We start from the raw sequence: 114093 nt of genomic DNA on the forward strand, positions 1-114093 counted from the left end.
AAGAAGTTCATTCTCGACCCGTTGCTCTAGAGTCGATGAGATCATCCGATCTCATCGTGCTCCAATTTTCGGACCTTTTCCGTGAACCATTTCGACTACCGCGACGGCGTGCTCTACGCCGAGGATGTGGCCATCCCCGATATCGCCGCCAGCGTCGGCACGCCCTTCTATTGCTATTCGACCGCGACGCTGACCAGGCATTTCCGCGTCTTCAGGCAAGCCTTTGCCGGCCTCGACGCGCTGGTCTGCTACGCCATGAAGGCCAATTCCAACCAGGCAGTGCTGAAGACGCTGGCGAGACAAGGCGCCGGCGCCGACGTGGTGTCGGAAGGCGAATTGCGCCGGGCGCTGGCAGCCGGCATCCCGGCGAGCAAGATCCTGTTTTCGGGCGTCGGCAAGACCGCGCGCGAGATGGACTTCGCGCTCACGGCCGGCATTCTCTGCTTCAACGTCGAATCCGAGCCGGAGCTGGAATTGCTGTCGGCGCGCGCGACCGCGCTCGGCAAGGTGGCGTCTGTTTCGCTGCGCATCAATCCGGATGTCGATGCCAAGACCCACAAGAAGATCTCGACCGGCAAGGCTGAGAACAAGTTCGGCATCCCGTGGCAGCGGGCGCGCCAGGTCTATGCCCGCGCGGCGGAGCTCCCCGGCATCCGGGTGACCGGCATTGACACCCATATCGGCAGCCAGATCACCGAGCTGCAGCCCTTCGACGACGCTTTCGCGCTGCTGGTGGAACTCGTCGGCGTGCTGCGCAGCGACGGGCACGCCATCGAGCATGTCGATCTCGGCGGCGGCCTCGGCATCCCGTATCGCGTCGACAACAGCCCGCCGCCCTTGCCAGACGCCTATGCCGAGATCGTCAGGAAGCACGTCACCCGGCTCGGCCTGAAGGTGATGTTCGAGCCTGGCCGGCTGATCGTCGGCAATGCCGGCATCCTTGTCTCCGAGGTAATCTACGTAAAGGAAGGCGACGCCAAGAACTTCCTCGTCGTCGACGCCGCCATGAACGACCTGATCCGGCCGACGCTCTACGACGCCTTCCACGACATCAAGCCGGTGGTGCAGCCGCCGGCCGCCACGCCGCGCATGAAGGTCGATATCGTCGGGCCCGTCTGCGAGACCGGCGACTTCCTCGGCCTCGACCGCGATCTGCCAAGGCTGGAGGCCGGCGACCTCATCGCCGTCGCCACCGCCGGTGCCTATGGCGCGGTGCAGGCCGGCACCTACAACACCCGGCTCCTGGTGCCGGAAGTGCTGGTCGACGGCGACCGCTTCCATGTCGTGCGGCCGCGCCAGACCTACGAGGAGCTGATCGGGCTCGATTCGCTGCCGGACTGGCTGAAGTAGCGAAGCGCTAGATCCTCTGCTGGATCAGCGCCTTCGCTTCGGCGATCCTATCCTCGTCGCGGCGATAGAATATCCATTGCTTGGCGCGCTTGGCGCTGAGCAGGCCCGCCTGGGTCAGCACGCGCATATGCTCGCTGAGCGTGGCCTGGGTGATGCCGAGCTTTTCGGCGATCAGCAGCGCGCAGACGCCGTCCTCGACCAGATCGCCATCGGCTTGGCGCGGGAAATGCGCGCGCGGATCCTTCAGCCAATCGAGGATCTGCAGCCTACGCTCGTTAGCCATCGCCTTGAAGATTTCGACCTCTTGCATTTAGCCATTTTGCTAAGTTACTAATTGAAGTCAATCCCGAGGAGCAATTCATGCTGGAAACAAGCACGCTGGACAAAGGGACGATCACGCGCGAACGCATTGCCGCCGTGGAACCGCGTATCCGCCCATATGTCCGCCACACGCCGGTGATGCGCGTCGACATGGCTGACTTCGGCCAGCCGGCCTTTCCGGTCGATCTGAAGCTCGAATGCCTGCAGCATTCCGGCTCGTTCAAGGCGCGTGGCGCCTTCACCAACCTGCTCGAGCGGCAGGTGCCGGAAGCCGGCGTCGTCGCCGCTTCGGGCGGCAATCATGGCGCAGCCGTCGCTTATGCCGCCATGAAACTCGGCCACAAGGCCACCATCTTCGTACCCGAGGTCAGCCCGCCGGCGAAGCTGGAGCGCATCCGCGGCTACGGTGCCGAACTGGTCGTCGGGGGCGCGCGCTACGCCGAGGCGCTGGCCGCCAGCGAAGATTTTGCCGAAAAGACCGGCGCCTTGCAGATCCATGCCTTCAACCAGGAAGAAACGCTCATCGGGCAGGGCACGCTCGGCCTTGAGATCGAAGCCGACCTCCCCGAGCTCGACACGCTTCTCGTCGCCGTCGGCGGCGGCGGTTTGATCGGCGGCATCGCCGCCTGGTTCTCGGGTCGCATCCGCATCGTCGCCATCGAGCCCGAGGGGGCGCCGACGCTTTACCGCGCGTTCGAGGCCGGCAAGCCGGTCGATGCGCCGGCCGAGGGGATCGCCGCCGATTCGCTGGCGCCGAAGCGTGTCGGCGAAATGATGTTCCCGATCGCCGAGGCCTTCGTCGAGCGCTCGATCCTGGTCGGCGACGACGACATCGTGGCGGCGCAGAAGGCGCTCTGGGATCGCGCCCGAATCATCGCCGAGCCCGGCGGGGCCGCCGCCTTCGCCGCAGTGCTTTCCGGCCGCTACACACCGGCGCCTGGCGAGCGCGTGGCCGTTCTGGTCTGCGGCTCCAACACAAATCCCGCGAATTTCTGACCATAACCGGGGCGAACCTCTTCACGATTTCGGAACCCGCCTCGCCTTTGCCGTGTTTGCTGGTATTCTTCTGCTCATGAGGTTCGGGCTATCCCGCCCGGGCAGGAAGGGCCGATGACGGAACGACCCACTTCCAGCGGCGAACGCGGTTTGGCCGGGCGTCTTGCCTTGAGCCGGCTGGCGACGCGGGCCTCGATGATCTTCGAGCGTGGCTGGCCGTTGCTGCTGCCGCTGGCGGTGGTCGCCGGCCTGTTCCTCAGTGTCTCGTGGCTGGGCCTGTTTCAGCGCCTGCCGGATCTGGCGCGGATCGGCCTCCTGATCCTGTTCTCTATCTCGGCGCTGGCGGCGCTCTATCCGCTGCGCTTCTTCCGCATTCCTTCCTCCGCCGAGGTCGACCGGCGCATCGAGGCGGCGAACGAGCTGCTGCATAGCCCCGTGCAGGTGCAGACCGACCGGCCAAGCGGCGCGGAGAGCCTTTTCTCGCAGGCACTGTGGCGCGAGCACCAGAAGCGCATGGCCGAGCGGCTCTCCAGCCTCGGCGCCGACAGGCCGCGCACAAGCGTGCCGGATTACGACCGCTGGGGCCTGCGGGCCGTGGTGGGACTGCTGTTCGTCACCGCCTTTGCCTTCTCATTCGGACCGTTCGGCGGCAGGATCAGCGACGGCTTCGTCGCCAGCGCCGCGCGCGATACCGTGCCGCCGCGCATCGATGCCTGGGTGACGCCGCCCGCCTATACCGGCAAGCCGCCGCTGTTTTTGACCGCCGACGTCAATCAGGCCGCGCGCACCTTCAGCGTCCCGCAGGGCAGCGACGTCTCCCTGCGCGTCACCGGCGGAACCGGCGAGGAGACGCTGAACTATGCCGACGCAAACGGCAACGACCGCGCCATCGAACCGGCCGCGCCGAAGGGTGTCACGCCCGCCGCCGCCCAGACGGGATCCAAGGTGCGCCAATTCTCCGGCAAGCTGAACGCCGACGGCACGCTGACGCTCAAGTCCGGCGAGGACGACCTCGGCCGATGGGCCTTTGCCATCATTCCGGACAAGCCGCCGACGATCCGTTTCGTCGGCGAGCCGAAGCGCGCCGTCAACGGCGCCATCGAGCTCAACTACCAGATCGACGATGATTACGGCGCGGCCTCCGCCAAGGCCGTCTTCGAGCTGTCGGATCCGCCGCCGGCCAATGCCCATCCGCTCTATGGCCCGCCCGACATGCCGCTGACGCTGCCGCGCCGCGGCGGCAAGGCGAACGCGGCCAAGACGACCAAGGATCTGACCGAGCATGTCTGGGCCGGCAGCAACATCAAGCTGACGCTCACCGCCACCGACGATGCCGGCCATACCGCCACCAGCGAAACCAGGACGCTGGTGATGCCGGAGCGGCCCTTCTCCAACCCGCTGGCGCGCGCCGTGATCGAGCAGCGCCGGCTGTTGGCGCTCGACGCCAACGCCAAGCCGCGCGTGCTCGATCTGATGGACGCGATCACGCTGCGTCCGGAGGATACTTTCGACAACATGTCGCATTACCTCGCGATCATGAGCGCGAGGAGCCGGCTGAAGCTTTCCGGGACCGACGACCAGTTGCGCAGCGAGGTGGGTTATCTGTGGGAGATCGCGCTCGGTATCGAGGAAGGCAATCTCTCGGCCGCCGAGCGGCGGCTGCGCCAGGCGCAGCAGGCGCTGCAGGACGCCATCAAGAACGGCGCCAGCGACGAAGAGCTCAACAAGGCGATGAAGGAACTGCGCGAGGCGATGAACCAGTTCCTGCAGGAATTCGCCCAGCGCGCGCAGCAGAACCCGAACGCGCCACAGATGCAGCAGAACGGCCGGGAACTGCGCCAGAGCGACATCAACCGGATGATGGACGAGATCGAGAACCTCGCCAAATCCGGTGACCGCGACCGGGCCCAGCAGCTGCTGTCGGAGCTGCAGGACATGATGAACAACCTGCAGGCCGGCCGCCAGCAGCGGGGCGGCGAGCAGGACAGCGAGATGCGCCAGCAGATGGACAAGCTGGGCGAGATCATGCGGCGCCAGCAGGAGATGATGAACGACACCTTCCGCCTCGACCAGATGCAGCGCGGCGAGCGGCAGCGCGGTGCAAATCGCGACGAGCAGCTTGGCGAGGATGGCGAGCAGGGCCAGTCCCAGGACGGGCAGAAGCCCGGCCCCGGCGACGACCGCGACCCGCTCGGCCGGCAGAAGCCGATGACGCAGCAGGAATTCTCCGACGCGCTGAAGCAGTTGCAGGAGGGCCAGGGCCAGTTGCAGAGCGAGCTCGACAAGCTGAAGAAGGGCCTCGAAGGCATGGGCATGGAGCCCAATGAGGGCTTCGGCGAGGCCGGCAAATCCATGGGCGACGCCGAACAGTCGCTTGGCGAGGGCGACGGCGACGAGGCGGTCGGCCACCAGGGCCGCGCGCTGGAGGCGCTGCGCCGCGGCGCCAAGGAGATGATGAAGCAGATGCAGGCCATGCAGGGCGACCAGGGCGGCAGCGAGCAGGGTGGGCGTCAGCAGGACGCCGACCGCGACCCGCTCGGCCGGCCGCGCGCCACGAAGGGTTCCGACGACGGCAACTCGGTCAAGGTGCCGGACGAGATCGACGTGCAGCGCGCCCGCCAGATCCTCGAGGCGATCCGCAAGCGCCTGGGCAACGCGCTGAGCCCCGACATTGAGCGCAGTTATCTCGAACGGCTGCTCGAGCTGAAATAGGCACCTCGCCGGTCTATCGCTGCCCCGCCGGCCATGCTGTCGGCTTGCCGAAAGGTAGCCCGATTGCCGGGCGAACCCCATGCCGGTATCGTCCTACCGAGGGTACATTGGCATGAGGGGATGGGGCGATGATCGACTTCTGGTTCTCCATCGGCAGCACCTACACCTATCTTTCGGTGATGCGTCTCGCCGAGGTCGCGGCTGAGACCGGCATCGAGTTCCGCTGGCGACCCTTCAATGTGCGTGCCATCATGATCGAGATGGACAACATTCCCTTCGCCAAGAAGCCGGCGAAGGCCGCCTATATGTGGCGGGACATCGAGCGCCGCGCGGCGATGTACAGGATGGTGCCGAAACTGCCGGCGCCCTACCCGCTGGCCGAGCTCGAACGCGCCAATCGCGTCGCTCTCGTCGCGGCGCGCGAGGGCTGGTGCGAAGCCTATGCCCGGGAAAGCTACCGGCGCTGGTTCGAGATTGGCGAGCCGGCGGGCAGCGAGCCGAACATTTCGGCGAGTATCGAGAAGGCCGGGCAGAGGCCGGAAAAGGTCCTTCGGCAGGCCGACAGGGACGACGCCAAGGCCGATCTCGCGGCTGCGACGGAGCAGGCCAAGGCGCTCGGCATCTTCGGCTCGCCGAGTTTCGTCGTCGACGGTGAACTGTTCTGGGGCGACGACCGGCTCGACGACGCCATTCGCTGGCTGAAGCAGATGGAGAGCGGGCCGCCGGATTGAGCTGAACTTTCAGCAATTCAAAGATTGGCCGTTGCTTGCGCCTGCCTGGTCAGCATGAACGCCTCGCGGATCGCGTTCTCCATGCCGTCGATCGCTTCGCCCGTCGCCAGCGGATTGCGGTGCAGCACCACATTGGAGGAATCGATGTCGCCGAAGCCGTCGGCGGCCGTCAGCTCGCGGCAGTCGGGCGGAATGTTGCTGCGCGAGATCGGCGCGATCGCAAGCCCCGAGGTGACCGCCAGCGTCAGGCCGCCATTGGTGTCGCTGGTGTAGGCTACACGGTAGCCGAGGCCGCGCTGCTGCAGCGACTTGATCGCGAAGTCGCGGCACCAGCCGTCGCGGCTGTAGAGCGCGATCGGCACCGGCCGCTCCTCATGCATGTGGTGCAGCATCGATGTCACCCATACCGTCGGATCGTGCATCAGCACCTCGCCGCCGGAAAAGCCTTCCCACTCGAACACCACGGCGAGGTCGAGCTCACCCGCCGCCAGCGACCTCACCTGCGAGGCCGAATGGGCGTAGCGCACCGTGACCTCGACGCGCGGATGGCGTTTGGCGAATTCGCCGAGCGCCCGAGACAGGATCGAGCGACCGTATTCGGCGGGGATCCCGATGCGCACCGGCCCACCCAGCGGCGGCGCCACCAGCGACGCCGCGGTCTCGTCGAGCAGCGAAACGATGCGGCGAGCGTTGGCGATGAGCTCGCCGCCGCGTCGCGTCAGCGCTACCCCGCGCGAGCCGCGCTCGAACAGGCTGTCGCCGACCATGTCCTCCAGCTTCTTCATCTGCATGGAAACGGCCGACTGGGTGCGTCCGGCCTTTTCGGCGGCCTTGGTGAAATTGCCCGTCTCGGCCACCGCCACGAAGGTGCGCAGGAGATCGCTGTCGAGGGTGGGCTTCATGGAAGTCGCCATAAGAAATTTTGATTGCTGGTATCATTCCAATTCGTTTGCAACATGTCAAACGCCGCAGGATAGTCACCGCACCCATTGGATATGCGACCGCGAAATCGGCCGCGGACCAATTCGAAGAGTCCTCACTCGTGCCCGCTGCCCGAAACGGTAGCGGGTTCTTTTTCGCTGGAACGACGATGCAGAACCGGATGGTGCTTGGTATTCTGAGCCTCTGCCTGGGCGTCCTCGTCTTTTCACTGCAGGACCCGCTGGTGAAGGCGGTTTCGGGCGGCTATCCGGTGACCGAAGTGATGGCGATCCGCGCCGTCGTCGCGCTGCCGATCCTGATCGTTATCGTCCAGGCCGATGTCGGCCTGAAAGCCTTGCTGTCGAAGCGAATGGGCATGCTGACGCTGCGCGCCTTCATCCAATTCAGCTCCTACACCGTCTACTACCTGGCGATCGCCGCCTTATCGCTGGCCGACGCCATAGCGCTTTATTTCATGGCGCCGCTCTTCATCATGGCGCTTGCCGGACCCTATCTCGGTGAGCACGTCTCCTGGCGGACGCTGACGACCGTGCTGATCGGCCTGGTCGGCGTGATCGTGATGCTGCGTCCGGGCGCCGGATTGTTCGACTGGGCGGCACTGCTGTCGCTCGGCTCGGCATTCCTCTACGGCTTCTCGCAGTTGATGGCGCGCCGGATCGGCGATACCGAATCCTCCACCGTCATGGCCTTCTACCAGAACGGTGCCTATCTCACCGGCGCCGTGGCGGTCGCCACCATATTTCATCTTGCCGGCATCACCCATGCGGGTCATCCGAGCCTCGACTTCCTGGTGCGGCAATGGGCATGGCCGACCATGCCGGACTTCCTGAAGATGGCCGCCTGCGGCTTCGTCGCCTCCGCCGGCATGATCTTGCTGTCGCAGGCCTATCGTATGGCGCCCGCCAACCGCGTCGCCACCTTCGAATATACCGGCATCCTCTGGTCGCCGCTCTGGGGCTTCCTGTTCTTCGCCGAGGTTCCGCGGTCGACGACGGTGCTTGGCGCGGCACTGATAATCGGCGCCGGTCTGTTCGCGCTCAACGGCGAACGCCGGCGTAGCGCAGCGCCTGCAATCGCAGCGATCGGCGATGCTGTCTAAACGGTCAAGCGAAGCAGCTTAGTGCCCGACCGACGCGGGCGCGAATCTCGGCAAGCGTGAACGGCTTCTGCACGACGTCGAGGATGATGCCGTTCAGTTCCTCGGCGCGCTCGCGCTGGTCGGCATAGCCGGTCATCAGCATGATCTTCATCGACGGGAACTGTTTTGCCGCCGCTGTCGCCATCTCGATGCCGTCCATCTCCGGCATGCGGATGTCGGACACAACGAGATCGTAGCCGCCGCGCGCTTGGCTGATCAGGGCGAGCCCCTGCGCGCCGTCGGCGGCGATGGTGACACTGTGCCCATCACGCTCCAGCGCGCGGGCAGCGAGGGTGCGGACGGACTCATCGTCCTCGACGATCAGGAGCTTTGCCATGCCGAGATAGATGCCGCCGAAACGTTGACGTTTTCTGAAAATTTGAAACGTGCGTGCAGCCTTTTCAGCGCGACCTTTACGCGTCGCCCTTCACGACCCCGACAAACGGCAATTCCCGGAACGCATGCGCGACGTCCATGCCGTAGCCGACGACGAAATAGTCGGGGCAGTCGAAGCCGACATAGTCGGCGTTGAGCGTGGTCTGGCGCCGCATGCGCTTGTCGAGCAGCACGGCGATGGCGCAGCTTTTGGCGCCGCGCGACAGCATGAGGTCGCGGGTGAAGGAAAGCGTCTTGCCTGATTCGAGGATGTCGTCGATCAAAAGAACGTCGCGGCCGGCGACCTCATTGTCGATGTCGCGCAGCACCTTGACCTCGCCGCTGGTGGTGCCGGCGCCGTAGCTGGAGATGAAGAGGAACTCGACCTCGGGCGATAGGCCGACATCATGCATGGCGCGGATGAGATCGGCGGCGAAAACGAACGAGCCCTTCAGGATCGAGATCACCAGCAGATCATGGTAGTCGCGCCCGGCGATCTCCTTGGCGAGCTCGAGATTGCGGCGGGCGATCGCCGACGCCGAAAATAGGACCTCGATATCCTTGCCGCGAACAACTGGCATATGTCCTCTCAAAAATATTTGCCTGCAACTGCGGTCGTGACGGGGTGTGTTGAGATTCAGGTCAGGCCGCGCCGAAAATGGTGGTTTGCGAGAACCGGAGCAGAGCGTACTTTTGAGTACGTGAGCACCGGAAGCGCAGGAAACCACAATTTGCAGGCCGGCATCACCTGAATATCGACATGCCTTAGCCGGCGAAGGTGACCGACACGGCCTTCACGCCGTTTCTAGGCACATCGAGACGGCTGGAAAAGCCGAATCTTTCGCCGGGAGCCAGCGAGCGGTTGGATGTCCCCAGCCTGTAGCGGATGACGTTGCTGGCATTGTCGGTGACACGGATCTCGAGCGGCGGCAGCGACTCCGACCTTGCGCCGTCATTGGCGGCCTCGCCGTCGACGAACAAGACGGGCTTCAATCCCGAGGCATCGATTCGCGACGTCACGCCGGAAATGCTAAGCGCGCTTGCCGGTGCTGAAGCCGCCCAGAAGGGGCTTTGACGCACCAGGGCGTGTCCGCCCGACACCCAGAAAGCGACGAGTGCCGAGCACACTCCGGCAGTCCAGAAGATCGGACCGCCGCGCGAGGCCGGCCGCGCGGGCGCAGCCTCCGGTTTGCGCAGCATGCCCATGCCATCGATGGATGGCGTCGAGGGCGCCTGCGGCGGTGGCGGCGCCGCGATCGGTTCCGAACGGGGAGCGAATCGCGGCAGCACCACATAGTCGGCATCGACGATATCGGGCGGCGCATCGAACATGACGCGCTCGGGCGCGGCATTTGCTGCCGCACCCGTCATGATTTCGCCGGAAACAGGGCGCGCGGTTCGATCCTCAGCCATTACGGCCCCAGTGCAATCTTCGTTTGTTTTGGGTAAACGCAAATGGTTAACGCTTCCCCACCGGAACCGCTGTGAAACGTCGAAAACGAGCAGAAATTAACCGACGATTAACCATGCCGGCCGATGGTCTTGGCAGAGAACAGGCTGGCAGAACGCCGCCTAGGGTTTCAGGTCGCCGAACGTGATCCGCTTCGAAAATGTCGGCCTTCGCTATGGCATGGGTCCGGAGATCCTCCGCGACATTTCCCTGCACATTCCGGAGCGCTCCTTTCAGTTCCTGAGCGGCCCCTCGGGTGCCGGCAAGACGACCTTGCTGCGCCTGCTCTTCATGTCGCTGAAACCGACGCGCGGACTGATCACCATTTTCGGCAAGGACCGCTCGCGCATCTCGCGCGGCGAGCTGCCCCTGCTCAGGCGCCGGATCGGCGTGGTGTTCCAGGATTTTCGCCTGCTCGATCACATGACCACCTACGAGAACGTCGCGCTGCCCTTGCGCGTGCGCGGGCGCGAGGAAGCAAACTATCGCACCGACGTCACCGAGCTCCTGAAATGGGTCGGCCTCGGCGACCGCATGCACGTGCTGCCGCCGGTGCTGTCGGGCGGCGAGAAGCAGCGCGCCGCGATCGCCCGCGCCCTGATCGAACAGCCGGAGATCCTGCTTGCCGACGAGCCGACCGGCAATGTCGATCCGCCGCTGGCGCGCCGGCTGCTGAGGCTCTTCATCGAGCTCAATCGGCTTGGCACCGCCGTGGTGATCGCCACCCACGATCTCGGCCTGATGGAACAGGTCGATGCACGGCGTATGATTCTCGCCGGCGGAAGGCTGGACGTCTATGACTGATATTCCGGTCGATCACCTGCAGGATGAGGCCGCCGAGACGACGGCAACCGTTCGGCGCGTCCAGCGCAAGATGGCGCCGATCGTACCGGCGCAGAACATCGCCGGCCGGGCGCTGGTGCTGGTCATCGCCATCATGACCTTCCTGTCCTGCCTGACCTTCGGCGCCGTGACGCTGGTGCGCGACACCGCTTCGGTGTGGGAGAACCAGATTTCGCGCGAAGCGACGGTCCAGATCAAGCCGGTCGAGGGCCTCGACATGGAAGCGGCCCTCGCGCAGGCCTCGCAGATCGCCGGCGAGTTTCCCGGCGTGACGGGCACGAAGATCGTCGACCGCGATGCGACGGCGCGGCTTTTGGAGCCGTGGCTGGGCACCGGCCTCAACATCGACGAGTTGCCCGTGCCGCGCCTCATCGTCGTCACCATCGACGAGGCCAATCCGCCCGACTTCGCCGCCATGCGCGCCGCGATCACGCCCAAGCTGCCGAGCGCGGCGCTCGACGACCATCGCACCTGGGTCGACCGGCTGGTCGCCATGGCCCATACGACGGTGACGATCGGCTTTGCCGTTCTGGCGTTGATATTGTCGGCGACGGTGCTGACCGTGGTGTTCGCGACGCGCGGCGCCATGGCCGGCAACGGCCACATCATCGAAGTGCTGCATTTCGTCGGCGCCGAGGCCCGCTTCATCGCGCGCGAATTCCGATGGCATTTCCTGGTCACCGGCATGAAGGGTGCCGCTGCCGGCGGCGCCGCCGCTATTGCCGTCTTCATCGTCTTTTCCTGGTGGTCGTCGCGCAACATGGCGACGCCGCAGGCGGATCAGGCGACCGCGCTCTTCGGCAATTTCGCCATCGGTTCCACCGGCTATCTCGGCGTCGGCCTGATGGTGCTGGTGATCGGCGCGCTGACGGCGGCGACCTCGCATGCCACGGTCGTCGCCTATCTTAGCGATATAGATATCCGCCAGCCGGAGGCAGGCTGACCATGACCCGAAACCAAAGGTCGCCGAATGCAAGCGGTGACAACCGGGCTTCCGATGCGATCAGGATCCAAGTGCATGATCACGCAAGGGAAACTGCCGTAACGCAATGTGCGCCGTCCTATCTATCAAAGGCCGCATTTCAGAGTTAACCATAGGATGTTTTCAGGATTAACCTGGGGATGATGGACGCGCGGGACTCGATCGGAACGGCTGGACGGATGCCAGCGGCGCTTGCGGGCGGCGCGGCGCCTGAAAGGTCCGGTCGTCTCAGGTTTGCGCTTCGCATCTGCGGCTTCTTTGTGCTTGCCCTGTTGGCGCTTTTCGCCGGCGGCTTCGGCTGGTTTGCCGACAAGGTTAGCAACATGACGACGCCGGTCAATCCGGCCAGGGCCGATGCCATCATCGTGCTCACCGGTGGTCAGTCGCGGCTCGACGCCGCCATGGATCTGCTGGCATCAGGCAAAGGCGAGCGGCTCTTGATCAGCGGCGTTCACCCCTCGGCCAGCCGCCGCCAGCTGCAAGTGGCATTGGGCGGCGACAAGCAGCTGTTCTCCTGCTGTGTCGACATCGACCGCGCCGCGCTCGACACGATCGGCAATGCCGAGGAGAGCGCCAAATGGGTGGAAAGCCACGCCTATGGCAGCATCATCCTCGTCACCAACAACTACCACATGCCGCGCAGCCTGCTGGAGATGGGCCGGCTGCTGCATGGCGCGCGGCTCGAGCCCTATCCGGTGGTCAACACCAATCTCGGCAATGGCAGCTGGCTGACCAAGCCGGAAGCGCTGCGCGTGCTGCTCACCGAATACAGCAAATATGTGCTGGCGCTGGCGCGCGGCGTCGTTCCGCTTCGCCCGACCGTCGAGGGCGTCGCCCTCGCCGAAGCCTCCACGGTGAAGAACTAAACTAGACCCTCTCCTGGCACCTTGGTGCTGCCGCGCAACCGCGCGATCTCCTGTTCGAGGCTCTGGATGCGCCGGTCGCGCTCGGCAAGCGCCGCGGCCACGTCCGCCGCCTCGAAGCGCTGCGGGATGTGCTGCGGGCAATTGGCATCCCAGGCCGTGACGCTGAACAGGATCGCCTGCTCCGGCCGCGCCTTGTAGTTTGCCGGCATCAGCCTCGCCGTCAGTTCCGCATTGTCCTCGACGACCTGCGCCCTGCCCCAGATCTTGATGCGCTGCCGAAGCATGTAGTCGATCAGGAACAGGAAGGCTTGGGCATTGTCCGCAAGATTGCCCTGGGTGATGAACTGCCGGTTTCCCGAGAAATCGGCAAAGCCGATAGTGTGCTCGTCGAGCACCTTGAGAAAGCCGGCCGGGCCGCCGCGATGCTGGATATAGGGCTGGCCCCCGGCATTGGCCGTCGCCAGGAACACGCTGGTCTGCGCCTCGATGAAGGCGGCGAGATCGGACGTGATCGCCGCCCGCCAGCCGCCGCGCTCTTCGACACGCGCATAGGACTGGCGCGAACCTTTGCGGGACTGGATCGCCTTGACGGTCGGCGTGAAGGCGACATCGCTGGTAAAGGCGTTCATGGCGGCGCTCCTCGGACGAAGTGGCACAACATTTAATCTCTTCCGAAATCCGGAGGTAGAAGGCATATTTGCAATCTATCCTTCCGTTTTCTGGAAGAATGAATGGACCGCCTCGACGCCATGTCCCTGTTCGTTGCCACGGTGGAGGCCGGCAGCCTTTCCGCCGCCGCGCGGCGCGCCGGCATGCCGCTGGCGACGGTGAGCCGCAAGCTCTCCGAGCTGGAGAGGCACCTAAAGGCGCGTCTGCTCAACCGCTCGACGCGGCGCCTCACCTTGACCGACGCCGGCCAATCCTATCTGGCCGCCTGCCGCCGCATCCTGGAAGAGGTGAGCGAGGCCGAGCGCACTGCAGCCGGGGAATACTCGAGCCCGACCGGCGAGCTGGTCGTCACCGCGCCGGTCGTCTTCGGCCGCCTGCATGTGCTCCCCGTGATCACCGCCTTCCTTGCCGTCTATCCCGACGTCGACATCCGCCTGACGCTGTCGGACCGGATCACGCAACTGGTCGAGGAGCATATCGACCTCGCCGTCCGCATCGGCGAGCTGCCGGATTCGGCCATGGTCGCAATGCGCGTCGGCTCGATCCGCCGCGTCGTCTGCGCAGGCCCAGCCTACCTCGCCGGGCACGGCACGCCGCTCGAACCGCGCGACCTCGCCGGCCACAACTGCATCACCTTCGAGGGGCTTGCCTCTCCCGCGACGTGGAGTTTCGTGACAGGCAAGAGCGAGACCGCGGTTCCGGTCCGCTCGCGGCTGCAGGTCAACACCGCCGAGGCGGCAATCGACGCGGCGATCGCCGGTCTCGGCCTGACGAAGGTGCTGTCCTACCAGGCGGACGCCGCCGTGCGCGCGGGCGCGCTTCGTGTGGTGCTGGAGCCGTTCGAGCCGCCGCCCTGGCCGGTCAATCTCGTGCATGCCGGTCGGGGCCTGCTGCCGGTTAAGCTGCGCGCCTTCCTCGATTTCGCCGCGCCGCGCCTGAAGGAGCGGCTGGCGCGATCCTTATGACGGCGGCGCGTTCGCTCACCAGGCCGTTTCCTTTTTGCCTGCGCTTGGTGTAACCAACGCACACTTCCACACCCGGGCCTTTTCCCGCATGCTCTATATCCGCTCGCTGGCGTTCAACCTTGCCTTCTATCTCAGCCTGGTCGTCCAGATGATCTTCTGGACGCCCTTCTATTTCCTGTCGCCCCGCCACCGCGCCTGGTTCGTGCCGAAATTCTGGTCGCGCACCTCGATGTGGCTTTATGACAAGATCGCCGGCACCAGGAGCGAAATCACGGGCGTCGAGAACCTGCCTGAAGGGTCCTTCATCCTGGCGCCCAAGCATCAGTCCTTCTGGGACGCGATCGCCTTTTTTCCTTATCTCGACGACGCGTTGTATATCCTGAAGCGGGAACTGACCTGGATCCCCTTCTTTGGCTGGTACATCATGAAGATGCGCATGATCCCGGTCGACCGCGGCAGCCGCTCCAAGGCGCTGAAGGCGGTCGTCGCCGCGACCAGGCAGGAGATGGCGCGCAATCCCCGCCAGCTCATCATCTATCCCGAAGGCACGCGTCGCCCGCCGGGCGCCGAGCCCTCCTACAAATACGGCATCGTCGAGCTCTATACTCAGCTCGGCGTTCCCGTGGTGCCGGTCGCCCATGTCGCCGGCCTCTACTGGCCGCGCCGCAAGTTCATGCGTTTCCCCGGCACCATCAAGGCCCGCTTCCTGCCGCCGATCCCGCCCGGGCTCGACAAGGAGGAATTCATGCAGCGCCTGATCGGCGAGACGGAAGCCGCCTGCGACGAGCTGCTCGTCGAAGCCGCGCGCGCGCCGAACCCGCCGCCCATGCCGCCGACGGCGGTGAAGCGGCTGGCGGAGCTTGGCGCTGTTGCAATGACGAAGACTTGATCCTGCTTACGGCAGTGCCGCGAGCGCGGTGGTCAGCACCAGCGTCGCCGCGAAAATCAGGTTGATGATTCGCGACGCCATCGGATTGCGTAAGAGCCGCGCGAAAACGGTTCCTGCGAGAAGCCACAAGACGTGGATAACGACGATCATCGCTGCCAGCACCAGCAGCCTGGCGGGTAGGCCGAGCACATCGCGCTGCGCCGAAGCGCCGGCGAATACGGCACCGATCGCCACATAGGCTTTCGGGTTGGCGACAGCGAGCATGAAGCCGCCGAGAAAAGTGGGACGTGCCGCCTGTTTTCCGGCTTCGGCAAGAGGCGGCGCCGTCGCTATCCTGAAGGCCAGGTAGAGGATGTAGATGGCCGAAGCGACCGTCAGCAATGGCGCCAGCGCCGGCACCGAGGCGAGCATACCGAAGACGCCGTCGGCCACCACCAGGAGCACGGCGACCGTCCCAAGCACGACGCCTGAGGTGTAGCGCAGCGAATGGCGCAAACCGAAGGTCGCGCCGATAGCCGTCACGCTGATCGTCGCCGGACCGGGGCTGCCCATGACGACGGTCGCTGCGATAGTCAAGCCAGCAATTGCTGCCAGGGCTGCACCTCGGACAGAACCTCTCCGGCCATGGTGAACCCCAATTCCTGCCGTGATGCGGCAAGGATTATCGTGAGGCTCCCGCAAAGGTCTTGGACGATCGTGCGCGGCCTTGCGCGACCGATTCTGTCAGGCGCTGGCGCGGTCCAGCGCGGCCATATCGTCGGCGGAAAGCTTGATCGAAGCCGCGCGGATCAGGCTGTCCATCTGGGCGGGCGTCGTGGCACTGGCGATCGGCGCGGTGATGCCCGGCCGCGCCATGATCCAGGCGAGCGCCACTTCCGCCTGCTTGGCCGAATGGCGCACTGCCGCGGCATCGAGCGCGGACAGGATACGCATGCCCCGCTCGTTGAGATACTCAGCCACGTCTTCGCCGCGCTCGCTCTGGCCGAAATCGGCCTTGCTGCGGTATTTACCGCTCAGGAATCCCTTGGCGAGGCTGAAATAGGTGATGACGCCGAGATCCTCCCCCTTGCAGAGATCGAGCAGCGGGCCATCCAGCGAAGAACGGTCGTACAAATTGTATTCAGGCTGCAGAACCTCATAACGCGGCAGGCTCCGCAGGCTGGCAACGTCGAGGGCCGCGCGCAATTGTCCGGCATCGAGATTGGAGCAGCCTGGATAGCGGATCTTGCCCTTCTCGAGCAGGCGCTGATAGGCGCCGAGCGTTTCCTCGTACGGCGTGGCCGGGTCCGGCCAATGCGACAGATAAAGGTCGATGACGTCGGTCTGCAACCGCTTCAACGATTGATCGACCGCCTTTTCGATATAGGCCGCGGAGAGGTCTTTTTTTCCCTGGCCCATGTCGGAGCCGACCTTGGTGATGACGACGACGCTGTCCCGGTTGCCGCGGCTCTTCATCCAGTTGCCGATGATGGTTTCGGATTCGCCGCCCTTGTTGCCCGGCGCCCAGCGCGAATAGGCGTCCGCCGTGTCGACGGCGTTGAAGCCGGCCTCGGCAAACCGGTCGAGCAGGTCGAACGAGGTCTTCTCGTTGGCGGTCCAGCCGAAGACGTTGCCTCCCAGGACCAGCGGCGCGATGGAAAGGTCGGTGCGACCGAGACGGCGTTTCTGCAAGATTGCTCTCCGTGATGCTGGGATGGGCCTCGACGCCCAAAGGATGGCCCAAAGGATGGATTGCCGTTAAGCTAGTTCGTGCCTTGCTGAGGTCAAAGGCATGGTTTTGCTTTTTGATCGGGCCAGAGCAATTCCAGCAAAAGTGCGCAGGAGTCAGGCTCGGCGGGTTCGCCGTAGCTTTGCGTCCGGGATTGCGTAAAAACAAAGAGATAGAGCATTGGAGGCGATCTCGTTTTCGCCGGAAATGCCCTTCACGAAGGCGTTACCCGCCGCCCCACCTCTTCCAGCCAGTGGTCGCGGATGCCGAGCGCTTTCAGATGCTCCACCGTGCTCAAGACATAGTCCTCGTTCCTGCCCGACTGACCCACCGCGCCGCGCACGACTTTTGCCGCATGGTTGGCGTCGAGCCCGCCGGCATATTGCTCATGCGCGCGGTCGACGATGTAGGCGACCGCTTCGACCGTTCCGCCGCCTGTCCCCGCCGCGCCGTTCCCATCGAGCCGGACGTCGAGGCTGCGTTCGAGATAGACGCTGGTCACCAGCTCGCGTTCGCGCAGATAGGAAAGCACTTCGTTCCGCAAATCGCCGGGCACGCGAAAGGCGAGTCCAATGCAGGAGCCGCCGCGGTCGAGTCCCAGCACCAGGCCCGGCCTCTCGCGTGTGCCGCGATGCACGAAGGAATAGACGCAAAGCGACCGGCGATAGCCGTAAAGACGGGCGCGCCGCGTCTCGACATGTGCGAATCCCGGCCGCCAGATCAGCGACCCATAGCCAAAAACCCAAAAATCGCCCATATCGCCAAGCCTGATCGCATTCGAGTGACGACATCTCACCGATAAGGTGTTTCTTCCGTCCCCGCTTGTTGTGCGTGAGATTAACAGCCCGCTCGCCGCATGAGGGGTTAACGAGAGCCGCAGCATGACGTCAAGTGACGAGCGATCGCGCAAACCTCGCCGCCGGCTGTTCTGGCTTGCCGCGTTCATCCTGGTGCTGTTCGCGCTCTACAGCGGCGGATGGTTCTATCTCGCCGGCCGGGTCAAGACCGAGGCGGAGCGGGCGGTGGTCGAGCTTGGAGGCAAAGGCATCAAGGCCGACTGCGCCAACCTCACGGTCAGCGGTTATCCGCTGAGCTTCGCTGTCGCCTGCGACAGCCTGGCCTATCAGGACGATGCCCGGAATGTCGCGGCATCGACCGGCGATTTTAACGCCGTCGCTCGGTTCACCCAGCCCTTGTCGCCCGTGGCGGACCTGCGCGGTCCGTTGCGGACTGTCGCGCCAGGCATGCCGCCGCTGTGGCTCGACTGGGACCAACTGCACGCTGCGGTCAAACTGTCATGGCCGCTTCCGAGGCTGATTTCGCTGCAGGCAGAGGGCCTGTCCGGACAGACCGATCCGGCCGACGACACCGATCCCGTGCAGCTGTTCAGCGCCGGCCAGGCGGCTGGCCAGTTGCAGCCGAACGGCCAGGACATCGTCTATACCGGCAGCTTTGGCGATCTGAAGATCGACGCCGACGCGATCGGCGGGCGTGCGCTGCCGGAACTCGACGGCGCCGGCGAAGCGACAGTGAAGAACGGCGTCGCGCTGATTGCGGCGCCGCCGAAAAGCCTGCGCGGCCAGGCGATCGACATTGCCAGGCTCGACCTGTCGTCGGGAACGGCGCGCGTCACCGTGTCCGGACCGGTCTCGGTCGACGCGGACGGCCTGATCGATGCCAACCTGAAGATCAAGCTCAAGGATCCCAAGGCGGTGGCGGCCATCCTCGCCGGCGCCATCCCCGAGCACAAAAATGAAATCGAGCAGGGTTTTGCCGGCATTGCCATGCTCGGCAGCGAGCCGTCCATGCCCCTCAAGATCGTCAAAGGCAAGGCTTCGCTCGGCTTCATCCCGCTCGGCAAGATCAAGCCGGTAGAGTAGGCCGACGATGCCAAGACCCGTCAAACTGCTCAGTGTCGGCGCCTTCACGCTCGACACGATCCTGCGTGTCGAGACGCTCCCCACGCATCAGGGCAAGTTCATTGCCGCCGACGGTGTCCAGATCGCCTCGGGCATGGCGACGAGCGCCGCATGCGCCGCACATCGTCTCGGCGCCGACGTGTCGCTTTGGGCGAGCGCCGGAGACGACGCGGTCGGCGACAGGCTGATCGCCGAGATAGAAGCGGAAGGGGTCGACTGCAGCCTGATCCGGCGCGTTGCCGGCGCGCGCTCGGCGCTGGCCGCAATCCTGGTGGACGCCCATGGCGAGCGCGTCATCGTTCCCTTCTACGATCGCAAGGCGCAAGCTGACCCCGACTCCCTGCCGCTTGCCGATCTTTCCGCCTTCGACGCCGTGCTGGTGGATGTGCGCTGGCCGGGCGCAGCAGCGCTCGCCTTGACCGCCGCGCGGGACGCCGACCTTCCGGCGATCCTCGACGCCGACACTGCGCCGGTCGAGGTGCTGGAGAGGCTCTTACCGCTGGCCTCGCATATCGTCGCATCGGAGCCGGCGGCGCGGATCGTCTGTGGCCACGCGCTCGATCCGGAAAGCGCCTGCGCCGATCTCGCCTCGCGCACCGACGCCTTTGTCGCGGTGACGGGCGGCGCTGCCGGCACCTGGTGGCATGACCGGGGAACCGGCCGCGTTCGCCATGTCGAGGCGCCGAAGGTCAAGGCGGTCGATACGCTCGCCGCCGGCGACGTCTTCCACGGCGCCTTTGCCGTCGGCCTTGCCGAAGCCATGCCGCCCGAGCAGGCGCTGCGCTTTGCCAGCGCCGCCGCCGCGCTCAAATGCCTGCGCTTCGGCGGCCGGCTCGGCGCGCCGGACAGGGCCGAGACACAGGCCATGATGGCGGCCTACTGGCCGTCATTATAGGCTGAGAATGCTCAGGTCTTGGAAGCTGGATGTTCGACCGCCTGGCGGCCGAAATCCGGCACGTCGATGTCCTGGCCGGCCTCGATGATCGAGCGGCGGATGGCGCGCGTGCGGGTGAAGAGGTCGAACAGCTTTTCGCCGTCGCCCCAGCGGATCGCCCGCTGCAGCGAGGCCAGATCCTCCGAGAAGCGCGCCAGCATTTCCAGGATCGCATCCTTGTTGTGCAGGCACACATCCCGCCACATGGTCGGGTCGGACGCCGCCAGGCGGGTGAAGTCGCGAAAACCGGAAGCGGAATATTTGATGACTTCCGTCTTGGTCACCGATTCCAGATCATCGGCGGTGCCGACGATGTTGTAGGCGATGATATGAGGCAGATGCGAAACGATGGCCAAAGTCATGTCGTGATGCTGCGGGTCCATCGTGTCGATGTTCGAGCCGCAGCGCCGCCAGAATTCGGACAGCTTCTCCAGCGCCTCAAGATCGGTGCCCGGCAGCGGCGTGAAGATGCACCAGCGATTGTCGAAGAGGTCGGCGAAGCCGGCATCCGGCCCGGATTTTTCGGTGCCCGCCAGCGGATGACCGGGGATGAAGTGCACGCCGTCGGGCACATGCGGCTGCATCTGTGCGATGACGGAGGCCTTGGTCGAGCCGACATCGGTCAGGATGGCGCCTTTCTTCAGCGCCGGCGCGATCTCGGCGGCGACCTCGCCGGACGAACCGACCGGAACCGAGACGATGACGAGATCCGCATCGCGCACCGCTTCCCCGGCATCGGTCGTGTAGGAATCACCGAGATTAAGCTCCTCGGCGCGCTTGAGCGTCGATTGGCTGCGAGTCGCGATGGCAATATGGCGGGCAAGCCGCTCGCGGTGGATGACGCGGGCGAGCGACGAGCCGATCAGGCCGATGCCGACCAGCGCTATTCTTTCGAACATCGGTGATGTCATGGTGCTCTAGCTTTTCAGGAAACTCGTCAGCGCTTCGACGACGCCGCGATTGGCCTCTTCGGTGCCGATGCTCATGCGCAGCGCGTTGGGGAAGCCGTAGCCGGTGACGCGGCGCAGGATATAGCCGCGTGCGCCGAGATAGTCGTCCGCAGCCGCCGCCGAATGCCTCTTGTCGTCGGGAAAATGGATCAGCACGAAATTGCCGACGCTGGGCGTGACGCGCAGCCCGAGCAGGGTCACCTGCTCGCTGACCCAGGTCAGCCATTTCTCGTTATGCGCCACGCTGCGCTCGACATGGGCGCGATCGCGGATGGCCGCGATGCCGGCCTCGATCGCAGTCGCATTGACGTTGAAGGGGCCGCGCACCCGGTTGATCGCATCGACGATATGCGCAGGTCCGTACATCCAGCCGATGCGCGCGCCGCCGAGGCCGAGCTTGGAGAAGGTGCGTGTCATGACCACGTTTTCGGAACTGCCGGCCAGCTCGATGCCGGCTTCATAGTCGTTGCGCCGCACATATTCGGCATAGGCCGCGTCGAGCACCAGGAGCACGTTCTTCGGCAATCCGGCATGCAGCCGGCGCACTTCCTGGAAAGGCACGTAAGTGCCGGTCGGATTGTTGGGATTGGCAAGGAAGACGATCCGCGTCGCCGGGGTGACCGCGGCGAGGATCGCATCGATGTCGGCGCGCTCGTCGGTTTCCTTGACCGCCACCGGTTTGGCGCCGGCGGCCTGAATGTAGATTTTGTAGACCATGAAGGCGTGTTCGGTGAACACGGCTTCATCCCCCGGCGCGAGATAGGTCTGCGCGAGCAACCCAAGAATCTCGTCGGAGCCGTTGGAGCAGATGATGTTTGCCGCGTTGAGGCCATGCACGTCGGCGATCGCCTCGCGCAGCCGGCGGGCGGAGCCGTCGGGATAGACGTCGAGCTTCGCCGCCACTTCACGCGCCGCCTCGATCGCCTTCGGCGAAGGCCCGAGCGGATTCTCGTTCGACGACAGTTTGTAGACCTTCGTCACGCCGGCCGGCGCCGTGCTTTTTCCAGGCACGTAGGCCTCGATGTCCATGATGCCCGCGCGGGGCGTCGGACGTGGCTGATCCTGCTTCATGTCACAAATCCGTCGAGAAGGCGTCCGTCCGGAGGCCGCTGCGGAAATACAGGCCATGGCCCGGAATGTCGAGTGCCGGCGCTCGCGCCGAGATGCCGATCTCAAGTTGCTGCCCGTTGACGAAGCGCGGCGCTGGTCCTAGAAGAGCAGCCGGACTTCCCGTGGTGATTTGGCCGGTCGGCTTGCAGCCACGTTAAACAATTCGCTAAAGGGCCGTTTGCAACCTGTAACCGGCTTTGCGAGGGCAAGCCGGTTTTTTGTTGTCCGCTGCCGGCCGGACACCGCATCGGCGAGATCGATACGGACTGGATGGGGAACGCAATGGCCGCTCAGCGCGCTGCAAGGACCAACAACGAGGCCGACCGGCCGTCGAGCCCGGTGTTGCAGTTCGGGCCCGACAAGCCGCTGAGGCTCGATGCGGGCACGGTGCTGTCGCCATTCCAGGTCGCTTACCAGACCTACGGCACCCTTAACGACGCCCGCTCCAACGCCATCCTCGTCTGTCACGCGCTGACCGGCGACCAGCATGTCGCCAACGCCAATCCCGTGACCGGCAAGCCGGGCTGGTGGGAGGTGCTGATCGGCCCTGGCAAGATCATCGACACCAGCCGCTTTTTCGTCATTTGCGCCAACGTCATCGGCGGCTGCCTCGGCTCCACCGGGCCAGCCTCGACCAATCCGGCGACAGGCAGGCCCTACGGCCTTGACCTGCCGATCATCACCATCCGCGACATGGTGCGCGCGCAGCTGATGCTGGTCGACCATTTCGGCATCGAGAAGCTGTTTTGCGTGCTCGGCGGCTCGATGGGCGGCATGCAGGTGCTGGAATGGGCCGCCAGCCATTCGGAGCGCGTCTTCTCGGTGCTGCCGATCGCCACCGGCGCCCGCCATTCCTCGCAGAACATCGCCTTCCACGAGGTCGGGCGGCAGGCCGTCATGGCCGATCCGGACTGGCACGGCGGCAAATATCTCGATTTCGGCAGGCGTCCGGAAAAGGGGCTCGCCGTAGCGCGCATGGCCGCCCACATCACCTATTTGTCGGAGGCGGCTCTTCACCGCAAGTTCGGCCGCAACCTGCAGGACCGCGAGGCGCTCACCTTCGGTTTCGACGCCGATTTCCAGATCGAAAGCTATTTGCGTCACCAGGGCATGACCTTCGTCGACCGCTTCGACGCCAACTCCTACCTCTATCTGACGCGCGCGATGGACTATTTCGACCTTGCCGCCGACCATGGCGGACGGCTGGCCGACGCCTTCGCCGGCACGAAGACGCGGTTTTGCCTGGTGTCCTTCACATCAGACTGGCTGTTCCCGACCGAGGAAAGCCGCTCGATCGTGCATGCACTGAACGCCGCCGGCGCCTCCGTCTCCTTCGTCGAGATCGAGACCGATCGCGGCCACGACGCTTTCCTGCTCGACGAGCCGGAACTGTTCGCGGCCATCAACGGCTTCATCGCCTCGGCCGCCCGCGCCAGGGGGCTCAGCCTATGAGCGTCAATCGTGCCCAACGCGTCGATCTCGAGGTCGTCGCCGGTCTCATCCCGGCCCATTCGCGCGTGCTCGATGTCGGCTCTGGCGACGGCCTGCTGCTGGAACTCCTACAGGAGGCCAAGCAGGTCGACGGCCGCGGGCTGGAGCTGTCGCAGCGCGGCGTCAACGAATGCGTGGCGCGCGGCCTTTCCGTCGTCCAGGGCGACGCCGACAAGGATCTCGAATTCTATCCCGACAAGGGGTTCGACTTCGTCGTGCTGTCGCAGACCCTGCAGGCGACCCGCAATCCCAAGCTGGTGCTCGACGAGCTGCTTCGGATCGGCAACCGCGCCATCGTCTCCTTTCCCAATTTCGGCCATTGGCGCGTGCGCTTCTCGCTGCTGATCAAGGGCAGGATGCCGGTCACCAAGGACCTGCCCTATTCCTGGTACGACACGCCGAACATCCACTTCTGCACCATCCGCGACTTCGTCAATTTGTGCGAGGAGCTCGGCGCGACGGTCGAGAAGGCGACCGCGCTCGACGCCAACGGCCAGAAGATCGGCCTGTCCATGCCCTGGTGGTTCTGGAATTTCTTCGGCCAGCAGGCGGTGTTTTTGCTGAAGCGATGATCGGGATGCATCTTTTTCGTCGGTCGCCGCCGGCCGTTAAAATCCCTCCGGACATTCTGTCGGAGATACGGGCGGGAATCCTCGTCTGCACCTCACCGCGCAGCGGCAGCAATCATCTTGCAGGACTGATGGCTTCGGCCGGGTTGGGCAATCCACTGGAATGGTTTGGCGGTCGCCGGCTGCTTGAGCTGCCCGGCTACCCGCGCGAACCGAGCGCCCAGCTTCTTCGTGCGTTGACGGAGGGACGGTCCTCTTCTGGAGTCTACGCGATTAAGCTCTTTGCGAGCCAGTTCGCTCAAGTGGCCAAGAAGGTGAACCTGCCGGCTAGTCTTCCGAACCCGCGCTATGTGCGCTTGACGCGCAGCGATCTGCTGGGCCAAGCGATCTCCTGGGCACGCGCGCGGCAAACCCGCAGATTCCGCTCCACTGAAGCCAGTCATGCACCGCCGCGCTACGACAGCAGAGCGATTGCAGAGTCGCTTGAGAAGATTTTGATGGAGAATTTGGCTTGGGATGCTTGGTTCGCGAAAAACGGACTGCCTTTTCTTGCGTTGACCTATGAGCAAGTTCAGCAAGATCCGGTTGGAAGCCTCAAGAAGATCGCGCAGCTGGCAGGTGTAGAGCCCGTCTGGGGAACGAACCTCGAGTCAGGTCTCGAAATCCAGCGCGACGCGATCAACGACGAATGGAGAAAGCGTTTCCTGTCTGAATATACCGACTCATCGAGCTTCCGGCACGGAAAAAACTATATCCGTGGCTTCTTGAAGAACTAGCAATCGGTGAACCGCAATCGAAGCGGAAACTCGCAAATAGAATGGCGCCTTTGATCGTTTGACAGCATACGCTCAGGGCTATAGCGACTATCCCGATAAGCTGGTGGTGGTTAACTCTATGGCTGAACATCCAACCTATTCGATCGTCGTGGAGATGGAGAATGCCAAATCCATTGACTGGGACGAGATCGGCGTGGGCCTGAAGGCCCTGGCGCGTGAAATTGCTGCCGTTTCTGCAACTGGTTTTGCAAGGCCGAAAGTTGTCGTGTCGCATAGCGGGCCTGATTCGGACGCCGATTTGCTGCAAGCGAGCATCGAAGCTGAATCGCCTCAACTGATGCAAGTCGCCGAACTGACATTCGCCGCCTGCTCCGGCGGTCGGTATTACGACCTCAAGAACAATGGCGTGCCCTTGACCGAAGGAAACATCGTCGTTTTCCTGGATTCCGACACCGTCCCCGAGCGGGATTGGCTCTCAACTCTGCTGAAGCCCTTCCAACACCCGGAAACCCTCTGCGTAAACGGGCATACCTATCTTTCCTACGACGATTTTTTCTCGCGAACCTTTGCTTTGATCTGGTTCTTCCCGATGGCCCGGGGGGACGAAAGGTTCGCTTCGAAACGTGCGATCAATGCCAACAACATTGCCTTCCAACGCGACTGGATTGCCAGCCATCCGTTCCCGGCACATAACGGCTTCAAGGTTTCCTGCACGCTGCTGATGCACCTGCTTTGGCGCGAGGGCCATGAGATCGTCAATGTCGATGCGCGCGTCTATCACTACTCGCCGCGCGGCTGGCGGTTCTTCTATTGGCGGGCGCTGGTGACCGGCAGGGATGCCGACCGAAAATTCGTCGAGCTCCATTCCCCCACCCGCGCCCAGCGTATCGTCAAATCGTTCACACGCTGGGGGACGATGTCGTGGCGCACGACACGACGCGTGATTGGTCATGCGCCGCAAACAGGCATGCCGATCTGGCAGATTCCGTTTTCACTGGCGGTCGGCCTGGCCTTTTACACTCTGGCATTTTTCGGCCATTTCAGCCTCGCAGCCGGCCTCGTTCGCGACGAGATCGAGATCGTGCCGGACTATGTGGGCCACAGTTAAGGACAAATCGCCCGCAAAGTGTTGCTTTCAAACCGCATGATTTTGAGGAATACGGTTTGAACTTGGTTCCGACGCGACGCTTTAGGTGACATAGATCACTCTTTTCTGTAGCGTTTCATCGAATCCATGCGGGGGGCGGACATGGAAGGGCAGGTGCGAGATCCATCCGGTCATCGCTTATCCGCCCGATAATGAAAGTTAGATGCCGCCCGCTTCCGACACAGCTCCGCTGATCACCGTGATCACGCCGACGCACAACCGGCGCAGCCAGGTTGTGCGCGCGGTGGAAAGCGTTCTTGCCCAGACACTTACCCGCTTCGAGCACATCGTCGTCGACGACGGTTCGACCGACGGAACGGCCCTGGCGCTCGCCGAAATTCGCGATCCCCGACTGATCTATGTCGGCGCGAAATGGCGCGGCGCCAATGCCGCGCGCAACGCGGGCATCGAGCGCGCGCGGGCGCCGATCGTGACCTTCCTTGATTCGGACGATGTCTATCTGCCCGACCGCCTGGACCGGACGCTGTCGCATTTCGACAAAAACCCTTCGCTCGAAGTGCTGATCAGTTCCTTCATCTCGGTGAAAGGCAACCGCAGCACCAAATGCATCAACCGCCAGGCCTTGCTCGACAAAAGCACGCTGCAGCGCGCCCTGGTCTCGCAGACGATCTTCATCGCCGGCTCGGCGATCACCGCCCGGCACGAATCGCTGCTTGCGATCGGCGGCTTCGACAGCGACATCACGCGCATGCAGGACCGCGAGCTGCTGCTGCGTTTTGCCAACCGTAGCGGCGCCTTGCTGTCGGATGATATCGACTGGAAGAAGTACAATTCGGAAAATTCGATTTCCGGCCGACGCGACGGTTATGTCGAGGCCTATGCCAACCTGATCGACAAGCACCCTTACATCGCCGACCGCTATCCCGACGTGCCGCCCTATATGATCGCACGCCAGATCATAGCCGACATCCTGAAGGGCAGGCTGCCGCAGGCATTTTCGGGCTATCTCGCCAACCGGTCGTCCAAGGCGCTCGGTTACTCGCCAGCCGAACTGCTGCGCGGCTATGTCGTCGGCCGGCGCTGGCGCCGCGATTGCTATGACGAGTTCCGCGCCAAATACGGCGCCCGGGCGGCCTAAGGGCGCCAATGCAGTCGCCCAAAAGTGCGCAGCGGTTTTGGGAGAACGACATGCATCAAAACAAAGACTTAAAGCGTGTCGCCTGAATCCGTTTCAGCGCGATACGCTTTAGAGCAGTTCCAGGAAAAGCGCAGCGGTTAGGCTCGGCGACTTCGCCGGTAGCCTTCCGTCCGGAATTGCGAAAAACAAAAATTGGAGCGCCTGGCCGCTCCGGCTCACCTGTCCAACTCCGGAAAATACGGATCGGAAAACCGCTGCCGCAGCCGCTCGCCAAGCAGGCAGTCGGTCGGCGCCTCCGCATCGACGCGGATGCTTTCGGCATCACCGACGCCGCTCACTTCCTGGATCAGCTTGCGGCGGATCGCGGTCGAGAATTCGGACGCCGCGTAGATCGGTAGCACGAACGAACCTGGGCCGCCGGTGACGCAATCGGCATAGTAGCGGTCGAGACGGCTGATGCTCGGCGACGGACTGATCAGGATCGGCAGGCCGTTGATCACAATGCCCTTGGCCAAAGCCGCATCGCGGGTCAGGGCGACAGGCAGCCCGGCATTGTTGGGCCCGTCTCCCGATATGTCGATGACCCGGCGCGACGCCGAAAAACCGTTTTTCTCCAGAAGCCCGGCGCCGAAGCCGAGAGCGCCGGAAATCGAGGTGCCGCGAAAGCTCCGGAACGGACGGCCCGCGATCTTGTCGGCGAAGGCGTTGGCGCTGTCCGCGCCGTCGATGACCTGCCAGGCGATCACGCCGTCGTCGCGCACGACGCCCGCCCATTCGAAATAGGCGAGCGCGATGCGGCCCCTCGGGCCCGAGCGCACCGCGCTGATGAAGTTTGGATGGCGCAGCGCCTCGACATAGCCGGCGCGCTGCAGAGCGAACTCCCCTTCGTCCATCGATTGCGAGATGTCGACGGCCAGCACCAGTTCGACATCGATGGCAGTGCTGTCGATTGCAGGCATTGGCGCTACCTCGGCGCAGGCAAGGCATGCAAGCAGGCTGAGCAGCTTGAGCATGGCAGGCTCCCACCACGCCGGGATTCTTCCCGGCGAACGCGGCGAAATAAAGCTATTTCCTGGCGCGCGCTGCAGTTGGTGGCGGTTCGATCGCGTCGGCGCGAAGGCGGGCGGGCTTGAGCGCCGATCGGCCGCTGTCCTTGACGATGGTGAGCGCGCGCGGGAAGAACTGGTTGTTGTGCAGGCCGCGCCCGATATTGAGGATGGCGGCGTCCGGCAGCCTGGCCTGCAGCATCGCCAGCACGCGCCGCAGCGTGGCGCCGTCGAATGTATCCAACGCTTCGTCGATGATCACCCATTTCGGCTTCCTCAGCACCAGCCGGGCAAAGGCGAGCAGCCGCTGCTCGTCGTCGGCCAGTTCATGCTCCCAGCGCGCCGGGCGGTCGAGCTGGGACGACAGGCGCTCCAGGCCGACTTCGCCGAGCACCGCGGAAATCTCGGCGTCGTCGACCCCGGCGCCTTCGGCATGGTTGAGCACGTCGCGCAGCGTGCCGAGCGGGAAATAGGGCGTGCGCGGCACGAAGAACGGCCTCTCGCCTGCCGGCATGCCGATGCGGCCGCCTCCCCACGGCCAGAGGCCGGCAATGGCGCGGAAGAACAGCGTCTTGCCGGCGCGCGGATCGCCGGTGATCATGACGCGCTCGCCGGCCTTTATCTCGACATCCGTCTCGGCAAGCCTCGTGCAGCCATCGGGCGAGGCGACCTCGAGCTTGTCGAATGTCAGCTTGCCATTCGCGTTTTCAATGAACTCGATGCGCTTTTCCTTGGCGTGCAGGATGTCCGTTTCGCCGAGCGCGATGCGGAAGTCGGCGACGCGCATCAGCGTTGCCCGCCAATCGGCGATGGCGCCGATATTGTTGATGAACCAGCGAAGCGAGGAATTCACTTGGTTGAAGGCGCCGACCGCCATCATCAATCCGCCGAAGCTGATATCGCCCGCGAAATAGACCGGTGCCGCGACCAGGATCGGCGCCACCACGGTGATCCAGCCATAGGCATCGGTGACCCAGGACAGGTTGATCTGGGCGCCGTAGATGCGTCGCATGGCGCCGAGCACGCTGCCGAGATCGAACTCCAGCTGCCGCCTGGCGTCCGCCTCGCCATGGGCGAGCGCGATGGCATCGACATTCTCGTTGACGCGGACCATGGAGGAGCGCAGCACCGCCTCGCGCGTGTAGCGATCGCTGTTGAACCGGATCAGCGGCCGGCCCACCAGCCAGCTCAGCCAGGAGGCGATGCCGGCATACAGGATCGCCGCCCAGACCATGTAGCCGGGTATTGCCAGCGAATGGCCGCCGACATCGAAGACGAAGCCGGAAGATAGCTCCCACAGCACGCCGATGAAGGACACAAGCAGGATGAAGGATTGCAACAGGCCGACGCCGAGATCGGTCGACAGGTCGGAGAGATGCCCGGCGTCCTGCTGCATGCGCTGGTCGGGGTTGACGCCGATGGCGCCCGCATGGGTGAGCCGGAAGGCGCGCGCCGGCCGCATCCATTCATCGATGAGGTCGAGCGTCAGCGCCTCGCGCAACTTCAGCCGGATCGTCTGGTTGAGCCAGGTCTGGCCGACATTGAGCACCAGGAGGCTGCCGGCGATTGCGGCAAATACCATCAACTGGTGCAGGAAACCCGGCAGGTCTCGCCGCGCCAGGGCGTCGTAGAAGGGCTGGTTCCAGCGGTTGAGCAGGACCTGCCCGATCGAGGTCGCGACGATGACGCCGACAATGCCGATCGAGGCCCACAGGAGCTGCCTGCGCACCGGCGACGTCTTCAGCGCCAGCCTGATCGCCGCCAATTGGTCGGAGAGGCTGCTCGACTCGACCGAGAACGCCGCCTGTCCGGCGCCGGGCTTGTCATCCGCTTGGTAGTCCATATGTGAGATCCCTGCTTTCGGGAATGGTCATCAGCGTCGAAGCCGCGCCCCGAACCCGTCCCTGAGATAGGGTGATGATTGCCTTGCGGCGCAAGGCTCGGCCCCGATCACGAACGCGTCACTCGCCTGGTCCGGGGTATTATATCGGAAGTTTGCCGGCCAAGCCGTGTCGCGCCCTGCGGCGAGAAGACCGGCACGAAGACGCGGCGCGAGGCGCGCTGCGCGACAGGCACACCCTGGTAGAGGCGCTTCTGCGCCTCGACGACGATGACGCCGGAGAAGATCGGCCAGAACCGCCGGCCGGCCCGCTCCAGCACGTTGTGGAACTGCATTATGAAGCGCCGTGGCGACGGCGGGAAGAAGAGCGCGTCCGACCATGCGGCCGGCGTGAAATTCGCCTCGCGCAGCAGTTCGGTGAGCTGGCCGCGCGAGAACGGCCGGCCGTTGCCGAAGGGCGTGTGCTCGAAGCGCGCCCAGACGCCGCGCCGGTTGGGCACCACGATGACGACTCTGCCCGCCGGCGACAGCACGCGCCAGATCTCGTTCAGCGTCTCGCGTGGATTCTCGACATGTTCGAGCGAATGGACCAGCAGCATGCGGTCGATGCAGGAATCGACCAGAGGCAATTCCTCGTCGAAGACGAGCGCGGTCGCCGTCGGTCCCGTCGCCGGCCACACCACCGCCCCTTGCGTTGCCGGCATGAAGGCAAAGACGCGCTCGGCGTCGGTGCCGAAGCGCTCCAGCCAGGGCAGCGTGTAGCCTAGGCCGACCAGGCGTTCGTTCGGAACGGTTGCCCATATCGACGACAGCGCCATGGTGATCGCGCGCTCGGCAAGGCGCCCGAGCGTGGTCGAATAGAAGGAGCGGAGATCGACGATATCGGAATGCATGCGCCGGACGGTAGCCGCGATGAATGACGAGTTCAACAAAGGCGGATGACATCGGCGCCCGGGCGCCCTATGTCTGCGGCGATAACGGAGAGCGCCGAGATGCCGGTCGAAATCGAACAGTTCATGTGCCGCACCGACAATTTCGGCGTGTTGGTTCACGACCCCGAAAGCGGGCAGACGGCGATCATCGACGCTCCGGAGGAAGCCCCGATCCTGGCCGCTATCAAGCGCGCCGGCTGGACGCCGACCATGATCCTGACCACGCATCACCATGGCGACCATGTCGAAGCCAATCTGGCCCTGAAGGAGCGTTTCAAGCTCACCATCATCGGGCCGGAAGCCGAGAAGGCGAAGATCCCTGGCATCGACCAGACCGTCAGGCAAGGCTCCGTCATCCGCCTTGGCGAGGAAAGGATCGAGGTCATCGAGACGCCCGGCCATACCGCCGGCCATGTCTCCTACCATCTGCCGGCCTCGAAGGTGGCCTTCACCGCCGACACGCTGTTTGCATTGGGCTGCGGCCGGCTGTTCGAATGCAAGCCGCCGGTGATGCACGAGTCGCTGAAGAAGCTTGCCGCGCTTCCGGCCGAGACCGTCATCTATTGCGGCCACGAATACACTTTGGCGAACGCCCGCTTCGCGCTGACCGTCGACCCCAGCAATTCAGCGCTCAAGGAACGCGCCGCAAGGATCGAGGCGCTGCGCGCCGACAACAAGCCGACCTTGCCGACGACGATCGGCCAGGAACTGTCGACCAATCCGTTCCTGCGCTGGCACGACCCGGCGATCCGCAAGCATCTCGGCATGGAGAGGGCGAGCGACGCGGAAGTGTTCGCGGAGATTCGCAAGCGCAAGGACCATTTCTAATGCATGTCGCCCAAAAGTGCGCGGAGCAATTCCAGGAAAAGTGTGAAACGGTTTTCCGTCCGGAATTGCGTTAAAAGAGAGACCGCGCGGTTTTGGGGCGAGACCTGCATCAAAATAAAGACCTCTTTGCATGACCAGCGCCGCTGAAATCATCGCAACGCTGGGCCTCCAGCCGCATCCCGAAGGCGGCTGGTATGCCGAGACTTTTCGCGATGCCTCGGGAGGCCCGCGCAGCCATTCCACCGCGATCTATTTCCTTTTGGAGAAAGGCCAGCTTTCGGCCTGGCACCGGGTGAAGGATGCGGCGGAGGTCTGGCACTTCTATGCCGGCGCGCCGCTGGCGCTCGCCATGCATGAGGAAGGCTCCGGCGCCGTCATCGAACAGGTGCTCGGCGCGGCACTTGCCGCGGGCGAGCGGCCGCAGGTCGTCGTGCCGGCTAACTGGTGGCAGTCGGCGCGCAGCCTCGGCGAATGGACGCTGGTCGGCTGCACGGTGGCGCCGGGTTTCGACTTCGCAGCTTTCGAGCTTGCCGAGCCGGGCTGGCAGCCGCGAGCATGATCCCGAAAAGTGGTTACCGGTTTTCGGACAAGACCATGCGCTATCAAACTCTTAACTCAAGAGAAAACCGAGCGTGATTGCCAACTGGGCCGCATAGTAAAGCACCCAGACCGCATAGCGCATCCAGACGCGATGCGGCGAGATCGCGGCTAGCAGGAAGCGCTCCGCCGCCAGCAAGCCGTCCGAGGCCACGAACAGCACGGCTCCGGTGATAACCCAGGTATGGAAGGTCGTAAGCGCGGAGATGCCCATGGCCAGGATCGCCGCGACATAGACGGCGATCGGGATACGCAAGGCAGGACCGACGCGCCGCCATAGCGCGGCGAGCATCACGATAACGAAGATCGCCAGCGCCAGCACGATGGCGCCGCGCCAGGATTCGGCGGTGAGCAGCCCGATCCCGCCGCCAGCCTCCAGGAACAGGGCGACATAGGCGACATGCGCGGCAAGAAAGCTCGCCAGGCCGCCAAGGAAAGCCTTTTCGCCGTCGCCCGAGAGGAACGCATCGCCGGCGGCGCTGAGCGCTAGCGCCGCGACGAGCAGCAGCGGCCCGCCCTGCATGACGGCGAGCGCCGCCAGCAAGCCGACGGCCAGCGTCTTCGCGGCGGAGCGGGCGAGGCGCGGCGAAAGCTCGAGCGCAAGGACGTAAATCGCGGCGGCGGCGATTGAGAACAGAAGCGTCGCATTCGGGTTGGCCTCGATGCCGCCCGGAAACGGCATCATGCGCTTGCTCCGCCGGTCGCCGGCTTGCGCAGCAGGAGCGACTTCGCGGCGAGCGCCGCCCCGCCGGTGATGAGCACGCAGGCCAAAAGGATGCGGAGCGACGGCTCGGCTACGCCGGCCGCGATCAGCACCAGCGTCGACAAAAGCGGCGCGGCATAGCTTGCCGCCCCCAGCACCTGGATGTTGCCGCGCTTGACGCCGATATCCCAGGCATAGAAGGCGGCCCCCACCGGCATCAGGCCGAGCCCGACGACCGCCAGCCATTGGCCCGGGCCGTCGGGCAGCACGGTTTTTTCGAGCAGCAGGTGGCAGGCGAGCGAAAGCACCGATGTCGCGGCACAGAACCAGGTGACGATGGAGGTCGGCACCGACGGGAAGCGTCGCGACAAGAGCGAATAGGACGACCACAGCAGCGCGCAGACGCCCGCCACCGCATGGCCGAAGGCGTAGCGCGCGTCGAAGGCGAGCCCGCCGCCCTTGGTGACGATGAGGAAAGTGCCGGCAAGGCCGAGCAGCGCGCCGACGACATGGTTCCAGGCGAGCCGCTCGCCCGGCATCAGCGCCGAGCCGAGCACGATGAGCAGCGGCCACAGATAGGCGATCAGGCTCGCCTCGACCGCCGGCGCGTTGCGCAGCGCCGTGAAGTAGAAAAAGTGGTAGCCGAACAGACCGGCAATCCCGATCAGCCACACCTGCGGCGGAATCTTCTGGCTCTTGTCCGGAGCCGGCATCATCAGCCTGGCGGCAAGCCCGACGCAGGTGCCGATGGCGAAGGTGATGGCCGACAGCAGGAACGGCGGCACCTGCCCGGAGGCGTCGGTGAGCAGTGCAAGCAGCGCCCACATGGCGACCGCCGAGAAACCGATCAGTGTTGCGCGCCCCATACTTGTCCCCGGCGGCGCGCCGCGGCGCCCTTAGCAATTCCAGGTGCCTGGCGGTTTTCCGTCCGGAATTGCGTAAAAACAAACTAGTTCACTGCTTCAAACCGTCTCGCGCTTATGGTCAGCGGACCGATCTGGGTCCCGACCGTGGCGCGGATCGGCGCATATACGCCGGATTGGCCGAGCGGTGCAAATGTCACCATCATGCGGCTCTTGTTCTTGAGGAACTCAAGCGCCTTGCGGCCCTTGCGATAGCCCGCCACCGGCTCGAAGCCCATCTTGCAGGTAACGGTGTCGCCCTTGTAGCCGGGCACCGAGATCGAGCCTTTCGAGGCATAGGTCAGCGACAGGTTGGCGCGCATCTCGCCATCGTAGAATTTGACGGTCCGGCCGCAGACCTTGTCCAGGCTGTCGGCATGGATGACGGTGGCCGCCATCGGATCGAGCACCGATTTCAGGTCGCCGGCGCCGACCGGCACCCAGCTCTTGGGATCGCGCTTGCCCGGCCCTGGAAGGACCTTCGTCGAGGAGACGTCGCCACCGGCGAAGCGTATGTCGACCACCGATGCCTTCTTGCCGGAGGTGTAGTCTGCCCGGAAGGCCTGCGGCCGCATCTGCTGGCCCGAAATCGTGCCTTTCGACGAGATCGTGCCCTTGGTGTCGTCGAACAGCTTGGCAATGCCCGCGGCGGAGACCGTGCCGTTGATGGCGTAGTTGTCGCCGTCGTAACGGCTGGAAAAAGTCGCCCTGGCGACCGAAAGGCCAAGGAAAGACACCGTATATTCGCCCTTGAAGGACTGCGGCGAGGCTGCGGCAAAACCCGACGTCGGCACGGTGACGGCAAGCAGGGCGGCAAAGGCTTGGGATGATCGAAGCATGGCGGGCAGTAAGTCCTTGATACGGCCGGAAACGCAACGGTTCCAGCTTGGCAATCCCTTCGCGAAGGGCTTATAGGGCGAAATCCGGCCTTTATATGGAGCGCGCTTCGCCATCCCGCACTTGCCGGAGCTTGACGCCGTGGCGAAATGCAACTATGGAACGCCAACTTTTCCAAAGGCCGCCTGACCGAGACCGCGCGCCGCCTGGCGCGGGCAGAATGGTTTGGCAGGTTAGAACTGAAGGTTAGACAAGATGTCCCGCACCTGCGAGCTCACTGCCAAGGCAGTCCAGACCGGCAACAATGTGAGCCATGCCAACAACAAGACCAAGCGTCGCTTCCTGCCGAACCTGGTCAATGTGACGCTGATTTCCGAAGTGCTGAACCAGAACGTTCGCCTGCGCATTTCGGCCAACGCGCTGCGTTCGGTCGAGCATCGCGGCGGCCTCGACGCGTTTCTGGCCAAGGCCGACGCCAAGGAGTTGTCGCAGCGCGCCCGCCTGCTCAAGAAGCAGATCGCCAAGAAGCTCGCCGAGCAGTCGGCCGCCTGAAGCGCCCTTTTCAGGCGGGGACGACCGCCTCGAGCACCGGCCCCAAACTGGTGCTCTAATGAGCGAGCGTCGACATGACGCTCAGCTGGTTCCATTACCCAGGATAAAAAAATGACCTTCCTTTCACGATACCTGCCCTTCGTGGCCGCCATGGCGCTCGTTGTCGTGGCGTCGAATATTCTTGTCCAGTTCCCGATGCAGGGCCAGATCGGCGGCCTGTCGCTGGCCGACCTGCTGACCTGGGGCGCCTTCACCTATCCTTTCTCCTTCCTGGTCACCGACCTCACCAATCGCCGCTATGGCCCTGCCGTGGCGCGCAAGGTGGTGTTCGTCGGCTTCATGACAGCGGTGGTCTGCTCGATCCTCGTTCCGCCCTTCCTGTTCCGCCACGGCCTGATCGAATTCGAGACCGCCGCCGACCGGCTGGTGCGCATCGCCGCAGCTTCCGGCGCAGCCTTCCTCTGCGCGCAATTGCTTGACGTGACCGTCTTCAACCGGCTGCGCCGGCAGAGCTGGTGGCGCGCGCCGATCGTCGGCACGCTGGTCGGCTCCGTGTTCGATACGGTGATCTTCTTCGGCGTCGCCTTCTCCGCCGCCTTCGCCTTTGTCGGACCCAATGACAGCTTCGCGCTGGAAACGGCGCCGCTGATGGGCGTGCTGCCTGTCGAGGCCATGCGCTGGGTCTCCTGGGGCCTCGGCGATCTCTCGGTCAAGCTGATCATCGCGGTGGTGGCGCTGATCCCCTACCGGCTACTTGCCGCCCGCTGGAGCCAGCCAGCAGTCGCGGTCTACCCATGATCCCGCAAAGTGAGGCCCGGTTTGCGGAAAAGATCATGGCCAGACAAAGCGCGCGCCCGTGATCCCCTGGGTTCAGCTTGATTCAGCCCGCACGCCCGACGGCGCTCAGGAACTTCGCCTGAAGCGGCGCGGCGCCGAATTCTCGATCATGCTGGGCACCAACGAGCTGATGAACAGCCGCCTCAGCGGCTCCGAGGAGGCACTGGCCAGGCTTTCCTGTGAGCGGATCGCCGGCCGCAGGCAGCCAAAAATCCTGATCGGCGGGCTTGGCATGGGTTTCACGCTGCGCGCCGCTCTTGCCGCGCTTGGCGGCGACGCCGCTGTCACCGTTGCGGAACTGGTCCCAGAGGTCGTCGCCTGGGCGCGCGGCCCGATGGCCGAGATCTTCGACGGCTGCCTTGACGATCCCCGCGTTACCGTTCGCGTGGCCGATGTCGGGCACGCTATCCGCTGGGACGTGTGGGACGCCATCCTGCTCGACGTCGATAACGGTCCGGAAGGCATCGTCTACAAGGGCAATGACGCGCTCTACGGCACGGCCGGCCTGGCTGGTGCCCGCGCGGCACTCAAATCAGGCGGCGTGCTTGCGGTATGGTCGCAGGGACCGGATAGCGGCTTCACGCGGCGGCTGAAGCAGGCGGGCTTCGTGGTCGAGGAGATCAAGACGCGCGCCCACGGCAAGCGTGGCGCTCGTCACGTCATCTGGATCGCCACCAACGGTTAATGCATGTCGCCCAAAAGTGTGCAGCGGTTTTGGGCGACATGCATTAAAACAAAGACTTAAAGCGCGTCGCTCGAATCCGTTTCGACGTGACGCGCTTTAGTCACGGGCGACAGCAGGGCGATAAGCCGCCCGACGCACGTCATTCCAGCGGCTTTACCCTTTGTTACGGCCGATGATGCAGGATCGCCAAAACGATCCAGGACAGCGCCGCCAGCATGACCACCCAGGGCACCGGTTGGAAACATGACCTCCTGCTCGCGCTTTGCGCGACGCTGCTCGTGCTGGCGATCAATGCGGTCTCCGGCTTCCCGACGATCGCGGATCTTGGCGCCGACAACGACAGCATGCTGCGGTTGGTCGAGGTCCGCGACCTGCTGGCCGGCCAGAGCTGGTTCGATCTTCACCAATACCGGATGGGCCTGGCAGGCGGCTTCTCCATGCACTGGTCGCGGCTGGTCGACACGCCGATCGCGCTGATCATCCTCGCCTTCCATGCGCTGGGCGCCAGCACGGCCGCCGCCGAAAGAGCGGCGCAGATCATCTGGCCGCTCTCGCTCCACGGGCTCACCATATTCGTCATCCTGCGCGCCTCGCGGCGCTTTGCCGGCGCCGACGTGGCGATGCCGTCGCTGGTGCTCGCGACCGCGGCGCTGTTCTTTCTCGGCATTTTCAACCCTGGCACGCTCGACCACCACAATGTCCAGCTCCTGCTGACGGCGGCCAGTCTCTGGTTGCTGATGGAGGCTCCCTTCTGGCGGCCAGCCGCCCTTCTGTCCGGCCTGTGCGCGGGCCTCACGCTGGCTGTCGGCATGGAGACCGCGCCTTACGTGGCCGCGCTTGGCGCTTGTGCCGCGGTGCTCTTCATCCTCGACCAACGGGAGCGCCTGATCGCGCGCGGCTTCGGCATCGGATTTGCCGCGACAGGTTCGGTGGTCCTCGTTGCCACCATACCGCCGGCGGCCTGGGGCGTGGCCCAGTGCGACGCCTTCTCGGCCTTCCAATTCGTCATCGCGGCGCTGTCGGGCTTCGGCCTGGCGGCGATTGCCGCTCTGTCCGGGCAATCGACGGCCAGGACACGGTTCGTCTCAATGTCCGTCTTGGCCCTGGCGGTCGGGGCCGTTGCGATCGTGCTCTTCCCGCAATGCCTGGCATCGCCCTATGCCGGCATGGATGAGCGCGTTCGCACCTATTGGCTGAACGACGTCGTCGAGGCGCAGCCCTTCCTCAGTGTGGCCGTCAATCAGCCGAAGCTGATGGCGGCGCGCTATGTGACGCCCTTCATCGCGATCCTGTTGATCGGCCTTCGGCTGCGCGGCCGCCGCCTGCGCCGCGAGGAAGCCCTTGCCGCCGTGCTGTTGATCCTTGCCTTCGTCGTCAGCCTCTGGCAGGTGCGCGGCTCGACCTTCTCGGTCGCCTTGGCTGTGCTGCCGCTCTCGACCTGGATCGCCGGGATCCGCATGCAGGCAAGCGCCGCGCAGTCATGGCGCGTCTCCACCCGCATCGCGGCGGCATGGCTGGTGTCGCTCAACGCGACCTGGGCCGGCGTTGCGGTCGCCGCGCAGTCCGTGGTCCAAAAAGGGCCCAGGGAGATCAACTCCGACGCGGACCATGCGCTGACCTGCGGCAAGGCCGCAGACTTCAGCGAGCTGGCCGCCATGCCTGCAACCACTGTGCTTGCCTCTTCCAATCTGGGCTCCGCCATAGTGATGTTTACCGGCCACAGGGCGTTGGCCGGCCCCTACCATCGCAACGTCGGCGGCAATCTCGCCATGCTCGACGCCTTCATGGGAACGCCGGACGCCGCCCGCGCCATCGTCGAGCGCGAACATGTCGGGCTGGTCGCCATATGCCGCGGCAATTCGGAAGAGCTGTCGCTCGCCGCCGAGGCTCCCACAGGCCTGGCCGCCCGACTGTTGAAGCGGGACGTTCCCGACTGGCTGGAATTGGTGAGCTCTTCGGCGAACAAGCCGGTCGAGATTTACAAGGTCCGCTGAGGATCACGGCAATTTCAGGAAAAGCGTAGCGGTTTTCCGCCCGGAATTGCCCAAAAACCAAGCCTTGCTCAGTCCTGATGCAGGATGAATTCCAGGTAGAGGTTTCGCTGCAGGATCGACTGGTTGTCGTCCGACACCAGCGACACCATCAGCGCACCGTCGTCGCGGGTCCAGACGTCGAGCCCTTCCATATTGTCGATCTGGTAGCCCATATCGGCTTCCATCAGCACCGGGCCGTCGGCGACCGCGCCCTTCTCGACGCTCTCGCCATAGATGCGCCGCAGCCGCATCTTCACCCCGCGCGCCATCGAAAAGCTGCGTTCCAGCAGAAGCAGGTCGCCATCGGGCAGGAAGGCGCCATCGGTGATGTCGAAATCGCCGTTGCGCTTGACCGTGAAGACGCCCCTCCTCGGTCCCTCGATGATGGCGGCATAGATGTTGCCGGCCTTGTCGAGGCTCTTTTCCGAAACCACGACCAGGCCGCCCTCGTGCTGGCCGTGGGGATTGGCATGCGTGACCGTCTCGAAGCCGCGGTTCTGGCGCAGCTCCCGGGCCGGGACAAGATAGTCGAGCGTCTCGAACGGCGCCTTCATGTCGTCGGGGTCGATCTTGAACTGGACGACGCGCTGTTCGCGCTCGAAGCCGACGGTGGCGATGCCGTTCTTCACCGCCAGGCCTTCGGCGTCGACCTCCCATTTCTTGTCGATCGGCTGGCCCGAAGCGTCGACCATTTGCTGCATGCGGAAATTCGACACGCCCGAGGGGCGCTTGTCGGCATCGTGAGTGACGGTGCCGAAGAACCAGAAGCCGGTGTCGGCGACGCCGATGAAGTCGCTGCCGGGCTTGAGGAAGCGGAAAGCCGACAGCGCGCCGAAATCGCGCGACGGCGAGGTCATCTCCAGCCCGCCGACAAACTCAAGCGGCCCGAACTGTTTCTGGTCGCGGCCGACGCGGAACTCTGTGATCGGCCGCGCCGAAATCTCGATTGCCTCGACCGGAGCTCGCTGGGTCGCAATCGCCGGCGAAACAACCGCGCAGGTCAGCACGCTGGCGAAAACCGTCCGCCGGAATCCGCCTCGCGAAAAGGTCATCCGGCGCGCCGCAAGCCGCCGCGCCGCGTGTCGCGCGCGCTCTCCTCGCCGAACAGCGATGCCAATTGCTCGGTCATGGCGCCCGCGAGTTCCTCGGCATCGACGATGGTGACGGCGCGGCGATAGTAGCGGGTGACGTCGTGGCCGATACCGATCGCAAGGAGCTCCACCGGCGAGCGCGTCTCGATGAGATCGATCACCGCGCGCAGGTGCCGCTCCAGATAGTTGCCGGGATTGACCGACAAGGTGGAATCGTCGACCGGCGCGCCGTCCGAGATCATCATCAGAATCTTGCGCTGTTCCGGCCGGCCGATCAGCCGGTTGTGCGCCCAAAGCAGCGCCTCACCGTCGATGTTCTCCTTGAGCAGGCCCTCGCGCATCATCAGGCCGAGATTGCGCCGCGCGCGCCGCCACGGATGGTCGGCGGACTTGTAGATGATGTGGCGCAGATCGTTGAGCCGACCCGGATTCGGCGGCTTGCCATCCTTCAGCCATTTCTCGCGCGCCTGCCCGCCTTTCCAGGCGCGCGTGGTGAAGCCGAGGATTTCCACCGAAACGCCGCAGCGCTCCAGCGTGCGCGCCAGAATGTCGGCGCAGGTCGCGGCAACCGTGATCGGCCGCCCGCGCATCGAGCCCGAATTGTCGAGCACCAGCGACACCACCGTGTCGCGGAACTTGGTGTCGCGCTCCTGCTTGAAGGACAGCGGCTGCATCGGATCGATGACGACGCGCACCAGTCGCGCCGGATCGAGATAGCCTTCCTCCAGGTCGAAATCCCAGGAGCGGTTCTGCTGCGCCATCAGGCGACGCTGCAGCCGGTTGGCCAGGCGGCCAACGACGCCGGAGAGATTGGCGAGCTGCTTGTCGAGGAAGGCGCGCAGCCGGTCGAGCTCCTCTTCCTCGCACAGGTCCTCGGCGCCGACCGTCTCGTCGAAAGCGGTGGTGAAGACCTTGTAGTCGATTTCCTTCGGCAGGTTGAGGAAGGGATTGTCGTTGCGGCGCGCTTCGCCCGGCGTCTCGGCGTCGGAATCGTCCTCGTCGGAGAGATCGTCCGATGTGGCGTCGGTCGCCTCCGTCTCGGCAGAGTCTTCCTCGTCGGCAGAGGCTTCGGCATCTTCGGACTGCGACTGCTCCGAGCCGGAATCGTCCTCGCCGCCTTCCTCGCTCTGCTCCTCGCCCTGCTGCTCGTTTTCCTCGTTGTCCTCGGAGTCTTCCGTCTCCTGGTCGTCGCCGAGTTCCTCGGCCATTTCCATGGAGACTAGCATGTTGCGCACGACGCGCGCGAAGGCCTGCTGGTCGTCGAGCTTGGACGACAGGCCGTCGAGGTCGCCGCTGGCCTTCTCCTCGACCCAGGGGCGCCACAGATCGACCAGCCGCTCGCCACTCTTCGGCACGGCGCGGCCGGTCAGCTTCTCGCGCACCATCAGCGCCACCGCCTCCTCGAGCGGGGCGTCGGCCTTGTCCTTGACGTCGACCAGGTTTGCCTTGGCGTATTTGTCCTCGAGCATCGAGCCGATATTGTCGGCCACGCCCTGCATGGCGCGGCTGCCGATCGCCTCGACGCGCGCCTGCTCGACGGCATCGAAAATAGCTCGCGCGAGCTTGCCTTCCGGCGCCAGCTTGCTGTGGATGCGTTGATCGTGGCAGGCGCGCTTCAGCGCCATGGAATCGCCGATGCCGCGGGTGATCGCGATGTCGTTGCGGGAAGCCTTCTTGGGCAGTTCCGGCAGGCGGGCGCGGTTGCCGGCCAGCGCCGGCCTGTCCTTGGCGAAGCCGACCTCGAGGTCCTTGTCGCCGGCGACGGCGCGCATGCAGACGGTGACGGCGCGCTTGAAGCTGTCCGCTTCAGACCCGTTCTTCGGCTTGTTGCGCGTGTTGTCGCCCGGACCCGCCATCGATCATTCCCTGCGCGTTTTGGCCCGAAAGGCCAAGCCTCCCGGCACGCGCTACCCCAGCACCACGTTGGCGGCGCTCTCCGGCAGGTCTTCGCCAAAGGCGCGCTGATAGAATTCGGCCACCACCGAACGCTCCAGCTCGTCGCACTTGTTGAGGAAGGTCAGCCGGAACGCCATGCCGATATCGCCGAAGATCTCGGCGTTCTCGGCCCAGGTGATGACGGTGCGCGGGCTCATGACGGTCGAGAGATCGCCATTGATGAAGGCCGAGCGCGTCATGTCGGCGACGCGCACCATCTTGTTGACGATCTCCTTGCCCTTGCTGTCGCGATAGTGCTTGGCCTTGGCCAGAACGATCGAGACCTCGTTGTCATGCGGCAGGTAGTTGAGCGTGGTGACGATCGACCAGCGATCCATCTGCGCCTGGTTGATCTGCTGCGTGCCGTGATAGAGGCCGGTGGTGTCGCCGAGGCCGACCGTGTTGGCGGTGGCGAACAGGCGGAAGGCCGGATGCGGACGGATGACGCGGCTCTGGTCGAGCAGCGTCAGCCGGCCCGAGGATTCCAGCACGCGCTGGATGACGAACATCACATCCGGGCGGCCAGCGTCGTACTCGTCGAAGCAGAGCGCCACATTGTGTTGATAGGCCCAGGGCAGGATGCCGTCGCGGAACTCGGTGATCTGCAGGCCTTCCTTGACGACGATGGCGTCCTTGCCGACGAGGTCGATGCGGCTGACATGGCTATCGAGGTTGACGCGCACGCAGGGCCAGTTGAGCCGCGCGGCGACCTGCTCGATATGCGTCGACTTGCCGGTGCCGTGATAGCCCGCCACCATGACGCGGCGGTTGTAGGCGAAGCCGGCAAGGATCGCCAATGTCGTCGCCTTGTCGAACAGATAGTCCGGGTCGATGTCGGGCACATGCTCGGTCGCTGCCGAATAGGCGGGAACCACCATCTTGGAGTCGAAGCCGAATTTCTCCTTCACCGACACGGTCGTATCGGGCAGGTTGGCGATGTCGCGATCGACCTTGTTCATCACTATCAACGTCTCCACGGGCGAAACGCCGCGTTTCGCCGGCAATCGATTTTGTTCGGGGGCGGTCTTAGAGCCTTTTCCAACCTTATGAAAGTTGGAAAACGACACGGACCGTAGGGCCGCTCAGCACAATCCTGCTTGCTTGAGCACGCGATAGGCCTGCAGCACATCGCGGAACCGGTCTTCCGAACCTCTGTCGCCGCCATTCGCATCGGGATGGTGGCGTTTAACCAGTTCCTTATAGCGCGCCTTGATATCCTTGCCAGTCGCCTTTGTATCAAGGCCAAGCGTTTCCAGCGCCTTGGCCTCAAGCGGCTTTGCCTTGCGCTCGCGCACTTCCCGCGTTCCGCCGCCGAACAGGTTGAAGGGGTCGCGCATGCGGTTGTAGTAGCCGGCGCGCCCCGAACGCTGCTGCGCGAAATCGGGCGCCGAACGCATCCCGCCGCCATTGGCACCCATGCGCCAGGTCGGCCGGTGGCCGGTCAGCGCCTCCTTTTGGAAGCGGGCGATCTCGCTGTCCGACACGCCCGAGAAATAATTGAAACCCTTGTTGTATTCGCGCACATGCTCGAAGCAGAAGCGGAAATACTCGCCCTCCTTCAGGCGCCCGACCGGCGCGCGATGCGTGCCGGCCTCGCTGCAACCGTCCCACTGGCAGATCGGGGCGCGCGACTTCAGCTCGGCGTCCTTTTCCGGCCGGATGCGAATTTTCTCGAAATATTTGGGATACGGTTTCATCTCACCCATTTATGGGCTGTTCGCTGGTGCGAAACAAGAATTGACATTTCGCCGATGATCGCTCTAACCGCTGAATCACGGCTTAAAAGCGGTCGAAAGTGCAGATTTTGCGGCGGTGCCGCAGATGTGGTGAAGGAAAGCTCCGATGTCCATACAGTCGACGATGGAAAACAAGCTGAAGGCGGCATTTTCGCCGGAAAGGCTCACCGTCATCAACGAAAGCCATCTTCACGCCGGCCATCACCACGTCGAGCACGGCCACGAGGCCGTCTTCGACGGCACCGGCGAGACGCATTTCCGTGTCCGCATCGTCTCGCCGGATTTTGCCGGCATGAGCCGCATCGAACGCCACCGCGCCGTCAACCGGCTGCTTGCCGACGAACTCAAAGCCGGCGTGCACGCGCTGGCGATCGAGCCGGCCGCGCCTGGCGAAAAGACGCGCTGGTAACTACACGACCGTCGCCTTCAGGAAAGCCATGACCGCGGCGGTCAGCGCGTCGCCGTCCTCGCCGAAGCGGCGGTTGATCGCCATATGCGAATAGGCGCTGCCGTCGAACAGGGTGACCTTGGTGCCCCCTGCCCGTAGCCGGTCCGTTAGATCGCGGGCCGCGGCCGCGCGGATCGGCGCGTTCGAATAGGCGACGAACACGGGCGGATGGTTGGCCGTCCCGATATAGGTCGCGGGCGACAGCGCCCGCCACTGGCCTGGATCCGAAAACGCCTGCGCATAGACCGGACGCAGCTTGCCGCCCTGCGCCTTGGCCAGGGCCTCGATGTCATAGGCCTCGGTATCATCGAGCACCAGCGCGGCAACGCCGGGCAAGCCGCCGCGAAACCCCGTCAGCGCCGCGAGATGGCAACCGGCCGAGTGCCCCATGACCGCGACACGGTCGGGATCGCCGCCATATTTGGCGATATTGGCCCGCACATAGCAGTATGCCTTCTCGACGTCGCTCGCCTGGGTGGCGACATCGGCCGTGGGCAGCATGCGGTAGTCGATCGAGACGAACAGGAAGCCGTTGGCGAGCAGGAAGCCCGGCTTGGCATTGACGTTGTTGCGGTTGCCGAGCCGCCAGGCGCCGCCATGGATGAAGAAGACGACCGGATCGCCCTTGGCGCCCTCGCGCGCGTAGATGTCGAGCTTGGCCGGGCCATAATCGAGCGTCCGCGGCGCCGGCTGGCGCGGGCGCCAGGCCGAGGACGCAGCTGTCGGCAACAGCGCAGCAATGGACGCAAGGACAAAATGCCGCCGATCGATCATGATCATCTCCTGACCGCCCCTCTGCCCGACTGCCCTTCCGCAAAGCCGCCCTTCCGCAAAGAGTGCATGCGAGCGCGGCGGGCGTCCAGTTAAGGATTGTTCATCGGCCGCGCGGTTGGCTCGTCAACGGCGAGCCGGCAACCGCTTTCACGCCGTCAAATGCGCCGGCGCGCAACGCAGCCGCGTCAGCAGGACCATGGAACATTTCCCTGGTCTGGCAGTTTGATTGAGGCCCCGGCCCTGGAGGAAGCCCTCATCCATGCCGGGCGGATTATTAGTCGGACCGGAGAGCCGACGCCCTCGGCCGGCGCCTCCGAAGGGTGACCACCAATGACGATGACGTATCGAGCTCCAGCCGTGCGTGCCAACGGATGCTCAGGCCGTTTGCAGCGGCTGCGCCTGTTCCCGGCAATTGCGCTGGCGGCCTTCCTTTCGGCTCCGGCCGCCGCGCATCAGGCGCCCAAGGGCTGGCAGTATGACAGCTCATGCTGCTCGGGAATGGACTGCTACCAGGCACCTACCGCCGACGTGAAGGAAACGAAATATGGATACCAGCTCTCCACCGGAGAGCTAATTCCCTACTCCGACAGTCGGATCAAGCGCTCGCGTGACGAGTTCTTTCACGAGTGCAAGCCCGGCGGCGACGCGAAGTCTCAGCATTCGTTTTGCCTCTATGTCCCCGACCACGGCATGTAAGCGGGGGAAAAACTAAGATTCTTCTTGAAGCTCTCCCGGCTATCACCACCTTAAAGATTATGGGTGAGCATTCCGTCCGCATCGGGTGCTTTGAGACGTCGATGCCCGATTGCAGGCGCTCTCCTTCATGTGAGGGAACCACAATGCTTTCCGGCAGTTGAATACGAGACGAGCCGACTGGCCGACTGGAAGCCCGAGCGGCTCTGAGGGCAGAATATCATGCGAGAGAACCAATCCGACGTCTTCGATCTGTTTTCGGAGATTTACGCCAACGCGGCCCAGGAAGAGATCAGCCTTCAGCAATATCTGCTAGCCTGCCGCGAGGACAAATCCATGTATGCCTCCGCGCCTGAGCGGATGGTCGAGGCAATAGGCGAGCCGAACCTGGTCGACACCAGCAAGGATGAGCGGCTCGGGCGCATCTTCTCGAACCGTACCATCAAGGTGTACCCCTCCTTCTCCGATTTCTACGGAATGGAGGATACGATCGAGCGCATTGCCGGATATTTCCGCTATGCCTCGCAGGGTCTCGAGGAGCGCAAGCAGATCCTCTATTTGCTCGGGCCGGTCGGCGGCGGCAAGTCCTCGCTTGCCGAACGGCTGAAGAAGCTCATGGAACAGCGCCCGATCTACACGCTGAAGGCCGGCACTCAGATCAGCCCGATTTTCGAATCGCCGCTCGGCCTGTTCCACCCCGATCGGATGGGCGATCTGCTGGAAGACAAGTACGGGATAGCCCGCCGTCGCCTGAATGGGCTCATCTCGCCCTGGGCGGCCAAACGGCTCGACGAACTGTCCGGCGACATTTCCAAATTCAGCGTGGTCAAGCTGTCGCCGTCGCGTCTGCGTCAGATCGCCATCGCCAAGACCGAGCCCGGCGACGAGAACAACCAGGACGTCTCGGCCCTGGTCGGCAAGGTCGACATCAGGCAACTGGAAAATTTCAGCCAATCCGATCCGGATGCCTATTCCTACAGCGGCGGCTTGAACCGGACCACGCAGGGCCTGCTCGAATTCGTCGAAATGTTCAAGGCGCCCATCAAGGTCCTGCACCCGTTGCTGACGGCAACCCAGGAAGGCAGCTACAACGGCACCGAGAATTTCGGCGCCTTCCCCTATCAGGGCATCGTCGTTGCCCACTCCAACGAATCGGAATGGCAGCAGTTCAAGAACAACAAGAACAATGAGGCCTTCCTCGACCGCATCCTCGTGGTCAAGGTTCCGTATTGCCTTCGCATCACTGAAGAAAGGCAAATCTACGAGAAGCTGCTGCGCGAAAGCGATCTGGCAAACAGCCCCTGTGCGCCCGAGGTGCTGGACATTCTCAGCCGTTTTACGGTCTCGACCCGCCTTGCCGAGCACGAGAATTCGCCGCTCTACACCAAGATGCGCGCCTATGACGGCGAGAACCTCAAGGAAATCGACCCGAAGGCGAAATCGGTCCAGGAATATCGCGATGCCGCGGGCGTCGACGAAGGCATGACCGGGGTCAGCACGCGTTTCGCCTTCAAGATCCTGTCGCAGACTTTCAACTACGACACCAAAGAGGTCGCCGCCGATCCCGTGCACCTGATGTACATCCTCGAGGAGGCGATCAAGCGCGAGCAATTCCCCAAGGAAACAGAAGCCGCGTACCTCGAGTTCATCAAATCGGAACTTGCAGCGCGCTACGCCGAGTTCATCGGCCACGAGATCCAGAAGGCCTATCTGGAATCGTATAGCGAGTACGGCCAGAACCTTTTCGACCGCTATATCGCCTACGCCGATGCCTGGATCGAGGACCAGGATTACAAGGATCCCGATACTGGCCAGATCCTCAATCGCGAGGTTCTGGACAAGGAATTGTCGCAGGTCGAAAAGCCGGCCGGCATCGCCAATCCCAAGGATTTCCGCAACGAAGTGGTCAAGTTCACGTTGCGCGCCCGCGCCCGCAATCATGGCCGCAACCCGTCCTGGACGAGCTATGAAAAGCTCCGCGAGGTGATCGAGAAGCGCATGTTCGGCCAGGTCGAGGATCTGTTGCCGGTGATCAGCTTCGGCTCCAAGCAGGACAGCGTCACGGAGAAGCGGCACAACGAATTCGTGCAGCGGATGGCGGAGCGCGGCTATACCCAGCGCCAGGTGCGCCGGCTGGTCGACTGGTATATGCGCGTGAACAAGGCTGGCTGAGCAAAGCCCGAACGGTTCCATGCCGATCTTCATCGACCGCCGCCTGAATCCGAAGGACAAGAGCCTGAGCAATCGTCAGCGCTTCCTCCGGCGCGCCCGGGAAGAGCTCAAGCGCAGCATTCGCGACCATGTCCGGACAGGCCGCATCGCCGAGGTCGACCGCGAGCATGCCGTGCCGATGCCCCGGAAAGGCACCAGCGAACCGACCTTCGGCGACGCCAAGGACAGCGGCCAGCGCCAGCACATCTTGCCCGGCAACAAATCGTTCAGTCCCGGCGATCTGATCCCCAAGCCTGGCGGCGGCGGCGCGGGCTCTTCGGCGCCGGGAACCACGGAATCCGAAGACGATTTTCGCTTTGTGCTGTCGCGCGAGGAAGTGCTCGACCTCTTCTTCGAAGATCTCGAACTGCCCGATCTGGTCAAGCTCAATCTCAAGCAGATACTGAGCTTCAAGCCAAGACGGGCAGGCTTCACGGCAAGCGGGGCGCCGACCAACATCAATGTCGGACGCACGATGCGAAACAGTCACGGGCGCCGCATCGCGCTCAGGCGTCCCAAGCAGGCGGAACTGGACGCGATCGCCAAGCTGATTGCCGAGCTGGAATCGAAGCCGGCAAGCCCGGCAATACGCGAACGCGCCGCGGCTCTACGCAAGGAGCTTGACCTGCTTGAGCGCCGGCGCAAGCGAATTGCCTTTGTCGACCCGGTCGACATCCGTTTCAATCGCTTCGACCCCCAGCCAGTGCCGAATGCGAGCGCGGTCATGTTCTGCCTGATGGACGTCTCTGGGTCGATGGGGGAGCGCGAGAAGGATCTGGCCAAACGCTTCTTCGTGCTGCTGCATCTATTCCTGACGCGACGTTATGAACGCACCGAGATCGTCTTCATTCGCCACACCCACGAGGCCAAGGAGGTGGACGAGCATACGTTCTTCTACCATACCCAAAGCGGCGGCACCGTCGTCTCCACAGCGCTCGAGGAAATGCATCGCATCATCGAGCAGCGCTATCCGGTCGCCGAATGGAATATCTATGCCGCCCAGGCTTCCGACGGCGACAATTTCGCCACCGATTCCGAGCGCTGCATAGAACTCCTCGACCGCAAGCTCATGCGCCTTTGCCAGTATTTCGCCTATGTGGAAATCATCGACGAGCGCGAAAGCCACATTTTCGGCTCGACCGAGAACGGAACGTCGCTCTGGCGCGCCTACAACGCCGTCGACGGGAAATGGCCGAATTTCCAGATGAGGCGCATCGCCGCTCCGGCCGATATCTATCCGGTCTTTCGCGAGCTCTTCGCCAGGCAGCCTGCGCTGCGCAAGAGTGCGTGAGGACACTGGGTCGATGGGATAGGAGCCGATGGTCAGTCAAGCGCGCAAATCCGAACTGCTGTTTTCCGGGTCGGACTGGGATTTTGCGAAACTGTCGCGCGTCTACGAAGAGATCGAGGCGATAGGGGTCGAAGAGCTTCGCCTCGACATCTATCCGGTGCAGATGGAGGTCATTTCCTCCGAGCAGATGCTCGACGCCTATTCCTCGGTCGGCATGCCGCTGATGTATCGGCATTGGTCGTTCGGCAAGCATTTCCTTTACAACGAGTTTCTCTACCGCAAGGGCGCGCGCGGTTTGGCCTATGAACTGGTCATCAACTCCAACCCCTGCATCGTCTACCTGATGGAAGAGAACACCATGGCCTTGCAGGCCCTGGTGACGGCCCATGCCGCGCTTGGCCACAACCATTTCTTCAAGAACAATCATCTCTTCCGGCAATGGACGGACGCGGGAGGCATCCTGAGCTATCTGGACTTTGCCAAAAGCTACATCGCCCGATGCGAGGAACGGCACGGCCTGGCGGCCGTGGAGGCGGTGCTCGATTCCGCCCACGCGCTGATGGAGCAAGGCGTCTTCCGCTACCATCGTCCGCCGAAGCTGTCGTCGGAGCAGCAGCGCGAAGGGCTTCGCGAGCGCCTCGAATATGAGGAGCGCTCCTATAATGATTTGTGGCGCACGCTGCCGCCGTCGCAGGGAAGGAACAAGCCAGAGGCAGCGGACGAAAGCCTTGCCGAGCGGAAGAAATCGCTCAATCTGCCCGAGGAGAACCTGCTCTACTTCCTGGAGAAGAACAGCCTGGTGCTCGAGCCCTGGCAGCGCGAGATCATCCGGATCGTGCGTGTGATTGCGCAATATTTTTACCCGCAGCGGCAGACCCAGGTGATGAACGAGGGCTGCGCCACCTTCGTGCACTACACGCTCATGAACATGCTTTTCGATCGTGGCCGCATCAGCGAAGGCGCCATGCTCGAGATCCTGCGCAATCATTCGAACGTGGTTTTCCAGCCTGCCTTCGACGATCCGCGTTTTTCCGGCATCAATCCCTATGCGCTGGGTCTCGGCATGATGCAGGACATCCAGCGCATCTCGACCGAGCCGACCGCGGAGGACCGCGACTGGTTTCCGGACATCGCCGGCCGCGGCGACTGGCGCGACACCTTGCTCGATGCCTGGGCCAACCACCGTGACGAATCCTTCGTCCGCCAGTATCTGAGCCCCGCCCTGATCCGGAAATGGCGGCTCTTCGTGCTGGCCGACGGCGCGGACGAGCCGCACTACGAAGTCGCCTCGATCCACAACGAGCGCGGCTACAGCAAGATACGGTCCGCGTTGGCCCAGAGCTACGACGTGGGTGCGAGCCGGCCCGATATCCAGGTGGTTGACGTCGACCTTCTGGGAGACCGGCATCTGCGGCTGCGGCACAATGTCAAGGACGGCATCCTGCTCGAGGACGAAAGCCGCGACGCGACCCTGCGCCATATCCGACGCCTATGGGGCTACGACGTCAGCCTGGCGGCAATGGATGCTGAAACCGGCGCGACGCTCAGCGAGCGCTCGACAAAGGAACTTTGAGATGGTTCCCGGTTGCACCAAGGCGCCCGGCAAGTTGCGTCTCAAGGAGCCACCTACAAATTCGTGCAGGCGATCTGCTATCCCGGCTTGACGATTGGCGGATTTGCCGGGATCGGCGGCGTCGTCGCGCTCGCGGTCCTGCTCTACGTGACGCCGCAACCCTCTAAAGGCCGAACGGATAGGTATCGGGAACGCCCGCCACTGCATGCTCCGGTCCAAGCGGCGTTACCGCTTCTGTTTCGTCGAACCAGACGAAGGCATCGAACTGCTGTGCAAGCGACACATCCGCATAATGGCTGCGCAATTCGGTTTCCGGCCGATAGATCACGCCAATAAAGCGCTCCAGCCGGCGCTCGAGAAGCCGGCTCCGCAAGGGTTCATCGCGCCTCAGGTCGAGCAGGAAGCGCGCGACGCCGCAATCGTGGCAGAGCCGCTCGTAGCTGTCGCCATGCGAAGGCCGCACTGCTTTCACTTCCATTTCGCCGTCCCAGTCCGAGGCTGCGGCAACGGTCCCGGAATGGGTGCCAAAGCCGATCAGGGCCACCTCGTTGCCGAATTGTTGCCGGCAGAGCTGGCCGATGTTCACCTCGTCCCGGACGATCCCCATTTCGGTGTAGCGGGCATCGCCGATGTGGGAATTGTGTGCCCATACCACCGCCCTGGCATCCGGGCCACGCGCCGCCAGCAGATGCTCCAGCGTCTCGAACATATGCGTATCGCGCAGATTCCACGATTGCGGGCCGCCATAGTACATGATGCGATAGTAACGCTCGGCCGAAGCGATGAGCCGGGCGTTTTGCGTAGCGTCGAACAGATCGGCGCCATCGCGCTCGGCGTGTTCGAGCTGCCTTGCCAGCAGGTCGCGGCACTGTTGCAGCACGGCCTCTTCGCATTTCTGATAGCCTTCGGTCAGCGCGGCGCGGCCATAAGTGGAAGGTTCACTCTGCCACGGCGTCAGGCAGCCATAGCGTTCACGGGCGACGCCTGCCGCTTGCGGATCGACGCGATCGAGGTATTTCAGGACCGCTGCGATGGATCCGCTCATGTTGTAGATATCGAGGCCATAGAAGCCTGCCTGACGGGACGATAGCCTGACGCGGCCGTTGTATTCTCGCTGCCACGCGACAAAGGCCGCGACATCCGTGTTGCGCCACATCCAGGTGGGAAATCTCTGGAATGGCGTATCTGGGCTGGCTGAAGCGGCGCGGTGGCGGACGTAACGGTCGATCGCCGCGGCATCGGGCCAGTCGGCCTCTACGGCCACAACAGTGAAGCCGTGCTTTTCGATGAGTCTGCGGGTAATCGCGGCGCGGGCCCGGTAGAACTCGGACGTACCGTGGCTGGCCTCGCCCAGCAGGACAACGCGCCGATCGGCAAACCGGTCGAACAACGCGCCGAATGCCGGATCATCGAATTCCGGGAGCGGCTCGGCCGCCGCGGCGATCATCTCCGGCAGGCTTCGGGCGCGGGCACGGCCGACAAGATGGCCGGTCGTGGCGAAGTTGCTGCCTTCAGGCCAGCCCTGCTCGCCGATCAGGGGAACAAATCTTACGCCGCCGAAATCCTCTTCGCTGTAAGTCGCGGCTCCTGTTCGCACGACCTTCAGAAGCCGCTGCTCATCCGGCTCGTCGCCGATTGGAATGACCAGCCTGCCGCCGACGTCGAGCTGTTCCTGCAGCGCAAGCGGTGCGCCTGGTCCGCCCGCCGCGACCAGGATGGCATCGAAAGGAGCTGCTTCGGGCCAGCCCTTGGTGCCGTCGCCGGTCCGCACCTCGATATTGCCGTAACCCAGCTTTTTGAACCGTTGCCTAGCCGTTTCAGCCAAGCCGGGGTGACGCTCGATCGTATAGACATGGTCGACGATGCGGCTCATCACGGCGGCCGCATAGCCGGAGCCCGTACCGACCTCAAGGACATGGTCCCCCGGCTCGAGCCCGGCCATGTCGATCATGAAGGCGACAATATAAGGCTGCGATATCGTCTGGCCGTCGGCGATCGGCAATGGCCCGTCTTCATAGGCGAATTCTTCAAAGCCAGGCTCGACGAACGCTTCACGCGGAACCTCGCGCATCGCGTGCAGAATCTCCCGATCGTGGATGCCACGGCGGCTGATGTGGACGTCGACCATTCGATTGCGTTCACGAGAAAGATCGAGCATTTTTTGCCTCCTTGGGGAACGCCGAGGCACTTGACCGCTATGTTTCCCGGGCTTGCGGCGGCGTCTTGAACGCGCTTCTCACGGATTGCCTCTCCAACTCATGCGAGGCCTCATGGTTCCGCGGCGGAGCCAGCGCTTGCCGCGCACCAAATCCGTTGTCGGCTCAATCCGGGGGGCTCAGTTGGACCGGATGATCCTAGCCGGTCGTCAATGAGCTCGTTGCCCTTCGGCAGGCTTTGCGGAAAATGGCGTAACGCAAGGCGAAGATCGCCATTTGCAGGCCGGTATCACCTGAGTATCAACGCGCCTTAACCCTCGCCGGCGGGACGGATCCTCAACCTCGCAATGCGGTTCTTGTCGCGCTTCATCACGACGAAACGCTTGCCGTGGAAGGTGAAGGCCTGCTTTTCCTCGGGGATCGTCTGCGTCTCGTGGATGACGAGGCCGGCGATCGTCGTCGCCTCCTCGTCCGGCAGATCCCAATCGAGCGCCCGGTTGAGGTCGCGGATCGGCACCGTGCCGTCGACGACGACCGAGCCGTCGGCCTCCTGCTTGACGCCTTGCATGTCGACATCGTGCTCGTCGGCAATCTCGCCGACGATCTCCTCGATGATGTCTTCCAGCGTCACCAGCCCTTCCATCTCACCATATTCGTCGACGACGATGGCGAAATGCGCCTTGCGGCGCAGGAAGGCGTTGAGCTGATCCTGCAAGGTGGTGGTGTCGGGCACAAACCATGGCTTCGACGCGATTTTTGTCACGTCGATCTTGGAAAAGTCGTTGCCGACCTCGTTGAGCGCCCTGAGCAGATCCTTGGCGTGCAGCACGCCGACGATGTTGTCGAGCGTGCCTTTCCAGAGTGGCATGCGGGTGTGCGGGCTCTGCAGGATCTCGCGCACCACCATTTCCGGCGGATCGTCGGCGTTGACCGAGCGCATGTTGGTGCGATGGACCATCACGTCCGAAACCTCGAGCTCCTCGAGATCGAACAGCGCGCCCAGCCGGTTGCGGTCCTCGCGCGCCTGCCCGTTGCGGCGGGTGTCGTCGCCGTTCTCGTCCGGCTCATCGTCCTCGGGCGCCGTCGGCTCGATCGGCTGCAGACTGTAGCCGAGCGCCGCGAACAGAGGGGTGCGCAAGAGAAGCGCCAGCACGATGATGGCGGCAAGGACGGCTGCGGCGATCCAGCCGGCGTCGATCATCCGGGATGGCTCGCCTTGAGGAAGGACAGCACTTCCGAGGGCGGCACGTCCTTGGCAATGAAGGCCTGGCCGACGCCGCGCGTCAGGATGAAGGTGAGCGCGCCGCGCGAGACCTTCTTGTCCTGGGTGATGAAGCCAAGCAGCGCCTCGGCATCCGGCAATTCGCCGGATATGTCGGCCATCCGCCAGGGCAGGCCGACGGCGCGAAGATGCGCTTCCACGCGCTCGGCATCGTCAGGGCTAGCCAGATTGAGGCGCGCCGAGAAGCGGTGCGCCAGCGCCATGCCGATGGCGACGCCCTCGCCATGGACGAGACGGGCGCCGTCGTAATTCGTGGCGGCTTCGAGCGCATGGCCGAAAGTGTGGCCGAGATTGAGCAGCGCGCGGTCGCCGGTCTCGAACTCGTCGCGGGCGACCACATCGGCCTTGGCCCGGCAGGCCTCGGCGATGCCTTCGGTCCGCTCCTGGCCGCCGGCGAACACTTTTTGCCAGTTCTCCTCCAGCCAGGCGAAGAAGCCGGGCCGGTCGATCAGCCCGTATTTGGCAAGCTCGGCATAGCCGGCGCGGAACTCGCGGATCGGCAGCGTGTCGAGCACGCCGGTGTCGGCCAACACCAGCTTGGGCTGGTTGAAGACCCCGACCAGGTTCTTGCCGCGTACGCTGTTGATGCCGGTCTTGCCGCCGACCGAAGAATCGACCTGCGCCAGCAGCGAGGTCGGCACCTGCACGAAATTCATCCCGCGCCGCACGATGCCGGCGGCGAAACCGGCAAGATCGCCGATGACGCCGCCGCCGAGTGCTATCACCACGTCGCGCCGTTCGAGCCTGGCGGCGAGCACGCCGTCGACGACCTCTTCGAGGTGGGCGAAGCTCTTGGTCTTTTCGCCGGCCGGCAACGTGATGACGGCGGCCTGGATGCCGCCTTTTTCCAGGCCGGCCCTCAGCGTTTCGAGATGCGCTGCGGCGACATTCTCGTCGGTGACGATGGCCGCCCGTGTGCCGGGAAGGCGGCCCGCGATTTCGGTTCCGGCGCCGGAAAGCAGGCCGGGCCCGATCAGTATGTCATAAGCACGGTCGCCGAGCCCGACCTCGACCTTCACCGGTTCGGCGTGGCTCACGGCTCTACCTCGTCGTCGCTGGTGGCGATTGCCGCGATCCCGAGATAGGCGCAAAGCGCGCACACCACCTCGCCGGCGATGACTTCCTTGCGGTCGTCGCGGGTCGAAACGGTGATGTCGGCCGTGGCATAGACCGGATAGCGCTCGCCCATCAGCTTCTCCAGCACGCCGCGCGGATCGGGATTCTTCAACAGCGGCCGGTTCTGCTTCTTCGAAACCCGCTCCATCAGGAGATCGAGATCGGCCTTCAGCCAGACCGAGACACCATGGCCGGCGACCGCCTCGCGCGTCTGCGCGTTCATGAAGGCACCGCCGCCGGTCGACAGCACCTGCGGACCGTTCTCGAGCAGCCGCAGGATCACCCGCTGCTCCAGCGCCCGGAACTCAGGCTCGCCATAGCGCTCGAACAGCTCCGGCACGGTCATGCGCGATACGCTCTCGATCTCCTGGTCGCTGTCGATGAAGGGCAGCGAAAGCATCGCCGCCACCTTGCGGCCGATCGCCGTCTTGCCGGCGCCCATCAGGCCGACAAAGACGATGGAGCGGCTGCCGAGGCACTCGAGCAGCGCGACACGGCCTTCGTCCGGCGGATTTGCTGGTAGCGCGTTCATGCGGAACCCTCTTTGCGCCGTATCGACATCAAAAGCCTGTTTGCGTCAAGCAGGGCCCCGCAGGCGGGCCTGATCGTGCGGCTTTCCTTCGAGAACCTTCGCCGACAAATCCTTTGCCCAAATCCTTCGTCCTTGAATTGGCCGGATTGGCGTCCCATAAGGGCACAGGGTTTGGAATCGCAGAACAAGAAGACGGGCGAAGATTGAATGCCGACATTGTTTCGGTTTGTCGTGACGCTGGCGGTTCTTGCAGGCGTCACCTATGGCGCGATGTTCGCGCTGGCGATGTTCGTGGAGCCGAAGAAGGCGGAAATGAGCGTGCGCATTCCCGCCGAAAAGCTCAATCCGAAGAAGAACTGACCCAGGCCAGATGAACAGCGCGGCCCGCATCGAAGCCTTTCTGGAGATGATGAGCGCCGAGCGGGGTGCGGCCGAGAATACGCTGTCCTCCTACCGCCGCGACCTGGAAGACGCCTCCGAAGCCATCGGCGGCGGACTGGCGGGAGCGGGAGCGGAGAATATCCGCGCCTATCTCGACGACATCGCCGCGCGCGGCTTCGCCCCGACCTCGCAGGCGCGCAAATTGTCGGCAATCCGCCAGTTCTTCAAGTTCCTTTACGCCGAAGGCCTGCGCGGCGACGACCCGACCGGCACGCTGGACAGTCCGAGGAAGGGCCGGCCGCTGCCGAAGACCATGACCGAAGCCGAGACCGGTCGCATGCTCGACCGTGCGGCGGAGGAGGCGGACGGCGGCGCGCCGGACGATGATCGGCTGGCGGCGCTACGCCTGCACGCGCTGGTCGAGGTGCTCTATGCCACGGGCCTGCGCGTTTCCGAATTGGTCGGCCTGCCGGTGACGGTCGCGCTGCGCGACGACCGTTTCTTCATGGTGCGCGGCAAGGGCGACAAGGAGCGCATGGTGCCGCTGTCGGCCAAGGCGCGCGCCGCGATGCGGGCATGGCTTTCGGAGCGGGCAACCAGGCCGGCCTTTGCCGACAGCCCCTACCTATTTCCCGCCTCATCTGATAGCGGCCATCTTTCCCGGCAGGTTTTCGCGCGCGATCTCAAAGGTTTGGCGGCGCGGGCCGGCATCGCCTCGGCCAAGATCTCGCCGCATGTTCTGCGCCATGCCTTTGCCAGCCATCTCCTGCAGAACGGCGCCGATCTTAGAGCCGTGCAGCAACTGCTTGGCCATGCCGATATCTCCACCACGCAGATCTACACCCATGTGCTGGAGGAGCGGCTGGTGCGGCTGGTCAACGATCATCATCCGCTTGCCGACTAGGCCTCATATCGCTATGTGAGGGCGACGTTCCACCGCCCGGAGCCAGCATTTCCATGGTTCCGCCAGCCATTGCCTTCCGACGGATCGGTCCGCCCAAGCATGTACAATTACCTCGATTTCGAAAAGCCGGTGCAGGATCTGGAGCTCAAGATCCTTGAGCTGAAGAAGCTCGCGGAGAACGGCGAGGCGGTCGATGTCGCCGACGAGATCAGCAGGCTGGAAAAGCGTTCGCGCGATGCGCTGCGCGACCTCTATAAGGCGCTCACCCCGTGGCAGAAGGTGCAGGTGGCCCGCCATCCGGACCGGCCGCACTGCCTCGACTACATCAAGGGCCTGTTCAGCGATTTCACGCCTTTGGCCGGCGACCGCAATTTCGGCGACGACCAGGCGATCGTCGGCGGCTTCGCGCGCTTCCGCGGCGAGCCGGTGGCGGTGATCGGCCAGGAGAAGGGTTCCGACACGGCAAGCCGCATAAAGCACAATTTCGGCTCGGTGCGGCCTGAAGGCTACCGCAAGGCGGTGCGATTGATGGAGCTTGCCGATCGCTTCAGCATCCCGCTCTTGACGCTGGTGGACACCGCCGGCGCCTATCCCGGCGTCGGCGCCGAGGAGCGCGGCCAGGCCGAGGCCATCGCGCGCTCGACCTCGGCCTGCCTGGCGCTGAAGGTGCCGTCGATCTCCGTCGTCATCGGCGAAGGCGGCTCCGGCGGCGCCATCGCGATCGCCACCGCCAACCGCGTCTACATGCTGGAGCACGCCATCTATTCGGTGATCTCGCCCGAGGGCGCGGCCTCGATCCTTTGGCGCGACACCACCCGTTCCAAGGACGCGGCGACCAACATGAAGATCACCGCCCAGGATCTTCTCGAAATGAAGATCATCGACGCCATCGTTCCCGAGCCGATGGGCGGCGCCCAGCGTGCGCCGGAAACGGTGATTGCCGCCACCGGCGACCTGATCGCCAAGACGATGAGGGACTTTGCCGGCGCCAACGTCGACTTCCGCGAGCAGCGCCGCGAGAAATATCTGGCGATGGGCCGCAGCCTTTAATCGGGCCGCTCGCGGTAAACTGTGGCGGCAACGAACAATTTCGCCACAAAAATGCCGCCGCATTCGGCTCAATGAAAATATCCGTGAGGGGTTGGCCGATGCTTGCGGTAAGGAATTTTCAAGGTTAACGGGCTTACGGTTCATTGGTGTTCAGCCTGCGGGCCAGGCCATGCCGAAGCCGTTGGCCCGAGAGAAAAGACGTAGCCGTATCGATGTTTGCCAAGCTTGCCCGCACCGGAGTCCTGATCGCCGCGATAGGCGTCGCCGGCTGCAATGATTCGTCGATGAAGGATTTTGCGCCGGAGGCCAACAAGCCGCTGCCGGACAAGATCCTTGCCGACATGAGGGCGAAGGGCATGGTGCGCACTTCGTCGGTGATGGCACGCATCTTCAAGGAAGAAGGCAAGCTGGAGATCTGGAAGGCCAAGACCAACGGCCGCTACGATCTCGTCGCCAGCTACGACATCTGCAAATGGTCGGGCAAGCTCGGTCCCAAATACACCGAGGGCGACCGCCAGGCGCCAGAAGGCTTCTACACGGTGCGTCCCTCGCAGATGAATCCGCGCTCGAACTACCACCTGTCCTTCAACATCGGCTTCCCCAACGCCTATGATCGCGCCAACGGCCGCACCGGCGCCAACCTGATGGTGCACGGCGCCTGTTCGTCCTCCGGTTGCTATTCGATGACCGATGCGCAGATCGAGCAGATCTATGCCTTCGGCCGTGATGCTTTCCAGGGCGGCCAGACCGAGTTCCAGATCCAGGCCTTTCCGTTCCGCATGACCGCCGCCAACATGGCGCGCTACCGCAACGACCCGAACTACGAGTTCTGGAAGATGCTGAAGGTCGGCTACGACAATTTCGAGATTACCAAGGTGCCGCCGAAGGTTGACGTCTGCGAGAAACGTTACGTCTTCAACCAGGTCGCGCCCGAAGGCACGACCTTCAACCCGACCGGCCCCTGCCCTGAAACGACGCAGCCCGACTCGCTGAAGACGGCGTATGCCAACTATGAGAAGAGCTACGACGCGGCCTTCAACTCGGCTGTGAAGTCGAGCACCCCGGCACCCAAGCCGACCATTGCCGGTATCAAGGAAGCCAGCATCGTTTCCGATTGGTCGAAGCGCCGCGCCCGCGGCGAGCGCGTGCCGATCGACCCGCCGTCGATGAATTCCGACGGCTCGGTGACGGAGACGACGCGCATGGGCCGCATCGATTCCCCGCTTGGCCGGAAGATGGCGGCGATCGACGCGGAGAAGGAAGCCAAGCGCAAGGCCGAGGAGCAGCGGCTGGCCGCGATCGAGGCGGCCAAGGCCGCCAAGGAAGCTGCCAAGGCGCAGGCTCTGGCCGAAAAGGAAGCCGCCAAGCAGGCGGCTCAGCAGCCGGTGGTCACCGCGGGCGTCGAGGTCGCGCCGGGCCAGCCGGCGGCTGAGACCCAGGCGGCGAGCGCCGACGAAGGCACAGTCTCGAAGCTGAAGAAGAAGCTACTCGGCATGTTCGGCGGCTAGATTTTTCGATCTTGGCCAGATCAACCGCTATCTACGATTTGAAGGGGCTGAACTGCCCGTTGCCGGTGCTCAAGGCGCGCAAACGCCTGGCCGCGATGCGGCCCGGCAGCCGTCTGTGGCTGGAAACCACCGACCCGCTGGCCGTGATCGACATTCCGGCCTTCTGCGCCGATGCCGGCCACCAACTGATCGAGACGGCCACGATTGCCGGCGGCCATCGTTTCCTGGTCGAACGCGGCACGGCGGCCTGAACCAGGTCTTTCGTCTTACAGTCCGGCAATCGCCAGCGGATTGGCCTCCAGCGCCGCCCGGTCGGGCGTGTCGATCGACGGCTTGTTGGTGAAGGCGGCGAACAGCCGCTGGATATAGTCTTGCGGCATATCAAGCGTGATCAGCACCAGCCGGGTGCCGCGCTGCCCGTCCGGCCAGGCCGGCAGCCTTGCCGGCGGATGCAGGACCTTCTGCACGCCGTGGATGACCAGCGGCAGTGACGGATCTTCCATCAGCTCGATGACGCCCTTCATGCGCAGCAGTTTCTCGCCATGCGTCGAGCGCAACAAATCGAGGAACATCTCGATCGCCGAGAACGGCACTGGTCCATTGTGGACGAGCGAGTGGGAATGTACGCGGCTGTCGTGGCGATGGTCGTGATGATGGTGGCTGTGATCGTGGCCATCGTCGTGGTGATTATGATCGTGATCATGCGCTGCCTCTTCGCCGAGCCAGCGCCGCACATCGGCGCTCTTGGTTTCGGGATTGTAGAGGCCGCAATTGAACAACGATGCCGCGTCGGCAGCGGTATCATTGACGTCGAGCAGGACGGCGCTCGGGTTTATCTGATGAAGTCGCGCCCGCAGGGCCTCGACACCGCTTGCCTCCGTGAGATCGGTCTTGGTCAGCACGATGCGATCGGCGACCGCCGCCTGCTTCACCGCTTCCACATGCGCATCGAGCGTGGCCTCGCCGTTGACGGCATCGACCAGCGTGATGACGCCGTCGAGCCGGAAAGCCTGCAGCAGCGCCGGATGCGCCATGATCGACTGCAGCACCGGCGCAGGGTCGGCAAGCCCCGTGGTTTCTACGACGACGCGCGCCAGCTTGGCGATGCGGCCGGTCTGCAGCCGGTCGACGAGATCGGCCAGCGTGTCGACAAGGTCGCCGCGCACCGTGCAGCAGAGGCAGCCGTCGGAAAGCTGGATGATGCCGTCCGAAGCCTGCTCGACCAGAAGATGGTCGATCGCCACCTCGCCGAACTCGTTGATGATGACGGCCGTGTCGGCAAGCGCCGGATCCTTGAGCAGCCGGTTGAGCAGCGTCGTCTTGCCGGCGCCGAGAAAGCCGGTGAGCACCGAGACGGGAATGGGAAAGCCGCCGCGCCTCTGCCCTGTCATCGCTAGTTCGCCGCCTTGGTCGATTGATCTCCCTGCGCCGCGGCGGAAGCGGTGGCGGCGGGTGCGGCGCCGGCCGGCAGCGGCATGTCGGGCCGCCAGGTCGGCAGCGGCACATCGGCATAGTTCTGATCGGCCTGGTCGACGAAGGCCTTGGGCGCCGGTCCGGTCGCACCGCCGAGGCCGACCGCGATCAGCGTCGGATGGTCGAGCTTCACCTGATAGGGCGATTTCGGCTTGTCCTTGGCGGCGACGGTCGGCGCTGCCTCGGATTGCTCTTCCTTCGGCTTCTTCTTGCAGATCTCGTCATGCAAATCGTTGGGCGACAGCGTGTCGCCATAGGGCTTGAGCGCCGCGAGCGTCGTCGCGCCGGCTGCCGGCGCATCAAAACCCTGGTCGAGCAGTTTCGCCGCCGTTTCGGCGCGGCTGATCGCTGATTTTTCGCCGAGCACGACGGCGACCAGCGTGCGGCCATTGCGGGTCGCCGAGCCGATCATGTTGAAGCCCGACGAGCAGACGAAGCCGGTTTTCATGCCGTCGGCGCCCGGATAGCGGCCGATCAGGAGATTGTAGTTGGGAAGCGCCTTCTTGCCGACCGCAAGCCCCTCGATGGAGAACCACGGCGCATATTGCGGAAAATCGTTGCGGAGCGCCGTCACCAGGACGGCAAGGTCGCGCGCGGTCGTGTATTGGTCCGGCGAATAGAGCCCGTTCGGATTGACGAAATGCGTTCCGACCATGCCGAGCCTGGCGGCCTCGGCATTCATGCGGTCGGCGAAGGCCGCCTGCGATCCGCCGATGTTCTCGCCCACCGCCATGGCGATGTCGTTGGCCGACTTGACCAGCATCATCTTCAGCGCATTGTCGAGCCGCATCACCGAGCCCGGCTTGAAGCCCATCTTGCTCGGCGGCTCGCCGGCGGAATGTTTCGTCACCTTGATCGGCGAATCGAGCGCAACTTCGCCGGCTGCGATCGCCCGGAACGTGACATAGGCCGTCATCAGCTTGCTCAGCGAGGCCGGGTACCAGCGCTTGAAGGCGTCCTGGTGCTCCAGAACCTTGCCGCTCTTCAGGTCGAACAGCACCACCGGATTGGCGCGCGCGGCGCCGGAAAGCACCGGCAGTGCCAGCGCCGCCGCAAGCAATAGGTTGAAGAAATGCCTTTGCCGCATAATCAAATCCGAAATCGCCTCTTGCCGTAATCGCCGCTGGCTCCGTAAGATTTCGTTACGCGATAGCCAGCATGGTGCGGACCGACCCTCGACCCCGGACCGCATTATGCGGTGCTATTTACCCTATGTGACGCCAAAATGGCAAAGCGCCAGGCAATCACAATTGCCGGGCAGCGGCCCTGAGCCGCCTGCCCCAACAAAGAGATGGACCGATTATGCCAATTCTCAACCGTGCCGCGGAAATGCAGGAAGAAGTCGCCGGCTGGCGGCGCCATCTGCACCAGACGCCGGAACTGAACTTCGACGTCTTCCAGACCGCCGCCTTCGTCACCGACAAGCTGCAGGCCTTCGACTGCGACGAGGTTGTGACGGGGCTCGGCAAGACCGGCGTCGTCGGCATCATCCGCGGCCGCAAGGGCGAGGGTCCGACCATCGGCCTGCGCGCCGACATGGACGCGCTGCCGATCGCCGAGATCACCGGCAAGCCCTATGCGTCGACCGCCCCGGGCAAGATGCACGCCTGCGGCCATGACGGCCACACCGCCATGCTGCTCGGCGCCGCCAAATATCTTGCCGAGACGCGAAATTTTGCCGGCTCGGTGGCGGTGATCTTCCAGCCGGCCGAGGAAGGCGGCGGCGGCGGCAACGAGATGGTCAAGGACGGCATGATGGAGCGCTTCGGCATCTCGAAGGTGTTCGGCATGCACAACATGCCCGGCCTTCCCGTCGGCGAGTTCGCCATCAAGCCCGGCCCGATCATGGCGGCGACCGCCGAATTCACCATCACCGTCAAGGGGCGCGGCGGCCACGCGGCCATGCCGCACGGCACGATCGACCCGATCGTCATCACCAGCCAGTTGGTCGGCGCGCTGCAGACCATTGCTTCCCGCAGCACCGATCCGGTCGAGGCCGTCGTCGTGTCGGTGACCAAGTTTCACGCCGGCGATGCCTACAACGTCATTCCCGAGAAGGCCGAGATCGCCGGCACGGTGCGCACGTTGAAGAAGGAAGTGGCCAGGAAAGCGGAAGAGCGCATCCGCGCCATCTGCGCCGGCCTGGCGTCGGCCTTCGGCGCGACGATCGAGGTCGACTACGACGCCAACTATCCCGTCACCTTCAACCATGCGGAAGAGACGGTCTTCGCCAGCGACATCGCCGCCGACGTCGCCGGCGACGCCCATGTCCACCGCGCCATCCAGCCGGTGATGGGCGGCGAGGATTTTTCCTACATGCTGGAAGCGCGCCCCGGCGCCTTCATCTTCATCGGTAACGGCGACTCAGCCGGCCTCCACCATCCGGCCTACGACTTCAACGACGAAGTCATCCCGCACGGCATGAGCTACTGGGTGCGGCTGGCCGAGACGGCGCTCGCCGCCTGAGCGCCTCCGCGGCGCGGCGGCGAGATTTGCCTCGCCGCCCACTCGCCCGGCGCCACGGAGCAAAGTGCCGCTCGGCACGCCAGCAACGCCTCTTGGCGAACGGGCCCGAAGCGTTTATGTGTCGGGCCGCGTGGTCCCGTAGCTCAGTAGGATAGAGCGGCAGATTCCTAATCTGTAGGTCACAGGTTCGATTCCTGTCGGGATCACCAAAGTTTTCAATGACTTAGCGGGTGGTCCGCCGTACTTTTTCTGAAGATTAGTACGGCGATTTGGGTGAATGTGAGCATCAGACCTTCTATCGCTGATACAGACGCGGTTGCGGCGCTGTGATTTGGCAGGTCAACCTCTAACGCCCGAAAGGTTACAACAGGCTCGAAGAGCATGCCAAAACTTGATTTAATTGACTTTTTGCGGGGTCGGAATCGAACCCGAGTCTGAACACTCCTGCGCAGCACCGCCGGCATTTTCAACAATGCGATCTCAACCGGCACACCTACAACTTCCCTCTTTGAATGCGCGCTCGATCTGATCGATCAAGGGTTTCACGAGATGGACAGCACGTGCGGTTGCCGGCGTTGGTAAACGCTCGAAAAGTGGAATGATGCGGTTGGGCTGCGATTCATTCGCGTCGCTGAAGTCAGAACCAGAAGACCTTGAAGGCACCCGCATCCGCTTGTGCATCAACGTCGGTGATCAGCATATGCCCTGGCGATACTGTGATCGAGATCGCGAGTTCGGCGCGGGCGAGAGCGTCTTGCGCGGTTAGGCTGCTGGCCCAGAACACCGGGACTTCCCCGTCCATGATTTCGACGGCATCGCCCCAGTCGGGAGCCATCAGATCTCTTATTCCGATAATGGATGGCTCCCCGACATGGATAGGAGAGCCGTGGGCAAGCGGGAAGCGTGCGGTGAGGGCGCGAGCTTTGTCGACATCGCACCGTCTTATGGGACGCATGGAGACGACCATCTCGCCGCCAAACGGTCCTGCGCCGCATGTCATGATGCTGGTCCGAAACTTGGGGAGGGCCTTGCCGTTGCCGATGCTGCGAAGTTTGACCCCCTTTTCGATGAGGGCCGCTTCGACGGTAAGCGAACTGCCGAGCGCGAAAGCGGCAAAATCATCCCGCCACAGGTCGATGATATCTGTCTTCTGACGGATCACTTCCCCGAAGTAGTAGATGTTGTACTGGGGAGCATCGGTACGGATATCGATATCACCCAGCGCTGGAAGCAATGGGCTGCCGGCACGGCTTACCCCCACCAATGGACAGGCTTTGGGATTGCGGACGCAAAACCGGTGGAAATCGCCAGCAAAGCGACGGGGCACAATCACAACATTTGCCTGGAGCTTGCCGCTCGCAAGCCCTCCCGTATGCCCTTCATAAGCGCCCATCCTAACCAGTCTGCGCAGCTTATCCGCACCGACCAGTCGCAAATTGTCATAGAACAATGAAGTGGTCTGGCGAGGCATGGCTTCCGGGAGTATGCACGTTTCACAGACACGTCGAAAGAGCGCAAGATCATCGGCAGGATAGCCGCTTGTCAAATTGTCAGAATCTTTCCTCTTCGATAAATTGTATTTATTGGTTAGGCGGCGAACGATCGACTATTAGCATTTTTGCATAGACATACTGACTCTCACTGACAACTCAGGCAGCCGATCGCTTCTATCTGACGGCCTGCCTCCCGTAGGAAACCGAGGTCACGGTTCATGTAGGAGAGCAGGAAAGCCGCGTAGAGGACAAAGACGAGGCTGAAGACCAGCGTCTTGACGACCAGCGAAAGCGCAAAAACATTGAGGTGCGGCGAGGCGCGCGCCAGGAAGGCCAGCACGATGTCGGACAAGAGCATGCTGATGATGAGCGGGAAAACGAGTGTCAGCGCCATCACCAGAATGCGGTTCAGCAGACCGAGAAAGATTCCGGCCGCGTCCTTGCTGAACACCGGCAGAAGTTGGTCGATCGGCCAAAGGCCATAGCTGTCGTAGAGACCGGTCAGGGAAAGTTGCAGGCCGCCGGCTGCGAGGTAGATCGTGACCATGATCACGGCGAGCAAGGTGCCTGTGGCCCCCGTCTCATGGGTCATCATCGGATCGATCAGCGTCCCCATCGTGGAACCGCGCTGCAAATCCAGGATATCGCCCGCGGCCTCCGCCGCCCAGAACGGTATGCCCATCGCCAGCCCGAGTGTTGTCCCGACCACGACCTCCTTGAGCATGTAGAGCACGATCATCGTCGTCTGGAGATCGGTGCTCGTCAGCTTGTTCACGATCATCGGAAAGACCGGAACCGCCAGCGCCAGCGCCACACCGCTGCGCAGAAGCCCAGACAGCGGCACGCGCGAAAAGAGCGGCATCAGGAGCATGAACCCGGTCATGCGTGCGAGCGCGAAAGCGCCAGCCAGGAGGTAGAACTGAAGTTCCTTGACCGAGGTGAAGATTGGTTCGACCGGCATCCGCGTGCCTCAACGCGTGACGACGGGGAACTCGTCCAGCGCCGTCGAGGCCTGTTGCGCGATCTGCTGGCCAAGCAGCGGACCGAAGACGATGATGACCAGCAGGATCACCACGAGCTTGATGGTCTGCGGCAGCGATTGGTCCTGAATCTGCGTCAGCGCCTGGGCAAGGCCGACGAGGATGCCGACGGCCAGCGCCGCGATGATCGCCGGGCTTGAAGCGAGCAGCACCGTCAGAAGCGCGCTCTGGACCTTCGCCAGGATGAAGTCGTTGCTCATGCAAAACCTCCAGCGGCGTTAGCCGTAGCTCAGGATGAGGCCATGCATCAGCCGCGACCAGCCGTCTATGGCGACGAAAAGAAACAGTTTCAGCGGGATCGAAATGAGGACCGGCGAAACCATGATCATGCCGAGCGTCATCAGGACGTTCGCAACGACGATATCGATGATCAGGAAAGGCAGATAAAGCAGAAAGCCGATCTCGAAGGCTCGGGTAAGCTCGGATGCGACAAAGGCGGGGACAAGGATCGACAGATCGTCGTCTTTGAGATTCTGCCGCGCCTGTTCCGGCCACAGGCGGTTCGTTCCATCGAGAAAGAACTGCCGCTCTTGCGGCTGGGTGAATTTCATGAGGTGGCGCTGCAATGGTTCCCTGACCAGTTGAGCCGCCCTGGCGAGGTCATCGGTGGTCTGGAACTGGACCTGCCCCTCCTGAAGCCGGCCCGACATTTCGCTCAGCAATGGCGTGGTGACATAGACCGTCAACACGAGCGCTATGCCATAGAGCACCAGGTTGGGCGGCATTTGCTGGACGCCAAGCGCGTTGCGGATGAGAAACAGCACGACCGAAATCTTCAAGAAGCCCGTCATCGTGACGACGGCAAGCGGCAGCAACCCCACCACACCGACGGCGATCAGAATTCCAAGCAGGTTGGGCGAGTTCTCAAGCATTGTCGAACATTCGGACGATCCGCACTCCCACGCTTTCTCCGATCCGCACGATCTCGCCACGACCGATGCGCCTGCCGTTGGCGAGGATGTCGACACTCGCCCCGGCTACATCTGCGAGTGGAACGATGGCGCCGGGTGCAAGCTGCCTCACTTCTCCGAGCGGCATTGCGGCGCGGCCTACCTCGAAGGCAAGCGCTACCGGCAGCTCGTCGATCGTTGACTCTTCCAGGGTTTGCCCGGCTGGCTGCTGCGCGTTCTGGTTCATGGTCCACTCCCAATTCGATCCAGCGATAGCGGCCGGCGCGGCAAGCAATTGCGGGCCGTCGGCCGTCAGGGTCACCGGCGCATAAAGGCGCTCGGCAATGACGAGCGCCGCCATGCGCTCCTCAGTCGCATCGCTGAAAAGCACCACATCGTCAGTCTGCAAGCTTTGAAGCTCGCCAAGGGTGAGCACAAGCGGGCCGCGCCGAAGGTAGACCGGCAGCGGAAATTCGGCCGGGATCGGCGCCTTGGTCTTGCCGAGCTCGTCGAGAACGCGACCGATCCGCACCGCCAGAGCGGCATCGTTCGCGGTCAAGACGCAGCCTATCGTTTCATCCTTGCCGGTCAGGACAAAAGCGAATGGAGTTTCGCCCGAGATGGCATTCCCTCGCGCGACCGAGGTGATCGAGATCCCCTCACCCAGCTTGCCCTCGATCCATTCGAGATCGTCTTCGAACGCAGCCTCCAACAGCAGGGCGGCATGACCGGGCGCCAGTCGTTCCATGTCGATCACCTCGACGGCGCTGGCCAAACCTCGGTCGACAACGGCAAACGGCAGGCGCAAGCTGCCAATCGTGTCTCCGATCGTGAACGCGATGGTGCATACCAGATCGTCATCAGGCTGCTGCGCCGGCCAGACGGTCGCAATCGCCGTGGCCTTTCCTGCAACCGTGATCTCCGCGGGCGCGCGCCGGCGGTAGAAAGCGCTCAATGCGTGGACGTCCCCCGGCGCGACGGATTCCAACGGCAGCGGTCCGACGACGCCCGACCGTGTCGCCGGTTTCACCCGCGCTTTCCTTTTCGCCGACGCGAAGGCTTGTGGCATCACATCCATATTCACGATCACGGATTGGGCTAGCGTTCTGTGGACAGGCGCGGTTGCCCGCGCTCCTCTTCCTCTGAAAGCTCGGCAAAGGCCTGGCGACGACGAGCGCTGCGTCCGGTCAGTTGCTCCGATAGCCTGTCCAGCTTGGCCACTGCCCTCATACTCGCCTTGTGGTCATGGCGGGCAGCCGACAATTCCGCTTGCCGTCGCTGCTCGGTGAGCGCTGCCGTCTTCGCGTTCTCCCGCAACTGCTCGGTTTTCCTCGCGTCGCCCTCGAAGCGTCCCTGGAGCCGGCGAAGGCTGGCCACCTTTACAGTCTGTCCGACAAGCGCATCGAAGGCTGCATTTTCGGCGTTGACGGCGCGCTCGAGGTGATCCGTCACCGCTGCGGCCGCCTCGCGGCCTTGCCTTGCCGCCCGGTGCGCAGCCGCGTGGCTTCTGATCACGTCTTCCCTTGCGCGTTCTTCACGGCGGCGCCTGAGGTCGCGCAATCGGTCGATCATGTCACGCTCCTTCATCGACGATCTCCCGCATCAATTGGCGAGTCCTGCCGATGCTCTCGTGCGTGGCGGACGGCTGACATAGGAAGGCGTTGATGGCGTCGATCTTCGCCACCGCTGCGTCCGCCACGGCGTCGCTGCCCTTTTTGTACTCGCCGACACGCAAGAGAAGTTCGATGTCGGCGTAGCGAGCGAGCAATTCGCGCAGACGGCTGGCGTCGGCCCGATGCGTAGACGGCATGACGGCATCCATCAGGCGACTCCTGCTGCGCAGGACGTCGATGGCAGGGAAATGGTTCCGCTGCGCAAGTTCGTTCGACAGGAAGACATGGCCGTCGAGAAGCGCCTGGATTTCCTCGGCAACCGGATCCAGCGTGCCGTCGCCTTCCAGAAGGACGCTGTAGAGACTTGTGATGGATCCCACGCGACCGAGCCCGGAGCGCTCGAGCAGGCGCGGCAAGACCGCAAATAGCGAAGACGGAAAACCGCGCCGCGTCGGGGGCTCGCCCGAGGCCAGGCCAATTTCACGCTGTGCACGGGCAAACCGGGTTATGTTGTCCATCGCAAGCAGCACATGCTTGCCCTGGTCGCGAAAAAATTCGGCGATGCTGGTCGCCACATAAGCGGCCTTGACGCGCTCGATGGCGGGTCGGTCCGAAGTCGCGACGACGACGATCGCCCGCTCCCGGCCTTCCGGTCCAAGGTGGTGTTCGAGGAATTCGCGCACCTCACGCCCGCGCTCGCCGACGAGGGCGACCACGGCAACATCCGCGTCGGTGCCGCTGACGATGTCGGAAAGCAGGATCGACTTGCCGACACCAGGCTCGCCGAAGATGCCCACGCGCTGCCCGCGCGCGCAGGTGAGCAGGCCATCAAGAGCGCGGATCCCAAGCTGGATCGGCTCGGAAATCAGGCTCCGCTCCAGCGGGGATGGCGGATAGGCATTGACCGGATAGCTGCCGACAATGCCGTCAGGCGAAAGCGGCCTGCCATCCAAGGGCTCGCCGAACGCGCTGATCACCCGGCCCAGAAGGCCGGGTCCGACGGGCACCAGCTGATCCTTTCCGGTTGCAACGACCTCGGTCAGGTTTGAAAGGCCGGTCAGATCGCCCAGCGGAACAAGGATGGCCATCTCATCCATGAGTCCGACGACTTCCGCCTTGGTCGTCCTGCCGGTCTTGGGGTCGACCAGCTCGCATATCTCGCCGATGCGGGTTTCTTCGACGGTGGCGTGGATGACAGTCCCGAGCACACGCCGCACGCGCCCTTTCCGGGGGCGGCTGGCATCGTCGCGCAGGCCGGAGCGAAGATTTGGAACGATGGACGCCAGCCGGCCCTCGATATCGATGACGGGACCTGTCATGCCGGCGCCTCGGCCTTTGACGAGATTGCGGTGGCGATGGCATCGAGCTGAACGTCAATGCTGGCGTCAACGACGGCGACATCGGTCGAAAGGATGCACGCGGTCGCCGCCAGCGCATCGTCCGTATCGATTTCGACCGTCATGCCCAGATCACTCTTGCGCAGGATCGCGTCCAGCTCTTCGCGAACCCTGTCGACGGAAGCGGGATGGACGCGGATCTTCAGATATTTGGCTCGGCGAATTTCGGTCACGGCCTGTTTTGCGGCCCTTGCTACAAGCGTGCCGACGTCGAATTCCCCCAGAATTCGCCTGACGACCTCGAGGGCAAGACTGGTGACTTCGGCTTCCAGCCCACCGAGGTAGCGATCCACCTTGACTGCTGTTTCGCTTATCAGTCGGCTGGCATCTGCATCGCCTTGCGCCTTGCCGTCCTCATAACCCTGCGCATATTCGGCTGCATAGGCACGCCGGGCGGCGTCGCGCATCTGCTGGGCATCACGCCTCGCCCCGTCGAGAAAAGCATACCCATCCTGCCAGGCGCGCGCCTCGGCGGCGCGCAAGATGCGGGCGTAAGACCGCCTTGGCATATCGGTGGTCGCAGTAACCGGTTCGACCATCACGCCAACCTCGTCGCGCGCCGGACGATCGCCGGACCGCACTCGACGAACGGCTTGGCCGTCCGGTCGACGAATTCGTGCGGCATGAGCTTGAGGCGAACGCGCCTGCCCGTCTCGCCAGGCATCGCCTGACACCACCCGCCAAGGCAGCTGAGGCCATCGGCATAGACACGACGGCGCATATCTTCCAGAGCTTCCAACGGCTGCACCGGACCGGCCAGATCGCGGTTGGCGACTGCGAAAGTGCAGAGATCCGCGCCGAGCGCCACCTGCAGCGCATCGGCCTCGCGTCCATCAATGACAGCGGCAAGGCTGGCGGCCCAGTAGATTGCGCCCGAGCGAAGTGCGAGCTCCTCCAGATCCTCCCTCGACGATAGGGCGATCGCCCGATCCAATTCGTCGGATGGTTCATCGACCGCGCAAGAGAGCCGGTAGTGCTCGAGCAGAAGCTTCGACAACCGCTCATGCAGGCGTTGCGACTGCAGCATGCGTTGGCAAGCAGCTTCGCTGATCGCGCCGTCAAAACATTCCGCGAGCCGGGCCGCGTCCGCATAGGATGCGAGGCCGGACACGAATGCCTGCCACTGCGGGCTGGCGGCTTGCTCCGAGCGGGCCCGCGTCATGTCTTCTTCACAGGTATTGCGGAAGCGTCGAGGGCGTAGACACCGGGCCGTCGGTACCACTGCAGGTACGCCAACCGGGCAGCCAGCGCGAATATCGCCGCCGCCATGCTGAAGAACAGCCACATCGCGGCTGCCACGCTGTCCGGATGCAGCCAGAGACCAAGGAAGGTTGTGAACCCTGCCTCGGATTCCTGCTCCGGGGCTGTCGCGGCGACCGGAATGAGCGTGACGGAGACGTTGTCATAGGTCAGCCCGGCGATACCCTTGGCCACCAGCATCTTGACCTGTGGGATCAACGCATTCATCGGCACGGATGCCCGATGCCGGATGAAGACGGAGGCGGACGACGGCACCAGCTGCTGTCTCAGCGGATCGTTTTCGGGCAGAACGAGATGAACGCGCGCGGAGAGCACGCCGTCGATGTCCGAGATCGTCTGCGAAAGCTCCTGGCTCAGGCCATAGATCATCGTCGCCCGCTCTTCCACCGGCGAGGACACAAGCCCACCCCTCTTGAACACTTCGCCGAGCGTCTGGAATTCCTGTTTGGGCAAACCGCTTTCGTCGAGGATGGCCATGGCTTCGGCAAAACGGCCCTTCTGTACGGAAACCGTCATCTTGCCGTCCTTGCCGGCCTCACGTTGGGCCGGAATCCCATGACGCATCAGCGTGGCCACGATCTCGTTGGCCTGTCGCTGATCGAGGTTGGAATACAGCTCCACCGAACAGGCCTGGAGCATAAGCATGCCCACGACAACAAGCGCGACGCGGCACCCGGCGACGCATCGATTGAACAGCGCTGACCGCCGCGGCAGGACCAATTCGGGCACGAGCACTCCGCAGCCCTATTGTTGCTTGATCAGCGTGCTGGTGGACGACGTCACGGCCTTCACGCTGCTCGTCACGACTTCGAGATTGGCTGCCGCCCACATCACAGAAATGGACCGCTCGAGCAGTTGCTCGGCATTCTTTGCCGGCGCATTTTCGGCTTCCTTGCCCGACGGTGCAGCATCCTGCGTGGCGGCCGTTTCAGCGTGCGCCGGCGTGTTCGCGCTGCCGAGCGCCTTCTGGACCTGCTGCATGGTTCCTTCCAGCGACTGAACAGCGGAACCGAGCAGAGCCGAAGGATCCGTGACCGCTCCCCCTCCAGACTTCTCCACCTCGGCCAGATAGTCGAAGAGTTTGCGTTCAACGAGCGGCCCGGCCCTTTCCGATTTGGAAGACTGTCCGGCCATTGCCGGATTGGCTCCGGACGATGCCTGCGCCACCTGCTGGCCTGCGCGTGTGGCAACATCGCCGCGCTCAGGCGCGTTGAGCCGGGCGGCATCGTGCTTTTCCTGCTTGGCGCCTGCCATTCGGTTGCCCGGCTGCGCTGCCGCGCCGGCGGTGATCTGCTGCTGAGAGCTTATGCTGGTGGTCAAGTTTGCCAGCGTGGCCTCCAGGGCTCCAATCGGCGCGATCTGCATGAAGCTGCCCTCCTATTCATTGATCGGTTTTCCGGAGGGGACATTTTGCGCCTCCGCCTGCCTTCCGCGAAAAACGCGGACCGAAGCAACCTTGCCCGCTTCCTGCCTGTTGCCCTGTGCGGCGGGAACTCCGAGCGTCTTCCTGACGAGCTCGATGTAGGACGGCGGACCCGATACCGAGACGACGTCGTCCTGCGTGGAAACCTTCACCGGAAACTTCGGATCGATGACGCCCAGCCGCGAAAGCCGGTCTTCCGCGTCGGCAGCCGTGTTGGCGTCAAGCGGGATCATTTGCGTCTGAACCTCCGCTTCGGTGGCGACGTTCATGACGATACCGTCGAAATGCCAGACCAGACCGTATCGATTGCAAATCTCTTCCAGAAACTCGCGCGCCGTTCCAACCGGCATGCCGGCGCTCAAGCGTCCCTTCACAAGCTTGCTGACGCGCATAGGCACCCGCATGTTGCGGCCGAGCTCGACAAGCGCATCCGTCACCGACTGATCTATGGTGATGTATTTGTAGGGACCGGGAGGCCAGCGCGGCTCGGCGGCATCCGCCCTCGAAGCAGCAAGGCCGAACATCAGAATCACCGCAAGGGCGCCGGCCACGAAGGCAGCGTTGGCTTTCGACAACCGGTGCACATGGCAGGTACCGCGTGCCGTCAACATTGGGTCCTATCGCAGGGGCGCGGAGCGATAGCCCGCGTCGCCCGTGTCATGGTTTACCCGCCGAGTTCATCCTATCGCGCGCGTTGCCAAATTGGAAGTCCAATTGGATTGCATTTGTGTACTTGGTTCCAAATGTTGCGAACGGTGAGCAAAGCGATATGGTGCGCATGGAATCAGGCAGAAGCGGTTCTTGGTCGCCGGCTCCATGCTCGAATATGAAAGGGATCGGCCTGGGTGGCGGCACAGAAGGACCTTCTCGCGAGCTCAAATGATCCCGCCGGCATCACTGGGCGCTGGACCCTGACCGGTCCGCGTCTCGTGAGTGACTTGGGTAAATCGGTTCTGGTCGCAGCCACGTTGACTGCCGCCTCGGCGCCGGCGCAGGGTCAATCGAATAGCGGCTATGACCCGCGAAGCTGGAGTTACGATCAAGCCCGAAATGTGCTGGTCTCGCCATCCGCCCCCGACCAGGCCCCGGGTGGAGAAATGCGGCCCGCATGGTCGGCAATCCCAAGGGAGATCGTTGATTTCGGTGAAGCTCAACCGAAGGGATCAATTGTGATCAACACCACGGAGCGGCGCCTTTACTACCTATTGGGGGACGGCAAGGCGCTGCGATACGCGGTCGGCGTCGGCAGGGAGGGGCTCGAGTGGTCCGGTCGCGACACGATTTCGAGCAAGAGGGACTGGCCGGACTGGCGCCCGCCGGCCGAAATGCGGACCAGGGAAGCATCAAAGGGCCGCTTCCTGCCCGCGCGCGTCGCGGGAGGGCCGAACAACCCATTGGGCGCGCGCGCGCTCTACATCGGCAACACGCTTTATCGCGTTCATGGCACCAATCAGCCATGGACCGTCGGACAGGCCAATTCCTCCGGTTGCATCCGCATGACAAATGAAGACGTTATCGATCTATATGACCGGGTGAAGATCGGCGCCCAGATTATTGTTCGGCATTGAACCGTGATCCCTTTCAACATCAAGCAGCTCGAAACCTTTCTCCTGGTGGCGACTTTCGGAAGCTTTCGAAAGGCTGCGGAGCGTCTGAACACAACACAGCCGGCGGTGTCGACACGAATTGCCGGTCTGGAAGAAGCGCTCGGCGCGAAGTTGTTCGAGAGGCAGAGCAGCACCGTAAGGCTGACCGCAGAGGGACAACGGCTGCTGCCGCCAGCGCAACGGGTGCTGCGCGAGGCCGAACGGCTGCAGTTGACGGCAAACTCTCTTTCGGAGACCGCGGGAGTGCTCAGGCTCGGGGTTGCCGAAACCATCGTGCACACCTGGCTTCCTGATTTCCTCAAGGAATTGCAGGTGAATTATCCGCTTGTCGATACGGATATCGTCGTCGACACGACGACAACCCTTCGCAACGAACTCATGTCCCACCGACTCGATCTTGCGGTGCTGATGGGCCCCATGCAGGAATACAGCATCGAGAATATGGAGCTGCCATCCTTCCCGCTCGTATGGGTCTGCTCGCCCACCTTGAAACTACCCAACCGAGGCAAGCTGACGGTGAGCGACCTGATGCAATTCCCAATCATCAGCTATGCGCGCACGACGAGACCCTACAGCGAACTTTACCGCAAGCTGACCGGCGAACTTGAAGCGACGCCGCGTATCTTTCCGGCCAATTCGCTGGCCGCTTCCATCAAGATGACGCTGAACGGAATCGGTATCGCCTCCCTCCCCAGGGAAGTTGTCCAAGACTACACGGCCAGCGGCACCCTGCGCATCGTCGACTGCGAGTGGCATCCCTCCGACCTGCGGTTCACCGCTTCGTACTCCTCCGAACCATCGAATCCGATTGCGGAGCGGGCGGCAAAGCTGGCCGGCTGCATCGCACATGCATATGCCGCGAGAATCGGCAAGACGCAGCCTGCCGACGAACTCGGAGTTGAGCCCGTAGCGTCTCAGCCGACCGACGCAATTGGCAGGTAGATGCGGTCGCCAGAGAAAATCATATCCGGGCTCAGAATATGATCCATGTTGAGCACCACCGTATCCGCCACGTCGGCTGAATGCGCCTTGGCGATCAGGCGGATGCTGTCGCCGTCCTTGACCTCGACCCATTGATAGCCGTCTTTCTCCAACGTCGGATTCGTGCGGCCCTCCGAATTGCTGCTGCCCTCGGGATGAACCTCGACATAGTCACCCGAAACCCAGCCGCTATGCTTTTTGCCGTCCGGTCCGAACCCTTCGACGGGTATCCAGGCCTCTCCTGACGGATCGGTCGAAGGCTTCGCGGTCTGCTCGACGAACGTGCCGGGTTGCAGAACCGTCACCACGGCAGAATCGCCCTCGGGCTGGCTCCGCAAATTCAGGCCGTCATCCGCCGACACGACGAGTTGCGGGAAGTCTTCGGGCGGGGTCTTCGGCTTGCCTGGAACATCCAAGTGATCGTCGGGCTGCTGGGACGTCGCACCGCCATCCGGTTTTTTCGGATCGGGCGGAGCGGTTGTTTTCGGGTCCCAGGGCTGCGCGAGCAGGGAGTCCAGAGAGAAGAGAAGCATTCCGATGCCGAAGGTGATGCCCAGCGTCCATCGATCCGCTGTGGCCCATCGTTTGTCGGACTTCGCCGCCGCCGCGATATCGGCATCGGTTCGCGGTACCGAACGGCGATTCATCCGGTCCGTCCTTATGGCCGACGCCCAGAACTCCGCGCAGCCGAACGTGAACATGGTGCCGGCGACTGTGGCGATCGGCGCCGGCCAGGAGTGCAGCGTATAGACGGCGCAGCCAAGCACGTAGCCGGGCCCGGCCAGATGCTCGGCCATGTTACGGATCACCGGCCTGCCGGTGAACGACTGCAGCATCGACTTCGTGCCATAGACGACGTTGCCGAGCGAGAACGTGCTGTTGACGACAATATCCTTGCCCTGGATCATCCCTGTCGCGGCACCTGGCGCTGCGGCAATGAATGTGGCTCCGCCGAGCGCATTGAGGAACCGCCCGAACGGCTTGTGATTTGCAGTCGCGTTGGGGAAGATCGCCTGCGTGCCGAAAACGAGGCCTCGCACGCCGAATGCCACGGCTCCGGCAGTGGCGGTCCAGGTTGGGGGCAACGAACTCCACAACATGTATGAGGTGCTCGACATGCCGCCAAAGGTGGCGAGCGCCTGAGCGTTTTCGCGCATCCTGGCATGGCTCAGCGCCAGGTCGACGCTGGCGGCCTGATCCGGCGTCATCGCCTTTTTATGGGTCGCCCGAAAGGTCGTCAGCTGCAGCACGGAGAGGGCGTCCGTCTGATCCCCGCTCATCCACTCGAACTGCTCAAGCGTGAACTTGCGGAACTGGCCGGGGCTCATTTCCTCGAACTGTTTCGGTGTCACCGCTTCGATCCGCGGCTGGGTCAGGGCCTCGATATGGTGGATCGTGAAGGCGCCCCATTGATCGCGGGTCAGCGCCGGGATCTGCTTGCCGGTCAGCCACGGCACCTGCTTGGGATCGAATTTCGCCATGTCCATGGAACCGATCATGGGTTCAGGGATCGCCTGAACCTGGCGCTCGACGAGGTTCTTCAGCAATCCAGCCTCGCCCAGATCCTTGAATTGCTGTGACGTGAACTTCGCGACCTGGCCGGGCTTGAACCACGGCACCTGCCGCGCATCCAACTTCGACACGTCAACGAGCCCGACTTTGTCTCCTTTTATCGCCTGCAACTGTGGTTTCGTCAGGTGACGGATCAAACCCGATTTGCCGAGATCATGGAACTGCTGGTCGGTCAGATTGCGGATGTGGCCCTCGGTCAGCCAAGGAATCTGCCTCTCGACGAGGCCCGCTATGTTGACATAGCCTGTCTTTGTCTTCGGGATACCCCGCAATTGGCTCTTGGTCAGAGAGGGCAGCAAGCCGGCCTGATCCATGTCGCGGAACTGCTGTTCCGTCAGTTCGGCTACCTGCTCGCGCTTCAGCCAGGGAATCTGGTTCGGCTGGAAATCGCCCATGACGAGATCTGGCACCTGATCAAGCGGGGTAGCTCTGACGCCATCCCGGGTGAGCGGTCCGTTATTCGGAGCCGATTGCCCCTTACCGCGCGAAGGCTGCGCGGCGGTATTGGCCTGTTGATTGTTCTCTTCCGGACGGCCCAGGCTTCCCGGCACGTGACCGTCGGAAGCTCCGCGTATCCAGGGCAGCACCACGGCCTCGCCCGTATCGGGGTCGTACACCAGTATGTGCGTCTTGTCCGCCACCTCCGGGGCATCGCCCCATACGCGCGGGCCGTCTGAGGGCGGAACATGGACCTGCTTCGGGCTCCTCGGCCCGGTGCCCAGCACTGCCGCCGTAATCACCTTGCCGCTTTCGTCTTCGAGCTGAATGGTCCGGCCCGAACCGCTCTTGGTCGACGCGGATTGGGGTTGCGGTGTTGCAGCGGCAGGTTTGTTATGTCCGAAGATGTTTCCGACAATCCCGGCATCGTCGAGCGCCCCTTGCAACTCGGCCGAAGGCGGCGCGTCGAGGAAAACCCAGCGCGGTTGATAGCCTGGGTTCTCATTCCGCAGCGCCACATCCTTGTTTATCTGTTCCTGCAGCTTCGGCGTGAGCGGCACTTCGCGCATCTGCGCGACACCGTTGATCGTCGTCCAGCGATGGTAGGTCTTGACCTCGATCGCCTCGATCACATCCTGGCTCTTGAAGACTGGCGCATCCACGTAACGCCCGCCCTGGCCGGTAACGGCGTAGGGACCGTCCGGGTTGGCCTCGACCGGAAAATGCGCCTCTCCAAGCGACCCGTTGAGTTCGCGTGTATAGATCTCGCCTGCCTTCCACTTTTCGGGCTGCCGCATGTTGCGGATCTGCTGCAGCGAGTAGGTTGTCGGCGGAGCCGCCTCGATGGCTTTCCTGACCGTATCCGGTGGCACCGCTTCTTCCTTTGGCGTTCCTTGACCGCCCGGCACATGGTCCTCGGAGGCGCCGCGTATCCACGGCAGGACGTATGCTTCTCCCGTCTCCGGGTCCCGGAACAGAATATGCGACTTGTGGATCAACTCCGGTTCGTCGCCACGCGCTTGCGGCCCGTCGGCCGGCGGCACATAGACGTTCTCTGCACTCTTTGGCAGCGGTCCGTAGCGGGTGGCGGTCACCGATTGCCCGTTCTCGTCCCTTACCTGGATCGGCCCGCTTCGGCGGCTGCCTACCTGCGAGGAGAGGAACGTCAGCACGCCGTCGGCAACGTCCTGGCGCATGAAACCGCCATCGACGATCGAAGCGCCGAAATCGCTCTTGAACTGCTCGATCGCGACGAGCTGATCCGGCCGCGCCGTCTTCTGCAGGTCTGCCAGGAACTGGTCCAGCGAGGCCTTGCCGCCCTTGGGTATGGCCGTCGAGGCTCCGTCACGCGACGTTTCCACCGCACGGGCGAGCCAGGCCGGGATCGCCAACTGCTCGGACTGTCCGCCGGCGCGGTCGAAGGTCAGGGTCGCGGTTTCGTTCTTGGCGATCGAAGGCGCGGTCTTGGCGGCCTTCGACTTGTACTGGAATCTCACCTCGGCGCTGAACGCCACGGCGCCTGCCGGCAGCGGAGGCGTGGAGAACGAAATCGTGTAGCGCGTCGCCGGAGTCCCGTCGGAACCATAGAGGTTCCGGTAGATGTTGCCGGCGCTCGGCATGTAGCGCGGCTGCGGTGAGCCGTCCGGGGTGAAACGCGCCGGAAGCCAGGATTGTACTGCCGATTTCACCTTGTAGGTCGCGGAGGTGGCTACCCGATCCGGATTGAAGCCCAGCGCGCCCGGCAGCCTGTTGCGATCGTTGAAGATGACGTCGACCAGCATCGCCTCGGGGTTCACCACGCGAGCCTTCTCGCCGGTCAGCAAAACAATGTCCGCCGTGGGCGACTTGCCCGGCACCGCTGAAAGCCGCAGTCCGCTCAGCGTCGGCTCATCGACCAGAGAAACCGTGTTCGACGAATCGATCTGACCGGACTTGACGAGGGCGCGGATCGACCGGATGCCATCGCCCTGCCCGATCGCCGTGACGAGTTCGGATGCCTTCGCCGGGTCCTTGACGGCGAACTGGATCTTCAGGTTTGTCGAACCAAGGGCCGACTGGATCTGGTCGAACGCCTGCGCCGACACAATGTCGCCCGGCTGCAGCGTGTCCTTGACAGGCATTTCCGGACGCCTCTCGAAACCGATGCGCGGCATCTGATCGACCGCCGCGACATGATTGGCCACGATCGGCAGGCGTATGCCGGCCTTGGTCTCGGTCATGACGCGATCGAAAGGAAGCGCGGCTTGCAGCGTGACGTGGCCGGAGCTGTTTTCCGCCGGCACGCCAAAGAAATCGTGTTGGCCGGGCGCGAGGGTAACCTCCTTGCCTTCGAGCAAAGGCGTGTAGGTCATCTCGACCACGGTGCCTTGGCCATCCGGCGTCATCCCGACAATCGCGGCATCCAGCGGTCTGGCGTCATAGCCGGTCCCGTCGCTGAACACCGCCCCGCTCGCCGCCGCCGAGAGATCGCTGGCACGGACCGGCAGGGCCGTCTGATTGGACACAGGCCAGACGCCGGCTTGGAGGCCGGTGATGTTCCTGTACTCGCGCGACCGATAGGAGATGACGCCCTGGGTGCCGAGCGCGTCCTTGACGGGCGTCAGGCTGCGTTGGCTGACACTGTCGACGATCGACCATCCGATCATGCCGAAATCGGTTTTGGTGCCGACGCCGAAGCCAACGGCAGCAACGGTTGGCGAACCGATCCCGAACGCCTGGCCCGTGTTCAGCCGGACCCGGAAGGTGACGCCGACGCGGAAGTCGGGCAAGATCTCGCGAAGCGGCGTGCGCGGTATCTGAACGCCGTCCGGACCATAACGCTCGGCCATCTCGCGGCTGGAATAATAGCCTTTCTCCTGTTCATGGCGGTTGACGAGCTGCTCGACGGTCAAGCCGTCGAGATAGGCCGACGGCGTCTTCGGATCCTTGCCGCTGGTGTAGATGTAGCCGCTCGTGTCGCGCTCGGGCATGCCGGTAAAGCTGCGCGTCTCCGGATCCCAGACAAGACGTACCGGCCCGTCCTTTCCTGTCGGCGCGCCCGGCACGACGATGGGATCGCCGTCGGCGAGATGCGGTGTGCCGGAGGCAGTCGAACCATCGGGATCGCGGTCCGGCGACGCCGTCGAGCCATTGCCGCCGGCTTCATCGGTCTTGATCACCTCTCCTGGGATCACCGGGTGGCTGGGGTCGTGGAAGACCTGTTCTCCGGTCGGCCTGTAAACGCCGTCGGCGCCGATTTCGTACACATCCATCGGGCGCCCCGAAGGGCCGGGTTCCAGCGCCAGTTGCGACGGTCCTTTGCCGCCGGGCGGCTGCTGGAACGGTCCGTCGCTGCCGGGCGGCGGATTGGCATCAGCGCCGGGAGCGTTGGGGTCCTGCGTGCCCGTTCCTGGCCGCATCGTCCGCAGACCGTGGATGCCAAGCCCCGTGCCGGCGATGCCGGTGCCGAGACCCGTAAGCGCGTTGGCAAGCTGGAGACCGTTCATCTGGTCTCCGTTGGCGGCAAGATCGTAGGCGGATGTTGCCAGTAACGGTGAGCCGACAATCACCGAGCCGACATCCATCCCCCACGCCGCCTTGTTCAGTCCGGCGCTCGATTGCATGTATGTGCGGGTTTCGGATGCCAACGCCCAGTTCGATCGTGTTGCGCCGATGCTGCCGGCGAAGGCGCGGGGGCTGGCGGCAACGCCTGCCAGGAATGACTCACTCTTCGCCGCCATGCCGATGGTGCGCAGGCCGCTGGAAGCCATGGGCAGCGCCGTGGTTGCTGCGCTGGCGATGTTCGTCAGCGACTCGCTGTCGTACCACTCGCCGCCATGGTCCAGGTGGTTGACCTCGTTTATGACCGCTCTGGTTCCGAGATAGGCCGCGCCGGTATAGGCCAGCGGCGCCGCGACCGGCGCGGCCGGCGTGAACGACAGGATGGTGGCGATGCCGGTGCCGATGCCAACCAGCGGATCGACGACCTTGTCCCAGACGGAGACGTTGCGGGCCTTCACAACTTCAAGCGCGATCTTGCCGTCGGCTCCCGCCTTCATCTCCAGGCCTTTGGGAACAACGAGCTTGCCGTTCTCGCCAAACTGGCTGTTGTTGTCCTGGAAATCGCCGAGGTCGTCGAACTTCTTGCCGGTCGCGTCGACGTAGCTGGTGTTGCCATCACCGTCGCGCACCGCAAACAGCGTCACCTGCTGCGTTCCAACCTGGTCGTCGACATAGAAGATCGGCACGCGACGCACATACGGGTTGTCGCCGCCGATATCGCGGATCTCGTCCGTCACATTCTTTATCGCGTCGCGGCCGTCATCGGTCGAACTGTCCAGGCCGAGCGTTTTGGCTACCGTAGTATCTAGCTCCGTGCCGTGCTGTTGGTGGAACTCCTTGTCGTAGCCTCTGTCGAGCAGCTGCTGGAACCTCGGCTGATAGATGGCGTCGAGCGTCTGCTGCTCGTGCTTGTCCAGATAGGTTTTGTCGACAGTGGTGTTGTCATCGGCCAGCAAAGACGGCTCGCTGAGCCGAAGCTCGTGATAGTCGTTGAAGCCCTGTAACTGTCTGCGCAGATCCTGGATTTGACTTATCTGAAGCCTTGTCGCCTCCAGCCTGAGCTTGGCGACCGCCAGTTCGGGATCGACCCAGCGGCCATTGGGGTCGTCATCCTTGGTATCAAGGTCGATCCAGATCGCCTTCCCGCCCTGGCTCAGCGCATCGATCCCATGCTCGTTGTAGTTCCGGGCAACGTCCGGCGCCACCTTGATCGTCTGTCCGCCGACATTGATCTCGACCGGCTGCACGCCGTCGGGCAACGTGCCTTCGGGAGCATCGACCGATCCCGGCTTGTGATGCGTCAGCGCATTGTCGAAATTGGTCTGCAGCGTCGGCAGCTTGGCGTTCAGATCGGCGAGGCTGTCGCCGAGCTGCCGGTCCAGGACGTCGTTGAGGCTCTTTGCCGCCTGCTCCTCGCTGGACCTCACCGATTGCAGGCCATTTGCCGTGCACATTTTTGCGTTGGAGTCGTAGCCGGCCAGCAGCGCCTGCCAGTCTTTGTTGAGTTGGCGATCGCGGTATTCGCCCCTGACATGCTTGTCGTTCAGGCTGTAGGTCAGCTGCTGTTCGGTGGTTCCCTCATCGAAATGGTTGATTACCCAGAGCTGGCCGTCACGGATCTCGAGCGACGAGTTCTTGTAGTGCCCGAGGTAGTCGCCATTGATGCGATTGTACTTCTCGTCAAAGTTGAAATTCTGTTTACCAAGATATTCGGTAGCCAGCTTCTGCTCGAGGTCCGTCTGCCGCGCGTTGACCTGTGCGGCATCGGCATGGGCGTCGAAATAGTTCTGGTAGGCCTGGGCCAGTTCGAGCTGGTTGCCTGCCGTCGTCTGCAGGGCTTTGAGGTCCTTGTATTCCTTGGAGTCCGCGGGGACGCCGGCGAGTTCGGCCTGCCCAACCAGGTAATCGATGGTTAGCTTGTCGCCCTTGCTCAGATGCAGGCCGACCTCGGAAAACAGCTTGTCGACGGCGCTATGGTCGGCGACGCCCTGGTCGTATTTCGGATCAAGGTCGGGAGTGCCCCGCGCTTTGACCGACGGCGCATTCGGATCGCCCAGAGGAGTGAGCTTGCCTTGACCGGCGATGGCATCCTTGAGAACGCGCCCGGCATTCTCATACTCGCCTCGGGCATCCTGTGCGTTCTGCAGAAGGGTATTGGCTTTGGTCAGCCGCGCCTGCGCATCGGCGAGGGTGCCCTTGGGTTTCTGCGGCGTCCATTGCAGGCCGTGAGGCTCCAGCGCCTTGTTTATGATGGTTTGCGCGCCGTCGACGGCATCCTTGTAGGCAGGATCGAGCAGATCGACGTTGAACTGCTCCTGCCGCTGGCCTGCCAGAGCCCGCGTCTCGGTGATGCGCGACAGTGCGACGTTCTCGTTGATGATGGCCTGGGCGACTTGGGGATCGACCCACCTCCAGACGCCATCTATCTTCATCGGCATCCATTTTCCCCCCGAGGGTGCGTTGCCCTGGGGTGGATCGCCAAATGGATCGACAACCCTGTTCTGCCCGTCCAGCTTGGGCTTGGCGGGCGTGCCCAGGTGGTATTTGTCGATCAGGGCCTGTTTGTCCTGTCCGGCCTTTTCCGCGGCATCGATCAGGCTGGGCAGGGTCTCCCCTGCCAACAGCCCCTCGACGAAGGTCTTCACGACCTCGCCCTCTTTTGCCACCTTGGGATCGCTGCTGTTGGGGTTCACCGCCAGCAGCGTCCTGGCCAGGGCTTCTTGCGTGCTTCCCGCCTCGATTTTCAGGTCGGTGCCGGTGGTGTTGTTGTGCAGCGTCATGCTGCCATCGGGCTTGGTGGTCAGCGTATAGCCGTTGAATGTGACCTCGACCGTCGTGCGGGTGCCGTTGTCGATGGTAATTTTTTCGCCTGTGTGGATTGTGCTCGGGTCGCGCGACGAGCTGAAAAGCTCCGGATTCGTCCGCCTGAGATCATCCAGCGTCACGCCATACTGTTGCGCGATAAGGGTCAGGTTGTCGTTCGGCTTGACCTCGTACTCGACAGGCTTGCCGCCATTGATCTTCTCGGTGGTGGTCGTCGTCACCCGGCCGTCTTGGTCGGTGACGGTCTTGGTTTCGGTTCCCTTGCCATCGATGGATACCGACGTTTTCTTGCCGTCCGCCGTGGTCGTGACGGTGCGTACGTCGTGCTGATAATCGTAAGAGTAGACGATCTTGCCGCCGGAGCGCGGATCGACGATCTCGACCGACCGCGCGTCGCTGCTGCTGGTAGTCTTGACCTGATAGCCGGCGGCTTGCAGTTCGGCGATCACCTGTTCGTTGGTGAGGCCGTTTTCCTTTGCGATCTGATCGATGCTTTTTCCGTCGGCAAGATCGTGTTTGATGTCCTGCGTGCTGGATCCGCCTGGGTCCTGGGCGGGCGCCAATATGGTTTTGTGGCCGTCCGGTCCTGTGACGGTGGTCACGGGAAGAGAGGGGCCGGCGCCTGGCGTCACCGTTTCCACCGACGCACCGTTGGGCAATGACGTCCGCTCGGTGACGGTTCCTGTCCCGAGATCGTCCTCATAACGCGTCGTTATGGCGCCAGTGTCTGAATTGTAGCTGCTGGTTTCCTTGCGCCCGAGCCCATCCCGGGTCGGCGTGGTGGTCGCTGCGCCGTTAGGCTGTGCCTGGACGGTCGCATAGTAGCTGTCATGCTGGTAGTCGTAATATTGCGTGACGGTGCGGCCGCTGGCATCCGTGATTTTCGTCGCCTGCACATCGCCATTGCCGCTCGTCGGGTCGGTGGTCGACACGGCCATCCCGCCGGATCTGAGCGCGGCGATAACCTGTTCGCGCGTCATGCCGCGCGCAGCGGCAATCTGGTCGATGCTTTTGCCGCCGGTGACGTCCTTGACGATGTCGCGGGCAGTCGTCGCTGCCGCGGCGCTGTCTTCGGGCTTGCCGCCATCGAGGTCCACCGGCGTCAGCGCAAGCGTCGAATCGGGCCGCGCGAAGAGGGCTGGCGTGACCGTCGTTCCATTGCCGGATGTGCCATTGCTGGCGTGCACGACATTGGCGCCCGGCGTCGCCGGAGCCGGCTGCGGCTGAAGGGAACTTAGTTGCGTGTTTACATGCGCCAATTCCTGGCGGGCTTGTGCCGCCCAATCGCGCTCGCCCATTCTGTTGGCAAGCCTGATTTCTTCCCGCAGCTCCGCTGCCTGCGCCTCCAGCCGCGCGATCTGCGCTGCATCTGCCTTGGCGTTGACCTTTTGCGGCTGGAGCGGCGGCTTGGTGAGTGTTATCGGGCGAACCATCTGGACGACCTCCGGAAATCACTGTTGCCGGCAGTCTGGCCGCCGTCACGCCCGTCCCGATCGCAACCCTTCCGTTGTTATCGAGGGGGCTTCCAATAAATGCCGAAAGCAGCAAGCTGCTCTTCCGACTGCTTCACTCGTTCCGCCGCATTCGTTTCTGACCGCGTTGCCGTCAACGCCGCCAGGATTTCGACGGCGGCGAACGCCGGCGACATGCTTCGGAAGAACGATTGCGAATTTGAGGTAACAACGATTGCTTCCCGCGCGATCCGGGTCAGCGGCGAGACGCTGCTGTCGGTGATCGCCACCACGCTGACGCCCTGCCGGGCCGCTTGGCGCGCCACTTCTATCGTCATGCGTTCATAGGGCGTCATGCCCACAGCAAGGAGCACGTCGCCGCGCCCTGCATGCTGAAGGGCATCCAGACCCTGTCCGGCGATCCCGCCGACAAGCATCACCTTGCGCTCATCGCCAGCCGCGAACGACATTATGTGAACGAAATGGCTGGCAATTGCATAAGCCGAGCCTGAGCCGAGACCGAAAAGATTGCGCGATCCCGCAAGCAGCTCGGCGGCGGCGATGAATTGCATGGCGTTGCCGTACTCGCCAAGACTTGAGATCTGGGCAGCGAGAGAGTCAGCCACGACCCCGGCCGTCGAATATCCCGAATCGCCATCCCGTTCGCCACCCTGTCGGGCTGGTTCTCCGGCTGTCGTCTCACGCAGCGCGCGCGCATAAAGGCTGCGCATGTCCTCATAGCCTTCAAGGCCGAGCCACCGTGCCAGCCGCATCATTGTGCTGTGCGAAACGCCGGCCTGCTGCGCCTGCTCGCGCATCGACATCAGCGCCACATCCTTGGGATGATCAAGCACGAAACGCGCCGCCACCCGCAGTTGCGGCGGCATATTCTCAAACCGTTCGACCAACAGCTCCGCCAAAGGACCTTTTTCCATTCCCATTACCCCATCAAACCCCGTCGGTCAGGCTACTCCGTGAGCGCCTGAAACGCAACAGTTGGAACAAACATGTCTCAAACATTCCAAGTGGACTTTCATTTCCGATCGTCCTGCCCTAAGTTGTTATAGCAAAGTCCCGGACCGCAGGCGTGAGCCCGGGCTTGCAACCTGAATAGCCCCTCAAGGAGACAATGATGGCTGCTACCCCTCCCATTACGTCCGGCTCTGCAGGGTCGCCGGAACAAAACCTGGACAAGATGATCAAGCAGCAGGAGCGCATGTTCAGCCTAGAGATCACGAAAGAGATCGCGAAATCCCAGCACGACATGCTGATGAGCACCGCCAAGACGCTCGGCGAGTCGGCTGAAAAGGCTTGACGCAGGAGATGCTCGAACTCATGCGCCGCCGCGAGCAACCGGCGGCGTACCTGCACAGCGGAAATTTTCGAACGCCTTCGTCCGGCTGTATTTGAAATCCTCATCGGCGGGGAGATGAAGTGGCATGACCGCTAGTCCTATCGGCAGATATCTGGATGCCGCGCCAGGGCGACGGCTCCGATCCATCATTTCCCTATCGCCGGCAGCCGCACAGTCCATCGCGCTCAGCGTAACCCACGGTTTTCATGCCGGTGCCGAACTCGGCCTGGTTGGCCCCCTGTATACGATCGGCTCCAGCACCGAATCGGACGTTGTCCTCAGGGATGCCGGCATTGCTCCGATCCACGCGAGACTACGGCGCAAGGGCAGCCAGTTTGAAATCGAAGCCGTCGGCGGCGATGTCGCGCTCGCCACAGGCGAAATCATCCGTCAAGGACAGGGCACTCGCTGCAGGTTGCCGGTTGTCATAGGCATCGGCGACGCCCGCATCCGGCTGATCAATCCGGAACACCCTTCCAGCCGGTGGTCGATCGGCAGTCGTTCCATGCTGGTTGCAGGCAGCGTTCTCTTTGCCGTTTTCGCCGTTTCCGTCGCTGCCAACGGGTTCTCTCTCGCCAAGTCCGACTTCTCTCTCGCCAAGGTTGGCGCGCAGACGTCTTCTCAAGACGATCAACCGGTCAGAATGGCTTTCGCCGGCGAGCGGGACCAGGAAGTGCTGGACGATTCGTCGCCAGCGCAGATTCAGACTGTCGCCGAAGCGGAAAGCCAGCTCAAACAGCGTCTCGATCAGTCCGGCATAAGCACGGTGACCGTCCAGCGATCGCCCGGGCGCCTGGTGGTTTCCGGCATGATCTCGAGTGACAAGGGTAACGTCTGGACCGAAACGCAATCCTGGTTCGACCAGGCGTTCGGCGCTCGTGTCCCCTTGGTATCCAACGTCATGATCGGCAACGCGCAACAGCCGCCGCGCCTGACGCTGCAGGCGATCTGGTATGGCGAGCGCCCTTACGTCATCGCAGCCGACGGCGCGCGCTATCACGAAGGTGCGTTCACGGATGACGGCTGGACCATCAAACATATTGGCGAGACGGAACTTCTCTTGACCAAGGGCGGCGCCACGGTCGCGCTGAAATATCCGTGAACCGCCGGCTCGAAGGGCCGCGCCTCGATTCGGTGAGGACGGACACTGCCGGCCGCGACGTGCATCAGGCGGAAGGCGTTCGCGGCCAGACAATCAACCGGCGACGGATGAATGGCGTCGAACAAGGCGCAAAGCGCGCTCAGGGGACGAAATCGGCAGCCGCCGCGGACAGGCCTGAAACGGCGGAATTCCAGGCCTCTCGAGATGCGGCGGGCGAATCGCTGGATGACATTCTCATCAACTTCGTCATGCCCACTATTCCGGAGCCGGCCATCCTGCGTCGCTCCGTGCCTATTCTCCAGCATTTCATAACGAACCTGGTGCCTGACCTTGAGGGCGGCGAGCAACTCAAGACGCTCGCCAGAGCGCTGATCGAGGGTGAAATCGAGCGTCATCGCGATCTGCTTGGTCGCATGCAGGAAGGAATCGAGATCTGACCGACCCGGATGACACGGTCCACCTGCTGCATGTCCTGGGCTATCTCTATGGGTGTCATGGGCAGGCCAAGCGAGGTGCGACGTACCTGCTCATCGCCGCACAGCTGGCGCCGGAAAATGCCGGTCTCCTGCGGACATTGGCGCACCTGCTCATACTTGATGGCGAAGCGGAAAAGGCGCTGGCCACGATTGCCAGGCTGGAGACCTTGGAAGGAATGGACCACCCGGCGCTTGCATTGCTGAAGAGCCGCGCCCTGCTCGTGGCCGGGCGCAAGACGGAGGCTCACAGTGCCTTGCTGCGCTTCCTGTCGCAACGAGGCGTTGAATGACCATGACCGTGTCTGAGCGGCTTCTGCAATTCCTTGCCAGGCTGTCGCGACGCAGCGATCTGGTCATTGCCGTCCTGTTGCTCGTCGCCGTGGTGATGATGCTCATCCCATTGCCGACGTTTCTCGTCGACATTCTCATCACCTCGAATATCGCCATCAGCGTGCTCATCCTGCTGGCTTCGTTTTACGTTTCTCATCCGCTGCAGTTTTCGTCGCTGCCGTCGGTCATCCTCATCGCCACCTTGTTCCGGCTGGCGATCACGATTACGACGACGCGGCTGATCCTGCTCCAGGCCGACGCTGGCGAGATCATTACCGCCTTCGGCACCTTCGTCGTTGGCGGCAGCATTGCGGTCGGCCTCGTCATCTTCCTGATCATCACCGTCGCGCAGTTCATCGTGGTTGCGCGGGGTGCCGAACGCGTCGCCGAGGTGGCCGCGCGCTTCACGCTCGACGCTCTGCCGGGCAAGCAGATGAGCATCGACGCGGAGCTGCGCAACGGCGATATCGATCAGCCGGAAGCACGCCGTCTGCGCCAGCAGCTGGAGCACGAGAGCCAGCTGTTCGGCGCGATGGACGGCGCCATGAAATTCGTCAAGGGCGACGTCATCGCCGGGATTGTGATCATCCTGGTCAACCTTATCGGTGGTTTCGCCGTCGGCACGCTGCAGCACGACATGTCGCTGGGCGATGCGGCCGCGACCTACTCTCTGCTCACCGTGGGTGACGGACTGGTGGCGCAGATACCGGCGCTGCTCGTCGCAGTCGCTGCCGGCACGATGGTGACGCGCGTCGGCAGCGCGGATGGGACAGGCGACCTTGGCCGGCAAATAACCAGCCAGCTTCTGCGGGATTCGCGTGCACTTGCCCTCGCGGCGGTGATCATGGTTGGCCTTGCCATGGTGCCAGGCTTTCCTTCCATCGTATTCCTGGTCCTTGGTGCCTGCTTCGGGGCGGGCGCCTATGCAATCAGTCGCCGCAGCGCCCAGGAGTCCGAACCCAAGGACAGCGGCCAGATCGCGGTGCAGGAACAACGGGGCAGCTCCGCTTCGCTTTCGGCAATTCGCACCGGAACGCTGCCTGCCTCGTATCGCGTGGTCGTACGCCTCGGCTCCGAGCTCGCGGACGCGATTCCGGAGCCCGAATTTGCCGGGCTCGCCGACGGCGTTCGCCGCGAACTCTTCGGCGATCTCGGTGTCGATGTTCCGGCCATCGGCATGCAGGTCGACGAGATGCTCTCGCCACGAAGCATCCGCATCGACCTGGAAGGCGCGCCCATCATGGACGCCGAAATTCCCGCCGGCCGCGTTCTCGTCGAAGCGGACCTTACCCATCTTGATCTGCTCGAAGTGACCTACGAAAAAGCTGTTTCGATTTCAGGCCAGCGCAAATTCGTATGGGTCGATGACCGCCACATCGCGGCGCTGAAAGAAGCCGGCTTCGTATTCTCCACGCCTGCGGAAACAGCCGCCAAGTGGACCGGAAATGCGCTTCGGCTCTATGCCGGCCATTTTGTCGGCATCCAGGAGACACGCAGGCTTCTGTCCGACATGGAGACGGAATACGCGGATCTGGTCAGACAGGCTCAGGAAATCGTGCCGCTGCAGAAGATCGCCGAGGTGCTTCGCCGGCTTGTCGGCGAAAACGTGCCGATCCGCAATTTGCGCCTGATCCTCGAAGCGCTGATCGAATGGGGCCAACGCGAACAGGACGTCGTTCTGCTGACGGAATATGTCCGCACATCCCTGAAGCGCCAGATCAGCTTCCGCTCCGCCGGCCGCAACAACATCATCGCGGCTTATGTGCTGCAGCGGTCGGCGGAGGATGTTCTGCGCAACGCCGTGCAAAGCACATCGACCGGCACATTCCTGAACCTTTCGGATGACGATGCGCAGGCTTTGGTCGGCGAAGTCGAGCGCGCGCTATCGCACAACTCCACCGACGTCTCGCCGGTCGTCCTTGCAGCAATGGACGTGCGCCGTCACATGCGCAGCCTGCTCACGCACAATGCCATCGAGCTGCCTGTCCTGTCCTTCCAGGAACTGGCGCAGGAATTCAACGTCCAGCCGCTGGCCACGATCACCGGCCGCAGCGGAAGAGCCGGCGCGCGCGCGCAGGCGCTGCCGTCGGCTCAAGCGAAAGCTGCGCAGGAGGCAGCCTCATGACGGCAGCCGGACGAACGGGGACATCTGGGGAATCAGGAGAGGAACGGCATGACAATCCACGATACCGCAGCAGGCGTTCGATCCGCCGCTTCCGCCGGGCGGACGGACATGCGCTGGCTCGCTATCGCGACGGTTGGCGTGTTGCTGGCTTTGTTGTTCACGATTGCTGACGCGACGGCGCAGAACGTGTCGCCCCTGCCGAGCAAGCCGACGCTCGACCTGCCGGTCGGGCAAGGCCGCTTGCTGCGGTTCAATGAACCGGTCGAATCCGTCCTGGTCGCAGACACCACGATCGCAGACCTCCAGGTCGTGTCGCCAAGCATGGTCTATGTCTTCGGCCTCAAGCCCGGCCTGACCAATCTCATTGCGGTCACTGCCAACGAGCGGATCGAGGCAACGGCTCAATTCCGCGTCACACCCGATGTCACACCTGCCTCCGAAGCCAAGCATGCAATGCAGCCGAATTCGGCGACAAATCTCCACATTTTCGGAACCCGCATCGTCATCACGGGTGAGGCACGAGGCGTCGATGAAGCAAAGGATTTGGACAATGTCGCACGCACATTCTCGCCGCCGGAACAGCCGCCGCTGAATAACATGACCGTGCAGGGTTCGCAGCAGGTCAACATCCGCGTCCGCTTCGCCGAAGTCTCGCGCACGGAGTTGCAGTCGTACGGTGTCGACTGGTCTGTCGGATACAAGAGCGGCGGCTTCGAATTCAACATGTTCCAGGACAATGGTGTGCCTTCGGGCGGTGGGAATTTTGGTCTGAACCTAGACCAGGCGCACGGCCTCAATTTCGACGTCCTCATCGAAGCCCTGCAACGCAATGGCGTCGTCAAGATACTGGCCGAGCCGAACCTGACCGCAGTGACCGGACAGACGGCGAACTTTCTAGCCGGTGGAGAAATTCCGGTGCCTATTGCGCAGGGATCCGACGTCACAACCATTCAATACAAACCTTTCGGCGTATCGCTCGGCTTCACCCCGACGCTCATCGGCCGCAATCGCATCGCGCTCCACGTCCAGCCGGAGGTCAGTTCTTTGTCGGATGCCGGCTCCGTAACCGCCAACGGCTTTGCCATGCCGAGCTTCGTGGTCCGAAGAGCGGACACGACGGTGGAGGTGGCGAGCGGTCAGACCTTTGCGATCGCGGGCCTCTTCCAGCAGCGGACCTCGCGCAACCTGGAGAAATTTCCGGTTCTGGGCGATGTACCCGTGCTTGGTCCGCTATTTCAATCGCAGCGCTTCCAGCACGAAGAGACCGAACTGGTCATCCTGATCACGCCCTATCTGGTGGCGCCGGTGCGGGACAGCCTCGCCACCCCACTCGATCGTCCGGCTGCCAAGCGGCTCAGTCGCAAGCACGCCAATGACGCGTCGGCGACCGGTCTGATCATCAAATAGCGGGAAACGACCATGACATTGCGCACCGCTTTCTGCTCCGTGCTTCCCGCGCTGTTTCTTGCCGGCTGCGTGAACAGCCCGCAACAGCGGCAGGATTATTCGCCCGGCTACAGCTATGTTTCGACCGATGCCGGCGGCTCCGAGAAAGGCAGCGGCTCCATCCTGGCTCCCAATGCATGTCTGGCCGAACCGGCCGACGACGACAACTCCGCCGCCAAAACCGACCTCACCATCGTCTCCGGTGTCGGCTCCCATCTGCCGGCCGGCTGCGCCAATGCCTACAATCTTCAGCGCATGGCCGAAAGCCAGCGTGACCTCGTCGAGGGCCGCCGCATGGGACCGGCGGCCGCCGCGCCGACCGCGCGCGCGGCCCGTCGTTACCTTGACGGCGAGGAGGCTCCTATCGGCGGCGCCAACAGCGCGCCGGCAACGCCGCAAACGACGCTTCCGGTCGAGTGAGCCGCCTCGGTCATCGCCCGCGTTGCATAGCTCAGCGCGTCAAGTCCGGCGGAAGAACGCTTCAGGCCTTCCGTTCCCGCGCATCAGAGCGGTTTGCCGTTTCACTGAAACGGCAAACCGCTCTATCTCTTTGTTTTGACGCTATTCCGGACGGAAAGCCGTTTCGCACCTTTCCTGGAAGTGCTTTAGCCGAGGATGGAGCCGAGCGCTTTGGCTTTGGCCTGCGTGCTACCCTTCGACCGGATGGTTCTGGCACGCGCGAGCAAAGTGGCCACCTCCTTGGTCGTCAGACCGATGGGTGGCGAGGCCTTGACCTGATCGGCCTGGCCAAGAAGTCCGTAGACCATCACAACATTGCGCTTGTGGTGCAATTGCGCGTTGGGTGCGGCGGCAATCTTCTGCACCAGCGGCAGTGCCGTGGCGGAGTTGTCCTCAAGGGCTGCCGCCAACGCCATGTTGGTCTCGACATCGAGATCGCCGGGCGCAAGTTTCAACGCTCGGGCGAAGGTCGCCTGCGCTTCGGCAGTCTGGCCGGCAAATGTCTGTGCCACGCCCAATCGGTTATAAGCGGCGCTGCTATTGACCAAAGGCGCTGCTTGTGCGAGCGCGCGCATGCCGGCCTCGATATCGCCGGCCTCTATCATCGCCGAGCCAAGCCCGAGCATCGCTTCGCCGTCGTTGGGCGCTTTTGCGAGCGCGGCCTGATAGGATTTGGCGGCATCGGCCGGGTATCCCGCCCGCATATAGGCGTCGCCGGCCTTGACGAACGCGCTCGGCTTGGCGTCCGGCATCGCTGCCGCACGCTGGTAGAGCGCTATCGCGGTACCATTGTCCCCGCGCGCATCGATATCGTCGGCAAGCTTGATCAGTCGATCCGACTGCGAGGACGGGGCTTGGGCCTTCGCGTTGATCGAGCTGGTTTTGCTCGTCTGGCAACCGGACAGCGCCAGCGTGACGGCGACTGGCAAGAATACGACATGCAACCGCATATCCACCTCTCCGTATTCAAGCCCGCCCTCACCTTACACAGAGCATCGACAGACTGGAACCACAACAGTGCGGTAAGATTGCAACATGGCCGAAGAAGCTGAGGAAAAGAAACTACCGGCTTCCGACAAGAAGCTTCGCGACGCCCGCCGCAAAGGCAAGGTTCCACAGAGCCGCGACCTCATCTCCGGCTTCACTTTTTTCGCAACGCTCGCCTATCTCTATTTTTTCTGGCCGACGCTCTTCAAGCACCTATCGGAACTCGTGCAGACCGTAACCGCGCCCGGCGGCTCGTCCGGGGATGTCAGCCTGCGCGCCATCCGTCATTCGTTCTCGCTGCTGATGCTTGCCACGCTGCCGCTGGCCGGCATCGTTGTCGTTCTCACCGCCACCTTCGGCATGCTGGGGACGTTCGGGCCGGTCTTCTCGTTCGAGCCGCTCAAGCCGCAGTTCGACTATATAAACCCGGCCAAGGGCCTCCAGAAGATCCTGTCACTTCGTAACGTCATCGAGTTCGCCAAGGGCGTGATCAAACTGGTGCTGCTGGCATGCCTTTTCGTGTTCGTGCTGATCACATGGTTGCAGCCGCTTTTCGATGCGCCGGGTTGCGGTCCGTCATGCCTGGCCCCGATGATCAAAGCAGTGCTGACGCCTCTCGGTATCGCCGCCGGCTTGGCCTTCGTCGTCATCGGCGTGATCGACGTTCCGGTTCAGCGCTGGCTATTCCTCCGCGACATGCGCATGACGACAACCGAATACAAGCGCGAGCACAAGGATCTCGAAGGAGATCCAATGATCCGCCATGAACAGCAGCGGCAGCGGCGCGAGGCGGTGATGCAACCGGCGAAGCTGGGCGTGAAAAATGCGGTCATCGTTTTCATATCCGGTGACCGGGCTGTGGCGTTGCGTTACGTCAAAGGCGAAACGCCGGTACCGACGGTCGTCGGCAAAGGCCAGGGGCGCACGGCCGAAGAGATGACGGCCCAAGCACGCCAGTCAGGTATTCCAGTGGTGGACGATGCGGCTGTCGCGGAACCACTTTTCGAGCGCGCGAACACTGGAACTTACATCGGTCAGGAGATGTTTTCCCCTGTCGTTCGCCATCTTGTCCGGTACGGCCTCACTTGAAGTAATCTCCGCTCGCCCTGGATACGAACGCCTTTTGCCGTTTGCCGACAAGCACCATGAAGCCCGGCAGCTCGGTGTCTCGAGAAAAATATTGTCCCGATGACGGCGGCTCGAGGCTTGCAATGGCGCGGTCAAGGAGGGCGAGGCGAAGGTCTGTCATGACAATTAGTACGGCATTAGTACGGCAATTGCGTCGTGTTCGATCTGGCTCGATCTGTTGGTTTGTCTACGCCACGATAGCCACGCAGTGCGAAAACAACAACAACTTGAATATGTTAGAACCAACGCAATCGTACGACGACCGGCATTGGGAAACAACAGGCAAGACCGTCTGACAAATTCCTAATCTGTAGGTCACAGGCTGGATTCCTGTCGGGATCACCACTCAGCCGGGGCTGCCCGCCGCCGGATTGGTTGCGGCGGCCGCCCGGAAGCGGGCGACGAAATCGTCGAGCGCCGGCCGTTCGGCGTCCGAGATCGCCCAGTAGGAGAAGGCGCCGTCGGTCCAATGGACCAGCAGGAACCCGCCCGCCGAGAGATCGTCCGCCACCGGCACCGATTTGGCCTCGTTCTGCCGCGGCGCCGCCACCAGGGTGATCAGATGCTCGTGGTGGCGGTAGACCAGCGCCGGCATCGGCTTGTCGCCGATCACTTCGACCCGGCCGCCAAGCAGCGCGTAGCCATCCTTGGCCATGTCGGGCGCCGGCGGCGACACGCCGATCCGGCCGTCGAGCCACGGCTTCACCGTGTGCCGGTCGGACGAGACGATGTCGACCGGGGTCGCCGCGAGCAGGCTGCGGCGATGGCCGTTGGCGACGTTGACGGCGAAACTGTCCGGCACATTTTCCACCATCAGCCATTGCGTCGCGCCGCTGGCGAGAAATGCCGTCAGCACGATCGAGGCCGCCATCTGGCGCCAGTCGAAGGAATTGAACCAGCGTGCCGAAGCGCGCGGCCGCATCTCGATGACCTTGCCCTGATGCCGTTGCGGCTGTGCCTTCACGGCTTCGGCCTGCGTGGCCTCGGCTTCGTCGGAACCTTTCACCTCGGCGATTGCCGCGATGCGCGCCAGGAAGTCCTCGCTGACGGCGGGCCGCGGCACGCCGGCGACGGCCGTGCGCAGCGCAAGGATGCGCTGATGTTCGGCGGCAAGTTCCGGATCGGCGGCGATGCGGCGCTCGACGGCAAGTGCCGCCGCGGCATCGAGCTCGCCATCTATAAGGGCATGGATCATCAGCTTCATATCCTGCGGGTCTTCCGGCAATCCGTCGTCATGCGGGCTCATGGCGCCCTCCAATGTCCGTCATCAGCAAGCTGCGCGCCCGCGCCAGCCGCGACATCACCGTGCCTTGCGGCACGCCGAGCATGGCCGCGATCTCGCGATAGCTGAGCCCGTTTATGTCGCGCAGCACCAGCGTTTCGCGAAACACCTCCGGCAGCCTCGCGATCGCTGCTTCCACCGCCGCCGAGTTGGCCTTGGCGATCAGCGCCGCCTCCGGACTGTCCGCATCCTTGTCGGGCGGCGGCGATACGTCGTCGAGATCGGCGAGGTCGCCGACGGCGACCACGCTGCGCGGACGGTTGCGCGCCATCCAGGTGTAGGAGGCATTGCGCACGATGGTGAGCAGCCAGGCACGCGGATTGCCGCCGGCAAAGCCGGCAATGCCGGCATGCGCCTTGAGGCAAGCCTCCTGCACCACATCCTCTGCATCGGCAGCGTTCCCGGTCAGCCAGCGGGCGAGCGACAGCGCGTCGCCGAGATGCGGCAGCACCACTTCGGCAAACCGCGCGGCCAGCATTCTTTCGCTCAACACCTTCCCACCGTCAGGCGCTCCCGCCAGGGCTTTGCTGCCACCTTCGGCGGGTGGCGCTGATCCGTTCCTGCTCGCGCGGGTGAAGATCGCGATTGCAGGCGAAGGCACCTGCTTTGGTGGAGGTGAAGGCATAGGTGTCACCGGAGTCAAGCATATTGGAAGAGAACGGCGCCTCGGAAAGGAACGGCGCATCGCTGGCCGCGACGAGATGCGGGATGCCGCCGTCATTGTCGTGGATCTCTTTTGTTGCGGTCACGGCCGGTGCAGGAACGGCGATGCCTGGAGCACACTGCTCCAGCCCATGCGCTCCAAGGGCTGGCGGCGGCCTGTGCCCGCAGGCTGCCGCCCGGCGTTCGTATTGTCATGATAGGCCATCTCGGTCTCCTGCAACGCCGTTGAGCGGCGCATGCCCGGAAGACCAGCGGAACCGGCGGTTTATTCCCAAGGGATCATTGGTTTCGATCACGCTGATGTGATCGATTGGCGCCGGGAGCTCAACGGCTCGCCCCGAGGTCGAGCAACCTCGCAGTGAAAGACTATCCGCACGGTCGCTGCTGATGGTGAGCGCCGACAGCGGCGCTCAGATACGCCGGCCGGTCTTGGCGTCGAACAGATGCGCCGAGGCGCGGTCGATCTCGATCGGCACGCTCTCGCCTTGCTTCAGTGCAAGCCGCTCGCGGAACAGGCAGGAGATCGCTTCCCCGCCGCAGTCGACGGTGGCGAAGATTTCCGAGCCTGTCGCCTCCATGAGCGTGACGGTGCCGGAGAGACCCTGGCCCGTTGCCCGGATATGTTCGGGGCGAATGCCGTAGACCAGTTCCCTTCCCGCGGCCTTGGTCGGCTGGATGCCTTCGGGCAGCGGCAGCGTCAGCCCGCCGGTGCTGCGGAAGATACCCTCCTCGATGCGGCCATGGATGAAGTTCATGGCAGGCGAGCCGATGAAGCCGGCAACGAACAGATTGGCCGGCCGATCGTAGAGATCGAGCGGCGCGCCGATCTGTTCGACGAGACCGTCATGCAGCACGACGATCTTGTCGGCCATGGTCATGGCCTCGATCTGGTCGTGCGTGACATAGACGGTTGTGGTGCCGAGCCGCTGATGCAGCGCCTTGATCTCGCCGCGCATCTGGACGCGCAATTTGGCGTCGAGATTGCTGAGCGGTTCGTCGAAGAGAAACACCTGAGGATCGCGCACGATGGCGCGGCCCATGGCGACGCGCTGGCGCTGGCCGCCCGAGAGCTGGCGCGGATAGCGGTCGAGCAGCTTTTCGAGGCCGAGAATGTTTGCCGCCCGCTTCACCCGGCTCGTGGTGTCGGCCGGATCGGCTTTCTTGATCCTGAGCGCGAAGCCCATATTGTCGGCCACCGTCATATGCGGATAGAGCGCGTAGTTCTGGAACACCATCGCGATGTTGCGGTCGCGCGCCCTCAGATTGTTCACCACGCGCTCGCCGATCGAGATTTTCCCGGCCGAGATCGTTTCGAGCCCGGCGATCATGCGCAGCAGCGTCGACTTCCCGCAGCCCGACGGCCCGACCAGGATGACGAACTCGCCATCGGCGATGTCGACGCTGACGTCGTTAATGATCTTGGCGGACCCAAAGGCCTTCTGCACTTTGTTGATGGTTACCGATGCCATTGCATGTCTCCACAAAAAGGGTGTCGCGGATCAGGCGCTCAGCCGCCCTTGACCGCGCCAGCGGTCAGCCCGGCGACGATCTGCCGTTGCGCGAACATGGTGAGCACGAGCACCGGCAGTGTCACCACCAGCGCCGCGGCCGCGAGCGGCCCCCAGCTCACCTGCTCGTAGGATAGCATGTTGTAGACGGCGACCGGCAAGGTCCGCGTCTCGCGGCTGGCGAGCACCACGCCGAAGACGAAGTTGTTCCACGAAAAGATGATCGACAGGATGAAGGCCACCACGATGCCGGGCTTGGCGATCGGCAGCGCCACCAGCCGGAACACCTGCCACGACGAGGCGCCGTCGATACTGGCCGCCTCTTCCAGTTCCATCGGCGTCGTCTCGAAATAGCCGATCATCACCCAGACCACGATCGGCACCGTCACCACCAGATGGATGATGATCTGCGGCCACAGCGTGCCGAGGATGCCCAGCCACTGGAACAAGAGGAACAGCGGGATGAGATAGGAAAGCCCCGGCGTCATGCGCGCGATCATGATGACGATCGCCGAGCGCTCCGCCTTGAGCCTGGCGATGCCGTAGCCGGCCGGCACGCCGATCAGCAGCGCGAGCAGCGTCGCCGTGCCGGTGACCAGCACCGAGTTCCAGAGATAGAGCAGGAAATTGTTTTCCTCGAACACTTTCGCGTAGTTCGACCAGGCGAAGCGCTCGGGGATCAGGATCGGCGGGTAGGCGCCGTTGTCGATCTCGAATTTCAGCGACAGCGAGACCATCCAGAGGAAGAACAGGATCGCCGGCGAGACGAGTACCAGCGCCGCGAAGAACAGTCCTATCTTGTTGAGCAGCCGCGAGCCCATCTATTTGCCCTCCGCGTCGACCCATTGCGAGCGCTGGCGCAGCATCAGGAGGATGAAGGAGAGCGCCACGATAACGATGAAGAAGACCACGGCCATGGCCGAGCCATAGCCCATGTCGTAGTAGGAGAAGGCGGTATTGTAGAGATAGATGTTGATCGTCTCCGACGCCGTGCCGGGCCCGCCCTGCGTCATCGCGTAGATGATGTCGAAGCTCTTCAGCGCATCGATCGTGCGGATGATCACCGCAATCATCAGGAACGGCGCGATCATCGGCAAGGTGAGATAGCGGAACTGCTGCCAGGCATTGGCGCCGTCGATCTCGGCGCTCTCGAACGGCTCGCGCGGCACCGACGCCAGCCCGCCCAGCACGATCAGCATCACAAGCGGCGTCCATTGCCAGGTCTCGACCGCGACCAGCGAAGGAATGACCGTGTTGGCGTTGAAGATCCACTCCTGCGCCGGAACGCCGACCAGCGAGAGCAGATAGTTGAGCACGCCGAGCTGCGGGTGGAACATCATCGTCCAGACAAGTGCCACGGCAACCGGCGTCGCCATCATCGGCATCACGAAGACACCGCGCAGCAGGCCGCGCAATGGAAACCTGGCGTCGAAGATCAGGGCCGCAACAGTGCCGAAGAACATCGGCGCGATCACCGACAGGAACGTGTAGGTCAAGGTGTGCCAGAGCGATTCCCAGAAACGCGGATCGCTCGCCAGGCGCAGGTAATTTTCCATACCGGCAAAGCTTCGCGACTGGCCGAGCGTCCAGCTGTTGATGCTCATCCACAGCGTGAAGGCCCAGGGAAAGACGATCACGGCGCCGACGACGACGAGCGCCGGAATGACGAAAGGCCAGTAGTTGGGAGCCAGCCGGAGCGGCTGGCCCTCTTCCATGGCTTGCGTCGTCACCCCTGCGCGTTCCGGGGCGATGGCGGACATCAGCCTTGCTCGCTCCTGTCGAGAACCGGCTGGAACTGCTCGGTGGCCTTCTTCAGCTCGTCGGCGGGGTCGGCACCGGCAATCATGTTGGTCAGCGCCACGCCATAAATGTCGCGGAACTCGGTGACCGGAATGATGACCGGCAGCGCCAGCCGACTGATGTTGCCGGAGCCGACCACGGCATCCAGCCAGCTCGGCGGCATGGTGACGCCCTCGCGCACCTTGGGGTCTTCCAGCACGGATTTGCGAAACGGCACGCCAGCGCCAGCCTGCAGCAGCCGCGCGCCCATGGCAGGCGATACCGCCCACTGGCAGAACAGATACGCCGCTTCCTTCTTCGTGCTGGCGGAGGTCACGCCGATGCCATCGCCGAAAGTGCCCGCGGCATGCGCCTTGGGACCTTTCGGCATGACACCGTAGCCGACCTTGCCGACCACCCGCGACTTTTCCGGATTTTCCATCGGCGGCGCGAAGCCGACGCCATCGAACCACATGCCGATCTTGCCCTGCAGGAAGGCAGACTGCGCCTCGGCCCAGTTGAAGCCGGTGACGCCGGGAGGTGCCGCCTTGGTCATCAGCCGCTGGTAAAGGCTGGCGGCTTCGATCGCCTCCGGCGACGTGGTGCGCAGCTTGCCGTCGCTACCGAGCGGCGTCATGTCATAGCCCAGCATCAGCGACGTCCACACCGGCGTGTTGGCGTTCTTCAGGCCGCGGGCGACGAAGCCGAACGTGTTGCTGGACGGGTCGGTCAGCGCTTCGGCGGCGGCCACCAGCTGCTCGAAGCTCTCGGGATATTTCACCCCCTTGGCGTCGAACAGTTCCTTGTTCCAGTAAAGGATCCAGTAGTCGACCGAGAACGGCAGCGAGCGCAGCACGCCCTGGCCGTCCTTGGCGAACTGCATGCCGGCCTCGGCGAAGTCGCTTTCGACCAGCCTCGGATCGGTGAGGCCGGGATCGGCAAGGTAGCCGGAAATGTCGGCCAGCCAGCCGCCCTTCTCGAACTGCCGCTTCTGCACATGGTAGCTCAGATGCACCACGTCGAAGCTTGGCTTGCCGGAGCTGAGCTCGATCACCGTCTTCTGACGCTGCTGCTGCTCGGGCGTCGCCTCCGCGTTGACCTTGATGCCGGTCAGCTCCTCGAATTCTGCGAGATTTTTCAAAATGGTGTCGCTGCGCGGGCTCTTTACCAGATTGACGTCGAGCGTCGTCCCGGCAAAGCGCTTCCAGTCGACGCCCGCCGCGAAGCTCGGACGAAGGCCGGCAAGACCAGCTGCGGCAAGGGCAGCGGTTCTCTGGAGCAATTGCCTCCTGGTTGGATTGAACGGATTGGACGACATCTCTTCCTCCCGGTTGTTGTCGTTTCGATTGCGCCGCGACGATTGTGGCGCGGTCCTGCTTCCTCAAATCTGGAGTGCCAGCCGGCGCGCATTGTCGATGTGCTGACTGATCGCCTCGACCGCCTTCTGCGGATCGCGTTTCTCCAGCGCTTCGATCACCGCGAGATGCTCGCGCATGACCGGCACGACGCGACCGTCGATGCGGAACCGCTCCTGGTGGATCAGCCTGATCTTCACCGAATTGACCAGGTAGGCCTTGGCGATGATCTCGTTGCCCAGCGCGCTGATGAAGGTGTCATGCATGGCCCAGTCGATACTCTGGGCCTTGGCTTCCATCTCCGGCGTCGGCGTCTGCGCCAACGCCTGGGCGAGCATGTCCTCGTGTTCGCGCCGCAGGCGGGCAATCTCGGCGTCGGAAGCGCTGACGGCAAACAGCGCGACCGCCTCGCGCTCCATGAACAGTCGGAATTGGAAGGCCTCGCGGATCAGGCTGATGTCGATATGGGCGATCTGCATGCCGCGCTGCGGAATCGTGGTCAGCAGCCCTTCCGCCTCGAGCCGCGGCACGATCTCGCGGATGGCGCCGAGCGGCAGGCCGGTGAAGGCAACCAGTTCGCGCTGCGATACGAACTGGCCGGGCCTCAGGTCACGGGCCAGCAGATGCCGCGTGAAGCTGGCATAGGCCTTTTCCCTTAGGGTTGCCGGTTCGCTCGTCTCGTCCATGCCGATCAGCGTCCTCCGCCGCTCACGCCGCTTGTGTCGAAAACAGCCTGTCGTAAGCGGCGCCAAGCTGCTGCCGCTCCGATAGCGCGACCGGCTCGAGCGGCGGCCGAACCGTCAGCCAGCGTTCGTCGCCGGTCTGGCGCGCCACCATCGCCTTCACCGCCGGGATGACCGGATGCCTGAGCAATTCGACGACGAAACGTTCCACACGGGAATCGTCGCGTCCGCTCTCGACGATGGCGCGAAGCTCACCGGCGGCGAAGTTGGCCATGCCGGAAATCGCGCCCTGGCCACCGATCCGCACCGCCGGCGCCAGATGCCGCTCATCCCCGATCAGGATGATCAGGTCGCCATGCGCCTTGAGCAGCGCTGCGCTGTAGGCCCAGTCGCCGCCGGAATCCTTAACTCCGGCGACCACGCCCGGATAGGCCTTGCGCAGCCGGCCGATCAGGTCGAGCGACAGACGCACCGTCGTGACCGAGGGGATGTTGTAGAGCAGCATGCCGCGGGCGAGCGGGCCGAGCGCGCCAAACACAGCTGCAAACCAGCCGAACAGCCCGTCGTCGCCGACATTCTTGAAGTAGCTCGGCGGCGCGAGCAGGATGTTGCGGGCGCCGCGCTGCAAGGCCTGGCGGCACTGCTCCGCGGCGTCGTCCGCTGCGTCGACAAGCACGCCGGCAACGATCTGATCGGCCGAGACACCTACCGCAAGCAGGGCATCGATGACCGCCGGCCGTTCCGCCGTACCGACGGAAGCGCCTTCGCCGGTGGTGCCGAACAACGTCACGCTGCTGCAGCCGGCATCGAGACAGGCCTGGGCATGCGCGGTCATCAGCGCGATGGCAATCCGCCCGGCTGCATCAAACGGGGTGGTGAGGGCAACCGACAGACCAAAGCGCGAAGCCACCTGCAAAGCCTCCAATTCATCAACTTGCGCGCAGCCGTATCATACTAACATGTTAGTTGTAAACAGACTGATCGATCACCCCTGGCTGCGGGCGGAAACAATTCAGAATGCCTGCAGAGCAAGCCCTGCCAACGCAGATGCCGCGAGCGTCGGCAGCATGCCGGCTTTCAGCCTGAGCATGGCGATCATCGCCGCCGCCGACAGCAGCGCGGCACGCCAGTCGAGCGAGGACAGGACCGGAACCTCGACGCCCCAGCCGACACTCTCGACCTTGCCGAAGACGACATGCAGCGCGAACCACAGCGCAAGGTTCATCACCACGCCGACGACGGCCGCCGTGATCGCGCCGAGCGCCGCCGACAGCACCTTGTTCTGCCGCAACTGCTCGATGTAGGGCGCGCCCAGGAATATCCAGAAGAAGCAAGGCACGAAGGTGGCCCACAGCGTCAGCGCCGCCCCCAGCGATCCCGCAAGCAATGGGCTGATCGCCCCCGCATGGCGATAGGCGGCGGCGAAGCCGACGAACTGCAGCACCAGGATCAGCGGCCCGGGCGTTGTCTCGGCAAGTCCGAGCCCGTCGACCATCTCGCCCGGCGCCAGCCAGCCGAACGAGGTCACCGCGGCTTGCGCGACATAGGCCAGAACCGCATAGGCGCCGCCGAAGGTGACGACGGCCATCAGGCTGAAGAAGCCGCCGATCTGCGCCCACACGCTGGCCGGCCCCGCCAGCGCGGCGATCAGCGTCACCGGTCCGAGCCAGAGCGGCAGCCAGATCGCGATGATGCGGGCCGCATGCCATCGCGTCGGCACGGTGTGGCCGAGCTCGCCGCGTTCGAACATCAGATCGACCACGCCGTGGCTGTCGGCAGCGGCGCTGCCCTTGCCGTGCGCCGAGCCCGAAAACAGGCTCGGCGCAAAGCGGCTGCCGATCCAGCCGATCAGGCCTGCCGCAAGCACGATCAGCGGGAACGGCAGCTTGGCGACATAGATGGCCAGGAAGGCCGCCACCGCGATCGCCACCATGACCCGGTTCTTCAGCGCGCGCTTGCCGATGCGGATCACCGCTTCGACGACGACGGCGAGCACCGCCGCCTTGATGCCGAAGAACAACGCCTCGATGACCGGCGCATCATTGTAGAGCATGTAGAAGCTGCTCAAGGCGAGCATCACCAGCGCGCCGGGCAGCACGAACAATGTTCCGGCGACGAGGCCGCCGGCCGTCCGGTGCAGCAGCCAGCCGACATAGACGGCAAGCTGTTGCGCTTCTGGGCCCGGCAATAGCATGCAGTAGTTGAGCGCGTGGAGGAAACGCTCCTCGCCGATCCAGCGGCGCTCCTCGACCAGCTCCTTGTGCATCAGCGCGATCTGCCCGGCCGGCCCGCCGAAGGAGAGCAGGCCGATCTTTGCCCAAAGCCGCGTCGCCTCGCGAAAGGTCGGCGCGGCCGGGACCGCGGCCGGCGGCGCCGTGTCGTCTTTGGCAAGCACGGTCATTGTGCCTTACCCCCGACGGGCCAGTTATGCGTCTCGTCGGTAGCGTCGCGGCACCAGCGGAAGAAGGCGTCGTAGAGGAGCATGCCCGCGTCGAGCTGTTCGAGGTCGTCGCGGAACATGCGCGACAGGCCGAGCGAAGCGGCGAGGAACCCCGCCGCCTGCGGCACGAGGTCGAGGCGAGCCGTATCCGCCCCGCGCACGATCAGCGCCAGACGATCGAGCGCCTCGGAGCGCAGCCCGAATTCCTCGATCATCGTGTCGAAGGTGCAGCGCTCTCCACGATGGCTCCAGAACACGCCTTCGATGTCGAAGGGAACCGCCGCGAAGCGCTCGGCCACCAGAGGCACCTCGGCCGGGTCGACGAACAGGAATACGGCGCCGGGATCGACGAAGCGGCGGATCAGCCACGGGCAGGCGATGCGGTCGACCTTCGGCCGGGAACGGGTGACCCAGACGGTGCGGCCGCTCTCGTCGCGGGACGGGACCGCGCTGGCTCTGACCAGCGGCGCCTCGGCCTCGGCCCAGGCTTCGAAGCCGCCTTCGAGCGATTCCGCCGCAATGCCTTCATGGCGCAGCCATGCCGCCACGCCTTGCGAGAGCTTCTGTCCCCGCTGGCAGATGACGACGACTTTCGATCCGGAGAACTCGGCCGCCCAGGTCGAGACGGCTCTGAAGTCGCGCCGGTAACAAGCCGGCAGCAGGCGCGCATCGGCTTCATAATCCTCATCGATACGCACGTCGATGAGAACCGGCGCATCCGGCAGGCCGACGAGACGGGAAAGCTGCGGAACGGTAATTGCGGTTGTTGACGGCATGGCGTCCACCTCCTGTAGGAAGAGAGTTTGGACGCGATCGTTGGGCTGACGCCTCACGGGGTCGTCGCGGGGAACCCCTTGGCAGGATGCTGGAACGGCCTCAGCCAATTGTCAAGGAAGACGACGCTTCCGCCACGCCTTCCCTTTGAGAACACCCTTGCGCTTTACTGCGCCGTCCAGCCGCCATCCATCGGCAGGGTCGTGCCGGTCATCTGCCTGGCGGCGTCCGAGCACAGAAACAGGGTCAGTGCCGCGAGCTCCTCGACGGTGACGAACTCCTTGGTCGGCTGCGCGGCTAAAAGCACGTCGTGCTTGACCTGCTCCTCGGTCATGCCGCGCGCCTTCATCGTGTCGGGGATCTGCTTCTCGACCAGCGGCGTCCAGACATAGCCGGGAGCGATCGCATTGACGGTGATGCCGTCCTGCGCGACTTCCAGCGCGACCGTCTTGGTAAGGCCGGCAATGCCGTGCTTGGCCGAGACATAGGCCGACTTGAACGGCGAGGCGACCAGCGCGTGCGCCGAAGCGGTGTTGATGATCCGGCCCCATTTGCGGCTCTTCATGCCGGGCAGCACCGCCTTGATGGCATAGAAGGCGGCAAGCAGGTTGATGCGGATGATGGCTTCCCACTTGTCGTCGGGAAACTCGTCGATCGGCGCGACATGCTGGATGCCGGCATTGTTGACCAGTATGTCGAGGCTGCCGAATGCCTCTTCCGCTTCGTGGATCATGGCGGTCACCGCCGCGCCGTCCATCATGTTGGCGTCCGAGTAGCGGCACTTGACGCCGAAATCCTTCTCGATGCCGGCGCGCTCCGCTTCGATCGCCGCGGCATCGCCCAGGCCGTTGATGGTGACATTGGCGCCCTCGGCGGCAAAGGCGCGGGCGATTGCCAGGCCGATGCCGCTGGTCGAGCCGGTGACGAGCGCATTCTTCGAAGACAGGGAACCCATAAAAAATCTCGCGAGAGGTGGAGGGAACCTAGGGCACATAGTTTGTGCGCCGCAGCATGACAATGCCATGGCCATATGTCGCTGCGATTACAATGTTGTGATGCTGTCCGAGAGCCATGAATCTGGCGCTCAAGCACCGTGACATGGCACTGTCATGGTGCCGTGCAACATAATCCTCCTGCGCGTATCGCGCGTGTCATTCCTAAACCGATGGGTGAATAGCATGGATATCGCCGCTGTCGTGAAGCGCGCCTATGCGATGCCGCTCACCAACCCGTCCTTCCCGCCCGGGCCCTACCGTTTCTTCGACCGCGAATACATCATCATCACCTACCGCACGACGCGCGACGCGCTGGAGGCGGTGGTGCCGGCGCCGCTCGAGATCGACGAGCCGCTGGTCAAGTACGAGTTCATCCGCATGCCGGATTCGACGGGCTTCGGCGACTATACCGAGACCGGTCAAGTCATTCCCGTGCGCTATAAGGGCCAGCATGGCGGCTACGTCCATTCCATGTATCTCGACGACGATGCGCCGATCGCCGGCGGCCGCGAGCTCTGGGGCTTCCCGAAGAAGCTCGCCAGCCCTAAGATCGTGCATGAGGGCGAAGTGGTGGTGGGCACTCTCCACTATGGCAGCGTTCTGTGCGCCACCGGCACGATGGGCTACAAGCACCGCCAGGCCGACCACGATTCCGTGCTCGCCTCGCTCGCCGCGCCCAACTTCCTGATCAAGATCATCCCGCATGTCGACGGCAGCCCGCGCATTTGCGAGCTGGTGCGCTACTACCTCACCGACGTGACGCTGAAGGAAGCCTGGACCGCCCCGGCAGCGCTCGACCTTCGGCCCCATGTCATGGCCGATGTTGCGAAGCTGCCGGTGCTCGAAGTGGTCTCGGCCGTCCACTTCATAGCCGATCTGACGCTTGGGCTCGGCGAAGTCGTCCATGACTATCTCGCTGACCAGTCGGCAGCCAGCGCAATCCAGCGGGAGAAGGCTCGTGCTTGAACGCACCCGCAACAAGGCCATCGACGCCACCATCCAGGAAATCGCGCAGCAATATGACCGCGTCGCCCTGGTGTTCCAGGGCGGCGGCGCGCTAGGCGCCTATCAGGCCGGAGTCTATCAGGCGCTTTCCGACGCCGGCTGCGAGCCGACCTGGCTCTCCGGCGTGTCGATCGGCGCGATCAACGCCTCGATCATTGCCGGCAACGAGCCGAGCCGGCGCCTGCAGCGGCTCGAACAGTTCTGGCAGACGGTCTCCGGCCGCAAGATCTGGGCCTATACGCCCGAAGGCGACATCTACCGCGACATCCGCAACCGCACCTCGTCGTGGATGACGATGACCATGGGCCAGCCTGGCTTCTTCAAGCCGCGCAATCCCAACCCGTGGTTCCAGCCGCCGGGCGCAGACGGCGCAACCAGCTTCTACGACACCGCCGAGTTGAAGGACACGCTGGAGAGCTTGATCGACTTCAACGTGCTGAACGACGGCAGGAAGCGGCTGAGCGTCGGCGCAGTCAATGTGAGGACCGGCAACTTCGTCTATTTCGACACCGACAAGGTGCGCATCGGGCCGGAGCACATCATGGCGAGCGGCGCGCTGCCGCCGGCCTTCCCGTCGATTCGCATCGAGGGCGAGTATTACTGGGACGGCGGCATCGTCTCCAACACGCCGCTGCAGTACCTGCTTGACCAGGAAGAGGACCGCTCCTCGTTGGTCTTCCAGGTCGATCTGTTCAGCGCCCGCGGCGCGCTGCCGCGCGGCCTGGCCGACGTGCTGTCGCGCCACAAGGACATCATGTATTCGAGCCGCACGCGCCAGAACACCGACAATTTCCAGCGCATCCATGCGCTCAAGATGAAGCTGCTCGACGCCCTCAAGCGCGTTCCGCCGGAACTGCTGAAGGAGGGCGAGAGGGAGCTGATCGCCGACTATTCCGACGCCGGCGTGGTCAACATCGTCCACCTGATCTACCAGCACAAAGGCTATGAGGGCCACGCCAAGGACTATGAGTTCTCGGGCACCTCGATGCGCGAGCACTGGGAGATGGGCCTGGAGGACACCGAGCGCACGCTGCGCCACAAGCAATGGCTGATGCTGCCGACCAATGTCGAGGGCGTCGCCATCCACGACCTGCATCGCGAAGACCCGACCTGACATTTGCGTCCAGGAGAAGCGGAGCAATCTTACGCCCGCGAACGGAATCCTTCGCCGGTTTTGGTCAAACCGACGCCGCGCATCGTGCCTATCACGAGCGCTGCCCGACATGCGCGACAAGGACGCGCTCCGCCTGGCCGTCACCATGAGTTCCGCGGCAGCTTTGCGAAACTACAGTGCAAACACGTAGGCACGCCTTCACGCCGTCGAGCAAGCTCTGCCGGACTGTGAAGTTCTTCTTCATGGCCTATCAACATTGTCGCGAATATCAGCTCGCGGAAAGCAGGCGTACATCTGAGCGCAGGCAAATGCGCTAGGCTCAATGGAGTGCCGCTGATGACCGTCGAAGCTGTTTCCCCTGCTATCGTTCCATCGCGTGACGCCTGGCGCGGCCTGCTCTGGTTTGCGCCGCTCACGGCGCTGTGGCTCCTGGTGATGTACAGGTGGCCGACGATCCCGGCCAGCGGCGTTCCGACCACGGCCCACCAGCTCGCAACCCACGGGCTAATCGCGCTAGGATTGTGGCTCGGCCTCGAACACACGAGCCTGACGCCAGCTCAACGTCGCGCGACCTGGTTGGCGATCATGATCCCGGACACGCTGTGGCTCGCTGTCGCCTGGAGCGCCGCGATCAATGGTGTCTTCCATCCGGACACCTCGTCTTTGCCGGTGTTGCCATCGGCGATCCTCGTGCCCGTGCTCATCAGCGCGCCGCTGTTGCTGTTCTCGAAGCGGATCGGGCAGGTGCTAGATTCGATGCCGGCAAGCTGGCTCGTCACGCTTCAGCTCTACCGCATATTCGGCAGCTGGGCTCTCGCGGCCTGGCTGCATGGTGCCCTGCCCGGCGCGTTCGCGTTGCCGGCAGGTATCGGCGACGTGCTGACCGGACTGTTCGCGTTGCCAGCGGCGATCGCAGTGGCGACCGGCACAGACGACGGCCGGAGGGCGGCAACTCTCTGGAACATCCTCGGGCTTGCCGACTTCGCTGTCGCGATCACCATGGGCATGATCACCTCGCCCGGCCCGTGGCAGTTGATTGTCCCGGATGTGCAGAGCATCGGCGCAGGCGATTATCCGGGTGTGCTGACCCCTGCTTTCGTGGTGCCAAGCTCGATCCTGCTGCACATGTTGTCGCTACGCCAACTGCGCCGCCGTAGCAGGGCGGAAGTTGCGCGGCGGTAGGAGTGAGCCTCGGCTGGAGCCGGCCAACGATTCCATCGAAAGCTGAACCGTTCGAAGCGGCGCGCCCGCTTGGGGAAGGCGCACGCTCTGACCCTTCATTGGTCTTCGCAGGATAGGTCGACAAAGAGAAACGGCGCCGCAGGCGGCGCCGTTCTTTTGAGGGCCTACCGCTCAAAACACTTGGCGGAAGAGCACGAAGAGCACGAAAGCCAGCGCGATCGAGCAGGGCAGCGTGAGCACCCAGGCAAGCAAGAGATTGCGCACGGTCGACCACTGCAGGCCGGAGCCGTTCGCCGCCATCGTGCCGGCGACGCCGGACGACAGAACATGGGTGGTCGACACCGGCAGGCCGAGACGGTCGGCCATGCCGATCGTGATCATCGCGACCAGCTCGGCGGCGGCGCCCTGGCCATAGGTCAGGTGGCTCTTGCCGATCTTCTCGCCGACGGTGACGACGATGCGCTTCCAGCCGACCATGGTGCCGAGGCCGAGCGCCAGCGCCACAGCAATCTTCACCCACAGCGGGATGAACTTGGTCGCGTTGTCGACTGCCTTGTGATAGTCGGTCACCGCCTTCAGGTCCGCGTCCTGCATCGGCAGCAGCTTCTTCTTGTCGATCAGCTTCAGCGCTTCGCCGATCAGGTAGATGTCGTTGCGGGCGTTGCTGACCAGATCGGTCGGCACCTTGTCGACGGTGGCGTAAGGCTGCAACCCGGCGGTCGTGTTGTGGATGTAGGTCTGCAGCGCGAGCGTCGTCTGGTCGTTCCAGGTCTTGGAGCGCACGGCCTCTTGGACCGCGGCCTTGGCGTCGGCGACGGTGACCCCCGGCTTGACATACTTGCCCAGCGCCTGCTCGACGGCGACCGAAGCCGATTTGTAGGCCTCGAGATAGTTGATGTCGGGCGTGCGGTTGAGCGCATAGGCGGTCGGCACCACGCCGATCAGGATCAGCATGATCAGGCCCATGCCCTTCTGGCCGTCATTCGAGCCATGCGCGAAGCTGACGCCGGTGCAGGTGAAGATCAGCAGCGCGCGGATCCACCACGGCGGCGGCGTGTTGCCCTTCGGCGCCTCATAGAGCGCCGGATTGCGCACCAGAAGCTTCATCACGTAGAGCAGGACGGCGGCGGCGAAGAAGCCGACGAGGGGCGAGACAAGCAGCGACATGCCGACATTGCTCGCCTGTCCCCACTCGACGCCGCTGGTGGCGCCTCCGGCCGGAGCCATGAACTGGTTGGCGAGACCGACGCCGATGATCGAGCCGACCATCGTGTGCGAGCTGGAAGCCGGCAAACCGAGGAACCAGGTGCCCAGGTTCCATAGGATCGCCGCCACTAGCAGGGCGAACACCATGGCGAAGCCGGACGATGATCCGACCTGCAGGATGAGCTCGACCGGAAGCAGCGACAGGATGCCGAACGCCACCGCGCCGCTCGAGGTGAGCACACCGAGGAAGTTGAAGACACCAGACCACATGACGGCGAATTCGGCCGGCAGGGAGCGGGTGTAGATGACGGTGGCCACCGCGTTGGCGGTGTCGTGGAAGCCGTTGACGAATTCGAAGCCGAGCGCGATCAGCAAGGCGATGCCGAGCAGGATCCAGGGCACCGTCTTGGCGATCGCCAGATCCTGGCTCAGCGCATAGCCGACGTAGATGAGGCCGGCCAGAACCAGCACGCCGAAGGCGGGCAGGAACCATTTGGCACCGCTCGATTGCTCTAACGGGTGATCCGGTCTCGGAATCCCCGCCTCACTGGAAACAACGTCCACCATGTCCCACTCCTTTTGCATTGCAGCAAAGAACCGGGAAGAACGCTATGTCCCCAGGATGAAGCTGGTGTGACGCCTGCAACCTATCCGGCTATCTTGAGCAGCGAGGCCACCAGCAGCTTGCGCTCGTCCTCCGAAAGCACATCGGAATCGAACAGGTTCATGCTGCGCAGGCCTTCGATGGCGAGGAAGCAGACCAGCAGCCGGCCGAGGTCGTCCGTTTCCCCCTTCAGCCGTTCGAACAGCTGCCGCTTGAACGCTTTTATCGGCGTCAGGAACTCCGGATCCTCGGCAATCGCGGAGAACATCCAGGAAGCCGACGGTTTTGGCTTTTCGCAATCGTCGGCCGAGAGCCGTATGTAGGCCGCGAGCACGCTTTCGTCATCGGCCTCGGCCGTGCGTTCTTCGAGCGCCTGTTGGAAAGCATTGAGGTAATTCTCGACCAGGCCCTGCATCAGCTTGGCCTTGGTCGGAAAATTGTAGAGCAGGCCGCCCTTGGAGACGCCGGCGCGGCTGGCGACGGCGTCGAGCGACAGGCTTCCCGGACCCGCCTCGCGCGCCACGTCGGCGGCGGCGGCCAATATTCTGTCGCGCGAATTCGCCCTGCGAGCCTTCATCACGCCCCTCTTACATTAGCGTATGCGGAATTGACAAGACCGTCCAGACGGTACAGTAAAGCGCCCGAAATTTGAAATCGGGATCATCGTCGATATGTGTCCCGGCATCGATTGTTTTGCCGGTTGCTGGCTCGAGGGGACTGTCCGTGAAGCGCTTCTTCATCATCACCGGAATTCTGCTGCTGCTCATTTTGGTGTGCGTCGGTATCGTCGGCTTCAACATCCTGCGCGACAACGGCATCAAGCAGTTTTTCGCCACCATGAAGCCGCCGGCCGCGACAGTGTCGACCGTTGTTGCGAAGCCCGCGAACTGGACGCCCGGCGTCGAGGCGATCGGCACCGTCAACGCCGTGCGCGGCGTCGACCTGACCGTCGAGACGGCCGGCATCGTCAAGGAGATACTCTTCCACGCCAATCAGAAGGTCACTGACAACGCGGTTCTGCTGCAGCTTGACGACGCGGTCGAGCGCGCCGATCTCGAGGCTCAGAAGGCGCAGGCTGCCTCCGACCAGGCGGCACTGACCCGTGCGCTCGAATTGCAGCGGCGCGGCGTCGGCACCGACGCAACGCTGGACGCCGCGCGCGCCGCGGCAACCGCTTCCGCTGCGCAGGTCAACAAGCTTCAGGCCGTGCTCGAACAGAAACAGCTGACAGCGCCTTTTGCCGGCACTGCGGGCATTCCGAAGATCGATATCGGCCAGTATCTGGCGCCCGGCAACTCAGTGGTGACGCTCCAGGATCTCGATACGATGCGCGTCGACTTTACCATTCCCGAACAGCAGCTGTCGTCGCTGAAAATCGGCCAGACAATCCGCCTCGGCACGAGCGGCACGGACCTGCCCTTTGCCGGCTCCATTCGCGGTATCGATCCCAAGATCGACCCGGCGAGCCGGCTGGTGTCGATCCGCGGCGAGGTCGCCAACCCGGAGGGCAAGCTCACCCCTGGCCAGTTCGTGCAGATCCGCGTCGAGCTGCCGGAAGAAAGCAACGTCATCTCCGTGCCGCAGACGGCGGTGACGTCAAGCCTTTACGGCGACTATGTCTTCGTGGTGGTGCCGGCCAAGCCCGCTGAGGCCGGCGCTGCCCAGCCGGCGAAACCGGAAGACCGCAAAGCCGGCGCCTCGAAGCCGGCCTCCGAGACGGCAAAGCCGGCCGACAACGCCGCGAAGCCTGCTGACAACGCCCAGAAGCCGGCCGAGGCCGGGCAACAGCCGGCGCTCGTTCTGTCGCAGGTGTTCGTCAAGCTCGGCCGCCGCAACAACGGCATGGTCGAGATCGTCGAGGGCCTGAAGGCCGGCGACCAGGTCGTCACCGCAGGCCAGAACAGACTCTTCAACGGCATGTCCGTTGCCGTCGACAACACCGTTGACCCCAGCAAATCGGCGAACAAGCAGGTTCAGCAATGAGCTTTTCCGATATCTTCATTCGCCGGCCCGTGCTGTCGACGGTGCTGGCCTGCATGATCCTGCTCCTGGGCTTCCAGGCCATCTTCAACCTGTCGATCCGCCAATATCCGAAGGTTGACGAGACGGCGATCACCATCACCACGGCCTACCCCGGCGCCAGCGCCGACCTGATCCAGGGTTTCATCTCCGCGCCGATCGCGCGCGCCGTCGCCTCGACGGAAAACATCGATTACGTGACCTCGTCGAGCCGCCCGTCCTCCAGCACCGTGACCGTGCAGATGAAGCTCGGCTCCAATCCCGACGTCGCGCTTACCGAGGTGCTGTCCAAGGTCCAGGGCGTGCGCGGCACTCTGCCGGATGCCTCCAAGGACCCGGTGATCATCAAGGGCACGGGTCAGCAGTTCGCGATGATGTACATCTCGATGCAGAATCCGAACATGACGAAGGAGCAGCTGACCGAATATATCGAGCGCGTCGTGCGGCCGCGCATTTCGACGGTCGAGGGCGTTGCCGATGTGCAGATCTTCGGCGCCGAGGAATATTCGATGCGCGTCTGGATCGATCCGGTCAGGCTTGCCGCCCGCGGTGCCACCGCCGCCGACGTGCTGACCGCGATCAACAACTCCAACTTTCTGTCGGCGCCCGGCAATACCCAGAACGAATATGTGGTCTCGTCGATCACGGTTCACTCGACGTTGCAGACGCCGGAGGCCTTCTCGCAGCTGCCGATCCGCTCGACGGACGGCCAGGTGGTGCGCCTGCGCGACGTGGCGCGTGTCGAGCTCGGCGCCGCCAGCACCGACACCAGGGTGAGCTTCAACGGCAAGCCCGGCACCTTCCTCGCTATCTTCCCGACGCCGGCGGCCAACCCGCTGACGACCGCGGCGGCGGTCACCAAGCTCGTGCCGGTGATTCAGGAGACGCTGCCGAAAGGCATGACGATCGAGGTCGTCTACGATTCCACCGAACAGATCAGCGCCTCGATCGAAGAGGTGTTCAAGACCATCGTCGAGGCGGTTGCCATCGTCATCGTTGTCATCCTGTTGTTCCTCGGCTCGTTCCGCTCGGTGATGATGCCGATCGTGACCATCCCGCTGTCGCTGATCGGCGTCTGCTTCCTGCTGTTTGCGGTCGGCTACTCGATCAACCTCTTGTCATTGCTCGCCATGGTGCTGGCGATCGGCCTCGTCGTCGACGACGCCATCGTGGTGGTGGAGAACATCCACCGCCACATGGAAGAA

Annotated in this window: 108 protein-coding genes, 1 tRNA gene and 1 riboswitch (2 of these 110 cut by a window edge); of the genes, 51 read left to right on the top strand and 58 right to left on the bottom strand. The window is 63.7% G+C overall.

Annotated features, from left to right (window positions below; genetic code table 11):
* Nucleotides 1–30, top strand: partial view of an LPS translocon maturation chaperone LptM gene (gene lptM, locus AU465_RS19545; protein ID WP_192251436.1) — the end only. Its footprint begins 177 nt before the window's first position; only the last 30 of its 207 coding nucleotides appear in the window; its start codon lies beyond the left edge, outside the window; its stop codon occupies nt 28–30.
* 51 nt (nt 31–81) lie between these two features.
* A complete protein-coding gene (gene lysA / locus AU465_RS19550; protein WP_192251439.1) occupies nt 82–1350 on the top strand; it encodes a diaminopimelate decarboxylase in 1269 nt (422 codons plus the stop codon).
* Between the two features lie 7 nt (nt 1351–1357).
* Here the strand turns inward: lysA and AU465_RS19555 are convergent, their stop codons facing one another.
* A complete protein-coding gene (locus AU465_RS19555; protein WP_192251442.1) occupies nt 1358–1660 on the bottom strand; it encodes an ArsR/SmtB family transcription factor in 303 nt (100 codons plus the stop codon).
* A gap of 50 nt (nt 1661–1710) precedes the next feature.
* Between AU465_RS19555 and AU465_RS19560 the strand changes: the two genes are divergently transcribed.
* From AU465_RS19560 to AU465_RS19570, 3 genes are all read left to right on the top strand, one after another.
* Nucleotides 1711–2667 carry a threonine/serine dehydratase gene (locus tag AU465_RS19560; RefSeq protein ID WP_192251445.1) on the top strand — a complete coding sequence of 319 codons (957 nt, stop codon included), beginning with the start codon at nt 1711–1713 and terminating at the stop codon, nt 2665–2667.
* A gap of 114 nt (nt 2668–2781) precedes the next feature.
* On the top strand, nt 2782–5379 hold the full coding sequence (locus AU465_RS19565; RefSeq protein WP_192251448.1) for a TIGR02302 family protein: 2598 nt from the start codon (nt 2782–2784) through the stop codon (nt 5377–5379).
* Nucleotides 5380–5507: 128 nt separating this feature from the next.
* A complete protein-coding gene (locus AU465_RS19570) occupies nt 5508–6110 on the top strand; it encodes a 2-hydroxychromene-2-carboxylate isomerase (RefSeq protein ID WP_192251465.1) in 603 nt (200 codons plus the stop codon).
* A 17-nt stretch (nt 6111–6127) separates the two neighbouring features.
* Here AU465_RS19570 and AU465_RS19575 read toward each other — a convergent pair whose 3' ends face one another.
* Complete coding sequence (locus AU465_RS19575; RefSeq protein ID WP_192251468.1) at nt 6128–7012, bottom strand: LysR family transcriptional regulator; 885 nt, start codon at nt 7010–7012, stop codon at nt 6128–6130.
* A 188-nt stretch (nt 7013–7200) separates the two neighbouring features.
* Between AU465_RS19575 and AU465_RS19580 the strand changes: the two genes are divergently transcribed.
* On the top strand, nt 7201–8151 hold the full coding sequence (locus AU465_RS19580) for a DMT family transporter (protein WP_192251472.1): 951 nt from the start codon (nt 7201–7203) through the stop codon (nt 8149–8151).
* A 4-nt stretch (nt 8152–8155) separates the two neighbouring features.
* On the opposite strand, the gene AU465_RS19585 is transcribed toward AU465_RS19580, so the two are convergent.
* The 3 genes from AU465_RS19585 to AU465_RS19595 form a co-directional block, all read right to left on the bottom strand.
* Complete coding sequence (locus tag AU465_RS19585) at nt 8156–8527, bottom strand: response regulator (protein ID WP_192251475.1); 372 nt, start codon at nt 8525–8527, stop codon at nt 8156–8158.
* 76 nt (nt 8528–8603) lie between these two features.
* Nucleotides 8604–9146: a hypoxanthine phosphoribosyltransferase gene (hpt, locus tag AU465_RS19590; RefSeq protein WP_192251478.1), complete on the bottom strand. Its 543-nt coding sequence runs from the start codon at nt 9144–9146 to the stop codon at nt 8604–8606.
* A gap of 184 nt (nt 9147–9330) precedes the next feature.
* A complete protein-coding gene (locus AU465_RS19595) occupies nt 9331–9978 on the bottom strand; it encodes a hypothetical protein (RefSeq protein WP_192251481.1) in 648 nt (215 codons plus the stop codon).
* 181 nt (nt 9979–10159) lie between these two features.
* On the opposite strand from AU465_RS19595, the gene ftsE reads away from it, so the two are divergent.
* From ftsE to AU465_RS19610, 3 genes are all read left to right on the top strand, one after another.
* Nucleotides 10160–10819 carry a cell division ATP-binding protein FtsE gene (ftsE, locus tag AU465_RS19600; protein WP_192251484.1) on the top strand — a complete coding sequence of 220 codons (660 nt, stop codon included), beginning with the start codon at nt 10160–10162 and terminating at the stop codon, nt 10817–10819.
* On the top strand, nt 10812–11801 hold the full coding sequence (locus tag AU465_RS19605) for a cell division protein FtsX (protein ID WP_192251488.1): 990 nt from the start codon (nt 10812–10814) through the stop codon (nt 11799–11801). Before ftsE ends, AU465_RS19605 begins: the two co-directional genes overlap by 8 nt.
* 218 nt (nt 11802–12019) lie before the next feature.
* Complete coding sequence (locus tag AU465_RS19610; protein ID WP_246506261.1) at nt 12020–12706, top strand: YdcF family protein; 687 nt, start codon at nt 12020–12022, stop codon at nt 12704–12706.
* Here AU465_RS19610 and AU465_RS19615 read toward each other — a convergent pair.
* The gene (locus AU465_RS19615; protein WP_192251494.1) at nt 12703–13335 is read right to left on the bottom strand and encodes a pyridoxamine 5'-phosphate oxidase family protein; all 633 of its coding nucleotides are present in this window, start codon (nt 13333–13335) and stop codon (nt 12703–12705) included. The two genes, AU465_RS19610 and AU465_RS19615, sit on opposite strands and share 4 nt — an antisense overlap.
* A 102-nt stretch (nt 13336–13437) precedes the next feature.
* On the opposite strand from AU465_RS19615, the gene AU465_RS19620 reads away from it, so the two are divergent.
* Together AU465_RS19620 and AU465_RS19625 are read left to right on the top strand one after the other, a co-directional pair.
* The gene (locus AU465_RS19620; RefSeq protein ID WP_192251498.1) at nt 13438–14340 is read left to right on the top strand and encodes a LysR family transcriptional regulator; all 903 of its coding nucleotides are present in this window, start codon (nt 13438–13440) and stop codon (nt 14338–14340) included.
* An 88-nt stretch (nt 14341–14428) separates the two neighbouring features.
* On the top strand, nt 14429–15229 hold the full coding sequence (locus tag AU465_RS19625; RefSeq protein WP_192251500.1) for a lysophospholipid acyltransferase family protein: 801 nt from the start codon (nt 14429–14431) through the stop codon (nt 15227–15229).
* Between the two features lie 6 nt (nt 15230–15235).
* Here AU465_RS19625 and AU465_RS19630 read toward each other — a convergent pair whose 3' ends face one another.
* The 3 genes from AU465_RS19630 to AU465_RS19640 all read right to left on the bottom strand — a co-directional run bounded on the left by AU465_RS19630 (nt 15236) and on the right by AU465_RS19640 (nt 17694).
* Nucleotides 15236–15805 carry a LysE family translocator gene (locus AU465_RS19630; RefSeq protein WP_246506262.1) on the bottom strand — a complete coding sequence of 190 codons (570 nt, stop codon included), beginning with the start codon at nt 15803–15805 and terminating at the stop codon, nt 15236–15238.
* Between the two features lie 147 nt (nt 15806–15952).
* On the bottom strand, nt 15953–16900 hold the full coding sequence (locus tag AU465_RS19635) for an aldo/keto reductase (RefSeq protein ID WP_192251503.1): 948 nt from the start codon (nt 16898–16900) through the stop codon (nt 15953–15955).
* 251 nt (nt 16901–17151) lie between these two features.
* Nucleotides 17152–17694, bottom strand: coding sequence for a gamma-glutamylcyclotransferase (locus AU465_RS19640; RefSeq protein ID WP_192251506.1), 543 nt, complete (start codon nt 17692–17694; stop codon nt 17152–17154).
* Between the two features lie 124 nt (nt 17695–17818).
* On the opposite strand from AU465_RS19640, the gene AU465_RS19645 reads away from it, so the two are divergent.
* Nucleotides 17819–18817 carry a DUF2125 domain-containing protein gene (locus AU465_RS19645; RefSeq protein ID WP_192251509.1) on the top strand — a complete coding sequence of 333 codons (999 nt, stop codon included), beginning with the start codon at nt 17819–17821 and terminating at the stop codon, nt 18815–18817.
* A 7-nt stretch (nt 18818–18824) separates the two neighbouring features.
* Nucleotides 18825–19751 (top strand): sugar kinase, encoded by a 927-nt coding sequence (locus AU465_RS19650; protein ID WP_192251512.1) that lies wholly within the window; start codon nt 18825–18827, stop codon nt 19749–19751.
* Between the two features lie 11 nt (nt 19752–19762).
* On the opposite strand, the gene AU465_RS19655 is transcribed toward AU465_RS19650, so the two are convergent.
* Nucleotides 19763–20701 (bottom strand): prephenate/arogenate dehydrogenase family protein, encoded by a 939-nt coding sequence (locus AU465_RS19655; RefSeq protein ID WP_192251515.1) that lies wholly within the window; start codon nt 20699–20701, stop codon nt 19763–19765.
* 6 nt (nt 20702–20707) lie between these two features.
* Nucleotides 20708–21811: a histidinol-phosphate transaminase gene (hisC, locus tag AU465_RS19660; protein WP_192251518.1), complete on the bottom strand. Its 1104-nt coding sequence runs from the start codon at nt 21809–21811 to the stop codon at nt 20708–20710.
* Between the two features lie 151 nt (nt 21812–21962).
* Nucleotides 21963–22040, top strand: a riboswitch (SAM riboswitch).
* A 92-nt stretch (nt 22041–22132) separates the two neighbouring features.
* On the opposite strand from hisC, the gene metX reads away from it, so the two are divergent.
* The 5 genes from metX (at nt 22133) to AU465_RS19685 (ending at nt 26932) form a co-directional block, all read left to right on the top strand.
* Nucleotides 22133–23302, top strand: coding sequence for a homoserine O-acetyltransferase MetX (gene metX, locus AU465_RS19665; protein ID WP_192251521.1), 1170 nt, complete (start codon nt 22133–22135; stop codon nt 23300–23302).
* Nucleotides 23299–23913, top strand: a complete 615-nt coding sequence (metW, locus tag AU465_RS19670; protein WP_192251524.1) for a methionine biosynthesis protein MetW — start codon at nt 23299–23301, stop codon at nt 23911–23913. The genes metX and metW overlap by 4 nt, the downstream gene beginning before the upstream one ends.
* Nucleotides 23862–24686: a Stf0 family sulfotransferase gene (locus AU465_RS19675; protein WP_192251527.1), complete on the top strand. Its 825-nt coding sequence runs from the start codon at nt 23862–23864 to the stop codon at nt 24684–24686. Before metW ends, AU465_RS19675 begins: the two co-directional genes overlap by 52 nt.
* A gap of 118 nt (nt 24687–24804) precedes the next feature.
* Nucleotides 24805–25794, top strand: coding sequence for a glycosyltransferase family 2 protein (locus AU465_RS19680; protein WP_192251530.1), 990 nt, complete (start codon nt 24805–24807; stop codon nt 25792–25794).
* Between the two features lie 202 nt (nt 25795–25996).
* Nucleotides 25997–26932, top strand: a complete 936-nt coding sequence (locus AU465_RS19685; RefSeq protein ID WP_192251533.1) for a glycosyltransferase family 2 protein — start codon at nt 25997–25999, stop codon at nt 26930–26932.
* A 215-nt stretch (nt 26933–27147) separates the two neighbouring features.
* Here AU465_RS19685 and AU465_RS19690 read toward each other — a convergent pair whose 3' ends face one another.
* The 3 genes from AU465_RS19690 to AU465_RS19700 form a co-directional block, all read right to left on the bottom strand.
* Nucleotides 27148–27945 (bottom strand): DUF1194 domain-containing protein, encoded by a 798-nt coding sequence (locus AU465_RS19690; RefSeq protein ID WP_192251536.1) that lies wholly within the window; start codon nt 27943–27945, stop codon nt 27148–27150.
* A gap of 52 nt (nt 27946–27997) precedes the next feature.
* Entirely contained in the window at nt 27998–29821 is a 1824-nt protein-coding gene (locus tag AU465_RS19695) for an ABC transporter ATP-binding protein/permease (RefSeq protein ID WP_192251539.1), read from the bottom strand.
* A 107-nt stretch (nt 29822–29928) separates the two neighbouring features.
* On the bottom strand, nt 29929–30711 hold the full coding sequence (locus AU465_RS19700; RefSeq protein ID WP_192251541.1) for a class I SAM-dependent methyltransferase: 783 nt from the start codon (nt 30709–30711) through the stop codon (nt 29929–29931).
* A 99-nt stretch (nt 30712–30810) separates the two neighbouring features.
* Between AU465_RS19700 and gloB the strand changes: the two genes are divergently transcribed.
* Together gloB and AU465_RS19710 are read left to right on the top strand one after the other, a co-directional pair.
* The gene (gloB, locus tag AU465_RS19705) at nt 30811–31578 is read left to right on the top strand and encodes a hydroxyacylglutathione hydrolase (RefSeq protein WP_192251545.1); all 768 of its coding nucleotides are present in this window, start codon (nt 30811–30813) and stop codon (nt 31576–31578) included.
* A gap of 130 nt (nt 31579–31708) precedes the next feature.
* Nucleotides 31709–32137: a cupin domain-containing protein gene (locus AU465_RS19710; RefSeq protein ID WP_192251548.1), complete on the top strand. Its 429-nt coding sequence runs from the start codon at nt 31709–31711 to the stop codon at nt 32135–32137.
* Nucleotides 32138–32188: 51 nt separating this feature from the next.
* Here the strand turns inward: AU465_RS19710 and AU465_RS19715 are convergent, their stop codons facing one another.
* The 3 genes from AU465_RS19715 to AU465_RS19725 all read right to left on the bottom strand — a co-directional run bounded on the left by AU465_RS19715 (nt 32189) and on the right by AU465_RS19725 (nt 34619).
* A complete protein-coding gene (locus tag AU465_RS19715) occupies nt 32189–32860 on the bottom strand; it encodes a lysoplasmalogenase family protein (RefSeq protein ID WP_192251551.1) in 672 nt (223 codons plus the stop codon).
* On the bottom strand, nt 32857–33744 hold the full coding sequence (gene yddG / locus AU465_RS19720; RefSeq protein ID WP_192251554.1) for an aromatic amino acid exporter YddG: 888 nt from the start codon (nt 33742–33744) through the stop codon (nt 32857–32859). The genes AU465_RS19715 and yddG overlap by 4 nt, the downstream gene beginning before the upstream one ends.
* Nucleotides 33745–33827: 83 nt before the next feature.
* Complete coding sequence (locus AU465_RS19725) at nt 33828–34619, bottom strand: DUF3108 domain-containing protein (RefSeq protein ID WP_192251557.1); 792 nt, start codon at nt 34617–34619, stop codon at nt 33828–33830.
* 253 nt (nt 34620–34872) lie between these two features.
* On the opposite strand from AU465_RS19725, the gene rpmB reads away from it, so the two are divergent.
* The 4 genes from rpmB to AU465_RS19745 all read left to right on the top strand — a co-directional run bounded on the left by rpmB (nt 34873) and on the right by AU465_RS19745 (nt 38685).
* Nucleotides 34873–35169, top strand: coding sequence for a 50S ribosomal protein L28 (rpmB, locus tag AU465_RS19730; protein WP_192251560.1), 297 nt, complete (start codon nt 34873–34875; stop codon nt 35167–35169).
* A 111-nt stretch (nt 35170–35280) separates the two neighbouring features.
* Entirely contained in the window at nt 35281–35967 is a 687-nt protein-coding gene (locus AU465_RS19735; protein WP_192251563.1) for a queuosine precursor transporter, read from the top strand.
* Between the two features lie 58 nt (nt 35968–36025).
* On the top strand, nt 36026–36691 hold the full coding sequence (locus AU465_RS19740; protein WP_192251566.1) for a spermidine synthase family protein: 666 nt from the start codon (nt 36026–36028) through the stop codon (nt 36689–36691).
* A 215-nt stretch (nt 36692–36906) separates the two neighbouring features.
* A complete protein-coding gene (locus tag AU465_RS19745) occupies nt 36907–38685 on the top strand; it encodes a glycosyltransferase family protein (RefSeq protein ID WP_192251569.1) in 1779 nt (592 codons plus the stop codon).
* Between the two features lie 68 nt (nt 38686–38753).
* On the opposite strand, the gene AU465_RS19750 is transcribed toward AU465_RS19745, so the two are convergent.
* The 4 genes from AU465_RS19750 to AU465_RS19765 all read right to left on the bottom strand — a co-directional run bounded on the left by AU465_RS19750 (nt 38754) and on the right by AU465_RS19765 (nt 43456).
* The gene (locus tag AU465_RS19750; protein WP_192251572.1) at nt 38754–39776 is read right to left on the bottom strand and encodes an esterase-like activity of phytase family protein; all 1023 of its coding nucleotides are present in this window, start codon (nt 39774–39776) and stop codon (nt 38754–38756) included.
* Entirely contained in the window at nt 39773–41671 is a 1899-nt protein-coding gene (gene cobT / locus AU465_RS19755; RefSeq protein WP_192251591.1) for a cobaltochelatase subunit CobT, read from the bottom strand. Before cobT ends, AU465_RS19750 begins: the two co-directional genes overlap by 4 nt.
* Before the next feature lie 51 nt (nt 41672–41722).
* Entirely contained in the window at nt 41723–42709 is a 987-nt protein-coding gene (cobS, locus tag AU465_RS19760) for a cobaltochelatase subunit CobS (protein ID WP_192251607.1), read from the bottom strand.
* Between the two features lie 123 nt (nt 42710–42832).
* The gene (locus tag AU465_RS19765) at nt 42833–43456 is read right to left on the bottom strand and encodes a J domain-containing protein (RefSeq protein WP_126097644.1); all 624 of its coding nucleotides are present in this window, start codon (nt 43454–43456) and stop codon (nt 42833–42835) included.
* 136 nt (nt 43457–43592) lie between these two features.
* Here AU465_RS19765 and AU465_RS19770 point away from each other — a divergent pair, with 136 nt between their 5' ends.
* Nucleotides 43593–43895: a BolA family protein gene (locus AU465_RS19770; protein WP_192251610.1), complete on the top strand. Its 303-nt coding sequence runs from the start codon at nt 43593–43595 to the stop codon at nt 43893–43895.
* On the opposite strand, the gene AU465_RS19775 is transcribed toward AU465_RS19770, so the two are convergent.
* Nucleotides 43896–44708, bottom strand: coding sequence for an alpha/beta hydrolase (locus AU465_RS19775; protein ID WP_192251613.1), 813 nt, complete (start codon nt 44706–44708; stop codon nt 43896–43898). It abuts the gene before it with no gap.
* 330 nt (nt 44709–45038) lie between these two features.
* On the opposite strand from AU465_RS19775, the gene AU465_RS19780 reads away from it, so the two are divergent.
* From AU465_RS19780 to AU465_RS19795, 4 genes are all read left to right on the top strand, one after another.
* On the top strand, nt 45039–45404 hold the full coding sequence (locus tag AU465_RS19780) for a hypothetical protein (protein ID WP_192251616.1): 366 nt from the start codon (nt 45039–45041) through the stop codon (nt 45402–45404).
* A 219-nt stretch (nt 45405–45623) separates the two neighbouring features.
* The gene (locus AU465_RS19785) at nt 45624–47573 is read left to right on the top strand and encodes a PrkA family serine protein kinase (protein WP_192251619.1); all 1950 of its coding nucleotides are present in this window, start codon (nt 45624–45626) and stop codon (nt 47571–47573) included.
* Between the two features lie 19 nt (nt 47574–47592).
* Entirely contained in the window at nt 47593–48903 is a 1311-nt protein-coding gene (locus AU465_RS19790; protein ID WP_192251622.1) for a YeaH/YhbH family protein, read from the top strand.
* A 28-nt stretch (nt 48904–48931) separates the two neighbouring features.
* Entirely contained in the window at nt 48932–50476 is a 1545-nt protein-coding gene (locus AU465_RS19795; RefSeq protein WP_192251625.1) for a SpoVR family protein, read from the top strand.
* A 163-nt stretch (nt 50477–50639) separates the two neighbouring features.
* Here AU465_RS19795 and AU465_RS19800 read toward each other — a convergent pair whose 3' ends face one another.
* The 4 genes from AU465_RS19800 to AU465_RS19815 form a co-directional block, all read right to left on the bottom strand.
* A complete protein-coding gene (locus AU465_RS19800; protein ID WP_192251627.1) occupies nt 50640–52634 on the bottom strand; it encodes a protein-L-isoaspartate(D-aspartate) O-methyltransferase in 1995 nt (664 codons plus the stop codon).
* Nucleotides 52635–52942: 308 nt separating this feature from the next.
* Nucleotides 52943–53833, bottom strand: coding sequence for an HlyC/CorC family transporter (locus AU465_RS19805; RefSeq protein ID WP_192251636.1), 891 nt, complete (start codon nt 53831–53833; stop codon nt 52943–52945).
* Nucleotides 53830–54951 carry a 3-dehydroquinate synthase gene (aroB, locus tag AU465_RS19810; RefSeq protein WP_192251639.1) on the bottom strand — a complete coding sequence of 374 codons (1122 nt, stop codon included), beginning with the start codon at nt 54949–54951 and terminating at the stop codon, nt 53830–53832. The genes AU465_RS19805 and aroB overlap by 4 nt, the downstream gene beginning before the upstream one ends.
* Nucleotides 54948–55562 (bottom strand): shikimate kinase, encoded by a 615-nt coding sequence (locus AU465_RS19815; RefSeq protein WP_192251642.1) that lies wholly within the window; start codon nt 55560–55562, stop codon nt 54948–54950. The genes aroB and AU465_RS19815 overlap by 4 nt, the downstream gene beginning before the upstream one ends.
* A gap of 207 nt (nt 55563–55769) precedes the next feature.
* Here AU465_RS19815 and AU465_RS19820 point away from each other — a divergent pair, with 207 nt between their 5' ends.
* The 5 genes from AU465_RS19820 (at nt 55770) to AU465_RS19840 (ending at nt 59656) form a co-directional block, all read left to right on the top strand.
* Nucleotides 55770–55922 carry a histidine kinase gene (locus tag AU465_RS19820; protein ID WP_192251645.1) on the top strand — a complete coding sequence of 51 codons (153 nt, stop codon included), beginning with the start codon at nt 55770–55772 and terminating at the stop codon, nt 55920–55922.
* 10 nt (nt 55923–55932) lie between these two features.
* Nucleotides 55933–56847, top strand: a complete 915-nt coding sequence (locus tag AU465_RS19825; RefSeq protein ID WP_192251648.1) for a site-specific tyrosine recombinase XerD — start codon at nt 55933–55935, stop codon at nt 56845–56847.
* 99 nt (nt 56848–56946) lie between these two features.
* Nucleotides 56947–57897 (top strand): acetyl-CoA carboxylase carboxyltransferase subunit alpha, encoded by a 951-nt coding sequence (locus tag AU465_RS19830; protein WP_192251651.1) that lies wholly within the window; start codon nt 56947–56949, stop codon nt 57895–57897.
* Nucleotides 57898–58109: 212 nt separating this feature from the next.
* Nucleotides 58110–59405 (top strand): L,D-transpeptidase family protein, encoded by a 1296-nt coding sequence (locus AU465_RS19835; RefSeq protein ID WP_192251656.1) that lies wholly within the window; start codon nt 58110–58112, stop codon nt 59403–59405.
* Between the two features lie 11 nt (nt 59406–59416).
* The gene (locus tag AU465_RS19840; protein ID WP_192251659.1) at nt 59417–59656 is read left to right on the top strand and encodes a sulfurtransferase TusA family protein; all 240 of its coding nucleotides are present in this window, start codon (nt 59417–59419) and stop codon (nt 59654–59656) included.
* Nucleotides 59657–59671: 15 nt separating this feature from the next.
* On the opposite strand, the gene AU465_RS19845 is transcribed toward AU465_RS19840, so the two are convergent.
* Both AU465_RS19845 and AU465_RS19850 read right to left on the bottom strand, forming a co-directional pair.
* Nucleotides 59672–60796, bottom strand: coding sequence for a CobW family GTP-binding protein (locus tag AU465_RS19845; RefSeq protein ID WP_192251662.1), 1125 nt, complete (start codon nt 60794–60796; stop codon nt 59672–59674).
* 2 nt (nt 60797–60798) lie between these two features.
* Nucleotides 60799–61965 carry a D-alanyl-D-alanine carboxypeptidase family protein gene (locus tag AU465_RS19850; RefSeq protein ID WP_192251665.1) on the bottom strand — a complete coding sequence of 389 codons (1167 nt, stop codon included), beginning with the start codon at nt 61963–61965 and terminating at the stop codon, nt 60799–60801.
* 215 nt (nt 61966–62180) lie between these two features.
* Here AU465_RS19850 and AU465_RS19855 point away from each other — a divergent pair, with 215 nt between their 5' ends.
* On the top strand, nt 62181–63344 hold the full coding sequence (locus AU465_RS19855; RefSeq protein ID WP_192251668.1) for a M20 aminoacylase family protein: 1164 nt from the start codon (nt 62181–62183) through the stop codon (nt 63342–63344).
* A gap of 132 nt (nt 63345–63476) precedes the next feature.
* Nucleotides 63477–63553: transfer RNA gene (locus AU465_RS19860), tRNA-Arg, on the top strand.
* Between the two features lie 428 nt (nt 63554–63981).
* Here AU465_RS19860 and AU465_RS19865 read toward each other — a convergent pair.
* The 12 genes from AU465_RS19865 to AU465_RS19920 all read right to left on the bottom strand — a co-directional run bounded on the left by AU465_RS19865 (nt 63982) and on the right by AU465_RS19920 (nt 73071).
* A complete protein-coding gene (locus AU465_RS19865) occupies nt 63982–64815 on the bottom strand; it encodes a D-glutamate cyclase family protein (RefSeq protein WP_192251671.1) in 834 nt (277 codons plus the stop codon).
* A gap of 167 nt (nt 64816–64982) precedes the next feature.
* Entirely contained in the window at nt 64983–65798 is an 816-nt protein-coding gene (sctT, locus tag AU465_RS19870) for a type III secretion system export apparatus subunit SctT (RefSeq protein WP_192251674.1), read from the bottom strand.
* 9 nt (nt 65799–65807) lie between these two features.
* Nucleotides 65808–66077, bottom strand: a complete 270-nt coding sequence (locus AU465_RS19875) for an EscS/YscS/HrcS family type III secretion system export apparatus protein (protein WP_192251677.1) — start codon at nt 66075–66077, stop codon at nt 65808–65810.
* Nucleotides 66078–66095: 18 nt separating this feature from the next.
* Complete coding sequence (gene sctR, locus AU465_RS19880) at nt 66096–66749, bottom strand: type III secretion system export apparatus subunit SctR (RefSeq protein WP_192251680.1); 654 nt, start codon at nt 66747–66749, stop codon at nt 66096–66098.
* The gene (gene sctQ / locus AU465_RS19885) at nt 66742–67755 is read right to left on the bottom strand and encodes a type III secretion system cytoplasmic ring protein SctQ (protein ID WP_192251683.1); all 1014 of its coding nucleotides are present in this window, start codon (nt 67753–67755) and stop codon (nt 66742–66744) included. The genes sctR and sctQ overlap by 8 nt, the downstream gene beginning before the upstream one ends.
* Nucleotides 67756–67865: 110 nt before the next feature.
* Nucleotides 67866–68354, bottom strand: coding sequence for a hypothetical protein (locus AU465_RS19890; RefSeq protein ID WP_192251686.1), 489 nt, complete (start codon nt 68352–68354; stop codon nt 67866–67868).
* Nucleotides 68341–69699 (bottom strand): FliI/YscN family ATPase, encoded by a 1359-nt coding sequence (locus AU465_RS19895; protein ID WP_192251689.1) that lies wholly within the window; start codon nt 69697–69699, stop codon nt 68341–68343. Before AU465_RS19895 ends, AU465_RS19890 begins: the two co-directional genes overlap by 14 nt.
* Nucleotides 69696–70316 (bottom strand): type III secretion system stator protein SctL, encoded by a 621-nt coding sequence (gene sctL / locus AU465_RS19900; protein ID WP_192251692.1) that lies wholly within the window; start codon nt 70314–70316, stop codon nt 69696–69698. The genes AU465_RS19895 and sctL overlap by 4 nt, the downstream gene beginning before the upstream one ends.
* Nucleotides 70316–70999 carry a SctK family type III secretion system sorting platform protein gene (locus AU465_RS19905; RefSeq protein ID WP_192251695.1) on the bottom strand — a complete coding sequence of 228 codons (684 nt, stop codon included), beginning with the start codon at nt 70997–70999 and terminating at the stop codon, nt 70316–70318. Before AU465_RS19905 ends, sctL begins: the two co-directional genes overlap by 1 nt.
* Nucleotides 70936–71772, bottom strand: coding sequence for a type III secretion system inner membrane ring lipoprotein SctJ (gene sctJ, locus AU465_RS19910; RefSeq protein WP_312891293.1), 837 nt, complete (start codon nt 71770–71772; stop codon nt 70936–70938). The genes AU465_RS19905 and sctJ overlap by 64 nt, the downstream gene beginning before the upstream one ends.
* Before the next feature lie 9 nt (nt 71773–71781).
* Nucleotides 71782–72402: a hypothetical protein gene (locus AU465_RS19915; protein ID WP_192251698.1), complete on the bottom strand. Its 621-nt coding sequence runs from the start codon at nt 72400–72402 to the stop codon at nt 71782–71784.
* Between the two features lie 12 nt (nt 72403–72414).
* On the bottom strand, nt 72415–73071 hold the full coding sequence (locus AU465_RS19920; RefSeq protein WP_246506265.1) for a type III secretion protein: 657 nt from the start codon (nt 73069–73071) through the stop codon (nt 72415–72417).
* 234 nt (nt 73072–73305) lie between these two features.
* Between AU465_RS19920 and AU465_RS19925 the strand changes: the two genes are divergently transcribed.
* On the top strand, nt 73306–74028 hold the full coding sequence (locus tag AU465_RS19925) for a L,D-transpeptidase (RefSeq protein ID WP_312891294.1): 723 nt from the start codon (nt 73306–73308) through the stop codon (nt 74026–74028).
* A gap of 3 nt (nt 74029–74031) precedes the next feature.
* Nucleotides 74032–75009, top strand: a complete 978-nt coding sequence (locus AU465_RS19930; protein WP_192251701.1) for a LysR family transcriptional regulator — start codon at nt 74032–74034, stop codon at nt 75007–75009.
* On the opposite strand, the gene AU465_RS19935 is transcribed toward AU465_RS19930, so the two are convergent.
* Both AU465_RS19935 and AU465_RS19940 read right to left on the bottom strand, forming a co-directional pair.
* On the bottom strand, nt 74982–84854 hold the full coding sequence (locus AU465_RS19935) for a LysM peptidoglycan-binding domain-containing protein (protein ID WP_192251704.1): 9873 nt from the start codon (nt 84852–84854) through the stop codon (nt 74982–74984). The genes AU465_RS19930 and AU465_RS19935 overlap by 28 nt on opposite strands.
* A 77-nt stretch (nt 84855–84931) precedes the next feature.
* A complete protein-coding gene (locus AU465_RS19940; RefSeq protein WP_192251707.1) occupies nt 84932–85792 on the bottom strand; it encodes a MurR/RpiR family transcriptional regulator in 861 nt (286 codons plus the stop codon).
* A 212-nt stretch (nt 85793–86004) separates the two neighbouring features.
* On the opposite strand from AU465_RS19940, the gene AU465_RS19945 reads away from it, so the two are divergent.
* From AU465_RS19945 to AU465_RS19975, 7 genes are all read left to right on the top strand, one after another.
* Nucleotides 86005–86187, top strand: coding sequence for a hypothetical protein (locus AU465_RS19945; RefSeq protein WP_192251710.1), 183 nt, complete (start codon nt 86005–86007; stop codon nt 86185–86187).
* Between the two features lie 124 nt (nt 86188–86311).
* On the top strand, nt 86312–87328 hold the full coding sequence (locus AU465_RS38140) for a SctD/MshK family protein (RefSeq protein WP_192251713.1): 1017 nt from the start codon (nt 86312–86314) through the stop codon (nt 87326–87328).
* On the top strand, nt 87325–87765 hold the full coding sequence (locus AU465_RS19955; RefSeq protein ID WP_210325170.1) for a hypothetical protein: 441 nt from the start codon (nt 87325–87327) through the stop codon (nt 87763–87765). The genes AU465_RS38140 and AU465_RS19955 overlap by 4 nt, the downstream gene beginning before the upstream one ends.
* A gap of 137 nt (nt 87766–87902) precedes the next feature.
* On the top strand, nt 87903–88094 hold the full coding sequence (locus tag AU465_RS36685; RefSeq protein ID WP_246506273.1) for a hypothetical protein: 192 nt from the start codon (nt 87903–87905) through the stop codon (nt 88092–88094).
* The gene (gene sctV / locus AU465_RS19965; RefSeq protein WP_246506275.1) at nt 88091–90259 is read left to right on the top strand and encodes a type III secretion system export apparatus subunit SctV; all 2169 of its coding nucleotides are present in this window, start codon (nt 88091–88093) and stop codon (nt 90257–90259) included. Before AU465_RS36685 ends, sctV begins: the two co-directional genes overlap by 4 nt.
* Before the next feature lie 48 nt (nt 90260–90307).
* Nucleotides 90308–91666, top strand: a complete 1359-nt coding sequence (locus AU465_RS19970; RefSeq protein WP_246506277.1) for a type II and III secretion system protein family protein — start codon at nt 90308–90310, stop codon at nt 91664–91666.
* Nucleotides 91667–91678: 12 nt separating this feature from the next.
* On the top strand, nt 91679–92125 hold the full coding sequence (locus tag AU465_RS19975) for a hypothetical protein (RefSeq protein ID WP_192251716.1): 447 nt from the start codon (nt 91679–91681) through the stop codon (nt 92123–92125).
* Between the two features lie 185 nt (nt 92126–92310).
* On the opposite strand, the gene AU465_RS19980 is transcribed toward AU465_RS19975, so the two are convergent.
* On the bottom strand, nt 92311–92916 hold the full coding sequence (locus tag AU465_RS19980; protein ID WP_246506279.1) for a tetratricopeptide repeat protein: 606 nt from the start codon (nt 92914–92916) through the stop codon (nt 92311–92313).
* 283 nt (nt 92917–93199) lie between these two features.
* On the opposite strand from AU465_RS19980, the gene AU465_RS19985 reads away from it, so the two are divergent.
* Nucleotides 93200–94240 (top strand): EscU/YscU/HrcU family type III secretion system export apparatus switch protein, encoded by a 1041-nt coding sequence (locus AU465_RS19985; RefSeq protein WP_192251723.1) that lies wholly within the window; start codon nt 93200–93202, stop codon nt 94238–94240.
* Between the two features lie 385 nt (nt 94241–94625).
* Here the strand turns inward: AU465_RS19985 and AU465_RS19990 are convergent, their stop codons facing one another.
* The 13 genes from AU465_RS19990 to AU465_RS20045 form a co-directional block, all read right to left on the bottom strand.
* Nucleotides 94626–95525, bottom strand: a complete 900-nt coding sequence (locus AU465_RS19990) for an anti-sigma factor family protein (protein WP_192251726.1) — start codon at nt 95523–95525, stop codon at nt 94626–94628.
* Nucleotides 95512–96039, bottom strand: coding sequence for a sigma-70 family RNA polymerase sigma factor (locus AU465_RS19995; RefSeq protein ID WP_192251729.1), 528 nt, complete (start codon nt 96037–96039; stop codon nt 95512–95514). The genes AU465_RS19990 and AU465_RS19995 overlap by 14 nt, the downstream gene beginning before the upstream one ends.
* Before the next feature lie 25 nt (nt 96040–96064).
* Nucleotides 96065–96310: a cupredoxin domain-containing protein gene (locus AU465_RS20000; RefSeq protein ID WP_192251732.1), complete on the bottom strand. Its 246-nt coding sequence runs from the start codon at nt 96308–96310 to the stop codon at nt 96065–96067.
* Nucleotides 96307–96429, bottom strand: a complete 123-nt coding sequence (locus tag AU465_RS37190; RefSeq protein ID WP_281396789.1) for a hypothetical protein — start codon at nt 96427–96429, stop codon at nt 96307–96309. The genes AU465_RS20000 and AU465_RS37190 overlap by 4 nt, the downstream gene beginning before the upstream one ends.
* A 205-nt stretch (nt 96430–96634) precedes the next feature.
* Nucleotides 96635–97693 carry an ABC transporter ATP-binding protein gene (locus AU465_RS20005; RefSeq protein WP_192251734.1) on the bottom strand — a complete coding sequence of 353 codons (1059 nt, stop codon included), beginning with the start codon at nt 97691–97693 and terminating at the stop codon, nt 96635–96637.
* A gap of 38 nt (nt 97694–97731) precedes the next feature.
* A complete protein-coding gene (locus tag AU465_RS20010; protein ID WP_192251737.1) occupies nt 97732–98553 on the bottom strand; it encodes a carbohydrate ABC transporter permease in 822 nt (273 codons plus the stop codon).
* Nucleotides 98554–99492, bottom strand: coding sequence for a carbohydrate ABC transporter permease (locus AU465_RS20015; protein WP_192251740.1), 939 nt, complete (start codon nt 99490–99492; stop codon nt 98554–98556).
* Entirely contained in the window at nt 99492–100829 is a 1338-nt protein-coding gene (locus tag AU465_RS20020; RefSeq protein ID WP_192251743.1) for an ABC transporter substrate-binding protein, read from the bottom strand. The genes AU465_RS20015 and AU465_RS20020 overlap by 1 nt, the downstream gene beginning before the upstream one ends.
* A 63-nt stretch (nt 100830–100892) precedes the next feature.
* Complete coding sequence (locus AU465_RS20025; protein WP_192251746.1) at nt 100893–101552, bottom strand: GntR family transcriptional regulator; 660 nt, start codon at nt 101550–101552, stop codon at nt 100893–100895.
* Between the two features lie 22 nt (nt 101553–101574).
* A complete protein-coding gene (locus tag AU465_RS20030) occupies nt 101575–102459 on the bottom strand; it encodes a dihydrodipicolinate synthase family protein (protein WP_192251748.1) in 885 nt (294 codons plus the stop codon).
* 102 nt (nt 102460–102561) lie between these two features.
* Complete coding sequence (chrA, locus tag AU465_RS20035; RefSeq protein ID WP_192251753.1) at nt 102562–103950, bottom strand: chromate efflux transporter; 1389 nt, start codon at nt 103948–103950, stop codon at nt 102562–102564.
* On the bottom strand, nt 103947–104765 hold the full coding sequence (locus AU465_RS20040) for a chromate resistance protein ChrB domain-containing protein (protein WP_192251757.1): 819 nt from the start codon (nt 104763–104765) through the stop codon (nt 103947–103949). The genes chrA and AU465_RS20040 overlap by 4 nt, the downstream gene beginning before the upstream one ends.
* A 164-nt stretch (nt 104766–104929) precedes the next feature.
* Complete coding sequence (locus AU465_RS20045) at nt 104930–105718, bottom strand: 3-hydroxybutyrate dehydrogenase (protein WP_192251760.1); 789 nt, start codon at nt 105716–105718, stop codon at nt 104930–104932.
* Between the two features lie 223 nt (nt 105719–105941).
* On the opposite strand from AU465_RS20045, the gene AU465_RS20050 reads away from it, so the two are divergent.
* The 3 genes from AU465_RS20050 to AU465_RS20060 all read left to right on the top strand — a co-directional run bounded on the left by AU465_RS20050 (nt 105942) and on the right by AU465_RS20060 (nt 109059).
* A complete protein-coding gene (locus AU465_RS20050; RefSeq protein WP_192251763.1) occupies nt 105942–106724 on the top strand; it encodes an acetoacetate decarboxylase in 783 nt (260 codons plus the stop codon).
* Nucleotides 106717–107877: a patatin-like phospholipase family protein gene (locus tag AU465_RS20055; protein WP_192251766.1), complete on the top strand. Its 1161-nt coding sequence runs from the start codon at nt 106717–106719 to the stop codon at nt 107875–107877. Before AU465_RS20050 ends, AU465_RS20055 begins: the two co-directional genes overlap by 8 nt.
* Before the next feature lie 336 nt (nt 107878–108213).
* On the top strand, nt 108214–109059 hold the full coding sequence (locus AU465_RS20060; RefSeq protein ID WP_192251769.1) for a DUF8737 domain-containing protein: 846 nt from the start codon (nt 108214–108216) through the stop codon (nt 109057–109059).
* A gap of 171 nt (nt 109060–109230) precedes the next feature.
* Here AU465_RS20060 and AU465_RS20065 read toward each other — a convergent pair whose 3' ends face one another.
* The gene (locus AU465_RS20065; RefSeq protein WP_192251772.1) at nt 109231–110832 is read right to left on the bottom strand and encodes an inorganic phosphate transporter; all 1602 of its coding nucleotides are present in this window, start codon (nt 110830–110832) and stop codon (nt 109231–109233) included.
* Nucleotides 110833–110912: 80 nt separating this feature from the next.
* Nucleotides 110913–111446 (bottom strand): TetR/AcrR family transcriptional regulator, encoded by a 534-nt coding sequence (locus AU465_RS20070; protein WP_192251775.1) that lies wholly within the window; start codon nt 111444–111446, stop codon nt 110913–110915.
* A gap of 146 nt (nt 111447–111592) precedes the next feature.
* Here AU465_RS20070 and AU465_RS20075 point away from each other — a divergent pair, with 146 nt between their 5' ends.
* Nucleotides 111593–112852, top strand: a complete 1260-nt coding sequence (locus AU465_RS20075; RefSeq protein ID WP_312891295.1) for an efflux RND transporter periplasmic adaptor subunit — start codon at nt 111593–111595, stop codon at nt 112850–112852.
* Nucleotides 112849–114093 carry the 5' end (the start) of an efflux RND transporter permease subunit gene (locus AU465_RS20080; protein ID WP_192251777.1) on the top strand. Its footprint extends 1839 nt past the window's final position, so only the first 1245 of its 3084 coding nucleotides appear in the window; it begins with the start codon at nt 112849–112851; its stop codon lies beyond the right edge, outside the window. Before AU465_RS20075 ends, AU465_RS20080 begins: the two co-directional genes overlap by 4 nt.

This window comes from Mesorhizobium silamurunense (assembly GCF_014843905.1).
GTDB lineage: Bacteria > Pseudomonadota > Alphaproteobacteria > Rhizobiales > Rhizobiaceae > Mesorhizobium > Mesorhizobium silamurunense.

Coding starts and splice junctions, on each gene's coding strand:
- AU465_RS19555 (WP_192251442.1), bottom strand. CDS start 1,660: ATGCAAGAGGTCGAAATCTTCAAGGCGATGGCTAACGAGCGTAGGCTG.
- AU465_RS19560 (WP_192251445.1), top strand. CDS start 1,711: ATGCTGGAAACAAGCACGCTGGACAAAGGGACGATCACGCGCGAACGC.
- AU465_RS19565 (WP_192251448.1), top strand. CDS start 2,782: ATGACGGAACGACCCACTTCCAGCGGCGAACGCGGTTTGGCCGGGCGT.
- AU465_RS19570 (WP_192251465.1), top strand. CDS start 5,508: ATGATCGACTTCTGGTTCTCCATCGGCAGCACCTACACCTATCTTTCG.
- AU465_RS19575 (WP_192251468.1), bottom strand. CDS start 7,012: ATGAAGCCCACCCTCGACAGCGATCTCCTGCGCACCTTCGTGGCGGTG.
- AU465_RS19580 (WP_192251472.1), top strand. CDS start 7,201: ATGCAGAACCGGATGGTGCTTGGTATTCTGAGCCTCTGCCTGGGCGTC.
- AU465_RS19585 (WP_192251475.1), bottom strand. CDS start 8,527: ATGGCAAAGCTCCTGATCGTCGAGGACGATGAGTCCGTCCGCACCCTC.
- hpt (WP_192251478.1), bottom strand. CDS start 9,146: ATGCCAGTTGTTCGCGGCAAGGATATCGAGGTCCTATTTTCGGCGTCG.
- AU465_RS19595 (WP_192251481.1), bottom strand. CDS start 9,978: ATGGCTGAGGATCGAACCGCGCGCCCTGTTTCCGGCGAAATCATGACG.
- AU465_RS19605 (WP_192251488.1), top strand. CDS start 10,812: ATGACTGATATTCCGGTCGATCACCTGCAGGATGAGGCCGCCGAGACG.
- AU465_RS19610 (WP_246506261.1), top strand. CDS start 12,020: ATGCCAGCGGCGCTTGCGGGCGGCGCGGCGCCTGAAAGGTCCGGTCGT.
- AU465_RS19615 (WP_192251494.1), bottom strand. CDS start 13,335: ATGAACGCCTTTACCAGCGATGTCGCCTTCACGCCGACCGTCAAGGCG.
- AU465_RS19620 (WP_192251498.1), top strand. CDS start 13,438: ATGGACCGCCTCGACGCCATGTCCCTGTTCGTTGCCACGGTGGAGGCC.
- AU465_RS19625 (WP_192251500.1), top strand. CDS start 14,429: ATGCTCTATATCCGCTCGCTGGCGTTCAACCTTGCCTTCTATCTCAGC.
- AU465_RS19640 (WP_192251506.1), bottom strand. CDS start 17,694: ATGGGCGATTTTTGGGTTTTTGGCTATGGGTCGCTGATCTGGCGGCCG.
- AU465_RS19645 (WP_192251509.1), top strand. CDS start 17,819: ATGACGTCAAGTGACGAGCGATCGCGCAAACCTCGCCGCCGGCTGTTC.
- AU465_RS19650 (WP_192251512.1), top strand. CDS start 18,825: ATGCCAAGACCCGTCAAACTGCTCAGTGTCGGCGCCTTCACGCTCGAC.
- AU465_RS19655 (WP_192251515.1), bottom strand. CDS start 20,701: ATGACATCACCGATGTTCGAAAGAATAGCGCTGGTCGGCATCGGCCTG.
- hisC (WP_192251518.1), bottom strand. CDS start 21,811: ATGAAGCAGGATCAGCCACGTCCGACGCCCCGCGCGGGCATCATGGAC.
- metX (WP_192251521.1), top strand. CDS start 22,133: ATGGCCGCTCAGCGCGCTGCAAGGACCAACAACGAGGCCGACCGGCCG.
- metW (WP_192251524.1), top strand. CDS start 23,299: ATGAGCGTCAATCGTGCCCAACGCGTCGATCTCGAGGTCGTCGCCGGT.
- AU465_RS19680 (WP_192251530.1), top strand. CDS start 24,805: ATGGCTGAACATCCAACCTATTCGATCGTCGTGGAGATGGAGAATGCC.
- AU465_RS19685 (WP_192251533.1), top strand. CDS start 25,997: ATGCCGCCCGCTTCCGACACAGCTCCGCTGATCACCGTGATCACGCCG.
- AU465_RS19690 (WP_192251536.1), bottom strand. CDS start 27,945: ATGCTCAAGCTGCTCAGCCTGCTTGCATGCCTTGCCTGCGCCGAGGTA.
- AU465_RS19695 (WP_192251539.1), bottom strand. CDS start 29,821: ATGGACTACCAAGCGGATGACAAGCCCGGCGCCGGACAGGCGGCGTTC.
- AU465_RS19700 (WP_192251541.1), bottom strand. CDS start 30,711: ATGCATTCCGATATCGTCGATCTCCGCTCCTTCTATTCGACCACGCTC.
- gloB (WP_192251545.1), top strand. CDS start 30,811: ATGCCGGTCGAAATCGAACAGTTCATGTGCCGCACCGACAATTTCGGC.
- AU465_RS19710 (WP_192251548.1), top strand. CDS start 31,709: ATGACCAGCGCCGCTGAAATCATCGCAACGCTGGGCCTCCAGCCGCAT.
- AU465_RS19715 (WP_192251551.1), bottom strand. CDS start 32,860: ATGATGCCGTTTCCGGGCGGCATCGAGGCCAACCCGAATGCGACGCTT.
- yddG (WP_192251554.1), bottom strand. CDS start 33,744: ATGGGGCGCGCAACACTGATCGGTTTCTCGGCGGTCGCCATGTGGGCG.
- AU465_RS19725 (WP_192251557.1), bottom strand. CDS start 34,619: ATGCTTCGATCATCCCAAGCCTTTGCCGCCCTGCTTGCCGTCACCGTG.
- rpmB (WP_192251560.1), top strand. CDS start 34,873: ATGTCCCGCACCTGCGAGCTCACTGCCAAGGCAGTCCAGACCGGCAAC.
- AU465_RS19735 (WP_192251563.1), top strand. CDS start 35,281: ATGACCTTCCTTTCACGATACCTGCCCTTCGTGGCCGCCATGGCGCTC.
- AU465_RS19745 (WP_192251569.1), top strand. CDS start 36,907: ATGACCACCCAGGGCACCGGTTGGAAACATGACCTCCTGCTCGCGCTT.
- AU465_RS19750 (WP_192251572.1), bottom strand. CDS start 39,776: ATGACCTTTTCGCGAGGCGGATTCCGGCGGACGGTTTTCGCCAGCGTG.
- cobT (WP_192251591.1), bottom strand. CDS start 41,671: ATGGCGGGTCCGGGCGACAACACGCGCAACAAGCCGAAGAACGGGTCT.
- cobS (WP_192251607.1), bottom strand. CDS start 42,709: ATGAACAAGGTCGATCGCGACATCGCCAACCTGCCCGATACGACCGTG.
- AU465_RS19765 (WP_126097644.1), bottom strand. CDS start 43,456: ATGGGTGAGATGAAACCGTATCCCAAATATTTCGAGAAAATTCGCATC.
- AU465_RS19770 (WP_192251610.1), top strand. CDS start 43,593: ATGTCCATACAGTCGACGATGGAAAACAAGCTGAAGGCGGCATTTTCG.
- AU465_RS19775 (WP_192251613.1), bottom strand. CDS start 44,708: ATGATCGATCGGCGGCATTTTGTCCTTGCGTCCATTGCTGCGCTGTTG.
- AU465_RS19780 (WP_192251616.1), top strand. CDS start 45,039: ATGACGATGACGTATCGAGCTCCAGCCGTGCGTGCCAACGGATGCTCA.
- AU465_RS19785 (WP_192251619.1), top strand. CDS start 45,624: ATGCGAGAGAACCAATCCGACGTCTTCGATCTGTTTTCGGAGATTTAC.
- AU465_RS19790 (WP_192251622.1), top strand. CDS start 47,593: ATGCCGATCTTCATCGACCGCCGCCTGAATCCGAAGGACAAGAGCCTG.
- AU465_RS19795 (WP_192251625.1), top strand. CDS start 48,932: ATGGTCAGTCAAGCGCGCAAATCCGAACTGCTGTTTTCCGGGTCGGAC.
- AU465_RS19800 (WP_192251627.1), bottom strand. CDS start 52,634: ATGCTCGATCTTTCTCGTGAACGCAATCGAATGGTCGACGTCCACATC.
- AU465_RS19805 (WP_192251636.1), bottom strand. CDS start 53,833: ATGATCGACGCCGGCTGGATCGCCGCAGCCGTCCTTGCCGCCATCATC.
- AU465_RS19815 (WP_192251642.1), bottom strand. CDS start 55,562: ATGAACGCGCTACCAGCAAATCCGCCGGACGAAGGCCGTGTCGCGCTG.
- AU465_RS19820 (WP_192251645.1), top strand. CDS start 55,770: ATGCCGACATTGTTTCGGTTTGTCGTGACGCTGGCGGTTCTTGCAGGC.
- AU465_RS19825 (WP_192251648.1), top strand. CDS start 55,933: ATGAACAGCGCGGCCCGCATCGAAGCCTTTCTGGAGATGATGAGCGCC.
- AU465_RS19830 (WP_192251651.1), top strand. CDS start 56,947: ATGTACAATTACCTCGATTTCGAAAAGCCGGTGCAGGATCTGGAGCTC.
- AU465_RS19835 (WP_192251656.1), top strand. CDS start 58,110: ATGTTTGCCAAGCTTGCCCGCACCGGAGTCCTGATCGCCGCGATAGGC.
- AU465_RS19845 (WP_192251662.1), bottom strand. CDS start 60,796: ATGACAGGGCAGAGGCGCGGCGGCTTTCCCATTCCCGTCTCGGTGCTC.
- AU465_RS19850 (WP_192251665.1), bottom strand. CDS start 61,965: ATGCGGCAAAGGCATTTCTTCAACCTATTGCTTGCGGCGGCGCTGGCA.
- AU465_RS19855 (WP_192251668.1), top strand. CDS start 62,181: ATGCCAATTCTCAACCGTGCCGCGGAAATGCAGGAAGAAGTCGCCGGC.
- AU465_RS19865 (WP_192251671.1), bottom strand. CDS start 64,815: ATGCCTCGCCAGACCACTTCATTGTTCTATGACAATTTGCGACTGGTC.
- sctT (WP_192251674.1), bottom strand. CDS start 65,798: ATGCCGGTCGAACCAATCTTCACCTCGGTCAAGGAACTTCAGTTCTAC.
- AU465_RS19875 (WP_192251677.1), bottom strand. CDS start 66,077: ATGAGCAACGACTTCATCCTGGCGAAGGTCCAGAGCGCGCTTCTGACG.
- sctR (WP_192251680.1), bottom strand. CDS start 66,749: ATGCTTGAGAACTCGCCCAACCTGCTTGGAATTCTGATCGCCGTCGGT.
- AU465_RS19890 (WP_192251686.1), bottom strand. CDS start 68,354: ATGAAGGAGCGTGACATGATCGACCGATTGCGCGACCTCAGGCGCCGC.
- AU465_RS19895 (WP_192251689.1), bottom strand. CDS start 69,699: ATGACAGGTCCCGTCATCGATATCGAGGGCCGGCTGGCGTCCATCGTT.
- sctL (WP_192251692.1), bottom strand. CDS start 70,316: ATGGTCGAACCGGTTACTGCGACCACCGATATGCCAAGGCGGTCTTAC.
- AU465_RS19915 (WP_192251698.1), bottom strand. CDS start 72,402: ATGCAGATCGCGCCGATTGGAGCCCTGGAGGCCACGCTGGCAAACTTG.
- AU465_RS19920 (WP_246506265.1), bottom strand. CDS start 73,071: ATGTTGACGGCACGCGGTACCTGCCATGTGCACCGGTTGTCGAAAGCC.
- AU465_RS19935 (WP_192251704.1), bottom strand. CDS start 84,854: ATGGTTCGCCCGATAACACTCACCAAGCCGCCGCTCCAGCCGCAAAAG.
- AU465_RS19945 (WP_192251710.1), top strand. CDS start 86,005: ATGGCTGCTACCCCTCCCATTACGTCCGGCTCTGCAGGGTCGCCGGAA.
- AU465_RS38140 (WP_192251713.1), top strand. CDS start 86,312: ATGACCGCTAGTCCTATCGGCAGATATCTGGATGCCGCGCCAGGGCGA.
- sctV (WP_246506275.1), top strand. CDS start 88,091: ATGACCATGACCGTGTCTGAGCGGCTTCTGCAATTCCTTGCCAGGCTG.
- AU465_RS19970 (WP_246506277.1), top strand. CDS start 90,308: ATGACAATCCACGATACCGCAGCAGGCGTTCGATCCGCCGCTTCCGCC.
- AU465_RS19975 (WP_192251716.1), top strand. CDS start 91,679: ATGACATTGCGCACCGCTTTCTGCTCCGTGCTTCCCGCGCTGTTTCTT.
- AU465_RS19980 (WP_246506279.1), bottom strand. CDS start 92,916: ATGCCGGACGCCAAGCCGAGCGCGTTCGTCAAGGCCGGCGACGCCTAT.
- AU465_RS19985 (WP_192251723.1), top strand. CDS start 93,200: ATGGCCGAAGAAGCTGAGGAAAAGAAACTACCGGCTTCCGACAAGAAG.
- AU465_RS19990 (WP_192251726.1), bottom strand. CDS start 95,525: ATGAGCCCGCATGACGACGGATTGCCGGAAGACCCGCAGGATATGAAG.
- AU465_RS19995 (WP_192251729.1), bottom strand. CDS start 96,039: ATGCTGGCCGCGCGGTTTGCCGAAGTGGTGCTGCCGCATCTCGGCGAC.
- AU465_RS37190 (WP_281396789.1), bottom strand. CDS start 96,429: ATGGCCTATCATGACAATACGAACGCCGGGCGGCAGCCTGCGGGCACA.
- AU465_RS20005 (WP_192251734.1), bottom strand. CDS start 97,693: ATGGCATCGGTAACCATCAACAAAGTGCAGAAGGCCTTTGGGTCCGCC.
- AU465_RS20010 (WP_192251737.1), bottom strand. CDS start 98,553: ATGGGCTCGCGGCTGCTCAACAAGATAGGACTGTTCTTCGCGGCGCTG.
- AU465_RS20015 (WP_192251740.1), bottom strand. CDS start 99,492: ATGTCCGCCATCGCCCCGGAACGCGCAGGGGTGACGACGCAAGCCATG.
- AU465_RS20020 (WP_192251743.1), bottom strand. CDS start 100,829: ATGTCGTCCAATCCGTTCAATCCAACCAGGAGGCAATTGCTCCAGAGA.
- AU465_RS20025 (WP_192251746.1), bottom strand. CDS start 101,552: ATGGACGAGACGAGCGAACCGGCAACCCTAAGGGAAAAGGCCTATGCC.
- chrA (WP_192251753.1), bottom strand. CDS start 103,950: ATGACCGTGCTTGCCAAAGACGACACGGCGCCGCCGGCCGCGGTCCCG.
- AU465_RS20040 (WP_192251757.1), bottom strand. CDS start 104,765: ATGCCGTCAACAACCGCAATTACCGTTCCGCAGCTTTCCCGTCTCGTC.
- AU465_RS20045 (WP_192251760.1), bottom strand. CDS start 105,718: ATGGGTTCCCTGTCTTCGAAGAATGCGCTCGTCACCGGCTCGACCAGC.
- AU465_RS20050 (WP_192251763.1), top strand. CDS start 105,942: ATGGATATCGCCGCTGTCGTGAAGCGCGCCTATGCGATGCCGCTCACC.
- AU465_RS20060 (WP_192251769.1), top strand. CDS start 108,214: ATGACCGTCGAAGCTGTTTCCCCTGCTATCGTTCCATCGCGTGACGCC.
- AU465_RS20065 (WP_192251772.1), bottom strand. CDS start 110,832: ATGGTGGACGTTGTTTCCAGTGAGGCGGGGATTCCGAGACCGGATCAC.
- AU465_RS20070 (WP_192251775.1), bottom strand. CDS start 111,446: ATGAAGGCTCGCAGGGCGAATTCGCGCGACAGAATATTGGCCGCCGCC.